The following is a 113662-nucleotide window of genomic DNA, read 5'->3' as shown; positions in this document are numbered from 1 at the left end:
GGCCGGAAGACGTAGGCCGCACGGGTACGCTGCCGTCTGCCACCCCCGCCATGCAGATGAGAGGCAGTGCGCCTGTGACCTCTTTTGTCCCGCCCGTCCGGGCCCGCCGCCGGACCGCCTCCCTCGCCCTCGTGCTCTGCGCGGGGCTCACCGCGGCGCTGACCGCGTGCGCGGGCGAGGATCCGGACAAGGGGACCAACGGCGTCGCCAAGCTGAGCGCACCGGAGATCGAGAAGAAGGCGCGGTCGGCTGCGGACTCCGCCCCCACGGTCCGCCTCGCCGGCACGCTGGTCAGCAAGGGCGGCACGTACAAGATCGACATGCGGCTGAAGGACAGGGGCGGGGTGGGGTCCGTCACCTCGAAGAACAGCACCTTCGAGCTGCTGCGGGTCGGCGAGGAGCTCTACCTCAAGGCCGGTGCCGGCTTCTGGAGCCACGACGAGCACGGCACCTCCGGCGACGCGGGCGGGGCGGCCGCGGACAAGCTGGAGGGGAAGTACGTGAAGGTCCCCGAGGACGACCCCACCTACAAGCAGATGAGCGGGTTCACGGACAAGAAGGTGCTGCTCGACGGGCTGCTCTCGCTGCACGGCGAGGTCGGCAAGGGGGACCGCGACACGGTCCGGGGGGTGCGCACGGTCCGGATCACCGGCGGCAAGGGCGAGGGCGGCGCGCTGGACGTGTCGCTGGAGGGCAAGCCGTATCCGCTGCGCTTCGCCCGGGGCGGGGGCGGGGGCGTGATCACGCTCGCCGACTGGGGCAAGGACTTCGCGCTGGCGGCCCCCGCCGACGACGACACGGTCGACTACGGGCGCCAGCTGCCGAAGTCGGCGTCCTAGTCCTAGGAGTCCTGGGAGCGGCGCAGGGACCGCTTCAGCAGGCGCGGCAGCCCGGCCGGCACCGGCAGCCGGGTGGTCGCCGGGCTGGGCAGCGGCGCGGCCGCTCCGGAGGTGTCCGGCAGGTCCGTACGGGACCCGGTGGGCGTCAGCCGCAAAACCCGGCACTCGCGTGCCCACCGCTCGGGCATCAGCTCCGCGTCCGGTGCGTTGAGCCGCTTGCCCTTCAGCTCGGCGACGGCGGCCTCCCACTCCTCGGAGTGCGGTGCGAGCACGGCCACCGAGGCCGGCCAGGCGACGAGGCGGCCGCCCTTGTCCTTGCTGCGGACGGTCACCTCGGCGGTGGAGCCGTCGGTGAGGCCGGCCGGCAGCGGCTGCTCGCCCGGACCGTCCCCGACCAGATGCGCCGCCCCCTCGTGCCACACATGCCACAGCGCCCGAGCGGGACCGGTGCCGCGCACCCAGATGAGGCCCGACTTCTTGGTGGCCTCCTCGACGAGGGCCGGCCCGAGCAGCGTGTCAGCAGCAGTCATGGGGCAGAGCTTAGACCGGCCCGCACCGGGGCGGTCAGAGCCAGCCGTTGCGCTTGAGCATGCGGTGGATGGAGAAGCAGACCACGCCGATGAAGCCCATCACGACCGGGTAGCCGTAGGTCCAGCGCAGCTCCGGCATGTGCTTGAAGTTCATGCCGTAGACGCCGCAGATCATCGTGGGCACGGCGACGATCGCCGCCCAGGAGGTGATCTTGCGCATGTCCTCGTTCTGCGCGACGGTCGCCTGCGCCAGATTGGCCTGGAGGATCGAGTTGAGCAGTTCGTCGAAGCCGATGACCTCTTCCTGCACCCGGACCAGGTGGTCGGCGACGTCCCGGAAGTACTTCTGGATGTCCGGGTCGATCAGCCGCATCGGCCGCTCGCTGAGCAGCTGCATCGGGCGCAGCAGCGGGGAGACGGCCCGCTTGAACTCCAGCACCTCGCGCTTGAGCTGGTAGATCCGGCCCGCGTCCGAACCGCGCGGGCTGCCCTTGTCCGGGGTGGAGAAGACCTCGATCTCCACCTCGTCGATGTCGTCCTGCACGGCGGCTGCCACCGCGATGTAGCCGTCGACGACATGGTCGGCGATGGAGTGCAGGACCGCCGAGGGGCCCTTGGCGAGCAGTTCGGGGTCGTCCTGGAGCCGGTGGCGCAGGGCGCGCAGCGAGCCGTGGCCGCCGTGCCGCACGGTGATGACGAAGTCCCGGCCGGTGAAGCACATCACCTCGCCGGTCTCGACGACCTCGCTGGTCGCGGTCAGTTCGGTGTGCTCGACGTAGTGGATGGTCTTGAAGACCGTGAACAGCGTGTCGTCGTACCGCTCCAGCTTGGGCCGCTGGTGGGCGTGGACGGCGTCCTCCACGGCCAGCGGGTGCAGGCCGAACTCCCGGGCGATGCCCGCGAATTCCTCCTCGGTCGGCTCGTGCAGGCCGATCCAGGCGAAGCCGCCCTTCTCCCGGACGCGGAGCATCGCCTCGTGCGGCGTACGGCAGGTGCCGTCCACCTCGGCGAGGCGGCGGCCCTCCTGGTAGACGGCACAGTCGACGACCGCGCTGGAGGCGGACGGGTCGCGCGTGGCGTCGTAGCTGTTGTGCAGGGTGTTGGTCTTGCGCAGGGACGGGCGCACCACGGCGCGCAGGTCACGGATCATCGACATGGCTGGCTCCTTCACGGAGGGCCGTCGGCGAGGGCGTGGCACAGCCCGGAATGGGGACGTGGGCTCACGTCCGCAAAGCGGGCGGCACCGCGGAGGCACGACGACGGCGTTCGCTACAGACAGGCAAAAAAGGAGTGCTCTTCCGTCGTGCGAAATGCCATGGGCCTTGACCGAGAAGGCGTCAGATCACAGAAGAAAGGTGTCGAGCGGAAGAGCGGCTGGTACTGCACGGTCGACTTGGATCCACCGCAGCCCCACCTCCTCCGGTCGGTCCCCCGTGGGGGATGACGTTTCGTCGGGACTTGAGAGCGACGCTTCTGCGTGCTGTCCCGACCGGCACCCCAGGCTAGCAGCCGGTACAGGGCCAATCCCTTACTTTGCCCGTTCCATACGCGTCCTATGCTCACGGCATGGCAGAAATTCTTGCTCTGGTCGAGGCACGTCTGCGGACGGCCCTGGGTGAACCGGACGCACGCGCAGCAGTGACGTTTCTCGGGACGGACCGGATCGAGGTACTCCGTTTCATCGACGGCGACGTGGTGAGGTACGCCACGCTCGGCATGTCCGCCCAGCCGATGGCCGATCCCGCTGCGGCCCTCGCCGACCCGGTGAAGGGCCCGCGCGCCGAACTGGTGCTGTCGGTACGGGTCGGGCTCGCCGACACCGACCAGGTGCTGCGCAAGCTCGCGGTGCTGGCGGCCTCGCCCCAGGTGGAGGGGGTGATCGTGGCCCCCGGTGCCTCGCTGGACGTGGGGGAGCCGCTGTGGCCGGGGGCGCCGTTCAGCTCGGTGCTCGTCGCGGAGCCCGGGGGGCTGGTGGAGGACCTGGAGCTGAACGAGGCCTCGCCGCGCAGCGGCTCCGCGGGGGGTGACGGCCGGGAGACGGGCGGGCCGATGGAGCCGGTGCGGTTCCTGCCGCTGCTGCCGATGACGCACAACGAGGCGGCCTGGAAGCGGGTGCACGGCGCGCAGGAGCTCCAGGAGAGATGGCTGTCGCAGGGGACGGACCTGCGCGATCCCCTGCGACATTCGGTGGCTCTGGACTGACCGGGTCAGTCGGCGAAGACGGTGACCCCGTCCTCGGTGGCGTGCTTGGGCTCCAGTTCCTCCGCCTCGTGCGTCAGCGCCGAACGGCGTACCCGGACCACGACGGCACCGACGACCGCCGCGACGGCGGCGACCACGAACGGGATGTGGATGTTGCTCCACTCCTCGATCTTCGGGGCCAGGTAGGGCGCGGCGGCGGCCGCGAACCAGCGGACGAAGTTGTAGCCCGCGCTCGCCACCGGGCGCGGCGCGTCCGAGACGCCGAGTGCCAGTTCCGTGTAGACGGTGTTGTTCATGCCGATGAAGGCGCCGGAGACGATGGTGCAGACGATGGCCGCGGTGTGGCTGCCGTATCCGAGGAGCAGCAGGTCGGCGGCGAGCAGCACCAGCGAGGCGCCGAGCACCTTGAGCGAGCCGAAGCGCTTCTGCAGCCGGGGCGCGACGAGCACCGAGAAGACCGCGAGCAGCAGGCCCCAGGCGAAGAAGACGGCGCCGGACTTGTACGGCGTCATGTTCAGCACGAACGGGGTGAAGGCCAGGATCGTGAAGAACGCGTAGTTGTAGAAGAACGCGGACGCCGCGACGGAGGCGAGCCCGCCGTGCCCGAGCGCCCTGACCGGATCGAGCAGCGATGTCCTGCGGGCCGGCTTGGGCTGCTCCTTGAGGAACGCGGTGATGCAGACGAAGCCGATCGCCATCAGCGCGGCCGTGCCGAAGAAGGGGTAGCGCCAGCTGGCGTCACCGAGCAGGGCGCCGAGCAGCGGCCCGCACGCCATGCCGAGGCCGAGCGCCGACTCGTACAGCAGGATCGCCGCCGAGCTGCCGCCCGCCGCGGCTCCGACGATCACGGCGAGGGCGGTCGAGACGAAGAGCGCGTTGCCCAGGCCCCAGCCGGCCCGGAAGCCGACGAGTTCCGCCACGGACGACGAGGTGCCGGAGAGCGCGGCGAAGACCACCACGAGGGCGAGGCCGGCCAGCAGGGTCTTGCGGCCGCCGATACGGCTGGAGACGAAGCCGGTGACGAGCATCGCGACGGCGGTGATCAGGAAGTACGAGGTGAAGAGCAGGGACACCTGGCTCGGCGTCGCCTCCAGGCCCTTGGCGATGGACGGCAGAATCGGGTCCACCAGGCCGATTCCCATGAACGCGACAACAGAAGCGCCCGCTGTGGCCCAGACGGCCTTCGGCTGGCGCAGGATGCTGACCGTTCCCTGATCGAACGGGTCCTCTCCCTGCATGGGCTTCTCGCTCTCCACTAGATCGTTGTGTTATGCACAGAATAAGTTAGAGGACCTAATGGATGCAAGCTACATCTAGATTTGGGGAAGGCTCCCTGCTCAGCGGCCACGCTGCGGAAGGGTGATCGTCCTTGACGCGGCGACGGCCGGGGAGGACCGTTGGTCGGTATGAGGGGCGAACCCAGTTGCCCGAAGTGCGGAGGCCGGGTCAGGGCGCCCGGTCTGTTCGCCGACACCTGGCAGTGCGATCTGCACGGCAGCGTGCATCCGCTCCAGCCGGTCGTCCCGCCGAGCGTCGAGGCGCTCGGCGTCGTGGTGCACCGGGCCCAGGTACCGGTCTGGATGCCCTGGCCGCTGCCGGTCGGCTGGCTGTTCACGGGCGTGGCCTGCGCCGGCGACGACCGCAGCGGGGGCCGGGCCACCGCCGTCGCCTGCTCCGGACCCGGGCCGCTCGGCGGCATGGGCGAGCTGCTGCTCGTCGCGGAGGAGCTGGGCGTCGGGCTCGGCGCGCGCTACGCCGGGATCGACGGCCCCGACCCGGGCCCGCACCTGCGGGTGGACGGGCCGCCCGAGGTCAAGGTGCTCGCGGCCGGCCGGCCGACGCCACTCTGGCATGTGAAGGACGCCCCCGCCGACCGGGCCGTCTTCGCGGGCGAGGCGCGCGGGCTCTGGCTCTGGGCGATCGTCTGGCCCGAGCAGTCCGGCCTCCTCATGTACGACGAGCTGGTGCTCACGGATCTGCGGGACGCCGGGGGAGAGGTCGACCTGGTGCCCTGCGGCGCGCTCACCCCCCGGCTGCTGACGGGGCCCTGAGCGGACCGGACCCCCTGCGCCGGCCGGTTATCCTTGGGTGTCCCCCAACCGGCCGTGAGCACTGGAGTCCGTGTCGTGCGCATCGATCTGCACACCCACTCCACCGCGTCGGACGGCACGGACACCCCCGCCGAGCTGGTACGGAACGCGGCGGCGGCAGGCCTCGACGTCGTCGCCCTCACCGACCACGACACGGTCCGCGGGCACGCCGAGGCGATCGCCGCCCTCCCCGACGGGCTCACGCTGATCACCGGCGCCGAGCTCTCCTGCCGCATCGACGGCGTGGGCCTGCACATGCTGGCGTACCTCTTCGACCCGGACGAGCCCGCGTTCGCGCGCGAGCGCGAGCTGGTGCGCGACGACCGGGTGCCCCGCGCCCGGGCCATGGTGCGCAAGCTCCGGGAGCTGGGCGTGCCGGTCGAGTGGGAGCAGGTCGCGCGGATCGCCGGGGACGGCTCGGTCGGGCGGCCGCACATCGCCACCGCCCTGGTCGAACTGGGTGTCGTGCCGACCGTCTCCGACGCCTTCACGCCCCAGTGGCTGGCCGACGGCGGACGCGCGTACGCCGAGAAGCACGAACTGGACCCCTTCGACGCGATCCGGCTGGTCAAGGCCGCGGGCGGCGTCACCGTCTTCGCCCACCCGGCCGCCGTCAAGCGCGGTGAGGTGGTCCCTGAGGCGTCGATGGCGCGACTCGCGGCGGCCGGACTCGACGGCATCGAGGTCGACCACATGGACCACGACGAGCCGACCCGGGCCCGGCTGCGTGGACTCGCCCGCGAGCTGGGGCTGCTGACGACCGGCTCCAGCGACTACCACGGCAGCCGCAAGACCGTGGCGCTCGGCGAGTACACCACCGACCCGGAGATCTACGGCGAGATCACCCGGCGCGCCACGGGAGCCTTCCCGGTGCCGGGCGCGGGCGGAGCCGTCCCGGCGTAACGGCACCCACCGCACCACCTTTCACGCCCGGCCGCGCCCGCGCGGCCGGGCGCCGTCGCCCCCCCGTTGCCGCCCGCGCGCGCCATCCGTCCGCGGCGCCGCCGGGGTGCGTCCTTTCCTCCCGCAGTTCCGCTCTCTCCTCGCAAGGCTCACCGTGTTCGACGTCGCTGTCTTCGGATCCCTTTTTCTCACCCTTTTTGTGATTATGGATCCGCCCGGGATCACCCCGATCTTCCTCGCCCTCACCGCCGGCCGCCCGGCCAAGATCCAGCGCCGCATGGCGCTCCAGACGGTCGCCGTCGCCTTCGGCGTGATCGCCGTCTTCGGCCTGCTCGGCCAGCAGATCCTGGACTACCTGCATGTCTCCGTCCCCGCGCTGATGATCGCCGGCGGACTGCTCCTGCTGCTCATCGCGCTCGACCTGCTGACCGGCAAGACCGACGAGCCCACGCAGACCAAGGACGTCAATGTGGCGCTCGTACCGCTGGGCATGCCGCTGCTCGCCGGTCCCGGCGCGATCGTCTCGGTGATCCTCGCGGTGCAGCACGCCGACAGTGCGGCGGCCCAGGTCTCGGTCTGGACGGCGATCCTCGCCATGCACCTCGTGCCCTGGCTGACCATGCGCTACTCGCTGCTGATCATCCGGGTGATCAAGGACGGAGGCGTCGTGCTGGTCACCCGGCTGGCCGGGATGATGCTGTCGGCCATCGCCGTGCAGCAGATCATCAACGGCGTCACCCAGGTCATCCAGAACGCCTGAGCCGGCTCCGCGCAGCACAGCGCCCCCGCACGGAGGACCGTGCGGGGGCGCTTCGTCTTTATATGTTCTGCGTCATCTGGTTACGTCGGAAAGGCGTCTTTATGTGCGTCTTTACAGCGGCACTGCGTTATGAAGCCGAACTTACGGCCGGCCGGATGTAGATGCGCTGGCCCGTTGCCGCGGCCTGCTGCACGATCCGGTTGACGGAGGCGGCGTCCACGACGGTGCTGTCCACGGCGGTACCGTCGACATCGTCGAGTCGCATGATCTCGAAGCGCATAGGGCTTCCCTTCGTCTGATCCTCCTGCTGGAGAACTACTGGGAGGACGGGTGACCCGTCCGCAAGGATGTGGAGCGCCAGGCATGCCTGTCGTGCGCCCCACACGGTGTTCAACGGCTTGCCCCCTGCAAACATTCCCTACGCTAAGGAAATTTTTTGGATGTCTAAGTACCAGTGGGTAACCGGCCATGCGCGGACGACGACATCCCCGACGACACCCACGACGGGACCCGCATGAGCGACGCAGAGACCGTCGAGCGCCTGGACCGCACCAACGAGCTGCTCCAGCGCGTGCTGGCGGAGGTCTCGAAGACCCCCTCGACCCACGCGATCTTCGTGGACGCGGGCTATGTGTACGCCGCCGCCGGGCTGCTCGTCACCGGCACGGAGGACCGGCGCTCCTTCGACCTCGACGCGGAAGGGCTGATCGAGGCCTTCATCGACAAGGCCCGCACGATCTTCGCCGACAGCAGACTGCTCCGCGTGTACTGGTACGACGGCGCCAGGCGCCGCATCCACACTGTCGAGCAGCAGTCCATCGCCGAACTCCCCGACGTCAAGGTCCGGCTCGGCAACCTCAACGCCAACAACCAGCAGAAGGGCGTCGACTCCCTCATCCGCACCGACCTGGAATCCCTTGCCCGGCACCGTGCCATCAGCGACGCCGCGCTCGTCGGCGGCGACGAGGACCTGGTCTCCGCCGTCGAGGCAGCCCAGGGGTACGGCGCCCGGGTCCACCTCTGGGGCATCGAGGCCGGGGAGGGGCGCAACCAGGCCGAGCCGCTCCTGTGGGAGGTCGACAGCCAGCGCACCTTCGACCTCGACTTCTGCCGCCCGTACGTGACCCGGCGCCCCGTCACCACGTACGAGGACGACAGCCCGGCGCCCTCGCGCGAGGACGTCCGCTTCGTCGGCGCGCAGATCGCCGCTGCCTGGCTCTCCGCGCGCGGGCGCGAGTCCCTGGCCGACCTGCTGCCCGGACACCCCTATCTGCCGGGCTCCGTCGACCAGGACCTGCTGGTCGAGGCCGAACGGCTGCTCCAGCACTCGCTGCGCGGCCACGCCGCGCTGCGCCGTGCGCTGCGCGACGGCTTCTGGCAGCACCTTCAGGCGCAGTACTGACCGCCGCCGGCGCCGCCTACAGGCTGTCCCAGAAGGAGACGAGCGCGGCCGCCGTCGGCTCGGGCCGGTCCGTGTTGGGGGAGTGCTCCGCGCCCTCGATCCGGGTCCGGCGCGCGCCCAGGCGCACCGCCATGTCGTCGAGCACGGGCACCGGCCAGACGTCGTCGCGCTCGCCGGAGATCACATGGACCGGCAGCCCCGTCGCGGCGACCTCGGCCACCCGGTCCGGCTCGACGGCCAGCTGACGGCCGGTGGCGATCAGCTGGGCGGGCCGGTGGCGCAGCCAGCGCCGCCGCAGGTCCTCGCCGTCCGTGTCGGCCTCGGCGGGCGGGTCGAAGGCGCGCATCGCCGTCCACACGTCGTCCATGGTCATGGTCGCGAGTGCGTCGCCGAGGATCTTCAGCTTGATCTTCTGCTCCTGGACGACCTCGGCCGGTCCGGAGGACATCAGGGTGAGCGAACGGAACGGTGCGGCGTCCAGCAGCACGGCGGCGCGTCCGATCTGCCCGCCGAGTGAGTGCCCGAGCAGGTGCAGCGCGCCGTCCCCGAGGCCGAGTGCGGCCGTCTGGGCGAGCACATCACGGGCCAACTCATCCTGGGCGTAAGATTCCTGACGGTCCGTCCCCTCGCTCTCGTACTGCCCGCGCCCGTCCACGGCGACGGCCCGGTAGCCGGCCTCGGCGAGCGGTTGCAGCAGCGCGACGAAGTCCTCCTTGCTGCCGGTGAACCCGGGCAGCAGCAGGACGGTGCCGCGCGGCTCGGCGGACGGGACGGCGTCCAGGACGGCGAAGTCCCCGCGCGGGGTGCGCAGCGCCCGGGCCCGGGCGCAGGAGGGCGGGATGAAAGTCGGTGGCCTGCTCATGGAACGAGATTAAGGCGTCGAACGCCGGACGGCCCTAGGGAATCCCTAGGGCCGTCCGGCAAGAGGCTTTCGCTAGCCCTCGGACTTCGCGGCGGCGGTGCGCGGAGCCCGGCGCCTGCGCGGCTTGGCCTCGCCCTCGGCGGTCGCGGTCTCCGCCGCGGCCTCCGTCTTCGGCTTGGCGGCCGTACGGGTGCGGCGGCGCGGCCGGTCCGTCTCGGGCTCGGCGATCGGCGCGATCTGGAAGTCGACCTCGTCCTCGGCCGGCTTGATGACCCGGGTGCGGCGGCGCGGCTTGGTCACCGTCGCCTCCGGCGCGGGCTCGGCCACCGGGGCGGTCTGGAAGTCAGCCTCCTGTGCCACCGGCTTCGTGGTCCGGGCGCGACGGCGGCGCGGCTTCGCCTCGGTCAGGGTCTCCGCCTCGGCGTCGACCACGACCTCGGCCTTGGGCGCGCGGGTCCGGGTCCGCTTCTTCGGCTCGGCCTCGGCCTCGGGCGCCGGCTCGACGACCGGGGCAGGGGCCTCGGCCACGGCGACCGCGGCCTCGGCGGCGATCTCCGCGGCACCGACCCGGCTGCGCCGGCGACGGCGGGGGGTGCGCGGCTCGGCCGGGGCGTCGGCGGTGTCGGAGACCGCGACGGCCTCGGTGGCCGGCGCGGGCACCGAGGCGGCGCCCTCCTCCAGAGCCGAACCGCCCCGGGTGCGACGGCGCTGACGCGGCGTGCGCTCCTCACGGACGGCGGGGGCCGAGGCGGCGGCGGACTTGCGGCCGCGGCCGCCCGTCTCGCCGAGGTCCTCGATCTCCTCGGCCCGCAGACCCGCGCGGGTCCGCTCGGTGCGCGGCAGGACACCCTTGGTGCCGGCCGGGATGTCCAGCTCCTCGTACAGGTGCGGGGACGTGGAGTACGTCTCCGGCGGGTCCGGGAACTTCAGGTCCAGGGCCTTGTTGATCAGCTGCCAGCGCGGGATGTCGTCCCAGTCGACCAGCGTGATCGCGATGCCCTTGGCGCCCGCGCGGCCGGTACGGCCGATGCGGTGCAGATAGGTCTTCTCGTCCTCGGGGGACTGGTAGTTGATGACGTGGGTGACACCCTCGACATCGATACCGCGGGCCGCGACGTCGGTGCAGACGAGGACGTCCACCTTGCCGTTGCGGAAGGCGCGCAGCGCCTGCTCGCGGGCGCCCTGGCCGAGGTCGCCGTGGACCGCGCCGGAGGCGAAGCCGCGCTTCTCCAGCTGCTCGGCGATGTCGGCCGCCGTGCGCTTGGTGCGGCAGAAGATCATCGCGAGTCCGCGGCCGTTGGCCTGGAGGATGCGCGAGACCATCTCGGGCTTGTCCATCGAGTGGGCGCGGTAGACGTACTGCGCCGTGTTCTTGACGGTTGTGCCCTCGTCGTCGGGCGAGGTGGCGTTGATGTGGGTCGGCTGCGACATGTAGCGGCGCGCGAGCGAGATGACCGCGCCCGGCATCGTCGCCGAGAACAGCATGGTCTGGCGCTTCGCCGGCAGCATCGTGATGATGCGCTCGACGTCGGGCAGGAAGCCCAGGTCCAGCATCTCGTCGGCCTCGTCGAGGACGAGGGCGCGCACCTGGGAGAGGTCCAGCTTGCGCTGGCCCGCCAGGTCGAGCAGCCGGCCCGGGGTGCCGACGATCACGTCGACGCCCTTCTTGAGTGCCTCGACCTGGGGCTCGTAGGCCCGGCCGCCGTAGATCGCGAGCACGCGGACGTTGCGCACCTTGCCGGCGGTGAGCAGGTCGTTGGTGACCTGCTGGCACAGCTCGCGGGTGGGGACGACGATCAGCGCCTGCGGGGCGTCGGTGAGCTGCTCGGGCTTGGCCCGGCCCGCCTCGACGTCCGCGAGGACGGTGACGCGCTCCAGCAGCGGCAGCCCGAAACCGAGCGTCTTGCCGGTGCCGGTCTTGGCCTGCCCGATGACATCGGAGCCGGAGAGGGCGACGGGGAGCGTCAGCTCCTGGATGGGGAAGGGGGACGTGATGCCGACTGCCTCAAGGGCTTCGGCCGTCTCGGAAAGAATGCCGAGGTCTCGGAACGTAGTCAGGGTGCTGCCTCTTCTGTGAAACGCGGTCCGAGGCGAACGAAGGGGGTCGTACCGTGCCGGGGTTGGTCATCCGGCCGTGGATGGGCCGGGTGGCGCGGGACCACTGCCGTCGCTCGAGCGCTCGTGCCGCTGAGGGGGCCCCTCATCTGCGGTCGTACGTGTCGTACGCACCGCGTGGAGGGCTGTCGGGTCGGAGCCGATCGGGCCACCGACCGGGCATCCTCATTCAATTTCGCGCCACGAGCAGTTGCAAAATGCTCAGTAAGCGCAATACCACTGTACCCCGGATTCGCGCATCTGTGTTGGGCGAATTCATCGGAACGGTGTGAGGTGAGTCGGCGGCCGGACCCTTCCGCTCCTCGCGGGGCGGGCTATTCTGCGCTGCATGGAGACGCCTGACAACGCCACGGAAACCCCCGCATCCACCAGAATCGCCGACCAGGACTGGGCCACCGCGTCCACGGAGCCCCAGTACCGGGCCGCTGTCGTCGACCTGCTGGGAGCGCTCGCCTACGGGGAGCTGGCGGCCTTCGAGCGGCTCGCCGAGGACGCCAAACTCGCGCCGACCCTGGCCGACAAGGCGGAGCTGGCGAAGATGGCGTCCGCCGAATTCCATCACTTCGAGCGGCTCACGGACCGGCTGACCGCGATCGAGGTGGAGCCGACCGGTGCCATGGAGCCGTTCGCCAAGGCGCTGGACGACTTCCACCGCCAGACCGCTCCCTCGGACTGGCTGGAAGGCCTGGTCAAGGCCTATGTCGGGGACTCGATCGCCAGTGACTTCTACCGCGAGGTCGCGGCCCGGCTGGACTCGGACACCCGTTCCCTCGTCGTCGCCGTGCTCGATGACACGGGGCACGGGAACTTCGCCGTGGAGAAGGTGCGCGCCGCGATCGAGGCGGACCCGAGGCTCGGCGGCCGGCTCGCGCTGTGGGCGCGCCGGCTGATGGGTGAGGCGCTGTCGCAGGCGCAGCGCGTGGTGGCGGACCGCGACGCGCTGTCGACGATGCTGGTGGGCGGGGTGGCCGACGGATTCGACCTCGCGGAGGTCGGCCGGATGTTCTCCCGGATCACCGAGGCGCACACCAAGCGCATGGCCGCCCTGGGGCTGGCCGCCTGACGGCCTCGGCGGGGTCAGGCCGCGGCCGACCGGCTCAGCCGGCGGCTGTGCGGCCGGATCAGCAGCGACAGCGTCACCGCCGCGATCACCACGGCGCCGACCACCGTGGCCGCCACATGGCCGGCGCCCAGCACGGAGTGCATGAGATAGGCGCCGAACAGGGCTCCCAGCGCCCCCGTGCCGAACACGGTCCGGCGGGAGGGGAGCCGGCCCGGCAGCGAGCGCAGGGCCGCCCAGGAGAGGGCGACACCGAGCACGACGGAGCCCAGGGTTTCCAAGATCACGGACGATCACCTCGCAGGTACGGGGCGGGCAAATCGGTCGTAGGCGGTACTACCCCGGTGCGGCGGACGGCAACCCTCCGGCGGACAGGCTTCGCCCGGCCGTCGCACAGGAATCGCACAGGAACCGGAGCGGGCTGCCACCGGACCGGACCGTGAGCGCAACGGAAAGCGGCCCGGCGGGGAATCCCCGCCGGGCCGCTTCCACGGTCACCGTGTCCGTACGCGCCCTACAGCGCGCCGAACCCCACCCGTCGCGTGCTCGGCTCACCGATCTCCACGTAGGCGATCCGGTCGGCCGGCACCAGGACCTTGCGGCCCTTCTCGTCCGTGAGGCTGAGCAGCTGCGCCTTGCCGGCGAGAGCCTCGGAAACCGTGCTCTCGACCTCTTCGGCGGAAAGCCCGCTCTCCAGAACGATCTCCCGGGGCGTGTGCTGCACCCCGATCTTGACCTCCACGGCTATGTCCCTCCGACGGTCAGTCCCTGCGCGGTGAACCGCGCCGTACGCAGCACACATTAGCCCGCTGAGGGGAGCCGTCAGGGTGCCGTCCGCAACGCCCGCAGCGAACACGGCCGCCGGACGCCCGCTCAGTGCTGGTCGATGCCGTGCAGCGGGAAGCCCGCGATGCCCCGCCAGGCCAGCGAGGTGAGCAGCTGGACCGCCGTGTCGCGCGGAATGGCGGACCGGCTGGAGAGCCAGTAGCGGGCGACCACCTGGGACACCCCGCCGAGGCCGACCGCGAGGAGCATCGACTCCTCCTTGGAGAGGCCCGTGTCGCCCGCGATCACGTCGGAGATCGCCTCGGCGCACTGGAGCGAGACCCGGTCGACCCGCTCGCGCACGGCGGGCTCGTTGGTCAGGTCCGACTCGAAGACCAGCCGGAAGGCCCCGCCCTCGTCCTCGACGTACGCGAAGTAGGCGTCCATCGTCGCGGCCACGCGGAGCTTGTTGTCCGTGGTCGAGGCCAGCGCCGTGCGCACCGCCTGGAGCAGTGACTCGCAGTGCTGGTCCAGCAGGGCCAGATAGAGCTCCAGCTTGCCCGGGAAGTGCTGGTAGAGCACCGGCTTGCTGACTCCGGCCCGCTCCGCGATGTCGTCCATCGCGGCCGAGTGGTAGCCCTGCGCGACGAAGACCTCCTGCGCGGCTCCCAGGAGCTGGTTGCGTCGGGCGCGGCGGGGCAGGCGAGTGCCCCGCGGGCGCGCCGCCTCGGTCTGCTCGATGGCTGTCACGCCGCCTCCCAAATTCGTGGTCCGACCCAGCCGTTCCGTGCACGCTGCGCCATACCGACATCGTACTTTTGGGTAACCCCGGTATGCGCGGCGCGGACGCAGAATTTCACGTACCGGACGAGTGCGGTAGCCACAGATTCCCCGGGCTCGGGCGCAGAGCGGGACGTATCAGCGGTAATCGTCCTCGTCCTGGGGCACGACGCGGGCCTGGTCCGCCGCGTCCGCCTCGTCCGCGCCGTTCGGGTCGAGGTCCGTCAGCGGTTCGTCGGTCCCGGGACGCAGGTCCGTCTGCTGCTCGGCGGCGTCCGCCTCGGGCGTCTCCTGGCCGGGTTCGTCCGGCTGGACGTCCTCGAAGGTCTCCGGGTCGCTGGGGTCGACCGTCATGGTGTCTCCCTTCCTTGCTCCGACCCAAGCATCTACCCGCCGGGGCCACTACGCGATCTGTGACGGCGAACACATGAACCAGTGCGTGATCGTCTCGTAACATTGCCCGCATGTCTTCGACCGAGCTGCCGGGAGTCCGCGCCGCCGCCGCGGTGTCCCCCACGGTGAGCGCCGTCCGGGTCGCGGAGGGGGAGAAGCTCCGCTCCGCGTCGCTGCCCGGGCTGACGCTGAACGTCCGTTCGCGGCCCCCGGGGCGGACCGGACTGCCGCCCGCCCTGTTCGTGCACGGGCTCGGCGGCTCCTCGCAGAACTGGTCGGCGCTGATGCCGCTGCTGGAGGACGTGCTGGACTGCGAGGCGGTCGACCTGCCCGGTTTCGGGGACTCCCCGCCGCCGGACGACGGCAACTACTCGGTGACCGGCCACGCCCGTGCGGTGATCCGCTTCCTGGACGCCGAGGGGCGCGGCCCCGTCCATCTGTTCGGTAATTCCCTGGGCGGCGCGGTGTCCACCCGGGTCGCCGCGGTCCGCCCCGACCTGGTGCGCACCCTGACCCTCGTCTCCCCCGCGCTCCCCGAGATCCGGGTCCAGTGGTCGGCCGCGCCCACCGCCCTGCTCGCCGTTCCGGGCGTCGTATCCCTGTTCTCCCGGATGACCCGGGACTGGAGCGCGGAAGACCGCACCCGCGGTGTCATGGCACTCTGTTACGGCGATCCGGCACGGGTCTCCGAGACGGGCTTCCGCGACGCGGTGGCCGAAATGGAGCGTCGGCTGGAGCTGCCGTACTTCTGGGACGCCATGGCGCGCTCCGCCCGTGGCATCGTCGACGCGTACACACTGGGCGGTCAGCACGGGCTGTGGCGCCAGGCCGAGCGGGTGCTCGCACCGACCCAGCTCATCTACGGCGGACGGGACCGGCTCGTCTCGTACCGGATGGCACGCAGGGCGTCCGCGGCATTCCGCGATGCGCGTCTGCTGACACTGCCCGACGCCGGGCACGTGGCGATGATGGAGTACCCGGAGGCGGTCGCCCAGGCGTTCCGGGAACTGCTCGACGAATGCGGCGGGAGCTGATCCGGGGCGTGGGACGACACAGCCGAAAGGGCCCTGCGCCCAGGGCGCCCGAGACCGGGCCGGCCGAGGGCGACGCGGGTACGGGGCGCGAGGCCCCGCAGCCCGCCGTCGGCAGCGGCCGGCGCAGACGGCCGGGCGACCGGCCCGCTCCGGGCACCGACGGCCACACCCCGTTCCAGGGCACGCCCCAGGTGCGCGGCGGCCACCCCGAACAGCGCGAACCCGGCGGCGGCTGGGGCACCGGCCCGATCGGCCGGTACACCGAGCGGCCGGGGCCGGGGCGCATCGGCCCCCAGGCGTCCGGCCCCGGACGGCCGCAGACGCCACAGGAGCCGCATCCTTCGCAGCCTCAGCAGGCGGCCGGGGCCCGGCCGTTCATACCGGGTCCGCGGCGCGAGTTCGTCGAGGCCTTCGACAGCCCGCCCGCACCGCCCGCGCCGCGCCGGCCCCTGGCGGACACCCCGGCCGACCCCTACCGCTCCGTCACCGAGTGGGACGAGCGGCCCCCCGGTGACGGCGACGAGGAGGCCCCGGCGCCCGCCAGGGAGCCCCGGGGCGGCAAGGGCCGTACGTTCACGGGCATCGCCGCCGCCGCGGTGACCACCGTGCTCGCGGTCGTCGTGGCCGGCCAGGTCGCCCATGACGGCACCGGCCGCAGCGGCAGCGCACGGGCCGCCGGAGTGGACCGGGACGGCGGCGACAACGCCTCCCGCTCGGACAGCAGGACCACGCCGTCACCCGAGGCGGCGGCGGTCAGGCCTCTTTCGTATGAGCAGAAAATGGCCAAGCCCTATCCGCTGGCGCCGAAGCTGACGGCCTCGGGGAAGTTCGAGACCGTCCCCGGCGCGGCGAAGGCGCCGGGCAAGGGGCACAAGTACCGCTACCGGATCGACGTCGAGAAGGGGCTCGGGCTCGACCCGGCGCTGTTCGCCGAGGCGGTCCAGAAGACCCTGAACGACGACCGCAGCTGGGCGCACCACGGCGACATGACCTTCGAACGGATCTCGCGGGGCGAGCCGGACTTCGTCATCACGCTGGCCAGCCCCGGCACCACGGGGGAGTGGTGCCGGAAGTCGGGTCTGGACACGACCGAGGACAACGTCTCCTGCGACTCGGCGGCCACCGAGCGCGTGATGATCAACGCCTACCGCTGGGCCCAGGGCTCGTCGACCTTCGGACCGGACAAGCTCTTCTCGTACCGCCAGATGCTGATCAACCACGAGGTCGGCCATCGGCTGGGTCACAACCATGTGAGCTGCGGCACGAAGGGCGCACTCGCGCCGGTGATGCAGCAGCAGACCAAATCGCTGGATATCGACGGCATCAAGTGCCGCCCCAACGCCTGGGTGTACCCCACTGGTTGAGACCGCCGCGCAGGTCGCGGAGGCTGCTCCCCGCCGTCCCGGCACGGGCCGGCGGGAGCGGCCGGGCGGGACGGCCCCCGGGACCGGCTGTCCACATGGCGAGATAGCCGTCTCACATTGCGTTGACATCGTGGCGGCGGTCACCCATATTTCTCGGCATGTCACGCAGCCCCGTCACCTTCGATCGCGCCACCATTGAGCTGGCGCTCATCGGCGTGACCGGGCACAGCGTCGCCGACGTCGACTGTTGCTGACGCCCGCCCCCGCGCGCGTCGGCCCCCCGTCCCGGCCCCGAAGGCCCGGACCCCCTTCCCCGAACGCCGCGCCGGGCGCACTCCGTCCGCAGGCGCGGCAGTCATCGGTCCTCAGCTCATGTCTCTCGTCGCCGCCTGCGCGGAATCTTCTGTTCCACATCCAGGCAGTTCTCCGAGAGGTCACCTTCCGATGCGTCAACCGTCCGTCATATCGCGCCGCGTAGCAGCGGCCGCCGCAGTACTCGCCGTGGCCGCGGGAGCCGCGGCCTGCGGGCCCGAGGGCAGCAGCAAGGGCAGCGACGACACCTCCGGCGCGGCGGGCGCGCCCAAGAAGGGCGGCACGCTGACCGTCCTCAACAGCGCCCCGCAGGAGGACTTCGACCCCGCCCGCCTCTACACCTCCGGCGGCGGCAACGTCCCCTCCCTCGTCTTCCGCACCCTCACCACCCGCAACCGGGAGGACGGCGCGGAGGGCGCCAAGGTCGTCCCCGACCTGGCGACCGACCTGGGCAAGCCCAGCAAGAACGCCACGGTGTGGACGTACACCCTCAAGGACGGCCTGAAGTACGAGGACGGCACGGCGATCACCAGCGCCGACATCAAGTACGGCATCGAGCGCTCCTTCGCCGCCGAACTCTCCGGCGGCGCGCCCTATCTGCGCGACTGGCTGATCGGCGGGGCCGACTACCAGGGCCCGTACAAGGACAAGAAGGGCCTCGACTCGATCGAGACGCCCGACGCGAAGACGATCGTCTTCCACCTCAACAAGCCCGAGGGCGAGTTCCCCTACCTCGCCACCCAGACGCAGACCACCCCCGTACCGAAGGCCAAGGACACCGGCACCAAGTACGAGGAGCACCCGCTCTCCTCCGGCCCGTACAAGGTCGTCAGGAACGAGGGCGACGGCGAGCGCCTCGTCCTGGAGCGCAACACCCACTGGTCGGCCGCCACCGACGAGGAGCGCAAGGCCTACCCGGACCGGATCGACGTCCGCTCCGGCCTCGACTCCGCCGTCATCAACCAGCGGCTGTCCGCCTCCCAGGGCGCCGACTCCGCCGCCGTCACCACCGACACCAACCTCGGCCCGGCCGAACTCGCCAAGGTCTCCGGCGACAAGAAGCTCGCCGCCCGTGTCGGCACCGGCCACTTCGGCTACACGAACTACATCGCCTTCAACCCGAAGGTGAAGCCGTTCGACAACCCGAAGGTGCGCCAGGCCATCTCCTACGCCGTCGACCGCTCCTCCGTGGTCAACGCCGCCGGCGGCTCCTCGCTCGCCGAGCCCGCCACCACCTTCCTGCCCGACCAGAAGTCCTTCGGCTACACGCCGTACGACGCCTTCCCGGCCGGGAAGAACGGCAACGCGGCCAAGGCCAGGGAGCTGCTGAAGGAGGCCGGCTACCCCAAGGGGCTGACCGTCACCCTCACGCACAACAACGAGAAGAACTTCGCCACCAGCCCGGAGATCGCCACCGCGCTCCAGGAGGCGCTGAAGAAGGCCGGCATCACCGTCAAGCTCCGCGGCCTGGAGTCCAACGCCTACTCGGACACCGTCTACAACGTGAAGACGGAGCCCGGCTTCTTCCTCGGCGGCTGGGGTGCCGACTGGCCGTCCGGCGGCCCGTTCTTCGCGCCGATCTTCGACGGACGCCAGATCGTCAAGGCCGGGTACAACTTCAACTCCGCCCAGTTCGACGACGCCTCGGTCAACAAGGAGATCGACGAGATCAACAAGCTGACCGACCTGAGCGCCGCCGCCAAGCGCTGGGGCGCCCTCGACAAGAAGGTCGGTGAGCAGGCGCTGACCGTGCCGCTGTTCCACCCGGTCTACAAGCGCCTGTACGGCAAGTCCGTCAAGAACGTCGTGATCAGCGACTGGACCGGCGTGCTCGACATCTCGCAGGTCGCGGTCAAGTAACCATGGCCGAAGCACTGCTGGTCAAGGAGGCGGGGGCCGTCGAGGCCCCCGCCTCCGGGGCCCATCCGTTCTGGCGCCGGCTGCGCGCCCGGCGTGCCGCCCTCGTGGCGGCCGCCGTCGTCGCCCTGCTGGTCCTCACCGCGCTCGCCGCACCGCTGCTCGCGGGCATCGAGGGCCAGAACCCCACCACGTACCACCCGGACCTCGTCGACTCCGCGACCGGCGGGGTCCCGCTCGGCTCCTTCGGCGGGATCAGCGCCGATCACTGGCTGGGCGTCGAACCGCTCACCGGCCGCGACCTGTTCGCCCGCGTCGTCCACGGCGCCCGGGTCTCCCTCGGCGTCGCGCTCGGCGCCACCCTGCTCCAGGTGATCGCCGGAGTCCTCGTCGGGCTGGCCGCCGGACTCGGCAACCGCTTCGTCGACCAGGCGCTCAGCCGGATCACCGACGTCGTCGTCGCCCTGCCGGTCATGGTGATCGCGCTCGGCGCGCTCGCCGTCGTCCCGCCCGGCTTCCCCCGCCCCGTCCTGATCGCCGTCGTCGTCGGCCTGATCGGCTGGTCCGGCATCTCCAAGATCGTGCGCGCCCAGACGCTCTCCCTGAAGTCCCGCGACCATGTCGCCGCCGCCCGGCTCAGCGGCTGGGGCTCCTGGCAGATCGCCCGGCGCGAACTGCTGCCCTCGCTGGCGGCGCCCGTCATCACGTACGCCGTGCTGCTCTTCCCGTCCAACATCGTCGTCGAGGCGGCCCTGTCCTTCCTCGGCGTCGGCATCAAGCCGCCCACCCCGTCCTGGGGACAGATGCTCAGCGACGCCGACACCTGGTACCAGGCCGCGCCCACCTATCTGCTGATCCCGGCCCTGCTGCTCTTCGTCACCGTGCTCGCGCTCACCGTCCTCGGCGAGGGCGTGCGCACCGCGCTCGACCCGCGCGCCGCCTCCCGGCTGCGGATCGGCACCGGCGCCAAGAAGGAGGCCGGAGCATGAGCCTGTTCCTGCTGCGCCGCATCGGCGGGGCGCTCTTCGTCCTGCTCGCCCTGAGCGTCGTGGTCTACGCCGCCTTCTACGTCGCCCCCGGCAACGTCGCCCAGATCGCCTGCGGCCCGCGCTGCTCGCCCGCCCAGGTCGCCCAGGTCAGCGAGCAACTGCACCTGGGCGACCCGGTGTACGTGCAGTACGCGCACTTCCTGCAGAGCCTGGTCGCCGGGCGCGACTACTCCACCGGCACCGGTGTGGTGCACTGCGACGCCCCCTGCCTCGGGCTCTCCTACCAGAGCGGCCAGCAGGTCACCCAGCTGATCATCGCCAAGCTGCCCGCCACCGCCTCGCTCGCCGTCGGCGCCTTCGTGCTGTGGATGCTGCTCGGCGTCGGCACCGGACTGCTCTCGGTGTGGCGGCGCGGCCGGGCCACCGAGCGCATCCTCACCGGCATCACCCTCGCCGGCATGGCCACGCCCGTCTTCGTGATCGGCCTGCTGCTCATCATCATCTGCGTCACGGCGCTCCAGATCCTGCCGTTCCCGGACTACGTCCCGCTCACCGAGAACCCGGAGCAGTGGGCCTGGAACCTGGTGCTGCCCTGGATCTCGCTGGCGCTCGTCTCCGCCGCCCCGTATGCCCGCATGACCCGCGCCTCCATGCTCGAGACGCTGGCCGAGGACCATGTGCGCACCTTCAGGGCGTACGGGGTCAGCGAGCGGGCGATCGTCGGACGGCACGCCCTGCGCGGGGCGCTCGCGCCGGTGATCGCGCTCGGCGCACTCGACATCGGCTCGATGTTCGGCGGCGCCGTGCTCACCGAGTCCCTCTTCGGGATCCCCGGCGTCGGCCGCGAACTCGTCGAGGCCGTCAAGCAGGTGGACCTTCCGGTCGTCGTCGGTCTGGTGCTCGTCACCGGCTTCTTCGTCGTCCTTGCCAATGCCGTCGCGGACATCCTCCAGGCGATGGCCGACCGACGGGTGGTGCTGTCATGAGTCTGGTCGAGGTCACCGATCTCACGATCTCCTTCGGCGACGTCCACGCGGTGCGCGGGCTGTCCTTCTCGCTGGAGAAGGGCGGCGCACTCGGCGTCGTCGGCGAGTCCGGCTCCGGCAAGAGCGCCTCCGCCTACGCCCTGCTCGGCCTCCACCGGGGCACCGGTGCCAAGGTCGGCGGCTCGGTCCGGGTCGCGGGCGTGGACGTCCAGGCCGCCGGGGACGCCGAACTGCGCGGGCTGCGCGGCGCGAAGGCCGCCATGGTCTTCCAGGACCCGCTGTCCTCGCTCGACCCGTACTACGCGGTCGGCGACCAGATCGCGCAGGTCTACCGGGTCCACCACCGGGCCTCCCGGCGGGCGGCCAGGGCCCGGGCCGCAGAGGTGCTGGACCGGGTCGGGATCCCCGACGCGGTGCGCCGCTCCCGGTCCCGGCCGCACGAGTTCTCCGGCGGGATGCGCCAGCGCGCGCTGATCGCGATGGCGCTGGCCTGCGAGCCGCAGCTGCTCATCGCGGACGAGCCCACGACCGCGCTCGACGTCACCGTCCAGGCCCAGATCCTCGACCTGCTGCACGACCTGCGCCGCGAGACCGGCATGGGACTGCTGCTGGTCACCCACGACGTGGGCGTGGCGGCCGAGTCGGTGGACGAGGTGCTCGTCATGCGTGACGGCCTCGCGGTGGAACGCGGACCGGTCGCCGACGTGCTCGGCGCGCCGCGCGAGCCGTACACCAGGGCGCTGCTGGCCGCCGTCCCGCGCATCGCGCCCGCGGCGGAGCGGAGCGCGTTCGAGAAGAGTGCGCCGGAGCGGACCGCGCCGGAGAAGAGCGCCGGCGCGGACGGGCACGACGCGGCCGGCGAGGGCAAGGTGCTGGTCGAGGCAGACGCCGTGCGGCAGGTGTTCGGCCGGGGCAGGTCCGCGCCGGCCGCCGTCGACGGGGTCTCCCTCACCGTCCGCCGGGGCGAGACGCTCGGCATCGTCGGTGAGAGCGGCAGCGGCAAGACCACCCTCGGGCGGATGCTCGTCGGACTGCTGGAGCCCACCTCCGGATCGATCACCCGGGTGGACCGGGTGCAGATGGTCTTCCAGGACCCGGTCTCCTCGCTCAACCCGCGCCGCTCCGTGGGCGAGTCCGTCGCCGACCCGCTGCGGGCACGCGGCGAGCGCGACGAGGGCGTGATCCGGGCGCGCGTCCGGGATCTGCTGGAGCGCGTCGGGCTCGACCCCGGGCAGTACGACCGCTATCCGCACGAGTTCAGCGGCGGACAGCGCCAGCGCGTCGGGATCGCCCGCGCGCTGGCCGCCGAACCCGAACTGATCGTCTGCGACGAGGCGGTCTCCGCCCTCGACGTGACGACGCAGGCCCAGGTGACCGCCCTGCTCGCCGCACTCCAGCGGGAGCTGGGGCTCGCGCTGGTCTTCATCGCCCACGACCTGGCCGTCGTACGCCAGGTCAGCGACCGGGTCGCCGTCATGCGGCAGGGCCGGATCGTCGAGGAGGGTCCGGTGGAGCAGGTGTACGGCGACCCCCGCGACCCGTACACCAAGCAGCTGCTGGCGGCCGTGCCCGCGCTCGACCCGGCTCTCGCGACGGTGCGCCGCGCGGCCCGCAAGGAGCTGGCCGCAGCCTGACCGTGAGTGACCCACTGTCTCTATAGCGCGACAGAACGCTACCGGGGCGGGAAAGTTACGACGGTTCACCCCTTTCGGTGGCGCGACGGACAACCGTCCGTCGCGCCACCGGCGTATCCGCTTACGGTCGTCCCGCTGCGAGTCGCCGAAACCAACGGCGGCCGCTCACAAGGGAGATCGGGGGTGTACTCGTGCGGATCGGACTGCTCACCGACGGTGGTTACCCGTATGCGACGGGTGAGTCCAGACTCTGGTGCGACCGTCTGGTGCGCGGGCTCGCGCAGCACGAGTTCGATCTCTTCGCGCTCAGCCGCAGTGCCGAGCAGGAGGCGCAGGGCTGGGTGCAGCTCCCGGCCCAGGTCAGCCGGGTCCGGACGGCCCCCCTGTGGACGGCCGACGAGGACACCCTCGGCCTGCACGCCCCCAGACGGCTGCTCGCACGGCTGCTGACCGGCGGGGGCGTGCGGAGTTACGGACGGCGCGAACGGAGGCGCTTCGTCACCCACTTCACGGCGCTCGCCACCTCGGTGTGCGCGGCGGGCGCGACCGGCGGCGAGCAGGACGAGCGGGGCGAGGGCGCGGACGCGGCGGCCGGCGAGGACGCCGCAGCCGCCCGGGCGGCGGACGCGCGCTTCACCGAGGGCCTCTACGGACTCGCCGAACTCGCCTGCGAGCACGGCGGACTGCCCGCCGCCCTGCGCTCCGAGACCGCCGTGCGGATCCTGGAGGCCGCCTGCCGCGCCCCCGGCACCGGGCGCACGGTCCAGACCGCCACCGTCCCCGACCTCCTCGCCTTCACGGCGGAGCTCGACCGGGTGCTGCGTCCCCTCTCCCTCGACTGGTACGACGAGGAGAGCCTCGGGGCGGTCGACCTCTGCCACGCCACATCCGGGGGCGCCGCCGCCCTGCCGGGGCTGTTGGCCAAACGCTTCTTCGGGGTGCCGCTGCTGGTCACCGAGCACGCCGTGCAGCTGCGGGCGCACTACCTCGCGGCGACCGGCAGGCCGGTGAGCGCCCCGGTGCGCGCGCTGCTCGCCAACTTCCACGGCAGGCTCGCCACCGAGGTGTACCGGCAGGCCGCGCTCATCACCCCCGGCAACACCCACGCCCGCCGCTGGCAGGAGCGCTGCGGCGCGGAACCCGCCAAGGTGCGGACGGTGTACCCCGGCATGGAGTCCGGCCGGTTCGCCGCGCTGGGCGAGAGCGAGGACGACGGCGGCCCCGACACCCTGGTCTGGGTCGGCCGGATCGAGCCCGCCAAGGACCTGATCGCCCTGCTGCACGCCTTCGCCGAGGTCCGCAGGGCCGAACCCGACGCCCGGCTGCGGATCATCGGCGCGCCGGCCCAGGGCCACGAGGGCGCCACCTATCTCGCGCACTGCCGGGCGCTCGCCGCCCAGCTCTTCCCCGACGAGGCCGCGGACGCGCACGCGGTCGGCGACAACCCGGTCTCCTTCGAGGACATCGGCGACGCCGACGTACCCGATCTCGCCCAGGCGTACGCGGCGGGCGGCGTGGTGGTCCTCTCCAGCGTGGTCGAGGGCTTTCCGATCAGCCTGGTCGAGGCGATGTTCTGCGGCCGGGCCACCGTCTCGACGGATGTCGGCGCGGTCGTCGAGGTCATCGGCGGCACCGGGCTCGTGGTGCCCCCGCGCAACCCCCGGGCGCTCGCGGACGCCTGCCTCGCGCTGCTGCGCGACCCGGAGCGCCGTGCGCGCCTGGGCGCGGCGGCCCGCGCCCGCGCCCTCGAACTCTTCACCGTCGAACAGAACCTCGCGGCATTTCGCGGCATTTACCTGGAGCTGATCGCCCAGGCGCCGGTCCGCAGGGCGCCGGCGCCGGTCGCGGGCAGCGGCGGCCCCCGCCCCTTCGCCACCCCGCCGGAGGCCCATGTCCTCGGCCTGTGGCCCGACGAGGACTTCGGCCCCGAACCGGACGAGCGCACCCCCAGCTGGGCGGGCGCCCGCGGTGCGGGGGACGGCGATGTGTGACCAGGAGACGGCCGCACCGGGCCGCACGGACCGAACGCAACCGCCCGGCGCCCCGGGTGACCCAGGCGAACCACACGGAGGAACGACGATGCGCCGCCCGACCGAGGTGCCCGAGGCACCCGGCACCCCCCTGACCGCCGCCGCCCTGGAAGCCGCCCTGGAGGCGGTCCGGGAAGAGGCCGCACAGCAGGAGCCGGTACGGGAGGCGGCGCCCGAACCCGCGCACGGGACGGCGGCAGCGGATACGGCGGACACGACGGCAGCGGACACCGGGGCGGTCGACGACCGCCCCGCCCCCCGGGCCCCCGAGGTCGCCGCCGCCGCTCCGGCGCGCCGGCTCACCACCGGCCGGCGCGGCCCCGCCGACCCCGTGAAGTCCCTCATGCACCGCCACCGCGAGCTCTGCGAGCGCGCCGTCGACCCGCTGGAGATCGCCGCCGGTCTGGAGGCCCACGGGGTCACCGACCGCACCGCCGCCCGCTACCGGCACCGCGATGTGTTCTCGCTCGCCGAGGAACTCTTCGCACGGGTCCCCGGAGTCGCGGGGGACCCCGTCGCCGCCGCCTCCGCCACGGCGCGCGACATCGAGACCCGCGCCGCCTGGTCGCTGCGTGCCCTGCTCCCGGGCGCCGCCTGCCTCGCCACCTTCGTCGCCCTCCGCCTCACCGACGGAGTGCTCGGCGGCGACGCCCGGCTCGCCGTCGGCGCCGGCGGCGCACTCCTCGCGCTCATCGGGCTCGCGCTCGCCCTGCGCACCGGCCCGCTCGGTGCCGACGGACGGGCCTCGGCCACCGCCAACCTCTGCGCCTGCTGGCTGCTCGGCTATGTCCTGTACGGCAACGCCCTGCTCGACCAGGTCCTCACCGGCGGACCCGAAGGCCCCTGGACGCTGACCCCCGCACCCCTGCTCGGGCTCGCCGTCGCGGTGGCCCCCGCCGCCTGGTGCGCCCACCTCTTCTCCGTGCACGCCCACCGCAAACTCAACGGCAGCCGCGCACTGGAGGAGTTCGCGGCGGGCGTGCGCCCCCTGCTCTTCGGCGCCGTGGCGTTCTTCCTCTGCGTCCTCGCCGGGCTCCTCTACCTGGCCGATCTCGGCATCGCGGGCGGCGGCGCCCCGGTCGGCGCCGCCGCCCTCGGGGTGCTGCTCCTGCTGGCCCGGCTCCTGACCGTCCACGGTTTCCCCGAGCCGGCCGCCACCGGACTCGCCGCCGCCTGCGCCGTCGAGGCCGCCGCCCCCGCCCTGGTCCTGGGCGGGCGGCTGCCCGGACTCGACCCGCTCGCCCGCCCCGTCCGCGCCCTCGTCGAGGCGGGGGGCACCGGCGCCGTGCCCGCGCTGGCCTGCGGCGCTGCGGCGCTCGGCCTGCTCACCACCGCCACCGTCGCCCTCTCCCGGGCGTCCGCCCACACCGCCGCCTGACCACCGACGTATCCCCAGAGCCCCGCGGAGCCGACGCCGCGGGTCCCGTCCCGTACCGCCCGCAACTGCCTCAAGGAGAAACCGGACATGACCCCCCAATACCCCGCACCGGCAGCCCGCCGTCGGCACCGAGGGGGCGCGCGATGAGGGTGCTGCTGCTCGGAGCCAACGGATTCATCGGCCGGTTCGTGGCCGACCGGCTGCTCGCCGACCCCGCCGTCCACCTCACGGCGCTCGGCCGCGGCGACGACGCCGACGTCCGGTTCGACCTCGCCGGCGGCAGCCCCGGAGCGCTCACCCGCTTCCTGGACGCCGTCCACCCCGGGGTCGTCGTCAACTGCGCCGGCGCCACCCGGGGCGGGGCCCGCGACCTCACCCGGCACAACACCGTCGCGGTCGCCACCGTCTGCGAGGCGATGCGGCGCAGCGGCTGCACGGCCCGGCTGGTCCAGGTCGGCTGCTCCTCGGAGTACGGGCCCTCGCAGCCCGGCTCCTCCACCGCCGAGGACGCGATCCCGCGCCCCGGCGGGCCCTACGGCGTCAGCAAGCTCGCCGCCACCGAGCTCGTCCTCGGCTCCGGCCTCGACGCGGTCGTCCTGAGGGTCTTCTCACCGGTCGGCCCCGGCACCCCGGCCGGCTCGCCGCTGGGCCGGCTCGCCGAGGCGATGCGCCGGGCCATGCAGTCCGGCGACGGCGAGCTGAAGCTCAGCGGCCTCGGGGTGCAGCGCGACTTCGTCGACGTCCGCGACGTCGCCCGCGCCGTGCACGCCGCCTCGCTCTCCGCCGCGCAGGGCGTCGTCAACATCGGTACCGGCCGGGCCGTGCGCCTGCGGGACGCCGCCGCCGTCCTCGCCAAGGTCGCCGGCTACGCGGGCGCGCTCCATGAGCTGGACACGCCCCCCGCCCGGCTGCCCATCGGTGCCCCCCGCACCTCCACCGAGTCGGTGATGGAACACCTCTCGGCCACCCCGTCCCCCTACCCGGACGGCTGCGGCGCCTGGCAGCAGGCCGATGTCCGCACGGCCCGGGACCGGCTCGGCTGGCGCCCCCGGATCAATCTGGAGGAGTCCCTCGCCGACATCTGGATGGAGGCGGCATGCCGCATCTGACCAGTACCGGAACCGCCCGCCGGACCAGCGGCGCCGAGCAGTTCGGCTTCGGCGTCCCCGGCTATGCGCACCCGCTGCTCGCCCCGGCCGAGTGGGCGGAACTCGCCCGCCCCGGCACTCCGTTGCACTGGGCCGTCCTCAACATCGACAACGGCCCCGGCACCCGGCCCGACCCGCACTGCCTGGAAGCGGCCGGCCGGCTCCGTAACGCCCGCGAGCGCGCCCTGCACGGCGCCGAACCCCTGGACTCCGTGCGCGCCGCGGGCGGCAGGCTCCTCGGGCAGCTCGACCTGGCCCACGGCGCCCGGCCCTTCGACGAGCTGATCGCCGACGCCCGGGCGTTCCTGGACTGGTACCGGGTGGACGGCTTCTATCTGGACCGCTGCCCGGCCGACCGTGCCGATCTCCCCTCCGTACGCCGTCTCACCGGCACGCTCTCCGCGTTCCTGGAGGACAGCGACAGCGGGCAGGACGGCGGGCACCTGGTGCTGGGCCACGACACCCACCCGTATCCGGGCTATGCCGAGGCCGCCGACCAGCTGGTCACCTTCCGGGGCGCCTGGACCGACTACCGCTGGTCCCAGGTCGCGGAGTGGACCGCCGCCTACCCGCCGTGCCGTTTCGCCCACTTCGTCCACGGCGTGCCGCGCAGTCATCTTGAGGAGGCGATGCGCATCGCCCGCTGGCAGGGCGCCGGGACGATCTTCTTCACCGACCGCACCGGGCACCCGGATCCGGCCAACGGGCGCGGACAAACGGATCCATTCGCGACACCGCCCAGGTACTGGGACGAAATCGTCTCGCGGATCGGACCCGGTATCTCGGAATGAGAGGGGGCGTGGCAGTGTTACCGCAAGAACAACCGTACGTAGCTGAAGTACGTAGAAACCGACCACCTGCATTGTTGAGGTTCCTGTGTCGCTGCCACCCCTGGTCGAGCCAGCTGCTGAGCTCACCGTCGACGAGGTCCGCAGGTACTCCCGCCACCTGATCATCCCGGATGTCGGGATGGACGGGCAGAAGCGGCTGAAGAACGCGAAGGTGCTCGTCGTGGGCGCCGGCGGGCTCGGTTCGCCGGCGCTGATGTACCTGGCCGCAGCCGGTGTCGGCACGCTCGGCATCGTGGAGTTCGACGAGGTCGACGAGTCGAACCTGCAGCGCCAGATCATCCACAGCCAGTCCGACATCGGCCGCTCCAAGGCGCAGTCCGCCAAGGAGTCCGTGCTCGGCATCAACCCGCTGGTGAATGTGGTCCTTCACGAGGAGCGGCTTGAGGCCGAGAACGTGAAGGAGATCTTCGCCGCGTACGACCTGATCGTGGACGGCACGGACAACTTCGCCACCCGCTATCTCGTCAACGACGCCGCGGTGCTGCTGAACAAGCCGTACGTCTGGGGCTCGATCTACCGGTTCGACGGCCAGGCGTCCGTCTTCTGGTCCGAGCACGGCCCCTGCTACCGCTGCCTCTACCCGGAGCCGCCGCCCCCCGGCATGGTCCCCTCCTGCGCCGAGGGCGGTGTCCTGGGTGTGCTCTGCGCCTCCATCGGCTCCATCCAGGTCAACGAGGCCATCAAGCTGCTCGCCGGCATCGGCGACCCGCTCGTCGGCCGGCTGATGATCTACGACGCCCTGGAGATGCAGTACCGCCAGGTCAAGGTCCGCAAGGACCCCGACTGCGCGGTCTGCGGCGAGAACCCCACCGTCACCGAGCTCATCGACTACGAGGCCTTCTGCGGCGTCGTGTCCGAGGAGGCCCAGGAGGCGGCGGCCGGCTCCACGATCACTCCCAAGCAGCTCAAGGAGTGGATCGACGCGGACGAGAAGATCGAGATCATCGACGTCCGTGAGCCGAACGAGTACGAGATCGTCTCGATCCCCGGCTCCCGGCTGGTCCCGAAGAACGAGTTCCTGATGGGCAACGCCCTCCAGGACCTCCCGCAGGACCGGCGCATCGTCCTGAACTGCAAGACGGGTGTCCGCAGTGCGGAAGTCCTCGCGGTCCTGAAGTCCGCGGGCTTCGCCGACGCGGTGCACGTGGGCGGCGGCGTGATCGGCTGGGTCAACCAGATCGAGCCCGAGAAGCCGGTGTACTAGAACACCTCGAAGGGGCCGGTCCGCACCACGCGGACCGGCCCCTTCGGCGTCTTTGGCGCTACGAGCAGGTCGTGCCGTCCGCCGGGACCTTCCCGTCCAGGAAGTAGGCGTCCACCGTCGACGTCACACAGGTGTTGCCGCCGTAGGCGCCGTGTCCCTCGCCCTTGTTGGTGAGCAGGACGCCGACGCCCTTGCCCAGCTCGTCGGCCATCTTGCGCGCCCCCTCGTACGGCGTCGCCGGGTCGCCCGTCGTCCCCACGACGAGGACCGGACCGGCACCGGGCGCGCTCGCCTCCGGGGTGTCGTGCTCGCCCTTCACCGGCCAGCCGGAGCACCAGCCCGCGGTGTCCCAGGCCAGGAACGGCCCGAAGACCGGGGACAGCTTCTCGAACTCGGGCAGCAGCGCCTTCGCTTCCGCCGCCGTCGGCCTGGCCCTGCTGTCCGCGCAGGAGATGGCCCGCTGCGAGTGGTTCTGGGTGTCGTAGTGGCCGTTCTCGTCCCGGCCGTTGTACGAGTCGGCCAGCCGGAGCAGCGTGGCGCCGTTCCCGCTCTCCGCCTCGTCCAGCGCCTGGGTGAGCGCCGGCCAGCTCTGCTTGGAGTAGAGGGGCGTCACGATGCCCGTGACCGCCAGCGACTCGTTGAGCCGGCGGCCGGTCCCGGTCGGCAGCGGCTCCCTGTCGATCCGCTTCAGCAGGGCGGCGATGCGCCGGGTGCCGGCCTTCGGGTCCTGGCCGCGGTCCTTGAGGTAGTTCTCCAGCGCCCGCTGGAAGCCGGTCGCCTGGTTGCGGGCGTGCCCGGTGGTGTCCGCGGTCGGGTCGACGACGGCGTCGAAGACCGTACGCCCGACGTTCCCCGGGAAGAGGTGGGCGTAGGTGCCGCCCAGCTCGGTGCCGTACGACATGCCGAAGTAGGTCAGCTTCCGGTCGCCGAGCACCTCGCGGATCAGGTCCATGTCCCGGGCGGCGTTCGTCGTGCCGACGTACGGGAGGACCTTGCCCGAGCGGCGCGCGCAGCCGGCTCCGAAGCCGGCGCCGTCCTTCATGAACGCCGTCTCCTCGGCCGCCGTGTCCGGGGTCATGTCGACCTTCCGGTAGGCGCTCTCCTGCTCCCCGTCGGTGCGGCACCGCACCCCGGCGCTCCGGGCGACCCCGCGCGGGTCGAACCCGACCAGGTCGTAGCGGGTGTTGAGCGTCCCGTACGAGGCCGCGGCGCGGGGCAGTATGGAGACACCGGAACCGCCGGGGCCGCCGAAGTTGAACAGCATCGAGCCCAGCCGCCGGCCCTTGTCCCGGGCCTCCTTGCGGACCAGCGCGATCCCGATCGTGTCGCCGTCCGGCTTCGCGTAGTCCAGTGGGACCCGGGCCGTCGCGCACCGCCACGCCGAGCCCGGCGCGCTGTCGCCCTCGGGCGCCTCGCAGCGCTTCCAGTCGAGGTGCTGCGAGGTGAGCGAGGCGGGCAGGGCCGGGAGCTGCGGCTCGCCGCTCGCCCCGTCCGAGGGCCTGGCGGACGGCGACGCGGGCGAGGAGGCGGTGGAACCCTCCGCCCGCTCGCCCGGCTTGTCGTCGCTGCCCTTGTCGCAGCCCGCGAGCACCCCCGTCAGCAGCAGCGCGGCGGCGGCCAGCGCCCCGGCCCGTGCGTGTGCGACCACGTGTACGTCCCTCCCCGTTGCGACTGCCGGTCCGGCAGTGCGGCCCATGGTAGGCGTGGGGCCGATGGGACCTATCCGCAGACCGTGCCCCCGGCCGGGACCTTGCCGTCGAGCAGGTAGCCGCCCACTGCCTTCTGCACACAGGCGTTGTTGCTGTTGTACGCGCCGTGGCCCTGGCCCTTGTACGTCATCTCCACGCCGACGCCCTCGCCCAGCTTCTCCGCCATCGCCTTGGCGCCCGCGTACGGGGTGGCCGGGTCGCCGGTGTTGCCGATGACGAGAATGGGGGCGGCGCCGGGGGCGCTGACGTCCGGGGTCTCCCAGGTGCCGTCGACCGGCCAGCCGGTGCATGCCATCAGGCCCCAGCCCAGGTAGTCGCCGAAGACGGGTGAGGCCTCCCGGAAGGCGGGGAGCTTCTCCTTCGTCTGGTCCAGCGTGAACCGCTCCTTGGAGTCGGCGCAGCTGATGGCGGTGAAGGCCGCCGCCGAGTTGTCGTAGCGGCCGTCCTCGGCGCGGCCGTTGAGCGAGTCGGCGAGCGCGAGGAGCAGCGCGCCGTTGCCGCCGTCGGCCTCGTCCAGGCCCTGTTCCAGCAGCGGCCAGGTCTCCTTGGAGTAGAGGGCGGCCGCGATGCCGGTGGTGGCCTGGGTCTGCGTCAGCTTCCGCGTGCCGAGCCCCCGTACGGGCTTCTTCTCCAGCCGGCCGAGGAGATCGGTCACGCCCTGTTCGATCTCGTCGGCCGTGGAGCCCGGCAGCTTGCAGGCGTCGCCGCGGTCGACGCAGTCCTTCGCGAAGTTGTCCAGGGCGAGCTGGAAGCCCTTGGCCTGGCCGAGCGAGGACTCCTCGGCGTCCTCGGTCGGGTCGACGACCGCGTCCAGGACCGACCTGCCCACGTTCTTGGGGAACAGGTGCGCGTACACACCGCCGAGTTCGGTGCCGTACGAGATGCCGAAGTAGTACAGCCGGTCGTCCCCGAGCACCTGGCGCATCAGGTCCATGTCCCGGGCGGCGTTGGTGGTGCCGACGAAGGGAAGCTCCCTGCCGGAGTTCTTCTCGCAGGCGGCGGCGTACGTCTTGGTGTCGTCGAGGAACGCCTTCTCCTCCGCCGCGTCGTCCGGGGTGCCGTCCTGCTGGAAGCGGGCGTCGAGCTGCTTGTCGCTCTCGCACTCCACCCCTTCGCTGCGGCCGACGCCGCGCGGGTCGAAGCTCACCAGGTCGTAGCGGGTGCGGAGCTTGTCGTACTCGGTGCCGAAGGCGGGCAGGGTGGCGACGCCCGAGCCGCCGGGGCCGCCGAAGTTGAAGACGAGCGAGCCGATCCGCTTCTTCTGGTTGATCGCCTTCGCCCGGATGAGGGCCAGCGCGATGGTGCCGCCGTCGGGCTTCGCGTAGTCGAGGGGGACCTTCATGGTGGAGCACTCCCAGGTGGCGCCGCCGGGCAGCGGGGAGGGCGCCTTTCCGCCGCCCTGCGCCTGGGAGGGTGCGGGGCAGGAGGTCCACTTCAGCTTCTGGGCGGCGAGCCCGGACGGGCTGCCGGTGGCGGCGTTCGCCGCGCGCGGCGGGCTCGTCGTCGACGGGTCGGACGCGTCCTTGTCACCGCCGTCCGAACAGCCGGTGAGGGGGAGCAGCACGGTGACGGTGGCGGCGAGGGCCGCGGCGCGCAGGGCAGGGGAGGTCCGCATCGCTCCATCGTGCGGCGGGGGCGGGGAGGGTGCACGGGGCGCCGGTCCAACTGGGTGGCCCCTGCACGCGGGTCGGTCTAGAGCTCGCCCTTGCGGGTCAGGTGGTTGAAGCAGAGCCAGCCCGGCAGGACCGGCAGCCACAGGGTCATCAGCCGGAACAGCAGCACGGCGGGGGCCGCGACCTCCTTCGGCAGGCCGACCGCGATCAGACCCAGCGTCAGCGCACCCTCGACGGCGCCCATCCCGCCCGGCGTCGGGGCCGCCGACCCCAGCGCGTTGCCGGCGAGGAAGACCACCGCGATGCTCGCGTAGCTCAGATGCGGGGTGTCCGGGCCGCTGAACGCCCGGATCGACGCGTCCAGGCACATCACGAACAGGCCGGTCAGCAGCAGCATCCCGCCGATGCCGGTGAGCAGCTTCTGCGGACGCTGCACGACGTCGAGCATGCGCGGCACGACTCCGGCGAACAGCGAGCGGACCCGGGTGACCACGAACTTCCGCAGGAACGGGATCGCTGTCACGACCAGCACCAGCACGGCGACGGTCAGCAGGCCCGCGATCACGGTCCTGGACGGGGTGAGCGAGGACGGGGTCTTCTCGGTGCCGGTGAGATAGCCGAAGGTGCCCAGCAGCAGGATGTGGCAGCCGAGGCCGAACAGCTGGGAGGCCCCGACGCTGGCGACCGCGAGCCCCGGGCGGACCCCGGAGCGCTGGAGGAACCGGGTGTTCAGCGCGACGCCGCCCACCGCGGCCGGGGCCACGATCTTGACGAACGACCCGGCGACCTGGGCCACCACCGTCTTGCGGAACGGCACCCGCTCGGGCACGAAGCCCAGCAGGCTCATCGCGGCCGCGACATAGCTGAGCGCGGAGAAACCGAGCGCGGCTGCCACCCAGCCCCACTCCGCCTGCTCGACCACCGCGCCGAAGTCGGCCTCGGTGACCTGCGAGATCAGGAAGTACGCGGCGATGGCGCCGGCGATGAAGCTGAGCAGGGTGCGCGGCTTGATGCGTTCGAGACGGACCGGCTCGACCGGGGCCTGCGGCCGGATCAGCAGCACCTCGCGGCGGATCTGGGTGAGCAGGTCCTCCTCGCGGGCCTCGTCCAGCGCGTCGTCCATGGCGCGCTTCTCGGCCTGCTTCTCGGTGCGCAGCGACTTGCGTGCCGCCTTGCGGCCGCCCTTGGACAGCTCGGCGTCCTCGGCCCTGGCCCGCTTGGCGGCGTCCGACGCGTCGAGGACGGCCTCGCGCTCGCGCTGCGAACGCTCGCGGGCGAGCCGGCGCAGCTGCGCCCGGGTGGAGCGGCTGAGCGCGATCGGCTGGAGCAGCGGCAGACAGTCCGCGACGGCGTCCGGGCCGAGGACCGCCAGCGCGGCCGCCACGGCGCGCTCGGCGCCGATCCGCAGCCCGGTGGTGGTCAGCAGCTGGGCGATGTCCATGCGCAGGACCAGGTCACCGGCCGCGATCTCGCCGCCGCGCAGATCCGTGACGAAGACCTTGCCAAAACGATCCACCAGGATGGCGTCACCGGTCAGTCTGCGGTGCGCGATCCGCCGCGACTGGAGGGCCTGCACCTGACGCCAGGCGCCGCGCACCAGGTCGTCGGTGATCTCGGTGTCCTCCAGCGCGTCCAGGGAGCGCCCGCCGATGTGCTCGTACACCAGCATCACGGCGTCGGGGCCCAGCTCGGAGGTGGCGATCAGCTTGGGGGCGTTGGCCCCGGCGGCGATCGCCGCGTACGCGAGCAGCGCCTCCTGCTCCAGCGCCTGGCGCAGCGACTGGATGGACCGCCGCTGGGTGATGCCGCGCAGGGTGAGCCTGCGCCACACCCGGTAGAAGAAGCCCTGGGCCTGCTGCTCGCGGTCGACGACCGTGACATCGAGCGGAGGCCCGTCCTCCAGCGAGACCAGATAGCGGCGTCCCCGGTCGCTCTGGTCGCCGGAGTCGGGGGCGTCCTCGGCGCGCATGGCGGTGACCGGCCGGAAGCCGACGTGGCGCAGCCCGGCCATCAGGTGCTGGCCGGTGGGCCGGACGTTCGGCGAGCCGACCGCGTACAGCGTGCCGTACGCCACCGTCCAGCCGATCAGCACCGTCAGGACGATGGAGAACGGGGTGGTGTAGCCACCGACCAGCATGGCGAACGCGTCCAGGAGCAGCACCACCCACAGCACGACCCGCCAGCGCGGCCGTCTCGCCATGCCGACCGCCGTCATATAGGCGATCACCGGGGCGAGGTAGCCGTGGACGGGATCGGTGAGCGCGTCACCGGGCTGCGGCTGGGTCAGCGCGTCCTGGATGGTGCCGGAGGCCGACTTGGCGACCCACAGGTCCGTGGCGAGCGTCACCCCGTGCGCCAGCACGGCGGCCAGCACACCGTCGGCGATCCTCAGCCCGTCGCGTTTGATCAGGCGCTCGATGGCGAAGGCGACCGGGACGAGCAGCACCGCGATGCTGGAGACCAGACCGGCGAGCTTGATGAGCAGATCGGGCGCCTGGCCGGTGCCCTTGTTGATGTCCTGTTCGAGCCCGGTGGTCGTGCCGTGGGCGAAGGCGGCGACGGAGAACAGCACGACGACCGCCAGCACCCCGATGAGGAGCCGCAGCAGGTCGGAGGGGCGGTGCACCCGGGCGGGAAGCAGGGGTTCGTCCCCCGAGACGCGCTCGGCCGGCGCCTCGTCGGAGGTCGAGAGCGTCGAGCCGGCCAGATGCCCGGAGGGGATCTCCGCGCCCGCGTCCGGCTCCTGCCGGGCCCCGTCCGGGCGCGGCTCGGCATCAGAGGCGTCGGCCGCCTTGGGTGGCTGCACGCCCTGCTCCTTCGTCGCCTCTGGTTGGTCTTCGTGTTCTCGTATCACCGGTCACCGCCCATGATGGTGGCACGGCCGGCCGACGGAGGGGGCCATCAGGGTGCGCGGCGGGGGCGCGCGATGCGCAAGATACGCTCCTTTCCCGCCGTCCGCACGCTGCGTGTGCGCGCGGACACGGAAGCGGCCGGACTGTCGGTGGCATACGGCAGGATGGGCCGGATGAGCGAACACCCGACGGGCGACGCGCTGCCGGAGTACGCGGAGCGCGTGCTCGACGTCGCCGATCTGATCCCGCCCGGCCGCGTCATGACCTACGGCGATGTCGCGGAGTGGCTCGGGGAGGGCGGCCCGCGCCAGGTCGGCCGGGTCATGGCGCTGTACGGGGCGGCCGCGCCCTGGTGGCGCGTGGTGCGCGCCGACGGCACCCTGCTGCCCGGCCACGAACTGCGCGCGCTGGCCCGCTACCGCGAGGAGGGCACCCCGCTGCGCGAGGCCCCGCGCAGCGCGGAGGGCCACGTCCCGCGCCTGGACATGAGACGCGCGCGGTGGGACGGGAGGACCGGCGGCCCGGATCCGGACGGCGACGGCGGCGGGGGAGCTCACACCTGACAGCTTCGGCCATCCACGCGCGCATCCGGCGCAGCCGGGACCGTGCGGCGCGGAGCCGTCGCGCCGCGCGGAGCCGTTCGCGGAACGTGACGAGCCCCGCAGCCGTCCCGCCGCAATCGGGGCCCTCGCCGGAGTAGCGTCGTCAGTTCGCGGCAGGCACCGCGCCCGCACCCCCCGTACACCCACCAGGACCGGCGATCCCACGTGAGCTCCTCCTCCACCACCCGGCACAGTCCGCACCGTCAGGCACGGCGGCGGACCGCGGGCGCGTACCGGCTGGTGCGTACCCTGCCGGGCTCCGTGGATCCCCCTCTCCTGGACGCGGCGCAGCGCGCGGTGGTTGACCACCCGGGCGGGCCGCTGCTGGTGCTCGCCGGACCCGGCACCGGCAAGACGACCACGCTCGTCGAGGCCGTCGCCGCCCGCATCGCCCGGGGCGCCGACCCGGCCCGCATCCTCGTCCTCACCTTCAGCCGCAAGGCCGCCGTCGAGCTGCGCGACCGGATGGCCGCCCGGCTCGGCGCCGTGCGCGGACCGCAGGCCACCACCTTCCACTCCTTCTGTTACGCCCTGGTCCGCGCCCACCAGGACGCCGACCTCTTCGCCGACCCGCTGCGGCTGCTGTCCGGACCGGAGCAGGACGTCACGGTCCGCGATCTGCTGGCAGGCCAGCTCGACCTGGAGAAGCAGGGCCACGAGCACATCCGCTGGCCCGACGAGCTGCGCGCCTGCCTGACGACGCGCGGCTTCGCCGACGAGGTGCGTGCCGTGCTCGCCCGCAGCCGCGAGCTGGGGCTCGGCCCGGACGCCCTCGCCGACTTCGCCCGCCGCACCGGCCGGCCCGACTGGGGCGCCGCCGCCGCGTTCCTCGCCGAGTACCTCGATGTGCTGGACGCCCAGGGGGTGCTGGACTACGCGGAGCTGGTCCACCGCGCGGTGCTGCTCGCCGAGCGCCCCGAGGTGTCGGCGCTGCTGGCCGGCAGCTACGACGCGGTGTTCGTCGACGAGTACCAGGACACCGACCCCGCCCAGGTCCGGCTGCTGCACGCGCTGGCCGGGAACCGGGGGCGTGCGCCGGGGGGCGGCGGCGGGCGTGACCTGATCGCGTTCGGCGACCCGGACCAGTCGATCTACGCGTTCCGGGGCGCCGACGTGAACGGCATTCTCGACTTCCCCGAGGTGTTCCGGCGCGCGGACGGCGCCCCGGCCCCGGTCGGCGTGCTCACCACCTCGCGCCGCTCGGGTGACCGGCTGCTCGCCGCGACCCGGCTGCTCACCCGGCGGATGCCGCTCACCCGGCTGCCGTCGGCGAAGGTCCGCGCCCACCGGGAGCTGGGCGCGGTCCGCGAGGGCGGCAGCGTCGAGACGTACACCTATCCGACGGCCTCCACCGAGCTGGACAACATCGCCGACCTGCTGCGCCGGGCGCATCTGGAGGACGGCGTGCCCTGGAGCGAGATGGCGGTCCTGGTCCGCGCCGGCGGGCGCACGATCCCCGCCGTGCGCCGGGCGCTGACCTCGGCGGGCGTCCCGCTGGAGGTCGACGGCGACGATCTGCCCCTGCGCCACGAACCGGCGGTGGCCCCGCTGCTGACCGCCCTGCGCACGGTGGCCGCGGCGGCGCTGCGCCGGAGCGCGCCGGGCGCGGCGGACGGCTCGGACGGGGACGGCGAGGAGGCGGCACCCACCCCGCAGCCCTGGCTGGACACCGAGACCGCGCTGGCCCTCCTCGCCTCCCCGCTCGGCGCCATGGACGCCGCCGATCTGCGCCGGCTCGGCCGGGCCCTGCGCGACGAGGAGCGGGCCGCCGGCAACCGGGTGCCCGCGCCCTCCGGCGAGCTGCTGGCCCGCGCGCTCGCCGAGCCGGAGCGGCTGGTGGCGCACGATCCGGCGTACGCCCGCGGCGCACAGCGCCTCGGCGCGCTGCTGAACACGGCGCGCGAGCTGCTCGAATCCGGCGGCACCGCCGAGGAGGCCCTGTGGGCGCTGTGGTCCGGCACCCCCTGGCCGGGCCGGCTCGAGCGCGCCGCCCTGGGCGGTGGGGCGGGCGGGCGCAACGCGGACCGTGACCTCGACGCGGTCTGCGCGCTCTTCGAGGCCGCAGCCCGCGCCGAGGAGCGCACCGGCGGCCGGGGCGCGCTCAACTTCCTGGAGGAGGTCGACGCCCAGGACATCGCCGCCGACACCCTCTCCCGGCGCGCCGTGCGGCCGGACGCCGTCCGGCTGATGACCGCCCACCGCTCCAAGGGCCTGGAGTGGCGCCTGGTCGTCGTCGCCGGGGTGCAGGAGGGCCTCTGGCCCGACCTGCGCCGCCGCGGCTCGCTGCTCGAAGCGGACCGGATCGGCCGGGACGGCCTCGCCGAACCCCTCACCCCCGGCGCCCTCCTGGCGGAGGAGCGCAGGCTCTTCTACGTGGCGGCGACCCGCGCCCGCGAGCGCCTGGTCGTCACCGCGGTCAAGGCGCCCGCCGACGACGGCGACCAGCCGTCCCGCTTCCTCACCGAGCTGGGCGTCGAGCCCCGTGACGTCACCGGCCGCCCCCGCCGCCCCCTCGCCGTCGCGGCCCTGGTCGCCGAGCTGCGCGCCACCACCGTCGACCCGGACGCCTCCGACGCCCTGCGCGAGGAGGCCGCCCACCGCCTCGCCCGCCTCGCCGCGCTCGCCGACGAGGAGGGCAGGCCGCTGGTGCCCGCGGCCCATCCGTACCGCTGGTGGGGGCTGTACGAGCCGACCCGCTCGGCCGTTCCGCTGCGCGACCGGGACCAGCCCGTCGCCCTGTCCGGCAGCGCGCTCGGCCAGCTCGCCAACACCTGCGCCCTCCAGTGGTTCCTGGGCCGCGAGGTCAAGGCCGACGCGCCCGCGACCGCCGCCCAGGGCTTCGGCAACGTCGTCCACGTCCTGGCCGACGAGGTCGCCTCCGGCCGTACGCCCGCCGATCTGGCCGTCCTCATGGAGCGGCTCGACTCGGTCTGGGACGGGCTGGTCTTCGACGCCCCCTGGAAGTCGCGCCAGGAGAAGGAGCAGGCACGCGTCGCCCTGGAGCGCTTCCTGCGCTGGCACGTCATGGACCGCACCGGCCGCACCCCGGCCGCCAGTGAGCACGACTTCGACGTGACGCTGGAGGCGGGGGAGTACGAGGTGCGCATCCGGGGCTCCATGGACCGGGTGGAGCGGGACACCGAGGGCCGCGCCTATGTCGTCGACTTCAAGACCGGCAAGCAGGCCCCGACGAAGGACGAGGTCGCCCGCCACCCCCAGCTCGCCGTGTACCAGCTGGCCGTGCGGGAAGGGGCGGTCGACGACGTCTTCGACGGCAGGCGCCCCGAACCGGGAGGCGCCGAACTCGTCCAGCTGCGCCGGCCCGCCCCCGAGAAGGAGGGCGGCGCCGCGGTGCCCAAGGTGCAGGCCCAGGAGCCGCCCGACGGGGAGTGGGTCTCCGACCTGCTGGCGACCGCCGCAGGCCGTGTCCTGGACGAACGGTTCACGCCCACGACCGGCCAGCACTGCGCCCACTGCACCTTCAGGGCCTCGTGCAGTGCGCAGCCGGAGGGCCGGCACGTCCTGGAGTGAGGCCCGGACCGTGCGGGCGGGCGGTGTAGGGGGCCGGAGCCTGCGGGCGGTGGGCGTCAGACCTTGCGGGCCACCACTCCGTAGACGCTGACGTCCGCGTCCGTGACGGCGTTGATCCCCCGGTAGCGCGTACGGTCCAGCTCGTCCAGGCCCGCCACGAACTCCGGATCGGGGTCCGCCGACTCCGCCAGGTCCACCACCGGCTCGGGACGCCAGCGGTGGACCGGGACGACACCGGGTTCCAGCAGCTCCAGACCGTTGTCGGTCACGAACCGCGCCACCTGGGCGTGCGAGCGGCGCACCATGGCGAAGCCGCGCTCCTTGAACGCCTTGGTGATGGTGCCGACCTGCTCCGGGTTGAGATCCGAGCCGACATTGCTCAGGACGAGCAGGCTGCCGGGTGCGAGGGCGTCGACGAGCCGCGTCACGACCGGGTACGCCACCTCGTCCTCGATGAAGTGGAGGACCGCGGCGAGCACCAGGGCGACGGGCCGGCCGAAGTCGAGGGTGCGGCGGGCGGCGTCGAGGATCCGGACGGGCTCGCGCAGATCGGCCTCGACGTAGTCCGTGCGGCCCTCGGGACCGCTGGTGAGCAGCGCCTGCGCGTGGACGAGGACGACCGGGTCGTTGTCGACGTACACCACCCGGGCGTCGGGGGCGACGGACTGGGCGATCTGGTGCACGTTCCGCTGGGTCGGCAGCCCCGTACCGATGTCCAGGAACTGCCGGACGCCCTCCTTCGCCGCGAGGGTCACCGCCCGCCGCATGAAGTCCCGGTTGTGCCGCACGGTGAGGTATGCGCGGGGGTTGGCGGCCAGCGCCGCGGCCGCGGCCTCGCGGTCGGCCGGATAGTTGTCCTTGCCGCCGAGGAACACGTCGTAGACCCGGGCCGGGTGCGCCTTCGTGGTGTCGATGCGCTCCCTGAGACCGGCGGCGTCGGGGGCGGGTACGTCGGCGCTCATAGGACCGTCCTCGTAAGGCTGTTGATGCGACAAGCCGATAATTTAGACGGTCCCTCGCGGCACGCGTGCCCCCCGGCCCCCTCCGGGTGCGCCCGGCCGCGGCCTTCGTGGGTTGTCGGCGGGTCCGGTTAGCCTCTGTGGAGTGTCCTCACGCATCACCGATCCCGAGCAGCTCAAGGAGCTTCTCGGGATCCCCTTCACCCCGGAGCAGACGGCGTGCATCACCGCGCCGCCCGCCCCGCAGGTGATCGTGGCCGGAGCCGGGTCGGGGAAGACCACGGTGATGGCCGCCCGCGTGGTGTGGCTGGTCGGCACCGGGCAGGTCGCCCCCGAGCAGGTCCTCGGGCTCACCTTCACCAACAAGGCGGCCGGCGAGCTGGCCGAGCGCGTCCGCAGGGCCCTGGTCGCCGCCGGGGTCACCGACCCGGAGACCATCGACCCCGACAACCCCCCGGGCGAACCCAGTATCTCCACGTACCACGCCTTCGCCGGGCGGCTGCTGACCGAGCACGGGCTGCGCATCGGGCTCGAACCCACCACCCGCCTGCTCGCCGACGCCACCCGCTACCAGCTCGCCGCCCGCGTCCTGCGCGAGGCCCCCGGGCCGTACCCCGCCCTGACCAGGTCGTTCCCCACCCTGGTCAGCGACCTGCTGGCCCTCGACGCCGAGCTGGCCGAACACCTCGTACGCCCCGACCGGCTCGCGGAGTACGACACGGAACTGCTCCACGAGCTGGAGACCGCCCGGCTCAGCAACGCCGAACTGCGCAAAATCCCCGAGACCGCCGAGGCCCGCCGCGAGCTGCTCTCCCTGACCCGGGCCTACCGGGAGGCGAAGCGCAGCCGCGACCTGATGGACTTCGGCGACCAGATCGCGCTGTCCGCGCAGCTCGCCCTCACCCGCCCCGAGGTCGGCGCGATCCTGCGCGACGCGTACCGGGTCGTCCTCCTCGACGAGTACCAGGACACCTCCGTAGCCCAGCGCCTGCTGCTCTCCGCCCTCTTCGGGCGGGGCCCCGGGAGTCCTGAAGGCCCCGAGGACACAGCGGGCGCCGCAACCGCTCCGTCCGGCCACGCCGTCACCGCCGTCGGCGACCCCTGCCAGGCCATCTACGGCTGGCGCGGCGCCTCCGTCGCCAACCTCGACGACTTCCCGAGCCACTTCCCGCACGCCGACGGCACCCCGGCCACCCGCTACTCCCTCAGCGAGAACCGCCGCAGCGGCGGCCGCCTCCTCCACCTCGCCAACGGCCTGGCCGCACCCCTGCGCGCCATGCACCAGGGCGTCGAGGCACTGCGCCCCGCACCCGGCGCCGAGCGCGACGGCCTGGTCCGCTGCGCGCTGCTGCGCACCCACGCGGAGGAGATCGACTGGCTCGCGGACTCGATCGCCCACCTCGTGCGCACCGGCAAGGCACCCGGCGAGATCGCCGTCCTGTGCCGCACGGCGGGCGACTTCCCGCAGATCCAGGCCGCATTGGTCGCCAGGGACATCCCGGTCGAGGTCGTCGGCCTCTCCGGGCTGCTGCACCTGCCCGAGGTCGCGGACCTCGTCGCCGTCTGCGAAGTCCTCCAGGACCCGGGGGCCAACGCCTCCCTGGTCCGGCTGCTCACCGGCCCCCGCTGGCGCATCGGCCCCCGCGACCTGGCCCTGCTCGGCCGCCGCGCCCGCCTCCTCGTCCACCGCGCCGCCCATGGCGACGACCCCGACTTCGACCCCGACCGCCGGCTCGCCGAGGCCGTCGAAGGGGTGGACCCGGCCGAGGTGATCTCCCTCGCCGACGCCCTGGACACCTTCCTCGACTCCGGGGGCGAGGAGGACGACCGGCTGCCGTTCTCCACCGAGGCCCGGATCCGCTTCGCCCGCCTCGCCACCGAGCTGCGCGACCTGCGCCGCTCGCTCGCCGACCCGCTGATGGACGTGCTGCACCGGGTCCTGGCCACCACCGGCCTGGAGGTCGAGCTCTCCGCGTCCCCGCAGGCCCTGGCGGCCCGCCGCCGCGAGACCCTGGCCAACTTCCTCGATGTCGCGGCCCGGTTCGCCGCCGTCGACGGCGAGGCCACCCTGCTCGCCTTCCTCGCCTTCCTGCGCACCGCCGCCCAGTACGAGAAGGGCCTGGACAACGCGCTGCCCGGCGGCGAGAACACCGTCAAGGTCCTCACCGCCCACAAGTCCAAGGGCCTGGAGTGGGACGTCGTCGCGGTGCCGGGCCTGGTCACCGGCCAGTTCCCCAGCAGCCGGCCCCGGGAGGCCTGGACCTCCCAGCCCCAGGTCCTGCCGCACGCCCTGCGCGGCGACACGGCGACGCTGCCCGCGCTCCTCGCCTTCGACGCCAAGGGGCTCAAGGGCTTCAAGGAGGAGATGAAGGAGCACCAGCACACCGAGGAGCTGCGCCTCGGATACGTCACCTTCACCCGTCCCCGCACCCTGCTCCTGGGCTCCGGCCACTGGTGGGGCCCGGACCAGAAGAAGCCGCGCGGCCCGTCCGCCTTCCTGCACGCGCTGTACGAGCACTGCGCGGCCGGACACGGCGAGATCGAGGTGTGGGCGGACGAGCCCGCCGATGACGAGGAGAACCCGGCCCTGGCCGAAGCCGCCGCCGACCACGCCTGGCCGCTCCCGCTGGACGAGACCGCGCTGGCCCGCCGCCGGGCCGCCGCGGACACGGTGATGGCCCATCTGACGGCCCTGGCCGAGGCGGGGGAGGGGGCATCCGCGCCGGACGGGGTCGTTGCCGGCGGCCCGGCCTTCCCGGACGGGCCCGACGAGCTGTTCCCGGACGCAGGAGGTCTGCCGGACGAGGAGCCGTTCCCCGACGACGAGCTGTTCCCCGAGGACGACCCCTTCCTGGACGAGGAGCCGTTTCCCGACGACGGTGGGGTCCCGGGCGACGACAGGATCGCGGGCGGCGACAGCGTCCCCCCGGGCGACGGCGCCCCGCCCCCGGCCGCCCCGCAGGGCGACGCGCCCCGGGCCGCCGCCCCGCCGACCGTCCCGCACGTCCCGGCGGCCCGTGTCCCCGAGCGGGCGCCCTCCCGGCTCACCCCCGAGGAGGCTCGCACCCTCGCCTCCTGGGACCGCGACCTCGACGCCCTCGCCGGGGAGCTGCGCCGCGCCCGCGCCACCGTGCGCGACGTCCTCGTGCCCGCCTCGCTCTCCGCGACCCAGCTGCTGCGCCTCGCCGACGACCCCGACGGCTTCGCCCAGGAGCTGGCCCGGCCCATGCCCCGCCCCCCGCAGCCCGCCGCCCGCCGGGGCACCCGCTTCCACGCCTGGGTGGAGTCCCGCTTCGAGGAGCTGCCGCTGCCCATGCTCGGCCCCGACGAGCTGCCCGGCGGCGACGAGAGCGACGCCGACATCGCAGACGAGCGCGATCTCGCCGAGCTCAAGGAGGCCTTCGAGCGCACCCCGTACGCCCGCCGCACCCCGTACCGCGTCGAGACGCCCTTCCAGATCACACTGGCGGGCAGGGTCGTCCGGGGCCGGATCGACGCGGTGTACCGCACGGGCGACACGTACGAGATCGTCGACTGGAAGACCAGCCGCGCCAACACCGCCGACCCCCTCCAGCTCGCCGTCTACCGGCTGGCCTGGGCCGAACTGCACGGACTGCCGCTCACCGACGTCTCGGCCGCGTTCCTCTTCGTCCGCACCGGCGAGACCGTCCGCCCGGCCCGCCTCCCGGGCCGCCCGGAGCTGGAGCGCATCCTCCTGGACGAGCCACCTCCCACGGCCCGATAAGCTGAAGGTCATGAGCGACACCCCGGACAATGCCGTCCGTACGTACACCGAGCAGCACCGCACAGCCTTCCTCGACGACCTCGCCGAGTGGCTGCGCATCCCCTCCGTATCCGCTCAGCCGGAGCACGACGGGGACGTACGGCGCAGTGCCGAGTGGCTGGCCGCCAAGCTGAAGGAGACCGGCTTCCCGGTCACCGAGATCTGGGAGACGGACGGGGCACCCGCCGTCTTCGCCGAGTGGCCGTCCGACGAACCGGAGGCCCCCTCGGTCCTCGTGTACGGACACCACGACGTGCAGCCCGCCGCCCGCGAGGACGGCTGGGACACCGACCCGTTCGAGCCGGTGATCCGCGACGGCCGGATGTACGGACGCGGCGCGGCCGACGACAAGGGGCAGGTGTTCTTCCACACCCTCGGCGTCCGGGCCCACCTCGCCGCCACCGGCCGCACCGCCCCCGCCGTCCACCTCAAGCTGCTGGTCGAGGGCGAGGAGGAGTCCGGCTCCCCGCACTTCCGCGCCCTGGTCGAGCAGCACGCCGGCCGCCTCGCCGCCGACGCCGTGATCGTCTCCGACACCGGCATGTGGGACGAGTCGACCCCGACCGTCTGCACCGGGATGCGCGGCCTGGCCGAGTGCGAGATCGAACTGCGCGGACCGGAGCAGGACATCCACTCCGGCTCGTTCGGCGGGGCCGTGCCCAATCCGGCGACCGCCGTCGCCCGGCTCGTCGCGGCCCTCCACGACACGGACGGGCGGGTCGCGGTCCCCGGCTTCTACGACGGGGTGGCCGAACTCACCGACACCGAGCGCGCCCTCTTCGCCGAGCTGCCGTTCGACGAGGACACCTGGCTGCGCACCGCCAGGTCCCGGACCGCCTCCGGCGAGGCCGGCTACTCCACGCTGGAGCGGATCTGGGCCCGCCCCACCGCCGAGGTCAACGGCATCGGCGGCGGCTACCAGGGCGCCGGAAGCAAGACGATCATCCCGTCGTCCGCCCGCGTCAAGATCAGCTTCCGGCTGGTCGCGGGACAGGAGCCCGACCGCGTCCAGGACGCCGTGCGGGCCTGGGCCGAGGACCGGGTCCCGGACGGCCTCCGCCACCGCATCACCTTCCTGCCCGCCACCCGCCCCTGCCTCACGCCGCTGGACCACCCCGCCCTGCGGGCCGTGGCCGGCGCCATGGGCCGGGCCTTCGGCCAGAAGGTCCTCTTCACCCGCGAAGGAGGCTCCGGACCCGCCGCCGACCTCCAGGACGTGCTCGGCGCACCCGTCCTCTTCCTGGGCATCTCCGTACCGTCCGACGGCTGGCACGCCCCCAACGAGAAGGTCGAACTCGACCTGCTGCTCAAGGGTGTGGAGACCACGGCACATCTCTGGGGGGAACTGGCGGCGGCACTCCGCTGAATCCTCTGAACACCCGATCCATCCCGGGGGAGTAGGAAGCACCTGTGAGCACCTTCGACAACGCCATCACGGACCGTCCGATCGGTCTGACCGCGCCGAGCGGCATCGACCGCGCCGCGCACCACCGCCTCGACGAGGCATGGCTGTCCGCCGCGTGGAGCCACCCGTCGACGCGGGTCTTCGTCGTCTCCGGCGGCCAGGTGCTGATCGACGACACCGCCGACGGCACCGAACTCGTGATGACGCCGGCCTTCGAGGCACCCGTCACCGAGACCCACCGCTACTTCCTCGGCACGGACGAGGACGGCGTCAGCTACTTCGCCCTCCAGAAGGACACGCTGCCGGGCCGCATGGACCAGTCGGCGCGCCCCGCCGGCCTGCGCGAGGCGGGGCTGCTCCTCGGCCCCCGCGACGCCGGCCTGATGGTGCACGCGGTCGCGCTGGAGAACTGGCAGCGGCTGCACCGCTTCTGCTCGCGCTGCGGCGAACGCACCGTCATCGCCGCCGCCGGCCACATCCGCCGCTGCCAGGCGTGCGGCGCCGAGCACTACCCGCGCACCGATCCGGCGGTCATCATGCTCGTCACCGACGACCAGGACCGCGCCCTGCTGGGCCGCCAGGTGCACTGGCCCGAGGGCCGTTTCTCCACCCTCGCCGGGTTCGTGGAGCCCGGCGAGTCGATCGAGCAGTCCGTGGCCCGCGAGGTGTTCGAGGAGGCGGGGATCACGGTCGGCGAGGTCGAGTACGTCGCCAGCCAGCCCTGGCCGTTCCCCTCCAGCCTGATGCTCGGCTTCATGGCCCGCGCCACGACCTTCGACATCAACGTGGACGGCGAGGAGATCGAGGAGGCCCGCTGGTTCTCCCGCGACGAGCTGACGGCCGCCTTCGAATCGGGTGAGATCCTGCCCCCGTTCGGCATCTCCATCGCGGCCCGCCTCATCGAGATCTGGTACGGCAAGCCGCTGCCGAAGCCGGTCCGGGCGGGCTGACCGGAGCCGTCTACAGTGGAGGCGGGCCGTGACTGGCGCTGAGGTGGAGCACCACCGGGGAGCGGCCGCCGCTGGACACCGGCAGCACCGACGCTGCCGAAGCCGTGCGCCTGGGCGATCGACCGCCGTTCCCGCGATGTGACGCGGCCCGAGGGGCCGCCGTGCTCGCCCGTACGCCCAGGAGTCCTGGATGAGCTCTGCCACCACCGCCCGGCTGATGGACGGAACCGCCCTCGCCCGCCGGATCGTCGACGAGAGCGCCGCCTCGGCCGCGGAGCTGCTGCGGCGCACCGGCACCGCGCCCTGTCTCGCCACCGTCCTGGTCGGCGAGGACCCGGCCTCGGTGACATACGTCAGGATGAAGCGCAACCGGTGCGCGCGGGCCGGCATCGAGTCCCGGCACGTCGCGCTGCCGGCCGACGCCACCACCGAGGACGTCGTCGCCGCCGTGACCGCCCTGTCGAACGACCCGGGGGTGCACGGCATCCTGCTCCAGCACCCCATGGGGCCGCACATCGACGAACGGGCCGCCTTCGAGGCCATCGCCCCGGAGAAGGACGTCGACGGCGTCACCATGCACGCCTTCGCGGCGATGGGTTTCGGCCTCCCCGGCTTCGTGTCCTGCACCCCCGGCGGCATCATGCGGCTGCTCGACGCGTACGAGGTGCCGCTGCCGGGGAAGCACGCGGTGGTCGTGGGCCGCAGCGCCATCCTGGGCAGGCCCGCGGGCATGCTGCTGCTCGGCCGGGACGCCACGGTGACCTACTGCCACTCCCGCACCACCGACCTCGCCTCCCTCGTGCGGCAGGCGGACGTCCTGGTGGCCGCGGTCGGCAAGCCGCGCTTCATCGGCGGCGCGGACATCAAGCCGGGCGCGGTGGTGATCGACGCGGGCTACAACGAGGGCAACGTCGGTGACGTCGACTTCGCTACGGCGGCCGAGCGCGCGAGCCTGATCACCCCGGTCCCGGGCGGTGTCGGCCCGATGACCATCGCGGTCCTTCTGGAGCAGACGGTGACGGCGGCGGCCCGGCAGCTCGGCCTGTCCTGACCCGGCGGGGCCGGGCGCACAGCAGCCCGCCGTCCCCGGTCCGTATCGGCCGGGGACGGCGGGCTGCTGTGCGTGGAGGGGGTACGGCGGTCAGGCGCCGACCTTCTGCTTCACCTGGGCCAGCGAAGGGTTCGTCAGCGTCGAACCGTCCGGGAAGAGCACGGTCGGGACCGTCTGGTTCCCGTCGTTCGCCTTCTCGACGAAGGCCGCCGACTCCGGGTCCTGCTCGATGTTGATCTCGGTGTACGCGATGCCCTCGCGGTCCATCTGGCCCTTGAGCCGACGGCAGTAGCCGCACCAGGTGGTGCTGTACATCGTCACAGTGCCCGGCATGTCTTGGCGCTCCTCTGTCTCTTCGGTCCCGGCCATCCGGCCCCGTCACGGTCTCGTCCGCCACAACGGTCTCGTCCGTCTCACGTATGAGACCGGGACGTGCGGTGCCGCACGGAAGGGGGAACGCGCGCAACCCGGCCGCCATTCCCGGCCGCCGTATCCGGCCGCCCCGGATCCGTACGACCGCCCCACGATTAGTACGACGGATACGGCACCCCTGTGGACAACCTCCGCACCCGCCCCTTTCGACCTGGCAGCATGGCGGGGTGACATCAGCAACGCACTCCACCCTCTTCCCACAGGTCCCCGACTCCGCCGACGCCGTCCTGGACGGGCTCGACCCCGAGCAGCGCGAGGTCGCCACGGCCCTGCAGGGCCCGGTGTGCGTGCTGGCAGGGGCAGGTACGGGCAAGACGCGGGCCCTCACGCACCGCATCGCCTACGGGGTGCGGGCGGGGATACTCCAGCCGACGAGTGTGCTTGCCGTCACGTTCACCAACCGGGCCGCGGGCGAGATGCGCGGGCGGCTGCGGCAGCTCGGAGCCGGCGGGGTGCAGGCGCGGACCTTCCACTCCGCGGCGCTGCGGCAGCTCCAGTACTTCTGGCCGAAAGCGGTCGGTGGCGATCTGCCCCGGCTGCTGGAGCGCAAGGTCCAGCTGGTGGCCGAGGCGGCGGCCCGCTGCGGCATCCGGCTCGACCGCAACGAACTGCGGGACGTCACGAGCGAGATCGAGTGGGCCAAGGTCACCCAGACCGTGCCCGCCGACTATCCGGCGGTGGTCGCCAAGTCCCAGCGCGACGCCCCCCGGGACGCGGCCGAGATCTCCCAGGTCTACGCGATGTACGAGCAGCTCAAGCGCGAGCGCACGGTGATCGACTTCGAGGACGTGCTGCTCCTGACCGTCGGCATCCTCCAGGACCGCCACGACATCGCCGACCACGTCCGCCGCCAGTACCAGCACTTCGTCGTCGACGAGTACCAGGACGTCAGCCCGCTCCAGCAGCGGCTCCTCGACCTCTGGCTCGGCGACCGGGACAACCTCTGCGTGGTCGGTGACGCCGGCCAGACGATCTACTCCTTCACCGGAGCCACCCCCGACCACCTGCTCAACTTCCGCACCCGCCACCCCCGGGCCACGGTGGTCAAGCTCGTCCGGGACTACCGCTCCACCCCCCAGGTCGTCCATCTGGCCAACGGACTGCTCGCCCAGGCCCGCGGCCGGGCCGCCGAGCACCGCCTCGAACTGGTCTCGCAGCGCGAGCGCGGCCCCGAGCCCTCCTACGTGGAGTACGCGGACGAGCCCGCCGAGGCGGAGGGCACCGCCCGCCGCATCCGCGACCTGATCGCCGCAGGTGTCCCCGCCGGTGAGATCGCCGTGCTCTACCGGGTGAACTCGCAGTCCGAGGTCTACGAACAGGCCCTGGCCGACGCGGGCGTGCCCTACCAGCTCAGGGGCGCGGAGCGGTTCTTCGAGCGCGCGGAGGTACGTGAGGCGGGCGTCGCCCTGCGCGGCGCGGCCCGCGCGGGGGGCAACGACTCCCTGCTGGACGACGCGGAGGGGCTGCCCGCCGAGGTCCGCGCGGTGCTCTCCACCAAGGGCTGGCGCAGCGAGCCGCCGGCCGGCTCCGGGGCGGTCCGCGACCGCTGGGAGTCCCTGGCCGCGCTCGTCCGCCTCGCCGAGGACTTCGAGCGGGCCAGGCCGGGCGCGACCCTCTCCGACCTGGTCGCCGAGCTGGACGAGCGGGCCGCAGCCCAGCACGCCCCCACGGTCCAGGGCGTCACCCTGGCCTCGCTGCACTCGGCGAAGGGCCTGGAGTGGGACGCCGTGTTCCTCGTCGGGCTGACCGAGGGCATGATGCCGATCACCTACGCCAAGACGGACGAGCAGATCGAGGAGGAGCGCCGGCTGCTGTACGTCGGCGTCACACGCGCCCGCTTCCACCTCGGACTGTCCTGGTCGATGGCCCGTTCGCCCGGCGGCCGGGCCGGGCGCCGGCCGAGCCGCTTCCTGAACGGGCTGCGCCCCGGCTCGGCGGCGCCGGGCGGGCGGAGCGCTGCGGGCGGCGGCGGGGGCATCGAGCGCCCGGCGGCGGTCCGGCGCAGGCACCGGGGGCCCGCGCTGTGCCGGGTCTGCGGCAAGGCGCTCACGGACGCCGGTGAGATGAAGCTGATGCGCTGCGACGACTGCCCGTCGGACATGGACGAGGCGCTGTACGAGCGGCTGCACCAGTGGCGGGCGGTCCGCGCGCGGGAAATCGGCCAGCCCGCCTACTGCGTGTTCACCGACAAGACGCTGATGGCCATCGCGGAAGCGGTGCCGGGCGACGAGGGCGAACTGGCCGGGATCTCAGGGGTCGGCGCGCGGAAGCTGGGCCGGTTCGGCGCCGCCGTCCTGGACATCTGCGCAGGTGGGGACGGGGTGGAGGGGCTCGCGGAGGCCGACGGGGAGATGTGAGAAAAACTCGTCGAAAAAATAGTTTGCGCCCGCAGCAGTCATCACCATAGGTTCTTAACCACGGGAACAGCGACTTCTCTGAAGCCCTGACCCTGTGCTGTACTTATCCGAATACGCAGGACCGGCCTGGCCGGTCCCCAGAGACGCCGAGAGGAGGCGATTGAAGTGATCAGCATCATCGAGACCAACAAAATGACCGATCTCTCGGTCGTCTCCGCCTGCTCGCTCGGCCTCTCCCTCTCTGCGAAGTCCTCGCTGCGTGCCACCGGTGTGTCCGGCATTTCTGCCGCCCGCCCGCTGTCCCCGGCAAGCCTTCCCGTGCGGGAGCGCAATGAGCGACCGACCCAGGCACCGGCAGCAGCAGTAGCGAAGGGACAGGCTCAGGCCTATGCCTTTGCGGCCGTCGGTGCGGGAGCGGAAGCCGGCGCCAAGAAGCAGCAGATGACGCACCACCACACGATGTGGGCCTTCCGTGGGCCTGAACCCTGGAGTGATCCAGCCTGATCGAGAATCAGGCCGGCGCCTTCAGGGCCGCGGAACCCCACTCGGGATCCGCGGCCCTTTTGTTTTGTCCGAACGGACGAGACAGCACGAAGGAGCCTCGGGAAAAGCAGGACCTGGTACCAGCCGCCCCCCGGCCAACAGGCCGGAAACGACCAGACGAGGACACCACCACCGTGCAACTCGAAGCGCACGCCCCGTCCGTACCGCCTTCCGAAACGATCCCCCCGCCCGGCCTCACGGAGGACTCCGCCTTGCAGCCCCTCACCGCGCTCACCGCGCTCGACGACGCCATCGAGAACCTCGGCGTGCCCGTTCCCTGCCGTGCCTACGACCCGGAGGTCTTCTTCGCGGAGTCGCCCGCCGACGTCGAGTACGCCAAGTCCCTCTGCCGCACCTGCCCGCTCGTCGAGGCCTGCCTCGCCGGCGCCAAGGAGCGCCGCGAGCCCTGGGGCGTCTGGGGTGGCGAGCTCTTCATCCAGGGCGTCGTCGTGGCCCGCAAGCGGCCGCGTGGCCGTCCGCGCAAGAACCCGGTCGCGGCGTGACCGCCGACCTGGGGGTCACGGCCCCCAAACCCATGAAGCGCATCGGAACCATCGACCGTCCCCTGACCCACGACCCCCGAAACCAGGCACCAATGACCATCCCCACGAGTGAGCCCGTCGGCTCCGCGACACCGGACGTCACCATCATCGGCGCGAACGACTCGCGTCAGAACAGGACCCGCGAAATGCAACTCATCCCAGAAGCCCTGGCTCGTGCGCATATGCACGACCGCCTGCGGGAAGCCGAAGCCGAGCGTCAGGCCGTGCGCCTGGTCGCCGCGCGGCGGATGCAGCGCCGGGCCGAGCGCGCCTCGATGCGCGCCCGCCGTGCGCTGGCCATGGCGGTCATGCACTGAACCGAGCAGGACCGAACACCAGCAGGACGAACACCAGCAGGACCCGCCGAGGGGCAGCCGCTCTCTGCGCCTCGGCGGGGCAACATCCCCAGCAGTACCCCTGCCGCGGGGCCGGTCCGGACGGACCGGCCCCGCGGTCGTGCGTCGTCATGCCGCATCGCACGGCCGGAGTTATCGTCACGAGGTGGACGAGGACAGGCACCGCCCCGAAACGCCGGGCCCCGACCGCGTCGTATGCGCCCTGTGCGGCACCGACGCGGGAAGCGACAGCGCACCGCCGACCTGGATCTGTTCCGTGGAGAACGGCAGTCGCCGCTACTTCTGCGACACCTGCGCGCGCACCCACATCAGGTCCATCGAGGGCCGCCTCGACTCCGCCTGGTGGTGACGGGCGGCCCCGCTACCTGACGTCCGCGGTCGCCGCCGCACCTTCCTCTTCGGCCTCTTCGGCGCCTTCGGTCTCATCGGCTTCCCCGGCTTCGACGGCTTCCTCGAAGCCCTCGTCCTCCTCCGCCGGCACGAACCCCGGGAGCCAGGACTCGAGTTCCTCGCGCAGCCGGACCGTGGCGCCGAGCTGGCACAGCACCCCGATCGTGCTCAGCGTCACCCGGTGTATCAGCAGATACGAGGGCGGCAGGTTGAGCTGCTTGCCCAGCTGATGGGCGGGGGACCGCGGATCCGCTATGCGGGCCGCCTGATTGCGCATCCAGCCCCTGCTGAACGTGAACTCCTCCACCTCCGCCGGTTCGATGATCGGCAGGAGGTAGTCGAGCACCGCGTCCGGATCGAGGTCGATCGAGTCCTTGACGAACCCCTCCTCGCGCAGCAGCTCGTACACCGCCTCCGCCTCGCCCAGCAGGGTCAGCCGCAGCGAGTCCCCGATGGTCTGCGGCAGCCCGCCCGGCAGCCGGTCCACCGTGCCGAAGTCCAGGACACCGAGCCGCCACCGCTCCACCCCGGCGTCCGCGTCACCATCCGCGTCACCGCCCTCGTCGCCGGCCGCGCTCTCGGCCGGGTCCGGGGGCAGCAGGCGGAAGTTGCCCGGGTGCGGGTCCGCGTGCAGCAGGCCCGTGCGGGCCGGGCCCGAGAAGAGGAACCGGGCCAGCAGCTGTCCGGCCCGGTCCCGCTGCGCGGGCGTCCCGTCGGCGATCACATCGGCCAGCGGCACCCCGTCGATCCACTCGGTGACCAGCACCTGGTCGGACTGGTGGACCACCCCGGGCACCACCACATCGGGATCGTCCGCGAACTCCTCGGCGTGCTCCCGCTGGGACCGCGCCTCCTGCTCGTAGTCCAGCTCCTCGGAGACCCGGTCGCGCAGCTCCGTGATGAGCGGCTTGATGTCCATGCCCGGGATCAGCGGGCCCAGCAGCCGGGCGAACCGGCTGAGCTGGGTCAGATCCGACAGCAGCGCCTCCCCGGCGCCCGGATACTGCACCTTCACCGCGACGTCCCGGCCGTCGTGCCACACCGCCCGGTGCACCTGCCCGATCGAGGCGGCGGCGGACGGCTTGTCCTCGAAGCTGAGGAAGAGGTCCCGCCAGTCCTCGCCGATCCGCTCCGCCAGCACCGCGTGCACGGTGCCGCTCGGCAGGGGAGGCGCGGCCTCCTGCAGTTTGGTGAGCGCCGCCCGGTAGGGACCCGCGACCTCCTCGGGCAGGGCGGACTCGAAGACGGAAAGGGCCTGCCCGAGCTTCATCGCCCCGCCCTTCAGCTCGCCCAGGACCTTGAAGAGCTGGTCGGCCGTGCGCTGCTGCACCTCGCGGGCGACCAGCTCCGCGGACTTCCCGCCGATGCGCTTGCCCAGGCCCCAGGTGGCCCGGCCCGCGAACCCCAAAGGCAGCGCGGCCAGCTTGGCGGTTCGGGTGACCGCCTTCCGGGGAAGATCAGACATAAGCCCCTCCAAATCCCAGACTGCCGCGCTGCGTGCGGCGGTTACCCGGCCATTGTGTCGTGCGCCGTTCCGGCGCCGGAGGTGCGCACCCCCTCAGTGTGCCCAGCCGCTCCACAGCGACAGTCGAGGTGGGCCCCGATCCGCTCCGACCGCCAGTCCAACAGCGGCAGCGCGGCCTCCCACCGGGTGCCCGTGCTCATGGGCAGTTCGCCGTCCAGGAAGGCCAGGGCGTGGGCCGCCGCGAGACCCGCCACCGCTGTCGCCAGCCCCAGGTCGCAGGCCTGGACGGCGCTGCGGCGGCCCGACTGCCACTGCGCGAGCATCCGCGGCCACTGCGGGTCCCGCTCGCGCCGGCGCAGATCCAGGCACCCCGCGCAGGCCGTGCCGCCCGGGAGCACCAGGGGCCCGACGAATCCCGTGGCCTCGATCACTCCGGCGTAGAGATGAGGGGTGCCCGAGGAGATCCAGGGCTCGGCCGTGCCCGGATCGGGGAGGTACGCGGACGGGCCGTCGCGCGGGGCCACCACGATCAGGGACAGCCCCGGCTCCCCGCCGCCCTGGCCGGCCGCCGCCGCGGTGGCCCGGGGCGCCGGACCCGGGGCCGAGCGGCGCACCAGCTGGCGGGCCGCCATGTCCCTGCGCTCCCCGACGGCCGAGGCGGGCAGCCCGCCGGGCGCCACGTCACCCGGCTCGGCGCAGCCACCGTCCAGGACCTCGACCCGGCCCACCCCGGACCCGGAGAGCACCGCCGCGACGGCCGCGCCGACCCGCCCGGCTCCCCTCACCTGGACGCGCATCGAGCGACGGGCCGCCAGCCGTCCCATGCCTCCGCCGGGCTCCGGATGGACCACGGAGAGTGACGCCAGGTCGGGCCGGTGGCGCTCCAGGACATCCGCCCGCTTCCGTAACGCGTCGGCCGGGGCGCCGCCCGCGCGGACGTCGTCGATCAGTCCGGCGTCCACCAACCGCATCACGAGCGTGTCGACCTGACGTGCGTTCAGGTCGAGGGTGCGGGCCTCCTCGTACAGCAGCGGCATACCCCGCGTTCCGTCGAGAAGTTCCAGAAAACAGCCCGTCGCGATATCCATCGGGCCGACCTTCACCGCATGTGCGGGCGTCACTCCGAATTGCACGGTGCCGCGGCCGCGCCATGCGCGGCGGAGTGCGGGCTTCAACATCGGATGCACGGCTTCCCCCGGTCTGTGTGGCTGTGCGAGATCCATTGCCAGAATGCAGGGGACGGCCCGGGCGTGCGAAAAGTTATCCACAGGCGTGGGTATTAGTCGTTCAAATGGTGCAAGCCGTGGGGTGGATCATGTCTGAACCGTCCCGGAGGCGGGACTTCCCCCACTGACAGCGGGTAACGTCGTGCCGTGCCCGCCGACCCGTCACCCGGCCTCGCCGGGGAGACTTCCGCGCGCGGTGCCGGAACCCGCCGGCGCAGCGCCGAAGACCACCCGCCCCGCGCCTCGGCGACGAGCGCGGTCGAGGTCCGCAGGAGCACCCGGCGCAGCCGAACGGTCTCCGCGTACCGGGAGGGCGACCGCACGATCGTGCTGATCCCCGCCCGGATGTCCGAGGCCGAGGAGCAGCGCTGGGTGAGCGTGATGCTCGACAAGCTCGCCGCCCAGGAGAACAAGCGCATCCTCGGCGACACCGAGCTCGCCGAACGCGCGGAGCGCCTGTCCGCCCAGTATTTCCAGGGCCGGGCCCGGCCCGTCTCGGTGCGGTGGGTGACCAACCAGAACACCCGCTGGGGCTCCTGCACCCCCGCCGAGGGCAGCATCCGCCTGTCGCACCGGCTGCAGGGCATGCCGGAGTACGTCGTCGACTACGTGCTCGTCCATGAGCTGGCGCATCTCCTGGTCCCCGGGCACGGGCCGAGGTTCTGGCGGCTCCTCGACGCCTACCCCCGCACGGAGCGGGCCCGGGGCTATCTCGAAGGGGTGGTGGCGGCCGACCGGCTGCCGCATCTGCCCGCCGCGCGCGGCGAGTGACCTCCGCGGTTGTGTACCGGGTCTGTACCGGCTTGGTCCGATGCGGGACTTTGCGGTTAGCCTGACCCGACGCATTCACCTTCCGGATGGGGGACGGTCGTTACGCATGGCCAGGGAATTCCAACGCGGCCACAAGGCCAAGATCAGCGATCTCACGCCGGGGACGGACCTGTACGTAGGTGTGCAGATCGCCGGCCCGGGACTGACCTTTGACATCAGCTGCTTCGGCCTCGATGCCAATGAGCAGCTCTCCGACGACCGGTATTTCGTCTTCTTCAATCAGCCGAAATCTCCCGAGGAGTCCATTCAGCTCCTCGGCGCCCAGGCAGGTGACACCGAGTCGTTCCGCGTCACCCTGGACCGAATTCCGGCGAACATCCACAAGCTGTCCTTCACCGCGACGGTGGACGGCGCCGGGCAGATGTCACAGGTGGGGCCCGGGTACATCCGGATCGTGGCGGGCGGCGAGGAAGTCGTCAGGTACGCCTTCACCGGCTCGGAGTTCACCACCGAGCGTGCCGTCATGCTGGGTGACTTCTATCTGAAGGACGTCTGGCGGTTCGCCGCCGTGGGACAGGGCTTCGACGGCGGACTCGACGCGCTGCTGAAGAACTTCGGCGGCGAGGTCGCCGAGGAGGCCCCGGCCGCCCCGCAGCCGCAGGCTGGGGCCCCGTCCTTCGCCCCGCCCGCGCAGGCGGCGCCGGCTCCCCCGTTCGGAGCCCCGGCCGCACCGCAGGCGCCTCAGGCCCCGCAGCCCGCACCGTCCTTCGGTGCCCCGGCCGCCCCCGCCCCGCAGCAGCAGATGCACGCCGCGCCGACGATCGCGGCACCGCTGGCCCCGCCGGGCGGCACCGTACCGCCGCCGCCCGCGCCCGCTCCGTACGGACAGCCGGGACAGCAGCCCCAGCAGCCGCAGTTCGGGCAGGTCCCGGGACAGGCGCCCGCGCCCTACGGACAGCCGGCCCCCAACCCGTTCGGACAGCCGCCGCAGGCTCCGTTCGGGCAGCAGCCTCCCGGTATGCCGCCGGGCGGTGCGCCCCAGGGCGTGCCGCAAGGGGTGCCGCAGGCCGGCGCCGGGCTCCAGGCCGCGCTGCAGGCGTACAAGGAGACCGCCACCGGCCAGCGCTGGACCCCGCAGAACCAGCAGCTCATGCGCGTGGACCTCACCATGGGCGGCACGGGCGTGCTGGCCCGCCAGGGCAGCATGGTGATGTACCAGGGCAAGGTGGACTTCGGCTACAAGGGTGCCGGTTTCGCGGGCCGGATGGTCGGCAACGCCACCGGCCAGGAAATGCAGCTGATGCGCTGTACCGGCCGCGGACAGGTCTTCCTCGCCGAGGACGGCTCCCATCTGCACGCCATCGAACTCCAGGGCGACGGCATCTGCGTCTCGGCCGAGAGCGTCCTCGCCTTCGACGAGTCGCTCCAGTACGAGGTCCGCAGGATCGAGGGCCACGGCATCCCCGGCGGCGCCCTGTTCACCATGCAGTTCCAGGGCACCGGCACCATCGTCGTCAAGACCCACGGTGTCCCCGTCGTCCTGCCGGTCACCCCGACCACCTTCGCCGACTGCAACGCCGTCGTGGCGTGGTCGGCAGCGTCCCAGGTGATCATCTCCAGCCAGGTCCGGCTGCGCCGCAACGCCTACCCCGGACACAGCGGAGAGACCGTGAACCTCCAGTTCCGGGGCGCACCCGGCAACTTCATCGTCGTCCAGCCCTACGAGGTCTGAGGGAGCCCGTCATGAACCAGCAACTCGCGGGCTACGCCCCGACCCCCGTCACGGCCCGGATGGAGAACCACGGCCATTCGATGCTGAAGGTGGCCATGGCCACCGGCCAGGACCTCTTCGCGCGCACCGGCTCGATGGTGGCGTACGAGGGCTTCATCCAGTACGAGCCCAACCCGCCCGCCGTCCGCCAGATCGCCTCGCAGTGGATCACCGGCGAGGGCGCGCCCCTGATGAAGTGCGCCGGTGACGGGCTGCTCTACCTCGCCGACTACGGCGCCGACGTGGTCGTCATCAATCTCAACAACGACTCCCTCTCGGTCAACGGCACCAATGTCCTCGCCTTCGACGGCCACCTCACCTGGGGCGTCGAAAGGGTCAAGGGGCTGGCCAAGTTCGCCGGCCAGGGCCTGTGGAACGTCTGCATCTCCGGCACCGGCTGGGTCGCGATCACCTCGCGCGGCACGCCGATCGTCGTCGACTGCGGACGCGGCGAGGACGAGACGTACGTCGACCCGGACGCCCTGGTCGCGTGGTCCCCGAACCTCAAGGTGAAGGGCAAGCGCAGCTTCAAGGCATCCTCGCTGATCGGGCGGGGCAGCGGCGAGGCGTTCCAGATGGCCTTCTCCGGCCAGGGGATCGTCGTCGTCCAGCCGAGCGAGGACAGTACCGACCGGCTGCGCGTCCGGAACTGACGGGGAGGGAGAACACACCATGCAGAGTTCGCTTTTCAGCTACACGGAACAGCAGTCGCAGGAGCGCTACACGGTCCAGAACCCGCAGCTCCTGAGGGTCTCGCTGACCGGCCACGACGACGTCCTGGCCCGCAAGGGGGCCATGGTCGCCTACCAGGGCCTGATGGAGTTCGACGGCGAGTACCAGTCGCACGGACAGCGCCGCGCCCGCGCGCACACCGGTGAGGGCCTCGACCTCATGCGCTGCTCCGGGCAGGGCACCGTCTATCTCGCCAACCTCGCGCAGTACGTCCACATCGTGGATGTCGACCGCGACGGGCTGACGGTCGACAGCGCCTATGTGCTGGCGCTCGACTCCTCGCTGCACAGCGAGGTCATCGCCGTGGACAGCCAGTACGGCATCTCGGGCACCGGCAAGTACCAGCTCAACATCTCCGGCACCGGCAAGGTCGCCCTGATGACCTCCGGCCAGCCGCTGATGATGCAGGTCACGCCCGACAAGTACGTCAACGCCGACGCCGACGCGATCGTCGCCTGGTCCAGCTCCCTGCGGGTGCAGATGCAGGCCCAGACGCACTCCTCGGGTGTCTTCCGCCGGCGCGGCAACACCGGCGAGGGCTGGGAGCTCAGCTTCCTCGGACAGGGCTTCGCCCTGGTGCAGCCGAGCGAGGTCCTGCCCCCGCAGAGCGCCCAGATCGGCCAGGGCCTGCGCGCCCAGTACGGCATGGGCCAGCAGGGCTCCCACGCGCAGAACCAGAACAACGCCTGGAACTGAGCGGCGCGCACAGCGAAACGGTAAGGGGCGGCCTCTCGGGAGGCCGCCCCTTACCCGCGCCCGGAACTCCCTACCGGCCCTCGCCCAGCGCCGCGCGGGTGCGCTCCAGCAGACGGACCACCGAGGAGTCGGCGACCCCGGCGACCTCGTCGTACGCGAACCAGCGCAGGTCGAGCGACTCGTCACTGATCCGCTCCGCCGCGCCCGACGGCGCGAGCGCCACGTACTGCACATCCAGATGCCAGTGGCACGGGGCCGGGATCGGATGACGGTCCAGGGCCACCGGACCGCCCGCCGGCAGTGTCAGTCCGGTGATCCCGGACTCCTCTGTCGCCTCGCGCAGCGCCGCGGCGGCCAGGGTGCCGTCACCGGGCTCGCAGTGGCCGCCCATCTGCAGCCACATCCGCAGCTTGCGGTGCAGCGTGAGCAGCACCCGGCCGCGCTCCGGGTCGACGACCAGGGCGCTGGCCGTCAGATGCCCGGCCTCGCAGGCCTTCCACATGCCGTCGGGATGCCGCGCCAGATGGTCCAGATAGTCCTGCCGCAGCTCCGTCTGGGCGGCATCCAGCCCGTCCTCGCCGCTCCCGTAGCCCTTCAGTACGAGAACGGCGTCGTCGTGCAGGCTCACTTGTCCGTGTCGTCCTTGCCGTCGTCGTCCTCGGCCGCCGGGCCGTCGGAGCCGGCCGGGGGCTTCTGCGGGCCGTTCGCCGCCTCGCCGAGCATCTTGTCCAGCTCGGAGAAGTCCGGCTGCTCGTGGTGGACGAAACCGTCCGGGTCGTCCAGGTCGTGAGCGGTCGGCAGCATGTCCGGGTGCTCCCAGAGCGCGTCGCGTCCGTCGAGCCCGCGCGCGTCCGTGAGCGAGGCCCACAGGCGCGAGGCGTCCCGCAGCCGCCGGGGACGCAGCTGGAGGCCGATGAGCGTGGCGAACGTCTGCTCGGCGGGCCCGCCCGACGCGCGGCGCCGGCGCATCGTCTCGCGCAGCGCGTCAGAGGAGGTCAGCCGGGACTTCGCGGCCTCGTGGACCACGGCGTCCACCCAGCCCTCGACCAGCGCGAGGGCCGTCTCCAGACGGGCCAGGGCGGCCTTCTGCTCCGGGGTGTCCTCCGGCTGGAACATGCCCTGCTGGAGCGCGTCCTGCAACTGCTCCGGCTGCGAGGGGTCGAACTGGCCGACCACGTCCTCCAGCTTGCTGGTGTCCACCTTGATGCCGCGCGCATAGCCCTCGACCGCACCGAACAGATGCGAGCGCAGCCACGGCACATGGGCGAAGAGCCGCTGGTGGGCGGCCTCGCGCAGGGCCAGATACAGCCGCACCTCGTCCTGCGGGACGCTCAGGTCCTTGCCGAACCGCTCCACGTTCAGCGGAAGCAGCGCGGCCTTGCCGGCCGGGCCCAGCGGCAGTCCGATGTCGGTCGAGCCGACCACCTCGCCCGCCAGCACGCCGACGGCCTGCCCGATCTGCTGGCCGAACATCGCACCGCCCATCGACCGCATCATGCCGATCAGCGGGCCCGCCATGGCCTGCATCTCCTCGGGCAGCACATCGCCCATGGCCAGCCCGACACGCTCGGCCACCGGGTCGACCAGCTTCTGCCAGGCCGGCAGGGAGGCCTCCACCCACTCCGCACGGCTCCACGCCACGGTGGAGACCGAACCGGAGGGCAGCGACGTCACGCCGTCCAGCCAGAGGTCGGCCAGGCGCAGCGCCTCGTCGACCGCGGCACGCTCGGAGGGGCCGACGCTGGCGTCCTTGGTGCCGTCCGGCGTGCCCTGCGAGACCGTCTGGCGGGCGATCTGCTTCGCCATGTCCCAGTTCACGGGACCGCCCTCGTAGCTCAGCATCTGGCCGAGCTGCTGGAAAGCGGCGCCCAGATCGTTGGGGTTCATCGAGCCGAACATGGCGGCGAAGGGGTTGTCACCGCCCGCGCCGGGGCCGAAGCCGAACGGGTTCGCCGGACCGCCCGAACCCTGCCCACCTCCGGTGGGGTCGTTCTTCTTGCCCTTGTCGCCGTCGTCCGGCTCCTCCGGCGGAAGGCCGAATCCGAATGGGGTGTCACTCACGGGTTTCCTCGGCTCGTAGGGCCGCCGGCTCGAACCGACGGCGACTGCCCGACATCACCATCCAGCGTAGACACCAAGTCCGCTCAGGGCCTCAGTGCTCCGCCTGCTCCCGGCCTGCGGCAGGATGGACGCCACCTGGTACGTACGCGTCATGCGGGTACGTACTGAAGACAACCGCTGGAGACGCCCGGTGAGTTCCCCAGATCCTCAGGTTCGCGCAGCGCGAAACCTGGCCGACCCTTCGCCCGCGAACACGCCCGAGAACACGTCCGGGGCCGAGCCCGAGAGCCGGCCCGTCCGCAGCCGCTCCAGAAGCCGCGGCCCCGTCGTGGCCGTCACCGGCGCCGCGACGGGTGTCGGCGAGCTGCTCACCGCACGCCTCGCGGCCTCCGAGGAGATCAAGCAGGTCATCGCCGTCGACGAACGCCGGGGCGAGGTCTCCGACGCGACCTGGCACATCCTCGACGTCCGCGACCCCGCCATCGCGGAGAAGCTGCGCGGCGCCGATGTCGTCGTGCACCTGGCTCTCGATCTCGACCTGGAGACCGATCCCGCTGCCCGCACCGCCTACAACGTGCGCGGCACCCAGACCGTGCTGACCGCCGCCGCGGCCGTCGGCGTCCACCGGGTCGTGCTGTGCACCTCCGCGATGGTCTACGGGGCCCTGCCCGACAACGACATCCCGCTCGCCGAGGACGCCGAGCTGCGGGCCACCGCCGAGGCCACCGGCGTCGGCGACCTGCTGGAGATCGAACGGCTCGGCCGCCGCGCCCCGCGCGCCCACCCCGGTCTCCAGGTCACCGTCGTCCGCCCCACCGTCCTCGTCGGCGGCACGGACACCGCGCTGACCCGGTACTTCGAGTCGCCCCGGCTCCTCGTGGTGGCCGGATCCCGCCCCACCTGGCAGTTCTGCCACGTGGACGACCTGGTCACAGCGCTGGAGTACGCCGCCCTGGAGAAGATCGACGGGGAGTTCGCGGTCGGCTGCGACGGCTGGCTCGAACAGGAGGAGGTCGAGGAGCTCAGCGGTGTCCGCCGGATGGAGCTGCCCTCCGCCGTCGCCCTGGGCGCCGCCGCCCGGCTGCACCGGATCGGCCTGACCCCCTCCCCGGCGGGCGACCTCGCGTACACGATGCACCCCTGGGTGGTCAGCGTCAGCCGGCTGCACGACGTGGGGTGGCGGCCGAGCTGGACCAACGAGGAGGTGCTCGCCGCGCTCCTGGAGGAGGTCGAGGGACGCCACACCGTCGCCGGCCGCCGGCTCGGCCGCAAGGACGCCACCGCCGCGGGAGCCGCCGGTGCGACCGTGGCCCTGCTCGGCACCGCCGCCCTGGTGCGCCGCGCCCGCAAGGCCCGCCGCCGCATCTAGGGGCTGTAGAAGACTCCAACGCCCAGGGCGGCCCGCCGGGTGAATCGGCAATTCCGGGATGCCGGGGCGTTACGGCACGATGGAGGGCATGGCACCCACGTACGACCACCCCGGCGAGCAGGCGGCACAGGACCCGATCCGGCTGCTGGAGATCCGTGACACCCCCCTGTCGGTGGACGAGGTCTTCCGCGCGGTCGGCGACGACGCGGCGGGCGGCATCGCGCTCTTCGTCGGCACCGTGCGCAACCACGACGGCGGCCAGGACGTCGGGGCGCTCGGCTATTCGTGCCACCCCTCGGCCCAGGACGAGATGCGCCGGGTGGCCGAGAAGGTCGTCGCCGATTTCCCGGTCCGGGCGCTGGCCGCGGTCCACCGGGTGGGTGAACTGGAGGTGGGCGATCTCGCCGTGGTCGTGGCGGTCTCCTGCCCGCACCGGGCCGAGGCCTTCGAGGCCTGCCGCAAGCTCATCGACGACCTCAAGCACGAGGTCCCGATCTGGAAGCACCAGCGCTTCTCGGACGGTACGGAGGAGTGGGTCGGGGCCTGCTGAGGGCAAACCCGATCGGCGGCCATCCGCCCCGATTTGCGTAACCGCCCCCCTGCCATGAGCGTTGGTTCTCCAGATGGTTAATCTGCTGATCGGTCAGTTGCGACCGCTCATGGGGTAGGGAGGTCGGCATGGCAGCACTCGCCTGGTTGTTGATTCCGCTTATTGCTGCGTTCGGCGCGGCGATATGGGGAAGCTGGGCCGCACGCAACCGCACGACCGGTGACGTCACCGAGCTCGCCGGTTACGCCCGGTTCCGCGAAGCGATGGAGAGGTCGCACTCCGCTTCGGAACCGGTCGAGCAGATATCGAACGTCTGACGCCACGCCGTTCGTACGCGATCGCCAATCCGCGCCGTGACCCCGCAGCAGCGGACGCTCCGGCGCCCATGCCGCCCCCGGCCGGGGCCCCCGTACGGACCGGCCCCGGCGGTGCACTGACAGACCCTTCCCGTACTGTCGTTCCATGCCACGCCGCACCGCGACGATGCTCGCCTCCACCCTGATCCTGATCGCGCTGCTCTGCGCAGGCGTGCTGATCAACGTGCCGTACTCGGAGATGTCCCCGGGGCCGACGGTGAACACCCTCGGCAAGGTCGACGGCGAGCCCGTCCTGCAGATCACCGGGCACAAGACGTACAAGACGTCCGGCAACCTCAACATGACGACGGTCAGGGTCACCGGCGCCGACTACAAGATGAACCTCGTCGAAGCCGTCTACGGATGGCTGGGTCACGACGCCGTGGTCGTTCCGCACGACACGCTCTACCCGAACGGCAAGACCGAGGAACAGTCGACGCAGGAGAACGCCGAGGAGTTCAGCCAGTCCCAGGAGAGCGCCAAGGTCGCGGCCCTCACCGAGCTGGGCATCGCCGTGCCGTCCCGGGTCGTCGTCTCCACGGTGCTCAAGGACAGCCCCTCGCAGGGCAAGCTGCACGCGGGCGACGTCATCAAGGCGGTCGACGGCACCGCGGTCAAGCAGCCCGAGGACGTCTCGAAGCTGGTCACGCGGCACAAGCCCGGCCAGGACGTCACCTTCACCGTCATCCCGGCCAAGACCGCGGCGGCGGCCGAGAAGGCCCACAAGGAGCCCCAGGGCAACGAGAAGGTCACCGTCACGACCAAGAAGGCCGCCAAGGAGAACCGCGCGATCGTCGGGATCCAGGCCGGGACGGACCACACCTTCCCGTTCGACATCGAAATCAAGCTCGCCGACGTGGGCGGCCCGAGCGCCGGGCTGATGTTCTCCCTCGGCATCATCGACAAGCTGACGCCGGACAAGCTGACGGGCGGCAAGTTCATCGCCGGCACCGGCACGATCGACGACAAGGGCAAGGTCGGCCCGATCGGCGGCATCAACATGAAGCTGGTCGGCGCACGCAACGCGGGCGCGCGCTACTTCCTGACCCCCGACGAGAACTGCAAGGCGGCCGCATCCGACACCCCCGACGGGCTCACCCTGGTCCGGGTCAAGGGCATCGGGGACGCCAAGAAGTCGCTGGAGAAGATCCGCGCGGGGGACACGGCCGGCCTGCCGAGCTGCTCGGCAGGCTGACCGCACCCCCGGCGGAGCGGGCGGGTCAGGACTCGAAGGTCGCGGCCAGGGCCTCGGCCAGGCCGGGCACCAGCCCCGCACCCGTCAGCACCTCGTTCGGCGAGTCCTTCTCGCGCAGCCGTACGGCCGACTCGCGCGCCCCGTCCCGCAGGACGGCCACGGTCATCCGCACCTCCTGCCGGTCGGGGTGCCCGGCGACCCACTTGGTCAGCTGGGCGTCGTCGAGACCCTCCGGGACGGAGGCCTCGGCGGACGGCGGCAGCATCAGCCGCTCCACCGTCATCGCGCACCCGACGACGGCGTCGGGCCAGGCGATCGTGGCGAGGAACTCGTCCAGTGCGGTACCTGCGGGAAGCTCCTCCTGCTCGATGGGGGTGAGTGCGGCGGCCGAGCCGTCGCCGTCGAGGCCGAGCTGGGAGGCCAGGCCCGGCTCCTGGACCCGCAGGCGTGCGGTGTCGACCAGAGCGAAGAGGCGGGCGGGCTGGTCCCAGCCGAGGCCGGAGATGTACTCGTCGATCTCGAGCACGGCGACGGTGAGGGGACTGGCGGCCATCGGGGGGCCTGAGGGGGAAACGTTGGGCATGGACAACATCCTGCCTCCTTCCGCCCCGGGAACGGGAACTAGGTAAAGCCTCAGTAAGTTGCATAGATGGGCTCTACGATCGCTGGGCCCGCTCCACACGACCGCGAACTTCGAGGTGCGCACGTTGGCTTTCCAGATGCCGGACCGCGGCGGAGGCCCGACCGGGCCACGGATCAGAGTCGGCCGCCCGTCCCGGCGCGCCCGAACCCTGCTCATGACACTCGGCGTCCTGGCGATTCTCGCCATGGCGTTCGTCATGTTCGCCGGGTTCTGGACCGACTGGCTCTGGTACAGGTCCGTCGCGTATTCATCCGTCTTCACCACCACCCTGTGGACCAAGATCGGACTGTTCCTCGTCTTCGGACTGCTGATGGCGCTCGCCATCGGTGTGAACATCTGGCTCGCGCACCGGCTCCGGCCGCCGCTGAGCGCGATGTCGCTGGAGCAGCAGAGCCTGGACCGCTACCGGATGAGCCTCGCCCCGTACAAGAAGTGGGTGCTGCTCGCGATCACCGCGCTCGTCGGTCTGATCGCCGGAGCGTCTGCCTCCGGCCAGTGGCGTACCTGGCTCATGTACGTGAACGGCGTCTCGTTCGGGCAGAAGGACCCCCAGTTCCATCTGGACGTCTCCTTCTACGCGTTCGACCTGCCCTGGTACCGCTTCCTGCTGGGCTTCGGCTTCGCGGCCACGGTGCTCTCGCTGATCGCCGCGGCGCTGACCCACTACCTGTACGGCGGGCTGCGCATCACCAGCCCCGGCGCGCGGGCCACGGGGGCGGCCACCGGCCATCTCTCGGTGCTGCTCGGGATCTTCGTCGCGCTCAAGGCCGTGGCGTACTGGCTCGACCGCTACGGGCTCGCGGTGAAGTCGAGTGACTTCAAGGCCACGGACAACTGGACGGGCCTGCGGTACGTCGACGCCAACGCCTACCTCCCGGCGAAGACCATCCTGTTCTGCATCGCCGCGATCTGTGCCGTGCTGTTCTTCGCGACGCTCTGGCGCCGCACCTGGCAGCTGCCCGTGATCGGTTTCGGGCTGATGGTGCTCTCGGCGATCCTGATCGGCGGGCTCTACCCGGCGATCGTGCAGAAGTTCCAGGTCCAGCCGAACGAGCAGGCCAAGGAAGCGCCGTTCATCCGGAAGAACATCCAGGCCACGCGCGACGCCTACGACATCGACGACGCGAAGGTCACCGACTACGCCGGCAAGTCCACCACGGACGACGACGCGAAGCTCCGCGCCAGCGCGGACACCGCGGCCAGCTACCGGGTGATGGACCCCAACGTCGTCTCGCCGGCGTTCCAGCAGCTCCAGCAGAAGAGGAACTACTACCAGTTCCCCAAGACGCTGGACGTGGACCGCTACAAGGACCCGTCGGGCAAGGAGCAGGACACGGTCATCGGTCTGCGCGAGCTCAACCTCCAGGGCATCCCCAAGCGCAACTGGATCAACGACCACTTCACCTACACCCACGGCTACGGTGCGATCGCCGCCCGGGGCACCACGACCGGCAAGAACCCGAAGGGATCTCCCGACTTCACCGAGTCCGGACTGCCGACCACCGGCGATCTGGGGTCGTACCAGCAGGAGGTCTACTACGGCGAGAAGACCGAGCAGTACTCCATCGTCGGCGGGCCCCAGAAGGAGCTCGACTACGAGGAGGACGGCGAGAAGACCACCAGCTACAAGGGCAAGAGCGGCGTCAGCCTCTCCAGCGCGTTCAACCGCGCCGCGTACGCGGTGGCCTTCAGCGAGCCGCAGATCCTGTACTCGGGAGCCATCGGCGACGGTTCGCGGATTCTGTACAACCGCACCCCCAAGGAGCGCGTCGAAGCCGTCGCGCCCTGGCTGACGATCGACGGCGACGCCTATCCGGCCGTGGTCGACAAGCGCATCCAGTGGGTCGTGGACGCGTACACCACGACCAACGGCTATCCGTACGCCTCGCGTACGACGCTCGGTGACACCACGGCCGACTCGCTGACCACCAACCAGCGCGCGGTCGTCGCCCAGCAGAACCAGGTCAACTACATCCGCAACTCGGTGAAGGCCACCGTCGACGCCTACGACGGCACGGTCAAGCTGTACGAGTGGGACACCGAGGACCCGGTCCTCAAGACCTGGCGCAAGGCGTTCCCGGGGACCGTGAAGCCCAAGGCGGACATCCCGCAGGACCTCATGGACCACCTGCGCTACCCGCAGGACCTGTTCAAGGTGCAGCGCGAACTGCTCACCCGCTACCACGTCACCAGCCCCGCGCAGTTCTACAGCGGCAGTGACGCGTGGCAGGTCCCGGACGACCCGACCAACAAGGAGTCCGGTTCCGTACCGCCGTACTACCTGAGCATAAAGATGCCGGACCAGACGGCTCAGAAGTTCTCGCTGACCACGACGTTCACCCCCAAGGGGCGGCCCGACCTCGGGGCGTTCATGGCGGTCGACGCCGACGCGGCCAGCAAGGACTACGGGACGATAAGACTCCTGAGAGTCACCACCACGGTGAAGGGGCCGGGCCAGGTACAGAGTGAGCTCAACGGCAACGACGACGTCGCCGAGTTCGTGAGAAACCTCAAGGGCACCGACTCCGACATCGAGTACGGCAATCTGCTGACGGTGCCGCTCGAAGGGGGCTTCCTCTACATCGAGCCGGTCTACACGCGCGGTGGCACCCAGAACTACCCGCTGCTGCGCAAGGTGGCCGCCTCGTACGGCTCGAAGATCGTCTTCGAGAACAGCCTCGGTGAGGCGCTCAACGCCGTCTTCGGCGCCGAGGGCTCCGATACGGGCGAGCCGCCGGCCGACACCACCCGGCCACCCGGGGACACCACGCCGCCGCCGGCCACCGGTGACGACGCCCTCAAGAAGGCCATCGCCGACGCGCAGAAGGCCTACACGGAGGGCGAGGCGGCCCTGAAGAAGCAGGACTGGGCCGCGTACGGCAAGGCGCAGACGGATCTGCAGGACGCGCTCGAGCGGGCGGCCGCCGCCCAGCCCAAGTCGGGCAGCACGAGCAAGACCGACAAACCGAACAAGCCGGCCAGTTCGGCGAGTGCCGACAGTGGCGGCTGAGTAACCCGGTAAAGCTTCACCTTCGCGTCGTGGTACGGTTTGAACACAACGACGCGGGGTGGAGCAGCTCGGTAGCTCGCTGGGCTCATAACCCAGAGGTCGCAGGTTCAAATCCTGTCCCCGCTACTGAAAGACGAAGGCCCGGATCCTCCAGAGGATCCGGGCCTTCGTTGCGTCGTGGTGACTTTTCTGTGCAGTGGGCGTGAAGTGCGGTTCGCGGGGCACGAGTTGGGCTCAGGCGTGTTTGACTTGTCTCTCTGTGGGCATGTCGACAAAACGCTGAAGTGACCTCACTGACCGCGCTATACCAGGTGTACGCGGGTTGCGGGTGGTGCGACGATGGTATTTATGGGGGACAGGGCAACTCTGTTGGAGACAGGGCGGTTTGTACGGGGTCACGTCCATCCGGCGGAAAAGATGGCGGATGTGTCGTTTGCCGACGCCGCCGCGCAGTACAAAGACAGCGAAGACAGCAGCGAAGACACCGAAGACAACATTGGGACCGCCGAGACTGCGGAGTGTGCCGCGACCGTAGAGAGTGCAGAGACGGCAGAGACCGCCGACGGTGTGGAGAACACCGAGGGTGCGGAGACTGCGGCGAGCGCGGACAACGCCGAGAGCGAGGCGCGCCACCGCCGCGCCGCCGACGCCGGTGACACCGAGTCGATGAGCGTCCTCGGCGCGCTGCTGCTGCGCCGCGGCGACCTGGCCGGCGCCGAGCCCTACCTCCGCGCCGCCACCGCCGACGGCGACCGCGCCGCGGCCAACAACCTGGGCGTCCTCCTGCACCAGCGCGGCTACCCCGACGAGGCGGCCGACTGGTGGCGGACCGCCGCCGTCGCGGGCTCCGCCGCGGCCGCGCACGCCCTGGGACGCCACTACCGCGAGCGCGGCGACGAGCCCGGCGCCGAGTACTGGCTGCGCCAGTCCGCCGAGCAGGGCCACGCGCTGGGGGCGTACGCCCTCGCCGACCTGCTGGAACACCGCAGCGACGTCGGCGCCGAGCGCTGGCTGCGCGCCGCGGCCGAGCAGGGCCACCGCGAAGCGGCGTACCGCCTGGCACGCATGCTGGAGCGCAAGGCCGCCGACGACGCGCACGACGCCTTCGGCGGGCCCGGCCCCGGCCCGAGGACCGGCACCGGACACGTCACGCAGACCGGCTCCCACCGCACCGGCGCCCGCAAGGGCGACAGCCCCGTCGCGGGCCCCGAGGCGGGCCGCGTCGGCGAGGCCGAGCAGTGGTACCGCCAGGCCGCCGCGCGCGGCCACCGGCGCGCCGCCCTGCACCTGGGCGCCATCCTCGAACAGCGCGGCGAGCTCAAGGAGGCCGGCCGCTGGTACCTCATCTCCGCCAAGGCGGGCGAGGCACGGGCCGCCTGCGCGCTCGGCTTCCTGCTGCGCGACGCGGGCGACCGGGAGAGCGCCGCCGTGTGGTGGCTGCGCGCCGCCCAGGACGGCGACGGCAACGCCGCGAACGCGCTGGGCGCGCTGCACGCGGCCCGGGGCGAGCAGCAGACCGCCGAGCGCTGGTACCGCGCCGCGATGGACGCGGGCGACGTGAACGGGGCGTACAACCTCGGCCTGCTCTGCGCGGCCCAGGACCGCACGCCGCAGGCCGAGCAGTGGTACCGCCGCGCCGCCTACGCGGGCCACCGGGAGGCCGCCAACGCGCTGGCCGTGCTCCTGCTCCAGGCGGGCGACGCGACCGGCGCGGAGCCCTGGTTCTCCAAGGCGGCCGAGGCGGGCAGCGTGGACGCCGCCTTCAACCTCGGCATCCTGTACGCCGGGCGCGACGAGGACCGTACGGCCCTGCTCTGGTACGAGCGTGCCGCGGCGGCCGGGCACACCGAGGCGGCGCTCCAGGTCGGCATGGCGCTGCTGCACCACGGCGAGGAGCGCGAGGCCGAGCGCCATCTGCGCTGCGCGGCGGGCGGCGGCAGCGCCGAGGCGGCCTTCCGGCTGGCCGGGGTGCTCGACTCGCGGCAGCCGCCGCCCGGACCGCCCGCGCTGGGCGAGCCGATGCCGGAGAAGTCCGAGTGCGAGGAGTGGTACGAGCGCGCCGCCGAACAGGGCCACCGCCGCGCCCAGGTCCGCGTCGGCATGCTCGCCGCGTCCCGGGGCGACGTGGAGAGCGCCGGCCGCTGGTACCGCGAGGCGGCCGAGGCGGGCAGCCGCAACGGTGCCTTCAACCTCGGCCTGCTGCTCGCCCGCGAGGGCAGCGAGCGGGAGGCGGCGCTGTGGTGGAGCCGTGCCGCCAACGACGGACACGGCCGGGCGGCGCTGCGCCTGGCCCTGCTGGCCGCGCGCCGAGGCGAGCTCACGGAGGGCCAGCGGTGGTGCGCCCGGGCGGTCGAGCTGGGCCCCGCGGAGGTCGCGGAGCGGGCCGCGCGGCTGCGCGAGGCGCTGCACCAGGAGCTGACCGCGTAGCCCCGCGGCTGCCCCCCGGCCCTGCCCCGGTGGGCCCGGGGAATGGGATTTGCGCTGGTCCAGGGGCTGACGTAGTGTGGGGATCACAACGACGCGGGGTGGAGCAGCTCGGTAGCTCGCTGGGCTCATAACCCAGAGGTCGCAGGTTCAAATCCTGTCCCCGCTACTGAAGACAGAGGGCCGGATCCTTTCGAGGATCCGGCCCTCTGTGCATGCCGCGCCAGGTGGCTTCAGGGGGTGTGGCCCACGGCCTCGCCGTACATCGCCCGGTCCACGGCCCTGTCCTCCGGGACGGGCGCGCCCTCGGAGACGCCGGAGTCGGCGTACGCCTTCTGCAGCCGGTCCGTCGTCCCCTTCCGGATCTCCCAGTCCATCCGCATCGACGGGGTGGAGCGCAAGGTGGCCTCGTCGGTCTTCAGCAGCCCGGCCAGTTCGGCGACGAAGGCCGCGTCGGCCTTGTAGTCACCGGCGAAGTAGGTGTTCACCGTACGGATGTAGGCGCGCAGGAAGGCGACGCCCGCGTCCGGGTCCTGGTGCAGCAGGTTGGGCCCGAACAGCAGCCCGCCGAGCGGTTCGCCGACCGGCTGGCCGCCGAGGAACACGTACTTCTTGTCGCCGTCGACCTTCCGCCAGACCGGGTCGAGCAGCCAGGCGGAGTCCACGCCGCCGTTCTGCAGGGCGGTGAGCACATCGGCCGAGCCGAGCTGCTGGAAGCTGATCCGGTCGAGCCCGCCGCCGTGCTTCTTCAGCGAGGTGTCCATGGGATAGGCGATCACCGAACCCTTGCCGATCATCGTGCCGAGCTTCCGGCCCGCCATGTCCACGTGGCCGGCGCTCTCGCCGTCCCTGAGGCGGACCCACAGCCCGCTCTTCGAGGCCGGGTCGGGGGAGAAGTTGCCCGCCACCCATTTGATGGCGAAGCCGCCGTCGATGCCGTTCATCACCGCGGCCTCCGGCGCCGCCCACTGGGCGTCGACATCCCCCTTGGCGAGCAGGGGAAGGGCGTCGGGGGTGGGCAGCACCTTCAGGGAGACGTCCAGGCCCTCCTTGGCGAACTCGCCCTTGTCCACCGCCACCTGGAGCGGGGCGACGTACTCCGCGCTCAGCGTGCCGGTCGCGACGGTGATCTTCCGTTTCTTCGCGAGCGGCCTCGCGGCGGGCGCGCCCTTCTCGCAGCGGGCGGGTCTGCGGTCGGGGGCGAGGCCGGCGGGGTCGGTCCAGCTCCCGCTGCCGCAGCCCGCCACGGGGGTGACCGTGCGGGGCGCGGCAGCGGCGTCGTCGCCCGGGGTCTTGCCCCCGGCGCAGCCCGCAACCCCGAGCAGGGACGCCGCCAGGAGCACGACGGTGCAGGTCAAAGGGGTACGTGTACGCACAGTGCCTCCGTACGAAGAAGCGTTCAGGTCTGACTGCGGCCGCGGTCGCGCGGGGCCCACGGGGTGAGCAGCCGGCCGGCGATCCGCACCACCTCGGAGAAGACGACCCCGAGCACCGCGACACAGACGATCCCGACGAACATCACGTCGTTCCGGAACAGCGCGCGGGAGTCGAAGATCAGGTGCCCCAGCCCGTCGGCCGCCGCGATCTGCTCCGAGGCGACGATGACCAGCACCGCCACACCCGCCGCGATCCGCGCGCCGACCAGGACCGCAGGCAGCGAGGCGGGCAGCAGCACATGCCGGAACATCTGCCAGGGCGAGGCGCCGAACACCTGCCCGGCGTCCCGGTGGCCGGCCGGGACGGCGAGCACGGCGGCCATGGTCGAGATCCAGACGAAGAAGAAGACGGTGGCGGCGACCAGGGCGATCTGCGGGCCCTCGCCGAGGCCGAACATGTTGAGGAACACCGGCAGCAGCGCCAGCTTCGGTACGACGTACAGGGCGTCGAGCAGCGGTTCCAGCGCCGCGCGTACGAGGGAGAGCGAACCCATCAGCAGCCCGAGCGCATAGCCCGCGACCGTGCCGATGGCGTAGCCGCCGAGCACCCGCTTGAGCGTGGCCCACACATCAGGCCACAGCTCGCCGTCGCCCGCCCGGTCCCAGCCGTCCGCCAGGATGGTGGAGGGGGCGGGGTAGACCCGGTCGTCGATCCAGTTCCGGGCGGCGGCCAGCTGCCAGAGCAGGACCAGGAGCAGCGGTACGGCGACGGCGAGCGCGACTTCGAGGGCGCGGCGCCGGCGGTGGGTGCGCGCGGGGTGCAGCTCCCGCGGTCCCGGCCTGCGGACCAGCACCTGTTCCTCGGGGTTCCCGGACTTCACCGCCGTACTCATACCGGGGCCGCCTCTCCGCGGACCTCGCCGCGCAGCAGTTCCCACAGCTCGCTCCTGAGCGCGGTGAACTCCGGCGCCGAGCGGATCTCCCCGGTGCGCGGCCGTGCGAACGGCGGCCGGTGCTCGGCGATGATCCGGCCGGGCCGGGCCGACATCACCAGGACCCGGTCGCCCAGCACGATCGCCTCTTCGAGGCTGTGGGTGATGAACAGGGTGGTGGTGCGGGTGGTCTGGGTGAGGTCGAGCAGTTCGTCCTGGAGGATCGTGCGCAACTGGGCGTCGAGCGCGGCGAACGGCTCGTCCATCAGAAGCACTTCGGGCTCGACCGCCAGCGCACGGGCGATCGCCACGCGCTGGCGCATTCCGCCGGAGAGCGCCCCCGGATAGGCCCCGGCGAAGTCGGCGAGCCCCATCCGGCCCAGCCAGTCGCGCGCCCGGGCGTCCGCCTCCCGGCGCGGGACGCGCTGGACGTCGAGGCCGAAGCGGACGTTGGCCAGCACGGTCTTCCAGTCGTGGATCCCGTAGTCCTGGAAGATCATCGCGGCCGGGCGGGGGGACGCCGTACGGATGGACAGCTCACCGGCGCTGGGGCGGAGCAGTCCGGCGGCGATCCTCAGCAGGGTGGACTTCCCGCAGCCGGAAGGGCCGACGACGCAGGTGAACTCGCCCGGTCCGATGTCGAGATCGAGGGGGCCGAGCGCGGCCAGGGCCTTCGCGCCCCGGCCGAAGGAGCGGGCGAGCGCGCGGGCGCGGAGCTTGGGGTGTCCGGTGGCCGCCGGGGCGGGTGCCGGGAGCGGGTTCGGGTGCGGGTCTCCCACGGATCTCTCCTCGTACGGATCGAGGTGCGCGGCCGTCGCGGGGCGGCGGTGATCGCCGCTGACGATATGACGACCCGTCAGATCAGGGAAGGGGGTGCGCGGGAGCGGGTGGCGTCCGGCCCGGAAACGGAACCGCCCCCGCCGGGTGTCCGGCGGGGGCGGTTCTGGAGAACGGGGGTGGGTCAGGCGGTCGCGGCGCAGTTGGGGCAGATGCCGCGGTACGTCACCTCGACGCCGGAGACCGTGAAGCCGAAGCGCTCGCCGGACGGCAGATCCGCCAGCGGGTCGCCCGCCGGGTGCACGTCGCGGATCGCGCCGCACTTCGCGCACACCAGGTGGTGGTGGGGGCGGTGGGCGTTCGGGTCGTAGCGCTTGGCCCGGCGGTCGGTGGAGACCTCGATGACCTCACCGAGGGTCACCATCTCGCCCAGCGTGTTGTAGACGGTGGCGCGGGAGATCTCGGGCAGCCGGGCGACGGCCCGGGCGTGGACCTCGTCGGCGGTCAGGTGCACGTGCTCCCCGTCGAGGACCTCGGCCACGACGCGCCGCTGTGCGGTCATGCGCCAGCCGCGTCCACGAAGTCGTTCCAGCAGGTCACTCATGAGGGCAAGCCTAACAGTGGAGGGGCCATGTCCCGAACAGGTGTGACTTTGGATGCTTGCTTGACTTGGACTTAGTCCATTGTAGGATCGATTACGGCATACGCCGAGGGGCAGGCTGTGCACGCCATGAAGACATGACGAATGTGCAGGAACGACGCAGGAGGCGCACGTGACGCAGGGACCGCTCACCACGGAGGCCGGCGCGCCGGTGGCCGACAATCAGAACAGCGAGACCGCGGGCGTCGGCGGTCCGGTGCTCGTCCAGGACCAGGCGCTGCTGGAGAAGCTCGCCCACTTCAACCGCGAGCGCATCCCGGAGCGCGTCGTGCACGCCCGCGGCGCCGGGGCGTACGGCACCTTCACCCTGACCCGCGACGTCTCGCAGTGGACCCGGGCGAAGTTCCTCTCCGAGGTCGGCAAGCAGACCGAGACGTTTCTGCGCTTCTCCACCGTCGCCGGCAACCTCGGCTCGGCGGACGCGGTGCGTGACCCCCGCGGCTTCGCGCTGAAGTTCTACACCGAGGACGGCAACTACGACCTCGTCGGCAACAACACCCCGGTGTTCTTCATCAAGGACGCCATCAAGTTCCCCGACTTCATCCACACCCAGAAGCGCGACCCGTACACCGGCTCCCAGGAGGCGGACAACGTGTGGGACTTCTGGGGCCTGTCGCCCGAGTCCACCCACCAGGTGACCTGGCTCTTCGGCGACCGTGGCATCCCGGCCACGCTGCGCCACATGAACGGGTACGGCTCGCACACCTACCAGTGGAACAACGAGGCCGGCGAGGTCTTCTGGGTCAAGTACCACTTCAAGACCGACCAGGGCATCAAGAACCTCACCCAGGACGAGGCGAACAAGCTCGCCGGTGAGGACCCGGACAGCCACCAGCGCGACCTGCGCGAGGCCATCGAGCGCGGCGAGTTCCCGTCCTGGACCGTGCAGGTCCAGATCATGCCGGCGGCCGAGGCGGCGACGTACCGCTTCAACCCGTTCGACCTCACCAAGGTGTGGCCGCACGCGGACTACCCGCCGATCGAGATAGGCAGGCTGGAGCTCAACCGGAATCCCGAGAACGTCTTCGCGGAGACCGAGCAGTCCATCTTCAGCCCCGCCCACTTCGTGCCGGGCATCGGTCCGTCCCCCGACAAGATGCTCCAGGGCCGGCTCTTCGCGTACGGCGACGCCCACCGCTACCGCGTCGGCATCAACGCCGACCATCTGCCGGTCAACCGCCCGCACGCCACCGAGGCGCGGACGAACAGCCGCGACGGACATCTCTACGACGGCCGCCACGGGGGCGCGAAGAACTACGAGCCGAACAGCTTCGGCGGCCCGGCCCAGACCGGCCGCCCGCTCTGGGAGCCCCTGCCGGTCACGGGCGGCACCGGCAACCACGAGGCCCCCGGCCACGCCGAGGACAACGACTTCGTACAGGCCGGCGACCTCTACCGGCTCTACTCCGAGGACGAGAAGGCCCGGCTGATCGACAACCTCGCCGGCTTCATCGCCAAGGTCTCGCGCGACGAGATCGCCGAGCGCGCGATCGGCAACTTCCGCCGTGCCGACGCCGACTTCGGCAAGCGGCTGGAAGCGGCGGTCCAGGCCCTGCGCGGCTGACCGCCCCCGCCCTTCCGACCGGCCGGTCCCCGCACCTGGGGGGCCGGCCGCTCGCGTGAACCGGTCCCTCAGCCGACCAGCTCGACCGACGCGCGGCGCACCGGCGCCCAGCAGCGGATGATGTCGCGCACCGAGACGATGCCGACCGGCCCGTCGTCGTCCAGCACGATCAGATGGCGGAAGCCTCCGTGCGTCATGGCCTCGGCGGCCTCCTCCAGGGTCCAGCCGGGTGCCGCGAAGACCACATCGGTGGTGGTGTGGGTGGAGGCGGTCTCGGTGTCGGGGTCCTGCCCCGAGCCGACCGCGTTCAGGATGTCGCGCTCGGTGAGGATGCCGAGCCCGCAGGTGTCCGGGTCGTGGACGACGGCTGCTCCGATCCGGCGTGCCGACATCAGCCGGGCGGCCTGGCGGAGGGTGTGGGTCGGGCCGATGGTGAGGACCATCGTGCTCATGGCGTCACGGACGAGCATGAAGGGAGCCACCTCCTTCGTGAAGCGACTGCGTGAGCCGATTCACAAGTTCACAAGTGGGGGGACTTTCAGAGTTGCACCGATCAGGGAAGGCAACAAGGGGTGGCGAAGATCATTCGAGGGGCGTGCGGTGGTGCGGCACGCCCCTCGAATCTCCTGTACGCCTGCTCAGCGGCCGTGCCGCGTGGCCCGGGCGATCAGTAGCGCTGGTTCAGATATCCCAGCAGCTCGTGGTGGAGCGTCCCGTTCGACGCCGCCGCGTTGCCGCCGCCGGGGCCGTCCACGCCGTCCAGACCGGTGAACCTGCCGCCGGCCTCCTGGACGATGACCGCGTTCGCCGCCATGTCCCAGAGCGAGAGCTCCGGCTCCGCGCAGATGTCCACCGACCCCTCGGCGACCATCATGTACGGCCAGAAGTCCCCGTAGCCACGGGTGCGCCAGCAGGCCCGGGTCAGGTCCATGAAGCCGTCGAGCCGGCCCTGCTCCTCCCAGCCGGTCAGCGAGGAGTATGCGAACGAGGCGTCCGCGATCCGCTCCACCTTCGACACCTGGAGGCGGGTCGCGGAGGTCAGGCTGCGCCCGGTGAACGCCCCGGCGCCCTTCGCCGCCCACCAGCGCCGGTTCAGCGCCGGCGCGGACACCAGCCCGACCACCGGCTGGAAGCCGTTCTCCCCGGCCTCCATCAGCGAGATCAGCGTCGCCCAGACCGGCACGCCGCGTACGTAGTTCTTGGTGCCGTCGATCGGGTCGATCACCCAGCGCCGCGGACCCGTGCCCTCGATGCCGTACTCCTCGCCCAGGATCGCGTCGCGTGGGCGCGCCCGGTGGAGATGGCCCCGGATCAGCTCCTCGGCGGCCTTGTCGGCCTCGCTCACCGGCGTCATGTCCGGCTTGGTCTCGACCTTGAGGTCCAGAGCCTTGAACCGGTCCATCGTCGTCGCGTCGGCGGCGTCCGCCAGCACATGGGCGAGGCGCAGATCATCGTGGTAATCGGGCATGCCGTCACAGTATCCACCGGGGGAAGGGCGGGGCCACAGGGCCCCGGAGGCCGCGCGGGACCTTGACAGCCCCGGGGAGCGCCTCAACTCTGAAAAGCAGGCCTTAGGGGGTGTCCCGCCGATGCCGGCAGCGCGCGAAGCACTCCTGGACGCAGCCCACGCGGCGCTGGCCACCCGGCCCTGGCGGACCGTGCGGATGGTCGACGTGGCGGCTGCCGCGGGGGTCTCCCGGCAGACCCTCTACAACGAGTTCGGCGGCAAGGACGGCCTGGCCCGCGCCCTGGTCCGGCGGGCCGCCGACAGCTATCTGGCCGGGGTCGAGCGGGCCCTCGGCTCCGCCGGCGGTACGGGCGACCGGCTGGCCGCCACCGCCGCCTGGACCGTCCGCGCCACCCGGACGAGCGCCCTGGTCAGGGGACTGCTCACGGGCTGCTGGGAGGAGCGCCTGCCCCGGCCGGGCCGCGGGCCCGGACCGCCGACCCCCGGCGAACTGCTCGGCCGGGTCAGGGACCGCGCGGTGGCCGCACTCGACGAGGGACGCCCGCCGCACGACCCCGCCGCACTGGCCCTGACCTGCGAACTCGCGCTGCGACTCGCCCTCTCGTACGCACTGGTTCCCCCGGCACCCGAAGGAGCGGAGGGGGCGGGGGACGGCACGGAGGTGGTGCGGGAGGTGGTCGAGCGGCTGCCGGGTCAGTGGGACGAGCCGGAGAGCTGGAGCCCGATCACGCCGAGGATCACCAGCGAGATCGACACCAGCTTGAGCGTGGAGACCACGTCGTCGAGGAAGACCATGCCGTAGATCGCCGTACCGGCCGCGCCGATGCCGGTCCACACCGCGTACGCGGGCCCGACGTCCAGCTTCTTCAGCGACAGGGTCAGCAGACCGAAGCTGCCGAGCGCGAAGGCGGCGAACGCGATGGTCGGCCACAGCCGGGTGAAGCCGTGCGAGAGCTTGAGGCAGACCGCGAAACCGGTCTCCAGAAGTCCCGCGACCACGACCAGCAGCCACGCCATCGTCAGTGCCCTCCCGCTCGGTGACCGCCTTGTACCGCTGGGCGTGATTATGCACTTACCGGTGGCGAGTGATCGCAAACGTGCCCGGACCGGCCGTCCTCGCGTCGCCCCCGGACACCGCCGGTCAGTCGCCCTCGCGCCGCTCCCGGGTGGACAGCAGCCGGCGCAGCGAGTCCAGCCGGGCCGGGTCCGCGTGCCCCGCCGCCACCCAGGCGTCCAGCGCGCATTCCGGTTCATGGCTGTCGTGGGTGCAGCCGCGCGGGCACTCCTCGGTGCCGGGCTGGAGGTCGGGGAAGGCGTTGATGACCCGGGACGGGTCGATGTGGTTCAGCCCGAACGAGCGCACGCCGGGGGTGTCGATCACCCAGCCCCGGTAGTCCGGCAGCGGGAGGGCCAGCGCCGACGTGGTGGTGTGCCGGCCCCGGCCGGTGACCGCGTTGACGACCCCGGTGGTGCGCCGCCTGTCCTTCGGCACCAGCGCGTTGACCAGCGTGGTCTTGCCGACGCCGGAGTGCCCGACGAAGGCGGTGACCCGGTCGTTCAGCTGCTCGCGGACCCGGTCGGCCGCGTCCCCGTTCTCCAGCTCCTCGCGGCTGGTGACGATGAACGGCACGCCCAGCGGGGTGTATGCCTCCAGCAGCTTGTCCGGCGAGGCCAGATCGGACTTGGTCAGCACCAGCAGGGGCGAGAGCCCGCCGTCGTACGCGGCGACCAGACAGCGGTCGATCATGCGCGGACGGGGTTCCGGATCGGCCAGCGCGGTGACGATCGCCAGCTGGTCGGCGTTGGCCACGACCACCCGCTCGAACGGGTCGTCGTCGTCGGCCGTCCGGCGCAGCACCGTCCGGCGCTCACCGATCCGGACGATCCGGGCGAGGGTGTCCTTCTCACCGGACAGATCACCGACGATGGAGACGGTGTCGCCCACCACCGCGGCCTTGCGGCCCAGCTCACGGGCCTTCATCGCGACGACCGTGCGGCCCTCGACCAGACAGGTGAGGCGGCCGCGGTCCACGGTGAGGACCATGCCCTCCTCGGCGTCCTCGTGCTTGGGACGGATATGCGTACGGGGCCGGTTGCCCTTGCGGTTGGGGCGGACCCGGATGTCGTCCTCGTCGGGGTTCTTGCCGTAGCGGCGCATGTCTCAGGCCCCGAGCATTCCGGTCCACATCTGCGGGAAGTCGGGCAGGGTCTTGGCGGTCGTCGCCACGTTCTCGATCTCCACTCCGGGGACGGCAAGGCCGATGATCGACCCCGCGGTGGCCATCCGGTGGTCGTCGTACGTATGGAAGGTACCGCCGTGCAGCGGTCGCGGCCGGATGTGGAGGCCGTCCGCGGTCTCCGTGACGTCACCGCCCAGCTCGTTGATCTCCTTGGTGAGCGCGGCCAGCCGGTCCGTCTCGTGCAGCCGCAGATGGGCGACGCCGCTCAGGGTGGAGGGGGAGTCGGCCAGCGCCGCGACCGCCGCGATGCCCGGGGTCAGCTCGCCGACCTCGCCGAGGTCGACGTCGATGCCGTGGATCCGGCCGGAGCCGGTGAAGGTGAGACCGCGCTCGGTCAGCTCGCAGCTGCCGCCCATCTCGGTGAAGATCTCGCGCAGCGCGTCACCGGGCTGAGTGGTGCGCAGCGGCCAGTCCGGGATGGTGACCCGGCCGCCGGTCACCAGCGCCGCCGCCAGGAAGGGCTGGGCGTTGGAGAGGTCGGGCTCGACGGTCAGATCGCGGCCGAGCAGGGCGGAGGGGGAGACCCGCCAGACGTTCGGCTCGCCGCCCGTCTCCGGCTCGTCCACCTGGGCGCCGACGGCCCGCAGCATGCCGACGGTCATCCGGATGTGCGGCATGGAGGGGAGCCGGGCGCCGGTGTGCCGTACCTCGACGCCCTGGTTGAAGCGCGGCGCGGACAGCAGCAGCGCCGAGACGAACTGGGAGGACGAGGAGGCGTCGATGGCGACCGGGCCGCCGTCCAGCGCGCCGCCGCCGTGCACGGTCATCGGCAGCGAGCCGCGGTTGTCGTCGTCGATCCGGGCGCCGAGCACCCGCAGGGCATCGATGACCCCGTGCAGCGGGCGCTCGTAGGAGCGGGGGTCGCCGTCGAAGCGGACCGGGCCGTCGGCCAGGGCCGCGACCGGGGGCAGGAAGCGCATGACCGTACCGGCGTTGCCGACGTCCACCGTGACCGGGCCGTGCAGACCCGCCGGGATGACCCGCCAGGCCTCGCCCGATGCGTCGGGCCCGCCCGTGACGGACGAGCTGGAGGACACCGTCTCCTCGATGCCTACGCCCATCGCGCGCAGCGCGTCGGCCATCAGCAGGGTGTCGCGGGAGCGCAGCGGGCGGCGCAGCCAGCCCGGCTCCGAGGAGAGCGCGGCCAGCACCAGCGCGCGGTTGGTGACCGACTTCGATCCGGGCACGGTGACGGTCGCGTCGACGGCTCCGCTCGCGTGGGGGGCGGGCCAGAGGGCGGGGTGCACGGAACTTTCGGTCATGGGCTCACTTTAGTGGCTCCCCGGCCAGTCGGATTCTGGCCAAACAACGCGAAATGGGGACGTAACGCGGGAGTGGTAGAGGAAGCCCGTCACAGACCCAGCAGCCAGCGTCCGCCGCCGATCAGCGAGCACAGCGACACCGCGTGGAACAGGAACAGCCACAGCGCGGCCGGTACGTCCGTCAGCCTGGCCAGCTGGTCCGCGTCCGAGTCCGGCGCCCCGCCGTGGCGCCGCTTGGACTGCAGCTCGAACGCCGGGCGCACCCCGCCCAGCAGCAGGAACCAGACCACGCTGTACGCGAACAGCGACTGCCAGTCGGGTGAGGCCAGCCACGACATCAACAGGAAGAGCGAACCCGTGAGGATCACCGTCAGCGCCCCGTACACATTGCGGATCATCACCAGCATCACCGCGAGCAGGGCCGTGGAGATCCACAGGAGCAGGGTGATCCGGCCGTCCGCCAGCAGCCAGGCGCCGCCGAGCCCGAGCAGCGGCGGCGCGGTGTACCCCGCCGCGGCCGTCAGCACCATTCCGATGCCGGTCGGCCTGCCCCGGCTGACCGTCAGCCCGCTGGTGTCCGAGTGCAGCCGGATGCCCGAGAGCTGCCGGCCGGTGAGCAGGGCGACCAGACCGTGGCCGCCCTCGTGGGCGATGGTGATCGCGTTGCGCGACAGCCGCCACAGGACGTTCGGCACGACGGCGATGAGCGCGGCCGTGGCGGTCACCACCACCAGCCACTGCTCCGGCGCCGGCTGGGTGCCGAAGACGCGGTCCCACAGATTGCCGAGATCGGTGCTGTCCATGGCGTGGGCGGCTCCTTGCGGTATTGGCGTCCGGTCGGGAGGACGGTCGTGGCAGTCTGGCACTTATGTGCGGACGGTATGCAGCGAGTCGGCGGCCCGAGGATCTGACCGGACTCTTCCAGGTGGAGAAGTGGGAACCGGCCGAGGCGCTGGAGCCCGATTACAACGTGGCGCCGACCAAGGAGGTCTACGCCGTACTGGAACGTCCTGTGAAAGACGCGGACGACCAGCGTCCGGTTCGCCAGCTGCGCGCCCTGAAATGGGGACTGGTGCCGTCCTGGGCCAAGACCCCGGAGGGCGGCGCCCGGATGATCAACGCCCGCGCCGAGACAGTCCACGAGAAGCCGTCCTTCCGCCGCCCCTTCGTCTCCCGGCGCTGCATCCTGCCCGCCGACGGCTATTACGAGTGGGTGACCGGCGCCGAGGAGCGGCAGCTGGAGGAGAAGGGCCGCAGGAAGCGCCCCCGCAAGCAGCCCTACTTCGTCACCCCCGCCGACGGCTCGGTCTTCGCGATGGCCGGTCTCTACGAGTTCTGGCGCGACCGCACCCTGCCCGACGACCACCCCCAGGCCTGGTGGGTGACCTGCTCGGTGATCACGACCGAGGCGGAGACCACCCCGCTCGCCGTCGCCCCCGCCGAGGGCCCGGCCGCGCTCGCCGACATCCACCCCCGGATGCCGCTGATGCTCACCCCGGACCGCTGGGACGACTGGCTGGACCCCACGCGCACCGACATCGAGGAACTGCGCGGACTGCTGACACCGCCGCCCGGCGGGCTGATGCGCGCCTACCCGGTCGCCACCGCCGTCAGCAACGTCCGCAACAACGGCCCCGAGCTGAAGGACGAGCTGGCCGCCCCCGAGATGAGCACGCTCTTCTGAGGACGCGCCGGACCCCGGACGGCCCACCGCGGGTTGGTTGGATGGGGGTGTGAAAGCCACCGAGACAGAGCCCCGCACCGAGACGGTCGACACCGAGGCCGGCACGGCCCGGATCACCTGGCTGCCCGCGAAGAAGCCCCGCCTCCTGCTCGCCCTCGGCCACGGCGCGGGCGGTGGCATCGAGGCCCGGGACCTCAGGGCCCTGGCCGCAGCGCTGCCCCCGCAGGGGGTGGGCGTCGCTCTGGTGGAGCAGCCCTGGCGGGTCGCCGGGAAGAAGCTCGCGCCCGCCCCGAAGACCCTGGACACCGGCTGGCGCGGCCTGTGGCCCGCGCTGAGCGCACCCGGCCTCCCGGTCGTCGCCGGCGGACGCAGCGCCGGAGCCCGGGTCGCCTGCCGCACGGCCGCCCCGCTCGGTGCCCGGGCGGTCCTCGCGCTCAGCTTCCCGCTGCACCCGCCGGGCCGTCCGGAGAAGTCCCGCGCGGACGAGCTGCTGGGCTGCGGGGTGCCCGCGCTCGTCGTCCAGGGCGGCAACGACCCGTTCGGCCGCCCCGCCGAATTCCCTCCGGGGGAGTACCGGCTCGCCGAGGTTCCGGACGGCGACCACGGCTTCGCCGTACCGAAGCGGTCCGGGCTGACCGAGGAGGCGGCGATGGAGATCCTCACCACGTCCGTGGCCGGCTGGCTGGCCGGGATCGGGTGACCGCGCACCCCCGCCCGGCGCCCGGGAATGCCGGGCGGGGGACCGCTGTTGTTCGGGACGTCGGTACACCAACGTCGTCTGTGGAGAGGGAGTCCGTCGCATGGGTTCGACCATCTGCCCGCGTCGCTCGAACGCCGCTGACCTGGAGTGGACGGTCCTGCATGCGGCCAAGACCACTCCGGAGCGGTCACTGAGCGGACCTGATCGACAGCCCGCGCGGGACCAAGGTCGACTATTCTCCGATTCGAGCGGGTCCGGTTTCGGTTCCGCCACAGCGTTGGAGGAGGTGGGTCCGGTCACTGGGACCGACACAGGGACCGACGACGGCCGCCCGCAGGAGACGACCGCCGAGCGCAACGCGCGCTTCGAGCGCGACGCCCTCGGTTTCCTCGACCAGATGTACTCGGCCGCGCTGCGCATGACGCGCAACCCCGCGGACGCCGAGGACCTGGTCCAGGAGACGTACGCCAAGGCCTACGGCTCCTTCCACCAGTTCCGCGAGGGCACCAACCTCAAGGCGTGGATGTACCGCATCCTCACGAACACCTTCATCAACTCGTACCGCAAGAAGCAGCGCGAACCCCAGCGCAGTGCCGCCGAGGAGATCGAGGACTGGCAGCTGGCGCGCGCCGAGTCGCACATGTCGACCGGTCTGCGGTCCGCCGAGTCCCAGGCACTCGACCACCTGCCCGACTCCGACGTGAAGTCGGCGCTGCAGGCGATCCCGGAGGAGTTCCGCATCGCGGTGTATCTCGCCGATGTAGAGGGCTTTGCCTACAAGGAGATCGCGGACATCATGGGGACTCCCATCGGTACGGTGATGTCCCGACTGCACCGGGGCCGCCGTCAACTGCGCGGCATGCTGGAGGACTACGCCCGTGACCGCGGGCTCGTCCCCGCGGGCGCCGGTGAGTCGGACGATCGGAAAGGCTCGGGCTCATGAGCTGCGGAGAGCCGCACGAGACGGATTGCGCAGAGGTCCTCGATCACCTCTACGAGTTCCTCGACCGGGAGATGCCCGACAGCGACTGCACCAAGTTCGAGGCGCACTTCGGTGAGTGCTCCCCCTGCCTGGAGAAGTACGGCCTGGAACAGGCCGTGAAGAAGCTGGTCAAGCGCTGCTGCGGGCACGACGACGTACCGGCCGACCTGCGCTCCAAGGTGATGGGACGGATCGACCTGATCCGCTCCGGACAGGCCGTTCCGGAACAGGACGTCACGGCCGCCGACACCGGGGTGCCGTCCGCCGCATCGGACTGACGCATCACCCGAACGTGCTAATCACCCCCGTCGGCCCCCGGCCGGCCCGCCCAACTCGCTAGCCTGGCGCCTCCATTGGCGATGCTGGGGGGCGGGCGGACGGGTGAGAGCCACACGTGGCGCGGCGCGGGCACACATCCTGGCCGTCGCGCTCGGCGCGGCCCTGTGCGTCCTGCCGGCGCTGCGCCCCGGCGCCGGCACGCCGTGGACGACCCTCGGACTGCTCACCGGGCTCTACCTCCTGTGCGAACTCCCCGGCCGCCGCCCCTTCTCCAGGGGACCCGGCGCGGTGCCGGTCGGCGCCGGATCGTTCTTCCCGCTGCTGCTCGCGGCCGCCTTCCTGCTCCCGCCCCCGGCCGCCGCCCTGGTCGCGGTCCCCGGCTCGCTCGTCGGCCGGGTGGACAAGGCCCCGGCCACCGCCCGCCGCGTCTGGCGGGCCGCCGAGCTGGCCGTCACCGTCTGGGCGGCCTCCTGGGTCCACACCCTGCTGGGCGGGCCCGGCGCACTCGGCGGCGAGGCCCCCGGCCGGGTGCCCGACCTGCCGTACGCCCTGCTGCCCGCCTGCGCCGCCGCGCTCGCCTTCAGTCTGGTGCTGGCCGCCCTGGACGGCTCGATCCTGGCCGTCGCCGAACAGCTCCCGCCGCGCCGCGCCTGGAGCGGGCTGCTGCCCCGCTCGCTCGGGCCGCACCTGGTGCACGGCCTCGCCGGGCTGATGATGGCCGTCCTGTGGAGCAGCTCGTACGGGCCGCTGGCCGCGCTCTTCGTGCTCCTGCCCATGTACATCTCCTGCTGGGTCTTCGCCCAGTACCACCGCGAGCACGCCGCGCACCGGGCCACCATCAGGGCCCTGGTGCAGGCCGTCGACATCAAGGACACCTACACCCGGGGCCACAGCGAACGGGTGGGCCGCGCCTCCGTGCTCATCGCCCGGGAGCTGGGCATGGACCGGGACCGCATCGAGGTGCTGCGGTTCGCCGGCATCCTGCACGACGTCGGCAAGCTCGGTGTGCCGACCCGGGTGCTGCGCAAGGACGGGCCGCTGACCCCCGAGGAGCGGCGGGTGATCGAGCTGCACCCGGAGTACGGGCACGAGATCGTGCGCGGCATCGGCTTCCTCGGGGAGGCCCGGGCGGCGATCCTGCACCACCACGAACGGCTGGACGGCAGCGGGTACCCGTACGGGCTCGCGGGCCGCGAGATCCCCGAGTTCGCCCGGGTCGTCGCCGTCGCGGACGCCTTCGACGCCATGACGTCGACCCGGTCCTACCGGCCGGGGCGGCCGGTGCCGGCCGCGGTGGAGGAGCTGAAGCGGTGCGCGGGCACGCAGTTCGACCCGCAGATGGTGCGGGCGCTGGCGCGGGGGGTCGAGCGGTACGGATGGTCGGCCTCGGTGACCTCGGACGAGGTGCCGGGGCCCCGGGGCGGCGGCGGTGACACGGGTGCCCGGCCCGCCCGGGGCACGGCCCGTCCCCGGCCGGCCGGCGGGCCCGGGTCCGGCGCCCCGTCCTTCCGGGCGTCCGAGCGGTGAGCGTGGCCCTGGGCGTCCGGGGCGCGGCCCTCGCGCTCGCCGCCGCCGGGCTCGGGCACACGCTCTGGCACGGTGTCCACGAACCGGGGCACGCCCTCGCCTTCGGGCTCCTCATCACCGTCGGTGAACTGGCCCGCTGGGGCGCCCTGCCCGGGGAGCGGGAGCCCGCGCCGCTCGGCGCGGCCGGGGCCCTGGCGTACGCCCTGCTCGGACGCAGCGGCGGGGAGCCCACCAGCCACGGGGTGCTCCAGGTGATCGCGGTCCTCGTCGCCGCGCAGCTCGTCGCCTCGGTGCCCCATGTGGCGCGCGGCAGCGGGCCCGGCGCCGACCAGGTGGCCCGCCGCGTGCTGACCGTGGCGTTCGCCGCCGCCTGCTTCCAGCCGCTCTACAACTCCGGCCGGTCCGAGGACTGGTTCGGCGACGGCCCGTACTACGCGGCCTACCTGCTCCTGCTGCTCGGGCTCACCGCCCTGTGCGACGCCGTGCTGGGCGCCCTGCTGCTGCGGGGCCGCACCCGCGTCCCGTACGGCCCCCTGCTCCGCGACGAGCTGCGGGCCCTGACGGGCATCGGCTCGGCCGTCTGCGCGACCGGGGCGGTCATGGCGCTCGGGGTGGCCGCCGCAGGGCTGTGGGCGCTGCCCGTCCTGTGCGTACCGCTGCTGCTCACCCAGATCTCGTTCCGCCGCTTCACCGCCGTGCGCACCACCTACCGGCAGACCATCGCCTCGCTCGCCCGGTCCACCGAGATCGCCGGCTACACCCCGCACGGCCATGCCCGCAGGGTGGCGGTGCTCTGCACGGCGGTGGGCCGCGAGATGGGTCTTTCGGGGCCCGAGCTCACCGTCCTGGAGTACGCGGCGCTGATGCACGACATCGGCCAGCTCTCCCTGGTCGACCCGGTGCCGGACGGGGCCACCGCCGTGCTGCCGGCGGTCGAGCAGCGCCGGATCGCCCTGCTGGGCGGTGCGGTGGTCCGCCAGACCGGGGTGGACGCGAAAGTCGCCGTCGTGGTGGAACAGCAGGCCGACCCCTACCGCGAACAGCCGCTGTCCGCCAGGATCGTCCGGGCGGTCAACGCATACGACGACCTGTGCGGGGAAAGTATCGGCGGGCCGCTCGGTGCGCTGGAGCAGCTCAGGCTCGGCACCGGCCGCGACTACCAGCCCCAGGTGGTGGAATCCCTGGCCAGGGTTCTGGCCCGGGGCGGTCTGACCCCCGTCCCGCCTGGGTAACCCATGGGTAATGAGCGGGCGTCCGGCCGGGCATGGTTGGATGCGAAGAGAGCGGAAAAACGAGGGTGTCCAGTCGGGACAGGCGGGAATCGTGAGGATCTTCGGGAAGGTACGGCATCGGCCATCCGCCTCTTGGCGGCAGGCCACGGACCGCGCGTTCACGCTGATCGGCGACGGCCGGTACGAGGACGCGGGCGCGCTGCTGACACGTGCGGCGGACCTGGAGCCCTGGCTCTCGGAGTCGTGGTTCAACCTGGCGCTGCTGCACAAGTTCCGGCACGACTGGGAGCAGGCGCGGGCCGCGGGCCTGCGGGCCGTCGCGCTGCTCGACAAGGAGTCCGGCGCCCCCGACTGGTGGAACGTCGGGATCGCCGCCACCGCGCTGCAGGACTGGCCGCTGGCCCGCCGGGCCTGGCAGGCGTACGGACTGAAGGTCCCCGGCGGCGGCCAGCAGACCCCCGCGTCCGGCAGCGAGCCGGTCGGCATGGAGCTGGGCAGCGCGGCCGTACGGCTGTCGCCCGAGGGCGAGGCCGAGGTCGTCTGGGGCCGCAGGCTGGACCCGGCCCGGATAGAAGTGCTGTCGATCCCCCTGCCGTCCTCCGGGCGGCGCTGGGGCGAGGTCGTCCTGCACGACGGGGTGCCGCACGGCGAGCGGATCACCGCGGCCGGCCCCTCGTACCCCGTCTTCGACGAGATCGAGCTGTGGGCCCCGTCCCCCGTGCCCACCTGGGTGGTGCTGCTGGAGGCCGCCACCGAGGCGGACCGGGACGCCCTGGAGAAGCTGGCCTCCGACGCCGGATTCGCCGCCGAGGACTGGTCCTCGTCCGTGCGGCTGCTGTGCCGGGCCTGCTCGGAGAGCCGGATGGAGAGCGACGAGGGTGACGGCGAGCACCTGGACCCGCACGACCACAGCGAGCCCGGCCACCCCGGCCCGCTGGGCCACCGCACCGCCGGTGAGCTGTGGGTGCCCGAGCGCGAGTGCGGTCTCGCGGCGCCCGCCGGGCTGGTGCGCGGACTGCTCGACGGCTGGGTGGCGGACAGCCCGGACAGCCGTGAGTGGCGGGATCTCGAAGAAGTCTGCTGACGGGTGCCCGTAGGCTGTACGGGCACCGATTCCGGTGCTCGGGCGCCCGGGTTCCAAACGAGCCGCGGCCCCCGGGTTTCAGGTTGTGAGGAAGGCGTACGGCGGACATGGCGCAGCAGGAGACCGACGAGCAGATCAGCGTCGACGAGGAAGGGTTCCTGGTCGACACCGAGGACTGTGAGGCGCGCGAGGCGGCACACCGCGAGCGCGGCACCTCCCGCCCGATCACGGTCGTGGGCAACCCGGTCCTGCACAAGGAGTGCAAGGACGTCACCGCGTTCGACGACGAGCTGGCCCAGCTGATCGACGACATGTTCGCCAGCCAGCGGACGGCCGAGGGCGTGGGCCTGGCGGCGAACCAGATCGGGGTGGACCTCAAGGTCTTCGTCTACGACTGCCCGGACGACGACGGGGTGCGGCACACGGGCGCCATCTGCAACCCGGTGCTCGACGAGCTGCCGCCCGAGGACAGGGTGCTGGACGACTCCAACGAGGGCTGCCTCTCGGTCCCGACGGCGTACGCCTCGCTGGCCCGCCCGGACTACGCGGTGGTGCGCGGCCAGGACGCCAAGGGCAACCCGGTCAAGGTGCGCGGCAGCGGCTACTTCGCCCGCTGCCTCCAGCACGAGACGGACCACCTGTACGGCTACCTGTACATCGACCGCCTCTCCAAGCGCGACCGCAAGGACGCGCTGCGGCAGATGGCGGAGAACACCCCGCGCTACGAGACCGTCCCGAACGACTGATCCCGCCGCACGCGCGACCGCGCGGGCCCGTCCCGGTACGCCGGCCCGGGCCCGCGCGGCGTTTCCGGGGACGATTCCGTACATTGGCTCCCGGTGTCCAACTGCTGTTTCTACACGCGTAGTTGACGCGCGTCGACTCGTCCGCCAGGCTCGTGCACCACAACCTTCACAGCGGTAGGGAGCCCTCATGCTCAGACGTTCCGCACGACTGCTGCTCGGCCTTGTCATGACCATGGCATTCGCCTTGGGCGGGGTCGTGGTCACCGCCGGCGCGGCCCAGGCCGACGGCTGCTACACCTGGACCCGCACCCTGTCCCCGGGCGCCACCGGCAACGATGTCGTCCAGCTCCAGATCCGGGTGGCCGGCTACCCCGGCTACAACTCCGTACTCGCCATCGACGGCTCGTACGGCCCGGCCACCACCGCCGCCGTCAAGCGCTTCCAGGCCGCCTACGGGCTGGCCGCCGACGGTGTCGCGGGGCCCGCCACCCAGGCCAAGCTGTACGCCCTCCAGGACAACGACTGCACCCCGGCGCACTTCACCTACGCCGAACTCAACCGGTGCAACAGCACCTGGGCGGGTGGTGCCGTCGCGGCGGGCACGGCGAAGGCCAACGCGCTGAGCACCATGTGGAAGCTGGAGGCGCTGCGCCACGCGCTCGGTGACCACCCGATCACCATCAACAGCGGCTTCCGCTCCACGTCCTGCAACAGCGCGGTCGGCGGCGCCTCCAACAGCCGCCATCTGTACGGGGACGCGGCCGACCTGGGCGGGATCGCCTTCTGCACCCTGGCCAAGGAGGCCCGCTACCACGGGTTCAACGGGATCCTCGGCCCGGGCTACCCGGACCACAACGACCACGTCCACGTGAACCAGGGCCCCAGCCACTTCTGGTCGGCGCCCAACTGCGGTATCTGAAGCCGCGCGTGGGGCCCGTCGGCGGACGGGCCCCACGCGTGCGGGGCTCAGGCGGACTTCGCCGCCAGGCGCGTCCCGCCCGTCGTCTGCACCGCGGCCCCGTCCGGGGACCGCTCCGTCAGACCGAGCTGCGAGACGGCGTTGCGCACGACCAGGCCGCCGGGACCGGACTCCAGCTGCCAGCGCTGGGTGCGGGCGCCCGCCGAGCAGGTGCCGAGCGACAGCTCCGCACCCACCTCCAGCGGGGCGCCCAGGTACTTCTTCCCGCGCACCACGTCCAGGCACAGACCGCTCGTGGCGGACGCCACCGTGTAGTAGCCGTCGGCGGTCGCGGTCAGCCTCCAGGCGGCCGTCCGGTCCCGGGCCAGCGCCACTCCGGCGTCCGCGCCGGGCGCCAGCGCCTTCGCGCCCGCCGTCAGCCGGTACGTACCGTCGGCCAGCGGGGCGCGGTCGGTGTTCTCCCAGCCCGGGGCGTGCCCGATGCGCCGGGCCAGGGCCTCGAAACCGGCGTACGTGCCACTGGGTTCCGGGCCGCCCCAGGTGGCCTGGGCCAGGAAGCGCAGCGGCATGAATGCCTTCGCCTCGACCTCGTTCTCGGTCTCGGCCGCCGCGCTGTCCGGCCACAGGCTGATCTTGGCGCCGGTCAGGTTCGCCGCCCCGGCCGGCAGCGTCTGGCCCTCGAAGGACAGCGGCGTCCAGCCGCTCTCGTACAGCGTGCGGGTGTCCATCGTGAAGCCGCCGCGCACCAGGTAGAGGGAGTACGCCGAGTTCATCACCGGGCGGCCCTCGGCCAGCAGCTCGGAGGGCTGCTGGATGGTGCCGCCGCCGAGCCAGTGCTCGACGGTGATGTCGCGGTCCAGGGGGACGAGGCCGTTGTGGCCGACCAGCCCGTCGTTCCAGATCCGCAGTGACCGCCCGCCGGCCTTCACATGGGTGTTGACCTCGTTGATGAAGTCGACGAAGAGGTCGTCCGGGGTGGCCGAGGCGCCGAACTTCGCGGTCGCGGCCGCCTGGAGCTGCGGGTAGTCCGGGTAGGAGGAGCCGAGCATGTACTCGTCGGCACCCATGTGCCAGGTGCGGGTGTCCCACACCTTCAGGGCCTCGTCCACCAGCGAGGTGTAGTACGTCAGCGCCTCGGGCCGCGAGATGTCCAGCCGGGGCGGGGAGGCGATGCCGTCCTTGTCCTTGAGCTGGAGCTCGGGGTGGTTCTCCAGATAGGTGTCCATGTGGCCGGGGGAGTTGATCTCCGGCACCAGGTCGATGTGGTACTTCTTCGCCAGCGCGGCCAGGGCGCGGACCTGCGGCTTGGTGTAGTAGCCCCAGAACGCGGACTTCGGGTCGGTGTCGCTCCTGACCTTCGCCTCGATCCAGAGCTGGTTGAGCTTCTGGGATGCCATGTCCTTCATCAGCCGCTCGAACCAGGGCAGCGAGACATGGATGTAGCAGGCGCAGACCCCGACCCCGCGCTCGCGGTACGCGGGCACGTCGGTCGCCGAGCCGCGCGCGGCCCGCCCGTCGTCGTTCAGCAGCTGGAGCACCGTGCGCGAGCCGTAGAAGACCCCCGCCGAGGTCGCCGCGGTGACCGTGACCCGGTCGCCGACCTCCAGCCGGTAGCCCTCCGCGCCCAGCGCGCCCTTCAGCGAGGCGTCCTGGCGCAGCACGATGTCACCGGCCCGGGCCCGGCCGCGTGACACCGGGGCGCCGCCCGACAGTTCGCCCGCGAACCGGGCCGCGTCGGCCGCCGTGCGCCGCTCCCGTACCCCGTCCAGCACGATCCTGGCCCGGTCGGTGAGCGTGAACTCGCCCTCGGCGGGCCGCCACTGCCGCAGCGAGGGCAGCACCTCGGGCGGCGGTCCCGGCGGCGCCTCCCGGGCCGATGCGCTCTGCAGGGGCAGCGCGGTGGCGGCGAGCGCGGCCACCACGGCCCCGATGATCCTTCGTCGTGCCGTCCGGATGTCCATGCCGGTGACCCTGACGCGCGCGGGGCGGCCCGGTCCATGGACAGACGCGGGAATCGGTTGGACGAATGATCCGATGTCCGATCTCCGGCCGATCAGGCGACTTCGGTCAGATCGGACGGGCCCCGGAAGGTCCTGCGGTACGCGTTCGGCGTGGTGCCCAACGAGCGTACGAACTGGTGGCGCAGGGCCGCCGCATTGCCGAAGCCCGCCTGACCGGCGATCGTGTCCATTGTTTCATCGGAGGTCTCCAGCAGATGCTGGGCCAGCAGCACCCGCTGCCGCAGCAGCCAGCGGTACGGGGTGGTGCCCGTCTCCTGCTGGAAGCGGCGGGCGAAGGTGCGCGGCGACATGTGCGCCTGGGCGGCCAGCTGCTCGACGGTCATCTCGCGGTCGAGGTGGCGCTCCATCCAGGCGAGGGTGTCGCCGACCGTGTCGCAGCGGGTGCGCGGCAGCGGGCGCTGGATGTACTGCGCCTGCCCGCCGTCGCGGTGCGGGGGCACCACCATGCGGCGCGCGATGGTGTTGGCGGCGGCCGGTCCGTACGCCTGGCGGACCAGATGCAGGCATGCGTCGATGCCCGCGGCCGTCCCCGCCGAGCTGATGACCGGGCCCTCGTCCACGTACAGCACGTCCGGCTCCACCTTGGCCTTCGGGAAGCGGCGGGCCAGCTCCGCGGCGTGGCGCCAGTGCGTGGTGCAGCGCCGGCCGTCCAGCAGGCCGGCCGCGCCCAGCACGTACGCCCCCGAGCAGACGCTGAGCACCCGCGCGCCCCGGTCGACGGCCCGGCGCAGCGCGTCCAGGACCTCCTCGGGGTACTCCCGGTCCATGAAGTGGCTGCCGGCCGGTACGGCGATGAGATCGGCCTCTTCGAGCCGGTCGAGGCCGTACGGCGTGCTGATGGTGAAACCGGCGTGGGTCCGCAGCTGCGGGCCCTCGGCGGAGACCACGGCAAAATCGTGCACGGGCAGGCCCTCGTCGCTGCGGTCGAGTCCGAAGACCTCGCACAGGACGCCGAGTTCGAAGGGGTGGACCTCGTCGAGGAGAAGGGCGGCGACATTCTTCAGCATGCCACCAGTGTGGCAGTAATTCGATGCTCTATGACAGTCCTGCCACTGATGCGACCGGCCGGAAGCGACGACAGTAGAGCCATGAACACATTCATGAACTACCTGGGCATTTCCGCTGTTTTCGCTCTCGTGCTGCTGCCGGCGCTCGTCGGCGCCGCCCGGGAACGCCGCATCGACCGCCTGCTCCGGGAGGCGGAACGGGCCCGGAGTGCCGAGCCGCCGGAAACGGCGGACGCCGCACGGCCGGTGGGGGCCGCACGGCGTCCGTACGTCAGGAGCTGGGCGCGGATCTAGCCGGTCCGGGCGGTCTAGAACTCGTCGTCGAAGCCGACCGTGCCCTCGACGGCCACCTGGTAGGCGGACGGGCGGCGCTCGAAGAAGTTCGTCAGCTCCTGGACGCCCTGGAGCTCCATGAACGAGAACGGGTTCTCGGAGCCGTACACCGCGGGGAAGCCCAGCCGGGTGAGCCGCTGGTCGGCGACGCACTCCAGGTACGCGCGCATCGACTCGGTGTTCATGCCGGGCAGCCCGTCGCCGCACAGGTCGCGGCCGAACTGAAGCTCCGCCTCGACGGCCTCCTTCAGCATGTCGGTGACCTGCTGTTCGAGGGCGTCGTCGAAGAGGTCGGGCTCCTCCTTGCGGACGGTGTCCACGACCTCGAACGCGAAGTTCATGTGCATGGTCTCGTCGCGGAAGACCCAGTTGGTCCCCGTGGCGAGGCCGTGCAGCAGCCCGCGCGAGCGGAACCAGTACACGTACGCGAAGGCGCCGTAGAAGAACAGCCCCTCGATGCACGCCGCGAAGCAGATCAGGTTCAGCAGGAAGCGGCGGCGGTCGGCCTTCGTCTCCAGCCGGTCGATCTTCTCGACCGAGTCCATCCAGCGGAAGCAGAACTGCGCCTTCTCGCGGATCGACGGGATCTCCTCGACCGCGTCGAAGGCGGCCGCCCGGTCGTCCGGGTCGGGCAGGTAGGTGTCCAGCAGCGTCAGATAGAACTGGACGTGCACGGCCTCCTCGAAGAGCTGCCGCGACAGGTACAGCCGCGCCTCGGGGGAGTTGATGTGCTTGTACAGCGTCAGCACGAGGTTGTTGGAGACGATCGAGTCACCGGTCGCGAAGAACGCCACCAGCCGCCCGATCAGGTGCTGTTCGGCGGGCGACATCTTGGCGAGGTCCGCCACGTCGGAGTGGAGGTCGACCTCCTCCACGTGCCAGGTGTTCTTGATCGCGTCCCGGTAGCGCTCGTAGAAGTCCGGGTAGCGCATGGGACGCAGGGTCAGTTCGAAGCCCGGGTCGAGCAGGTTCTTGTCTTCGTTGGAGCTCATTACTGGCAGGCCTCGCAGGACTCGGGGTTTTCGAGGGAGCAGGCGATCGCGTCCGCGTCGGGCGCGCCGGCCTGCTGTACGGGAATGGGGGCGGCGGCCGCCGTCTGGCCGGACGCGGCACGCGCGATCCGGGTCGCGGGGCGGGAGCGCAGGTAGTACGTCGTCTTCAGCCCCTGCTTCCAGGCGTACGCGTACATCGAGGAGAGCTTGCCGATCGTCGGCGTCTCCAGGAACAGGTTGAGCGACTGGCTCTGGTCGAGGAACGGCGTACGGGCCGCCGCCATGTCGATCAGGCCGCGCTGCGGGATCTCCCACGCCGTGCGGTACAGCGCCCGCACGTCCTCGGGGATCCAGGCGAATCCCTGCACCGAGCCGCTCGCCTCGCGCAGCGCCTCGCGGGTCCGCGCGTCCCATACGCCGAGCCGCTTCAGCTCGTCGACCAGATAGCCGTTGACCTGGAGGAACTCACCGCTGAGCGTCTCGCGCTTGAAGAGGTTGGAGACCTGCGGCTCGATGCACTCGTACACACCCGCGATGGAGGCGATCGTCGCCGTCGGCGCGATGGCCAGCAGCAGCGAGTTGCGCATCCCGGTCTTCGCGACCCGGGCGCGCAGGGCGTCCCAGCGCTCCGGCCAGCTCAGCTCGGTGGCGTAGTGGTCGGGGTGCAGCACACCCCGGGCGGCACGCGTCTCGGACCAGGCGGGGAGGGGACCCGACCGCTCGGCGAGATCGCAGGACGCCTCGTAGGCGGCCAGCATGATGCGCTCGGAGATCTTCGTGGAGAGCGCGCGGGCCTCGGGGGAGTCGAACGGCAGCCGCAGCTGGAAGAAGACGTCCTGGAGGCCCATCGCGCCCAGACCCACCGGCCGCCAGCGGGCGTTGGACCGGCCGGCCTGCTCGGTCGGGTAGAAGTTGATGTCCACCACGCGGTCGAGGAAGGTCACGGCCGTACGGACGGTGGCGTCCAGGCGCTCCCAGTCGATCGTGCCGTCGGCGACGAACGCGCCGAGGTTGACCGAACCGAGGTTGCAGACGGCCGTCTCGCCGTCGTCGGTGACCTCCAGGATCTCCGTGCACAGGTTGGACGAGTGCACGACGCGGCCCGGCTCGGCGGTCTGGTTCGCGGTCCGGTTGGAGGCGTCCTTGAACGTCATCCAGCCCTGGCCGGTCTGCGCGAGGGTCCGCATCATCCGGCCGTAGAGCTCACGCGCCGGCATGGTCTTGCGGGCGAGGCCCTTGGCCTCGGCGGCCCGGTAGGCGGCGTCGAACGCGTCGCCCCACAGGTCGACCAGCTCGGGCACGTCGGCCGGGGAGAACAGCGACCAGGTCCCGTCCGCGTCGACCCGGCGCATGAACTCGTCCGGGATCCAGTGCGCCAGGTTGAGGTTGTGCGTGCGCCGCTGGTCCTCACCCGTGTTGTCGCGCAGTTCGAGGAACTCCTCGATGTCCGCGTGCCACGTCTCCAGGTAGACGGCGGCGGCGCCCTTGCGCCGGCCGCCCTGGTTGACGGCGGCGACCGAGGCGTCGAGCGTCTTCAGGAACGGCACGATGCCGTTGGAGTGGCCGTTGGTGCCGCGGATCAGCGAACCGCGGGCACGGATGCGGGAGTACGAGAGGCCGATGCCGCCGGCGTGCTTGGAGAGCCGCGCGACCTGGTGGTAGCGGTCGTAGATCGAGTCCAGCTCGTCCAGCGGCGAGTCCAGCAGATAGCAGGAGGACATCTGCGGGTGGCGGGTGCCGGAGTTGAAGAGCGTGGGGGAGGAGGGCAGGTAGTCCAGCCGGCTCATCAGCCCGTACAGCGCGGCGACCTCGCCGAGCGCGCGCTCGGATTCGTCCTCCGCGAGCCCGGCGGCGACCCGCAGCATGAAGTGCTGCGGGGTCTCGATGACCTGGCGGGTGTGCGGGTGGCGCAGCAGATAGCGGCTGTGCAGGGTGCGCAGGCCGAAGTAGCCGAAGCGGTCGTCGGCGCCGTCCGCGAGCGACTGCCCGATCAGCGCGTCCAGGGCCTGCGCGTGGAGCGTCACGAACGCGGCGGTGCGGTCCGCGATCAGGCCCTCACGGTGTCCGACGGCGACCGAGGCGGAGAACGACGTCGCGCCCTGCCCGGCCGCCTCGTCCGCGATGGTGCGGGTGAGGAGACGGGCGGCGAGCCGGGAGTACGCGGGGTCCTCGGAGATCAGGCCCGCGGCGGCCTCGGTGGCCAGCGAACACAGCTCGGCCTCGTCCGACCGGGCGTTGCGGCCGCGCAGGGCTGCGGCGGCGACGCGTCCGGGGTCGGTGTCGGGCAGATCGGCGGTGAGGTCGGTCAGGGTCCGCAGCAGTGCGGTGCCCGGTCCGTCCTTCGCGGGTCCGGCGGACCGGACCGCTTCGGCCTCGGCTGCTTCGGACTCGGCCGCTGAAACCGGATCGGCTGGCGCGATGGTCACGTGGTGCTCTCCCTCGCTCGGCTCGGGGCCGGCGGGGAGCGGGGGCAGCCGGGCGGAGCGGGACCCGGGCAGGGCAGCACTCCGTGCGGCGTCCACCGGCCCATCCGCGAGGCCCGGACGTCTGGGCATCCGGTTCGGTCGAGCCGGATGCGCTGTCGGCAGGTCCTCGGACTGACGGGTGCACAAAAGCACACCGAATACACCGTTGCGGGACAGTTCCGGATTCGCACCGGATTTCCCTGCGGCGACAGCGAGCACGAGCATACATGTGGGGGCCGCCGGATGCGGCAGCCCCCACATGTTGTGTCGTACGAGATCTCAGTGCGCGCTCACACCAGGGGCCGGAGCTCCAGGCGGTACGTCAGCAGCTTCAGGTCCTCGATCGGATTCCAGTCCCTCTCGGGGGTCCGGACGAAGCCGAGGCGCCCGTAGATTCTATGGGCACCGTGCATCGCCGGCTGCGTCGACAGGACGATCCCGGTGACGCCCGGGGTGGCTCGTGCGCGCTCGATACAGGCCCGTACCAGCGCCTCACCCGCTCCCGCTCCCCGGGCCTCGCGGGAGACCGCCAGCATCCGGAATTCGGCTTCGTCGGGCGCGGCGATGTCGCACCAGGGGTTGCCCGGCGGGGCGTAGGTCACCCCGCCCAGGACGCGGCCCCGCGTGTCGGCCGCCACCAGCACCTCGGCCTCGGCGGCCCGGCGGGGGACATCGCGCAGCTTCACCAGATACGGGTCGTCGGCGCCGAAGTCGAGGAGGCCGTCCCCGAGATAGGCCTCGGCGGTGATCTCGCCGAGGACCGTGTGCTCGGCGGGCTCGACCGGCCGGATCGTTATGTCCATGGGCGGAAGTCTGCCGCACGCCCGGGCCGGGCCCGCAAGCGATTTGCGCCGGCACTCCGAGCGCTTGGACGCGCGGACGGGCCGCCGCGCCCCCTCCGCGCGTGCGGAGGGGGCGCGACGGCCCGTCGCGGTGCCGTCAGTGGCCGCCCGGCGCACCCGCCGTGGCCGGCGGGAGCTCCGTCTGCACGCCCGGGTCGCCCGCGTCCGCGGTGTAGTCGCCCGGAGCGGTCTCGTCGACCCCGGCGGGCGCCTTCACGGCGTTCAGGACGAAGGTCAGGACCACGGTGACCACGATGTTCAGCACGAAGGCCGTCAGGCCGATGTAGCCGATCTCGCCGAGGCCCGGGATCTCCTTGGAGGACCCGCCGAAGTGCTTCTGGGTGGGGCTCGCGACCCCGTAGGCGGCGGCCGTCCCGTAGATCATGCCGACCGCCCAGCCGGCGAGCAGCGCCCAGCGGTGGAACCAGCGGGTGAACAGGCCGCCGACCAGGGCAGGCATCGTCTGGAGGATCCAGATCCCGCCGAGCAGCTGGAAGTTGATCGCGACCGTCTTGTCCATGGTGAGGACGAAGGCGAGCGCGCCGACCTTCACCAGCAGCGAGACCAGCTTGGAGACCTTGGTCTCCTGGGCGGGCGTCGCGTCGGGCTTCAGGAAGTCCTTGTAGATGTTGCGGGTGAACAGGTTCGCCGCGGCAATCGACATGATCGCGGCCGGCACCAGCGCGCCGATGCCGATGGCGGCGAAGGCCACCCCCGCGAACCAGTCGGGGAACATGTTCTCGAACAGCTGCGGGATGGCCAGCTGGCCGTTGTCCACCTTGACGCCGGCGGCGATCGCCATGAAGCCGAGCAGCGCGAGCAGGCCCAGCATCAGCGAGTACAGCGGCAGGATGGTGGTGTTGCGCCGGATCACCTCACGGCTGCGGCTGGAGAGCGTCGCCGTGATGGAGTGCGGATACATGAAGAGCGCCAGCGCGGAGCCCAGCGCCAGGGTGGCGTAACCCCACTGGCCCGCCTCGGCGGGTGCGAGGGCGCCGGTCGGCTTGCCGCCCGGCGGGCCCGCGAATTTGTCCTGCGCGGCGGCGAAGATGTCGTCGAAGCCGCCGAGCTTGATCGGGATGTAGATGATCGCCACGGCGATGACCAGGTAGATCAGTCCGTCCTTGACGAACGCGATCAGCGCGGGAGCGCGCAGCCCGGAGGAGTACGTGTACGCGGCGAGCACCGCGAACGCGATCAGCAGCGGCAGGTCCTTGACGAACCAGTTGGTGTTCTCGCCGCCGCCGACGCCCATCACGTCCAGCACGGCCTGGATGCCGACGAGCTGGAGCGCGATGTACGGCATGGTGGCGAGGATGCCGGTGACCGCGACGGCCAGTGAGAGCCCCTTGGAGCCGAAGCGGCCGCGGACGAAGTCCGAGGTGGTGACGTAGCCGTGCTTGTGCGACACCGACCACAGGCGCGGCAGGAAGGTGAAGATCAGCGGGTACACCAGGATGGTGTAGGGCACCGCGAAGAAGCCGGCCGCGCCCGCCGCGTAGATCGCCGCGGGTACGGCGACGAAGGTGTACGCGGTGTAGAGGTCGCCGCCGAGCAGGAACCAGGTGACCCAGGTGCCGAACGACCGGCCGCCGAGGCCCCATTCGTCGAGGCTGGCCTCGTTCTCGGCCTTGCGCCAGCGCGCGGCCATGAAGCCGATGACCGTGACGGCCAGGAAGAAGAAGATGAAGACGCCGAGCGCGACGCCGTTCACGCCGTCCTTCATGCCGACGCACCCCCCTTGCGGGCGCGCTGGTCACGCTGCCACAGCTTGTACGCGATCATCGTGAGCGCGGTCGAGATGAGCACCCAGAGCATCTGGTACCAGTAGAAGAACGGGATGCCGATGAACGTCGGGTCGATCTTCGCGTACGAACTCACCCAGAGCATCGCCACGAACGGCGCGATGAGGCAGAGGGCGATGACCACCCGCACCGGTGTGACGGTGGGTGGCTTTCCTTCTGGGTCTGCTGGCATGGCGGCGACTCCGTCCCCTCGCTGATCACCTGGTGTAATGCGCACGAAATCTAGGCGAGGGTCCCGGCCAGCGTCACCCCCTGTCCGCATTGCGGTCCGGCAACGGTCGTGAGACGTCGGACAGATAGCCGAAATAAGGTCACACGTCGGGAAGTTGGTCCAGACCAATGGTCGTTCCGGGGGCTCCCCGGGGCAGCGAAAAGCCCCCGGGCGGGGCCTCGGGGGCTGTTCACGTGCGGTGACGGGGCGGTCAGTCCAGCGGGCGCTTCAGACGGGCCACGAACTTGTAGCGGTCGCCCCGGTAGACCGAGCGCACCCACTCGACCGGCTCGCCCTGCTCGTCCAGCGAGTGCCGCGACAGCATCAGCATCGGCAGGCCCACGTCCGTGCCGAGCAGTCCGGCCTCGCGCGGGGTGGCCAGGGAGGTCTCGATGGTCTCCTCGGCCTCGGCCAGCCGTACGTCGTACACCTCGGCGAGGGCCGTGTAGAGCGAGGTGTACTTCACCAGCGAACGCCGCAGCGCGGGGAAGCGCTTGGCCGACAGGTGCGTGGTCTCGATGGCCATCGGCTCGCCGCTCGCCAGCCGGAGCCGCTCGATCCGCAGCACGCGTCCCCCCGCGCTGATGTCGAGCAGTCCGGCGAGCGTGTCGTCGGCGGTGACGTAGCCGATGTCCAGGAGCTGGGAGGTCGGTTCCAGGCCCTGGGCGCGCATGTCCTCGGTGTACGAGGTGAGTTGCAGGGCCTGCGAGACCTTCGGCTTGGCGACGAAGGTGCCCTTGCCCTGGATGCGCTCCAGCCGGCCCTCGACCACCAGCTCCTGGAGCGCCTGGCGCACGGTGGTGCGCGAGGTGTCGAACTCGGCGGCCAGGGTCCGTTCGGGGGGCACCGGGGTGCCCGGCGGCATGGTGTCCGTCATGTCGAGGAGATGTCGCTTCAGCCGGTAGTACTTCGGGACGCGCGCGGTGCGTGTACCCGCCCCCGTCTCGGTCTCCGAACTGCCCCCGTCGGCACCCATGGCCCGCCTTCCCGACTGCTGCGTTGCTGCCGTCACCGGCTCCTCCGTCTGTCGCGGCTCACATGGTGGCACGGTCCGGTCACGGCTCGTCGCCCTCCCTCAGGTGTCGGTCCTATAACGGACGCGAGTGCACTTCTTATACACCCTTGACACCCCTAAAGGTCTAGGCCAAGCTCCCGGTACTGGTCTAAACCATTAAAGACCAGGTCCCAGCCCCACGGGCAGTACCCGTCGTATGAGGTTGTGCGACGGACGGCGTTCTCGGGTGGTGGGGGGATTTTTCTTGCATCCCTGAGGAGGGTGTCGTGAAGCGCGGACTCATCGCGGCCATTGGTGTCGTAGCTCTCATGGCCGGTGCCACTGCCTGTGGCTCGGACGACAAGACCGACAGCAGCAGCAAGAAGGCCGGCCCGGACAGCTACAAGGGCCAGACGCTGACCGTCTGGGCCATGGACGGCTCCACGCCTCCCGGCTGGACCAAGGGTCTCACCGCCGCCTTCGAGAAGAAGACCGGCGCCAAGCTGAAGTTCGAGACCCAGAAGTGGGACGGCATTCAGCAGAAGATCACGACCGCCCTCTCGGAGTCGACCCCGCCGGACGTCATCGAGGTCGGCAACACCCAGACCCCCGCGTACGCGGCCACCGGTGGCCTCGCCGACCTGAGCGACCTGAAGACGGAGATCGGCGGCGACTGGGTCGACGCCCTGAACAAGTCCTCGGTCTTCGACGGCAAGCAGTACGCCGCCCCGTGGTACTTCGCCAACCGCGTCGTCATCTACAACAAGAAGGTCTGGGCCGACGCCGGCATCAAGGACACCCCGAAGACGCGCGACGAGTTCTTCAAGGACCTCGACGCCATCAAGGCGAAGGGCAAGGCCGAGCCGATCTACCTGCCCGGCCAGAACTGGTACTTCTTCGACGGTCTGACCATCGGACAGGGCGCGGACCTGGTGAAGAAGGAAGGCGACAAGTACGTCTCCAACCTCGCCGACCCCAAGGTCACCGCGGCCATGGAGCTGTACAAGAAGTACCAGTCCTACTCCAAGGCCCCCAAGGACAAGGACGAGGCCACCCCGCAGCAGGCCGACGTCTTCGCCAAGGGCAACGTCGGTGCCTTCATCGGCATGGGCTGGGAGGCCGGCACGGCCATCGCCGCCAACAAGAAGATCGAGGGCGACATCGGCTACTTCACCATTCCGGGTGAGACCGCCGAGAAGCCCGAGGGTGTCTTCCTCGGTGGCTCCAACTTCGCGGTCGCCGCGGGCAGCAAGAAGCAGGAGCTCGCCAAGGAGTTCCTGAAGCTCGCCCTGTCGGACGAGTTCGAGGGCCAGCTGGCCAAGGAGAACGGCGTCATCCCGAACAAGGAGTCGCTCAACTCCAACCTGACCGGCAACGGCGCCGCCGAGGCCGCGGCCCCGGCCGCCGCCGGTGGTGGCACCACCCCGCTCATCCCCGAGTGGGCCGCCGTCGAGAACGCGCCGAACCCGATCAAGAGCTACATGACCGCGGTTCTGAACGGAAAGTCCCCGGCCGACGCCGCCAAGTCGGTCGAGGGCGAGATCAACAAGCGCCTCTCGCAGAAGAACTGACCCGCCGGCGCCGGGGGGCGGGCATCCACCGTCCCCCGGCGCCCCCGCGTGACTCGACCGTACGGCCCAAGAAGAGATGGCGAGCATGTCAGTGCAGACCGAACAAGTGGACTCGGTCCCGGCAGCCGGTGTCCGCAAGGATGACGCGCCTCCCGCCGGCCCCGTCGCACCGCGAACGAAGCGGGGCGGCGCCTCGGCCCCGTATCTGCTCCTCCTGCCCGCGCTGCTCGCCACGGCGGTGCTCCTCGGGTATCCGCTGGTCAAGAACGGCATGCTGTCGTTCCAGAACCTCAACCCGCGTCAGCTGATCCTCCACCTGACCGAGTGGAACGGCTTCGACAACTACCAGGAGATCCTCGGCGGATCGGACTTCTGGCGGGTCGTCGGGCGGTCGATCGTCTTCACCGCTGCCAACGTTGTCCTGATCATGGTGCTCGGCCTGCTGATCGGCCTGCTGCTCGCGCGGCTGGGCAAGAGGATGCGGCTGCTGCTCATGCTGGGCCTCGTGCTCGCGTGGGCCATGCCGATGATCGCGGCCACCACGGTCTACCAGTGGCTGTTCGCCCAGCGGTTCGGCGTCGTCAACTACGTGCTCGACAGCCTCGGCTGGCACTCGATGGCCGACTACAACTGGCTCAGCACCCAGTTCTCCACCTTCTCGCTGGTCACCCTGGTGATCGTCTGGCAGTCCATCCCCTTCGTGGCGATCAACCTGTACGCCGCGTCGACGACGATCCCCAAGGAGCTGTACGAGGCAGCCTCGCTCGACGGCGCCGGAACCTGGCAGAACTTCACCTCGGTGACGTTCCCGTTCCTCAAGCCGTTCCTGGTGGCCACGACGTTCCTCGAAGTCATCTGGGTCTTCAAGTCGTTCGCCCAGCTCTTCGCGATCAACGAGGGCGGCCCCGACCGGCTCACCGAGACGCTGCCCGTCTACGCGTTCGTCGAAGGCGTCGGCAACCAGCACTTCGGCATGGGCGCCGCCATCTCGTTCCTGACGATTCTCGTCCTGCTGGCGCTGACCGGCTACTACCTGCGTACCGTACTCAAGCAAGAGGAGGACGAGCTGTGAGGCGTTCACTGTTCGGCCGGTTCTGGCCCAACGCGACGGCGGTCGTCCTCTTCATAGGCTTCGCCTTCCCCGTCTACTGGATGTTCAGCACGGCCTTCAAGCCGGCCGGCGACATCATCACCGAGACCCCGGTGTGGTTCCCGACGGACGTCACGCTCGAACACTTCAAGAAGGCCATCGCGGCGGACCACTTCTGGACGCTCGTGCGCAACTCGTTCACGGTGACGATCCTGTCCGTGGGCGCCTCGCTGGTGATCGCGCTGCTCGCGTCCTTCGCGATGGCCCGCATGCGCTTCAAGGGCCGCCGCGGCATCCTGCTGACCTTCATGATCGCGCAGATGGCCCCGTGGGAGGTCATGGTCATCGCGATCTACATGCTGGTCCGCGACGCGGACATGCTGAACAGCCTGGTCCCGCTGACGGTCTTCTACATGATGATGGTCCTGCCCTTCACCCTCCTGACGCTGCGCGGCTACGTCGCCGCGGTGCCCAAGGAGCTGGAGGAGTCGGCCATGGTCGACGGCTGCACCCGCCCGCAGGCCTTCATGAAGGTGATCCTGCCGCTGCTCGGCCCGGGTCTGATGGCGACCTCGCTCTTCGGCTTCATCACCGCCTGGAACGAATTCCCGCTCGTGCTCATCCTCAACAAGGACATCGAGTCGCAGACCCTGCCGCTCTGGCTCTCCCAGTTCCGGACCGCGTTCGGTGACGACTGGGGTGCGACCATGGCAGCTTCCTCGCTCTTCGCCGTACCGATCCTGATCCTCTTCATCTACCTGCAGCGCAAGGCCGTCAGCGGTCTCACCGACGGCGCAGTGAAGGGATAACGCCGGCCCATGACCACCCTCATCTCCACCACGGACACCGTCACCCGGGACGCTCTCGCCGTCCTGCAACCGGGCTTCACCGGCACCACCGCCCCGGACTGGCTGCTGCGCCGGGTCGGTGAAGGCCTCTCCTCCGTCGGCCTGTTCGGGCGCAACATCGAGACGCCCGAGCAGCTCGCCGCGCTCACCGCCCAGCTCAGGGCGGAGCGCGACGACGTGCTCGTCGCTATCGACGAGGAGGGCGGCGACGTCACCCGGCTCGAGGTGCGGCACGGCTCCTCCTTCCCCGGGAACCTCGCGCTCGGCTCCGTCGACGACACCGCCCTGACGCGCGCCGTCGCCCGGGAGCTGGGCCGCCGGCTCGCCGACTGCGGGGTCAACCTCAACTGGGCGCCGTCCGCCGACGTCAACTCCAATCCCGGCAATCCGGTCATCGGGGTACGGTCCTTCGGCGCCGACCCGCAGCTGGTCGCCCGGCACACCGCCGCGTATGTCGAGGGCCTCCAGGCGGCCGGAGTCGCCGCCTGCACCAAGCACTTCCCGGGGCACGGCGACACCGCGGTCGACTCGCACCACGCGCTGCCCCGCATCGACGTGGATCTCGAAACCCTGCACGCCCGTGAACTGGTGCCCTTCCGGGCGGCCATCGCGGCGGGTTCCAAATCCGTGATGAGCGCGCATATCCTTCTTCCCGCGCTCGATCCGCACCGCCCGGCGACGCTGAGCCCGCAGATCCTGACCGGTCTGCTGCGCGAGGAGCTGGGTTACGACGGCCTGATCGTCACCGACGCCGTGGAGATGCAGGCCATCGCCTCGACGTACGGGATCGAGCGCGGCTCGGTCCTCGCGATCGCGGCCGGTGCCGACGCGCTGTGCGTCGGCGGCGGCCTCGACGACGACAGCACCGTGCTGCGGCTGCGCGACGCCCTGGTCGCCGCGGTGCGCGACGGTGAACTTCCCGAGGAGCGGCTCGCCGATGCCGCGGCCCGGGTACGGGCCCTTGCGTCCTGGACGCAGCGGGCCAGGGGGGCCGGCTCGGAGCCGGGCGCGGCAGTGCAGGAGGGGACCGCGCCCGGCACCGTACCGAGCACCAAGATCGGCACGGACATCGGTCTGGTCGCCGCGCGCCGCGCGGTGAAGGTGACCGGCACGGCCGAACCGCTCACCGGTCCGGTGTACGTCGCCGCGTTCACCCCGGTCGCGAACATCGCGGTCGGCGACGAGACCCCGTGGGGCGTCGCCGCCGAGCTGGCCCGGCTGGTGCCGGGCACCGGGACCGACACGTACAGCAGCGAGTCCGAGGCACCCGCCGAGGCCGCGCTGTCGGCGGCGGGGGAGCGGCGCATCGTCGCGGTCGTCCGCGACGCGCACCGCCATGCGTGGATGACCGAGGCCCTGGACGCGCTGCTCGCGGAACGCCCGGACACGATCGTGGTCGAGATGGGCGTCCCCCAGGCGGCCCCCCGGGGAGCCCTGCACATCGCCACGCACGGCGCGGCGAGAGTCTGCGGCCAGGCAGCGGCAGAGGTCATCGCCCTCACGAGCCCGTCCGGCGACTGAGGACAGAGCGTCCGCCACGACGCATCCGCACCAGAACGAGAGGGCCGGGCCACCACCAAGGTGCCCCGGCCCTCTCGCGTACCGCGAAAAGCTAAATGCCCTGCCACAGCGGCTTCGCCGCATACGTGGCGCGGAAGTAGTCCGCCAGCTTCAGCTTCGACGCCGCCGCCTCGTCGACCACCACCGTCGCATGCGGGTGCAGCTGGAGCGCCGAGGCGGGCACGATCGCCGCGACCGGCCCCTCGACCGTCTGCGCCACCGCGTCCGCCTTGCCCTCGCCCGTGGCGAGCAGGATCGGGTGGCGGGCCTCCAGGATCGTCCCGATGCCCTGGGTGATCACGTGGTGCGGCACCTGCTCGATGTCGTCGTCGAAGAAGCGCGCGTTGTCGACCCGGGTCTGCTCGGTGAGCGTCTTGATCCGGGTACGGGAGGCGAGCGAGGAGCACGGCTCGTTGAAGCCGATGTGCCCGTCGGTGCCGATGCCGAGCAGCTGGAGGTCCACCCCGCCGGCCTCGGCGAGTGCCCTGTCGTACGCCTCGCAGGCGGCCTGGACGTCCTCGGCGGTCCCGTCCGGACCCATGAACGACGCCTCGGAGAGGCCGAGCGGCTCGACGACCTCGCGCAGCACCACGGAGCGGTACGACTCCGGGTGGCCCGCGGGCAGTCCCACGTACTCGTCGAGCTGGCAGATGCGGGCGCGCGAGGCGTCCACGGCACCGGAGCGGACCTTGTCCGCCAGGGCCTGGTAGATGGGCAGCGGGGTCGAGCCGGTGGCAACGCCGAGAAGGGCGTCGGGCTTGCGGCTGAGCAGGGCGCCGATGGCCCCCGCGATCAGCTCGCCGCCTGCCTTGGCGTCCGGGACGATGACAACTTCCACGCGGGGCCTGCCGATCTGAAGTGAAGACATGTGGTATAGACCAATCAAAGCCCTAATCTAGCAGACCTCGCGCGCCGGGACACGGCCTGTGCCGCCCTTCGGACGACCGCCGCGGCCCCGGCCGTCCCGTCCTGCCGGACGCCGTCCGCTGGCGGGCCCCGGGTCCCCCGTGGTCGACTTGACCGACGCAGCGCGAGACCCCCGGGAGGCACCAGACATGTCCGCCCCACGCCCGGCCCACGACGGCGAGCAGCCCGGCCGCATCATGTCCGGCGAGATGGCCGAGCAGCCCGCGATGCTCCGGCGCATCCTCGACCGAGGCGCCCCCGCCATCCGCGAGGTGGCCGGACGGATCGCCGCCAAGAAGCCCCGCTTCGTCCTGCTCACCGCGCGCGGCACCTCCGACAACGCGGCGCTCTACGCGAAGTACCTGCTGGAGATCACGCTCGGGCTGCCCTGCGGTCTGGCCTCGATGTCCACCACCACCGCGTACGGCGCCAAGCCGGACCTGAGGGACGTCCTGGTCGTCACCGTCAGCCAGTCCGGCGGCTCGCCCGACCTGGTGGCGTCCACCAAGGCCGCCCGGGAGGCCGGCGCGATCACGCTGGCGGTGACCAACAACCCGGACTCGCCGCTGTCCGCGGTCTCCGAGTACCACATCGACATCCTGGCCGGCCCGGAGAAGGCCCTGCCGGCCACCAAGACGTACACCGCCTCGCTGCTCTCCCTGTACCTCTTCGTCGAGGGGCTGCGCGGCGGCGACGGCGCGGCGGCCGCGATCCTGCCCGAGCTCGCGGAGGCGATCCTCGCCCGCCGGGACGAGGTGAAGTCCCTGGCCTCCCGTTACCGCTTCGCCGAGCGGATGGTCATCACCTCGCGCGGCTACGGCTACCCCACGGCCAAGGAAGCCGCCCTGAAGCTGATGGAGACGAGCTACATCCCCGCCCTGTCCTACTCCGGCGCCGACCTGCTGCACGGCCCGCTCGCCATGGTCGACAACATCTCCCCGGTGATCGCCGTGGTGACCGACGGCCGGGGCGGCGAGGCCCTTCAGCCCGTGCTCGACCGGCTGCGCGGCCGGGGCGCCGATCTCTTCGTGGTCGGCCCGAAGGCACAGGTGGAGGCGGCGTCCGCGGGGTTCGTGCTGCCGACGGCCGGGGTCGCGGAGGAGGTCCAGCCGATTCTGGAGATCCTGCCGCTCCAGATGCTGGCGTACGAGGTGACGATCGCGCGGGGCCAGGATCCGGACGCGCCGCGCGCACTGGCCAAGGTCACCGAGACCCGCTGAGGGGCCGGCGGGAGACCGCCCCCGGAAACACCCGCGGGCCGCGGCGCCGGGCCGGGACCCTCAGCCCGACCAGCACCGCAGCCCGGAGTAGGACCGCCCATGACGGGCGATCGGCTCGGCCGGCGGTGTGCGGTGCCCCCGGCCGGGGGGAGACACCGACGCAGTCAGGGCAGAGAGCGCGGTGTCTCGTTCCGCTCTCCTGTGCGGGGAGAGCGGAGGCTTTACCCAGCATTGTGGACTAGACCATTCAGTCCTGTCCATGCATGGGACACGGCAATTTCCGGCCCTTCCCCCTGCACGGACGGGCGGACGTTCCGGTTCGGAACCTGCGCACATCCACAGGTACGCTCGCACCTGTGCCCTCCATGAACGACCTCGTCCGCCAGCACACCGCCCTGAGCGACACCGACCTCGAGTGGCTCCATCTGCTGGTCTCGGAGTGGCAGCTGCTCTCCGACCTCTCCTTCGCCGACCTGGTCCTGTGGGTCCCCACCCGCGACGGCACCCGCTATGTGTCCGTCGCCCAGATGCGGCCCAACACCGGGCCCACCTCCTACCAGGACGACATGGTCGGCCATCTGGTGCCGCGCGGCCGCCGCCCGCTGCTGGACGCCGCGCTGGACGAGGGCCGGATCGTGCGCGAGGGCGACCCGGAGTGGCGCGAGGAGGTGCCCGTACGAGTCGAGTCGATCCCCGTACGCAGGGAGGGCCGGGTCCTCGGCGTCATCGCCCGCAACACCAACCTCCTCACGGTCCGCACCCCCTCCCGGCTGGAGCTCACCTACCTCCAGTCGGCCTCCGACCTGGCCCAGATGATCGCCGCCGGGTCCTTCCCGTTCCCCGGCCAGCAGGTCGACATGGATGCCTCGCCGCGCGTCGGCGACGGGCTCGTCCGGCTCGACGCCGACGGCGTCGTCCAGTACGCCAGCCCCAACGGGCTGTCGGCCTACCACCGGCTCGGCCTCGCCTCCGACCTGGTCGGACAGCACCTCGGCGGCATCACCGCCGAACTCGCGCCGTCCCGGGGCCCGGTGGACGAGGCCCTGGTCAAACTCGCCAGCGGCTACGCCCCCCGTGAGTTCGAGGTCGAGTGCGCCGGCGGGGTGATCCAGCTCCGGGCGATCCCGCTCAAGCCCAAGGGCGTCCGGATCGGCTCCCTGGTGCTGCTCCGGGACGTCACCGAACTGCGCCGCCGCGAGCGCGAGTTGATCACCAAGGACGCCACCATCCGGGAGATCCACCACCGGGTGAAGAACAACCTCCAGACGGTGGCCGCCCTGTTGAGGCTCCAGTCCCGCCGGATGGACTCCCCGCAGGGCCGCGAGGCGCTCAACGAGGCGGTGCGCCGCGTCGGTTCGATCGCCATCGTGCATGAGACGCTGTCCCAGAATCTGGACGAGCGGGTGGAGTTCGACGAGATCGCCGACCGGGTGATCGCCATGGTCGCGGAGATCTCCCCGGGCAAGGTCACCTGCCGCCGCACCGGGCGCTTCGGGATCCTCGACGCCGAGGTGGCCACCCCGCTGGCGATGGTCCTCACCGAAGTCCTCCAGAACGCCCTGGAACACGCCTTCGGTGTCGCCGAGTCCGGCACGGTGGAGGTCTCGGCGGTGCGGGGCGGTTCGCCCACCGAGGGGCGGCTGCTCATCACCGTCCAGGACGACGGCTGCGGTCTGCCCGAGGGATTCGACCCGCAGCGCGCCGGCAATCTGGGCCTCCAGATCGTACGGACGCTGGTGGAGGGCGAGTTGGGCGGAACGTTCGGCATGGTGCCGGCGCCCGAGCGCGGCACCCAGGTCGTCCTCGACATCCCGGTCCGCGCCGACAAGTAGCCGACAAGCAGCCGTACCCGCGCGCGCGGGTACGCCCCCCGCACAGCAGAGAGCCCGGACCGTTGGTGAACGGCCCGGGCTCTCTGGTCAAGCATGCGCTTCGGGGGTACTGCGCGCTGCGACTCGGGGGGGCGGGGTGGTGCGTACGCTCTGTACGCGCCGCCTGGCGCTGAGGTTCGTAGCGGTGGCGTCGGTCAGGCGCTGGCGTTGCGCGCCCGGTTGCGAGCGGCGCGGCGCTTCATTGCGCGGCGCTCGTCCTCGCTGAGGCCACCCCAGACGCCGGAGTCCTGGCCGGACTCGAGCGCCCACTGCAGGCACTGCTCCATGACGGGGCAGCGACGGCAGACGGCCTTGGCTTCCTCGATCTGCAGCAGCGCAGGACCGGTGTTGCCGATGGGGAAGAACAGCTCCGGGTCTTCCTCACGACAAACGGCGTTGTGACGCCAGTCCATGGCTGCTACCTCTCCTTGGTATTACGTACTGTGGCTTGTGAATGTGAACGCTTTCACGAATCCCCCCGCAGGTGTCGGGCCGACGCCCAGATGAACTGGTTGTGGTCCTGTGAAGTGAGGAGGGGTTCTGGCTCTCAGTGGAGGCCGTTGTTGCGGGCCGTCCCGATCGCCATGTAGAGATTCGCAAACCTCGGCGGCGGATACAACCCCTTCTGGAAAGTTTTTTTTGATTCCTCGGTGTCGGCTAGGTCACAGCCGTACTTCTAGAGGGTGGAAGCCAGTCCAAACGTTCGAGTTAAAGGACTTTGGTCCCTTCCGCTCACACAATCACACGCAGTGCACGGCGTACGCCTGTGAACGTCACACTCGTACGCAGCCCCAGGTGGTCACCGTCCATCTGGAAGGGCAGCGGGGCCTTTGAATGCAAGGTGAAGTCTGTGAGGTCGTGCTGTGAAACAGCGTGCTTGCCGCGCGGACCCTTTTCGGGGCTCGAAGTGAGCAGCTGGGTGGCGTAGCGGGTGACCGCGGCCGTCGAGAGACGCCGCAGGCCGAGGACGTCCAGGGCGGTGTCGAACGAGGCCTTCGGGGAGGCGTATATCGGGCGGTTCCCCAGGTAGGTCCAGGGTGCCGTGTTGCAGATTATGGAGAGGGTGAGCTCGTGGACCGGGTCCTGGCCCGGCACCTCCAGCGTGATCGTGCCCTGCCGGCGGTGCGGCTCGTCGACGAACTGCCGGAGCACCTGGCGCACGTACAGCGCGTGGGTCGAACGCTTGCCGCGCTCCCGCTGCTGTTCGACCCGGCCGATCACACCGGCGTCGAATCCCAGGCCGGCGCAGAAGGTGAACCAGCGCTCCGGGACCGATTCGTCCTCCGAGCCCGGCGTACCCGCCGCCAGGCCGAGGCCCACCGTGCGCTCCGTGCTGTTGGCCAGGGCGTCCAGGATGGCGCCCGTCGCCTCCACGGCGTCGTTGGGCAGCCCGAGGGCGCGCGCGAAGACATTGGTGGAGCCGCCGGGCACCACGGCCAGCTTCGGCAGGTGGTCGATGTCGGGGCCCCGGTGGAGCAGGCCGTTCACGACCTCGTTGACCGTGCCGTCGCCGCCGAGCGCCACGACGAGATCGATGTCGTCGCTGTCGGCCGCCCGCCGCCCCAGGTCGCGGGCGTGGCCGCGGTACTCCGTGGTGACGGTCTCGATCTTCATCTCGCTGGCCAGCGCGTGAATGAGCACGTCACGCGTCCGCGCACTGGTGGTGGTGGCAGCTGGGTTGACCACAAGAAGTGCGCGCATGTCCGCCAGAGTACCTACCGCGGGGTATTGGCCTGAAGTCCTGCCCGCACGCCTTTACGCTCAGTGACGATGCGGGTGCGACGGGACGGCCGGAAAGGACCCGTTCCGGTGGCGCGGCGACCCCGGCTTCGCTTTCGCGGGCCCGGGATGCCAACCTGCAAGGGTGAGTACTCAGGAGAACGCGCCCTCGTCGATGCCTCTGGCCGAACCGCCGAAGCCGGCCAGGATCACGCTCGTGGCCGGACTCAACGCGCTGGAAGGCGCCGCCCTCGCCGCCGGCGGGATCTACCTGCTGGTCATGGGGCTGCTGGGCCGCCCGGACAGCCCGACGCAGGCGGAGATGGGCGGTCTGACGCTGGTCGCGCTCGGCCTGATCCCGCTGGTCGCCGCCCGAGGCCTGCTGCGGCGGCGCAGCTGGAGCCGGGGCCCGGCCCTCATCACCCAGATCATCGCGCTGCCGGTTGCCTGGACGCTGCTGCGTTCCCACGGCGCGCTCATCCCGGCCGGGATCGTCCTCGCGGCGGTGGCCCTGACCGCGCTGTACCAGCTGGCCAGGCCGACGACCATCGAGGCACTCGGCATCCGCAGGCCGGGCTCGGCGCCGGAGGCGGACACCCCCGACGCCTGACGCCGGGGGCGTCCGCGGTCGCCGCCCCCGGGCCGCCTACTCCTCGACGAGCAGCCGCTCGCGCAGCTGCGCCAGCGTGCGGGCCAGCAGGCGCGAGACGTGCATCTGCGAGATGCCGACCTCCTGCGCGATCTGCGACTGGGTCATGTTGCCGAAGAACCGGAGCAGCAGAATCCGCTTCTCCCGGGGCGGCAGGTCCTCCAGCAGCGGCTTGAGCGACTCCCGGTACTCGACGCCCTCCAGCGCCTCGTCCTCGGAACCCAGCGTGTCCGCGACCGCGGGCGACTCGTCGTCCGTGTCCGGCACGTCCAGCGAGAGCGTGCTGTATGCATTGGCCGATTCCAGGCCCTCCAGGACCTCTTCCTCGGAGATGCCGAGCCGCTCCGCCAGCTCGTGCACCGTCGGCGAGCGGCCGTGCTGCTGGGAGAGCTCCGCGGTCGCCGTGGTCAGCGACAGCCGCAGTTCCTGGAGCCGGCGGGGCACCCGCACCGCCCAGCCCTTGTCGCGGAAGTGGCGCTTGATCTCGCCGACCACCGTGGGCGTCGCGTACGTCGAGAACTCGACGCCGCGCTCCGGGTCGAACCGGTCCACCGACTTGATCAGCCCGATGGTGGCGACCTGGGTCAGGTCGTCCAGCGGCTCGCCGCGGTTGCGGAAGCGGCGGGCCAGGTGCTCCACCAGCGGCAGGTGCATCCGCACCAGCCGGTTGCGCAGCTCCGCCTTCTCGGGGGAGCCGTCGGGGAGCTTGCCCAGCTCGATGAACAACGCCCGCGCCCCGCTGCGGTCGTGTGGATCGTGGTGCCCGTGCTCGCTCATCTGGCCTGCCCGCTCCGCCTGCGACTGCTCCACCACGACCGTAAGGCCAGCGGGCCCCTCCGCCCCGTCCACCGCACGGGGCAGGTCGTCCCCGTCCACCGGATGAGGCAGGGCCTGCTGTTCCGGGATGCCCGCCGCGCGCACCACCCCTGGTCGGATCGTCTCGTCCCGCACAGGACCGTCCCCGTTCCCGTTGCTCACGCCGGCCCGGGTCCCGCGCCGCGCTGTTTGTACAGGCTGATGCTGACCGTACGGTCGTCGGCGACCGAGGAGTCGACCTTTCCGGCCAGTGCGGAGAGCACCGTCCAGGCGAAGGTGTCGCGCTCCGGGGCCCGGCCGTCCGTCGTCGGGGCCGACACCGTCACCTCGAGTGAATCGTCGACGAGGCGGAACACGCAGCTGAGGACGGAGCCGGGCACGGCCTGCTGAAGCAGGATCGCGCACGCCTCGTCGACCGCGATGCGAAGATCCTCGATCTCGTCGAGAGTGAAGTCCAAGCGCGCTGCGAGGCCGGC

Annotated in this window: 101 protein-coding genes, 2 tRNA genes, 1 pseudogene and 1 riboswitch (1 of these 105 only partly in view); of the genes and pseudogenes, 61 read left to right on the top strand and 43 right to left on the bottom strand. The window is 71.8% G+C overall.

Annotation, left to right across the window (positions count from 1 at the left end):
* Positions 1 to 74 precede the first annotated feature (74 nt).
* Entirely contained in the window at positions 75 to 839 is a 765-nt protein-coding gene (locus tag RLT58_RS12040; protein ID WP_311310391.1) for a hypothetical protein, read from the top strand.
* 2 nt (positions 840 to 841) lie between these two features.
* Here the strand turns inward: RLT58_RS12040 and RLT58_RS12035 are convergent, their stop codons facing one another.
* Positions 842 to 1369, bottom strand: coding sequence for a hypothetical protein (locus tag RLT58_RS12035; protein ID WP_311310390.1), 528 nt, complete (start codon positions 1367 to 1369; stop codon positions 842 to 844).
* A gap of 34 nt (positions 1370 to 1403) precedes the next feature.
* Positions 1404 to 2525, bottom strand: a complete 1122-nt coding sequence (locus RLT58_RS12030; RefSeq protein ID WP_311310389.1) for a magnesium and cobalt transport protein CorA — start codon at positions 2523 to 2525, stop codon at positions 1404 to 1406.
* 410 nt (positions 2526 to 2935) lie between these two features.
* On the opposite strand from RLT58_RS12030, the gene RLT58_RS12025 reads away from it, so the two are divergent.
* The gene (locus RLT58_RS12025; RefSeq protein ID WP_311310388.1) at positions 2936 to 3571 is read left to right on the top strand and encodes a suppressor of fused domain protein; all 636 of its coding nucleotides are present in this window, start codon (positions 2936 to 2938) and stop codon (positions 3569 to 3571) included.
* Between the two features lie 5 nt (positions 3572 to 3576).
* Here the strand turns inward: RLT58_RS12025 and RLT58_RS12020 are convergent, their stop codons facing one another.
* Entirely contained in the window at positions 3577 to 4809 is a 1233-nt protein-coding gene (locus RLT58_RS12020) for an MFS transporter (protein WP_311310387.1), read from the bottom strand.
* Between the two features lie 168 nt (positions 4810 to 4977).
* On the opposite strand from RLT58_RS12020, the gene RLT58_RS12015 reads away from it, so the two are divergent.
* The 3 genes from RLT58_RS12015 to RLT58_RS12005 all read left to right on the top strand — a co-directional run bounded on the left by RLT58_RS12015 (position 4978) and on the right by RLT58_RS12005 (position 7324).
* The gene (locus RLT58_RS12015; RefSeq protein WP_311310386.1) at positions 4978 to 5622 is read left to right on the top strand and encodes a DUF6758 family protein; all 645 of its coding nucleotides are present in this window, start codon (positions 4978 to 4980) and stop codon (positions 5620 to 5622) included.
* Between the two features lie 75 nt (positions 5623 to 5697).
* Positions 5698 to 6564, top strand: coding sequence for a PHP domain-containing protein (locus tag RLT58_RS12010; RefSeq protein ID WP_311310385.1), 867 nt, complete (start codon positions 5698 to 5700; stop codon positions 6562 to 6564).
* Between the two features lie 154 nt (positions 6565 to 6718).
* On the top strand, positions 6719 to 7324 hold the full coding sequence (locus RLT58_RS12005; protein ID WP_311310384.1) for a MarC family protein: 606 nt from the start codon (positions 6719 to 6721) through the stop codon (positions 7322 to 7324).
* A gap of 127 nt (positions 7325 to 7451) precedes the next feature.
* On the opposite strand, the gene RLT58_RS12000 is transcribed toward RLT58_RS12005, so the two are convergent.
* Positions 7452 to 7604, bottom strand: coding sequence for a DUF8834 family protein (locus tag RLT58_RS12000; RefSeq protein WP_311310383.1), 153 nt, complete (start codon positions 7602 to 7604; stop codon positions 7452 to 7454).
* A gap of 234 nt (positions 7605 to 7838) precedes the next feature.
* Here RLT58_RS12000 and RLT58_RS11995 point away from each other — a divergent pair, with 234 nt between their 5' ends.
* The gene (locus RLT58_RS11995; protein ID WP_311310382.1) at positions 7839 to 8726 is read left to right on the top strand and encodes an NYN domain-containing protein; all 888 of its coding nucleotides are present in this window, start codon (positions 7839 to 7841) and stop codon (positions 8724 to 8726) included.
* A gap of 16 nt (positions 8727 to 8742) precedes the next feature.
* Here the strand turns inward: RLT58_RS11995 and RLT58_RS11990 are convergent, their stop codons facing one another.
* Positions 8743 to 9588 carry an alpha/beta fold hydrolase gene (locus RLT58_RS11990; RefSeq protein WP_311310381.1) on the bottom strand — a complete coding sequence of 282 codons (846 nt, stop codon included), beginning with the start codon at positions 9586 to 9588 and terminating at the stop codon, positions 8743 to 8745.
* Positions 9589 to 9660: 72 nt separating this feature from the next.
* Entirely contained in the window at positions 9661 to 11556 is a 1896-nt protein-coding gene (locus RLT58_RS11985) for a DEAD/DEAH box helicase (RefSeq protein ID WP_311314492.1), read from the bottom strand.
* A gap of 475 nt (positions 11557 to 12031) precedes the next feature.
* On the opposite strand from RLT58_RS11985, the gene RLT58_RS11980 reads away from it, so the two are divergent.
* On the top strand, positions 12032 to 12766 hold the full coding sequence (locus RLT58_RS11980; RefSeq protein WP_311310380.1) for a ferritin-like fold-containing protein: 735 nt from the start codon (positions 12032 to 12034) through the stop codon (positions 12764 to 12766).
* A gap of 14 nt (positions 12767 to 12780) precedes the next feature.
* Here RLT58_RS11980 and RLT58_RS11975 read toward each other — a convergent pair whose 3' ends face one another.
* The 4 genes from RLT58_RS11975 to RLT58_RS11960 all read right to left on the bottom strand — a co-directional run bounded on the left by RLT58_RS11975 (position 12781) and on the right by RLT58_RS11960 (position 14662).
* Positions 12781 to 13050, bottom strand: a complete 270-nt coding sequence (locus tag RLT58_RS11975; RefSeq protein WP_311310379.1) for a hypothetical protein — start codon at positions 13048 to 13050, stop codon at positions 12781 to 12783.
* Between the two features lie 227 nt (positions 13051 to 13277).
* Positions 13278 to 13505: a DUF3107 domain-containing protein gene (locus RLT58_RS11970; RefSeq protein WP_185993000.1), complete on the bottom strand. Its 228-nt coding sequence runs from the start codon at positions 13503 to 13505 to the stop codon at positions 13278 to 13280.
* A 131-nt stretch (positions 13506 to 13636) separates the two neighbouring features.
* Positions 13637 to 14278 (bottom strand): TetR/AcrR family transcriptional regulator, encoded by a 642-nt coding sequence (locus tag RLT58_RS11965; RefSeq protein WP_132900069.1) that lies wholly within the window; start codon positions 14276 to 14278, stop codon positions 13637 to 13639.
* A 168-nt stretch (positions 14279 to 14446) separates the two neighbouring features.
* The gene (locus RLT58_RS11960) at positions 14447 to 14662 is read right to left on the bottom strand and encodes an Rv3202a family protein (RefSeq protein ID WP_311310378.1); all 216 of its coding nucleotides are present in this window, start codon (positions 14660 to 14662) and stop codon (positions 14447 to 14449) included.
* A 110-nt stretch (positions 14663 to 14772) separates the two neighbouring features.
* On the opposite strand from RLT58_RS11960, the gene RLT58_RS11955 reads away from it, so the two are divergent.
* From RLT58_RS11955 to moeZ, 12 genes are all read left to right on the top strand, one after another.
* Positions 14773 to 15735: an alpha/beta fold hydrolase gene (locus RLT58_RS11955; protein ID WP_311310377.1), complete on the top strand. Its 963-nt coding sequence runs from the start codon at positions 14773 to 14775 to the stop codon at positions 15733 to 15735.
* On the top strand, positions 15720 to 17099 hold the full coding sequence (locus tag RLT58_RS11950) for a DUF3152 domain-containing protein (RefSeq protein WP_311310376.1): 1380 nt from the start codon (positions 15720 to 15722) through the stop codon (positions 17097 to 17099). The genes RLT58_RS11955 and RLT58_RS11950 overlap by 16 nt, the downstream gene beginning before the upstream one ends.
* 158 nt (positions 17100 to 17257) lie before the next feature.
* Positions 17258 to 17353: an Ms4533A family Cys-rich leader peptide gene (locus RLT58_RS11945; RefSeq protein WP_311310375.1), complete on the top strand. Its 96-nt coding sequence runs from the start codon at positions 17258 to 17260 to the stop codon at positions 17351 to 17353.
* A 190-nt stretch (positions 17354 to 17543) separates the two neighbouring features.
* Complete coding sequence (locus RLT58_RS11940; protein WP_311310374.1) at positions 17544 to 19271, top strand: ABC transporter substrate-binding protein; 1728 nt, start codon at positions 17544 to 17546, stop codon at positions 19269 to 19271.
* Between the two features lie 2 nt (positions 19272 to 19273).
* Complete coding sequence (locus RLT58_RS11935) at positions 19274 to 20257, top strand: ABC transporter permease (RefSeq protein ID WP_311303381.1); 984 nt, start codon at positions 19274 to 19276, stop codon at positions 20255 to 20257.
* Complete coding sequence (locus RLT58_RS11930; protein ID WP_311310373.1) at positions 20254 to 21243, top strand: ABC transporter permease; 990 nt, start codon at positions 20254 to 20256, stop codon at positions 21241 to 21243. Before RLT58_RS11935 ends, RLT58_RS11930 begins: the two co-directional genes overlap by 4 nt.
* Entirely contained in the window at positions 21240 to 22877 is a 1638-nt protein-coding gene (locus RLT58_RS11925) for a dipeptide ABC transporter ATP-binding protein (RefSeq protein WP_311310372.1), read from the top strand. The genes RLT58_RS11930 and RLT58_RS11925 overlap by 4 nt, the downstream gene beginning before the upstream one ends.
* Positions 22878 to 23068: 191 nt before the next feature.
* Positions 23069 to 24868, top strand: a complete 1800-nt coding sequence (locus RLT58_RS11920; protein ID WP_311310371.1) for a DUF3492 domain-containing protein — start codon at positions 23069 to 23071, stop codon at positions 24866 to 24868.
* Positions 24869 to 24956: 88 nt separating this feature from the next.
* Positions 24957 to 26285, top strand: a complete 1329-nt coding sequence (locus tag RLT58_RS11915) for a hypothetical protein (protein WP_311310370.1) — start codon at positions 24957 to 24959, stop codon at positions 26283 to 26285.
* Positions 26286 to 26428: 143 nt separating this feature from the next.
* Entirely contained in the window at positions 26429 to 27394 is a 966-nt protein-coding gene (locus RLT58_RS11910; RefSeq protein ID WP_311310369.1) for an NAD-dependent epimerase/dehydratase family protein, read from the top strand.
* Positions 27382 to 28224 carry a spherulation-specific family 4 protein gene (locus RLT58_RS11905; RefSeq protein ID WP_311310368.1) on the top strand — a complete coding sequence of 281 codons (843 nt, stop codon included), beginning with the start codon at positions 27382 to 27384 and terminating at the stop codon, positions 28222 to 28224. The genes RLT58_RS11910 and RLT58_RS11905 overlap by 13 nt, the downstream gene beginning before the upstream one ends.
* A gap of 85 nt (positions 28225 to 28309) precedes the next feature.
* Positions 28310 to 29488: an adenylyltransferase/sulfurtransferase MoeZ gene (gene moeZ, locus RLT58_RS11900; RefSeq protein ID WP_311310367.1), complete on the top strand. Its 1179-nt coding sequence runs from the start codon at positions 28310 to 28312 to the stop codon at positions 29486 to 29488.
* Positions 29489 to 29546: 58 nt separating this feature from the next.
* Here moeZ and RLT58_RS11895 read toward each other — a convergent pair whose 3' ends face one another.
* The 3 genes from RLT58_RS11895 to RLT58_RS11885 all read right to left on the bottom strand — a co-directional run bounded on the left by RLT58_RS11895 (position 29547) and on the right by RLT58_RS11885 (position 35616).
* Positions 29547 to 31136, bottom strand: a complete 1590-nt coding sequence (locus RLT58_RS11895) for an alpha/beta hydrolase (RefSeq protein WP_311310366.1) — start codon at positions 31134 to 31136, stop codon at positions 29547 to 29549.
* Between the two features lie 71 nt (positions 31137 to 31207).
* Positions 31208 to 32812: an alpha/beta hydrolase gene (locus RLT58_RS11890; RefSeq protein ID WP_311310365.1), complete on the bottom strand. Its 1605-nt coding sequence runs from the start codon at positions 32810 to 32812 to the stop codon at positions 31208 to 31210.
* A 77-nt stretch (positions 32813 to 32889) separates the two neighbouring features.
* Complete coding sequence (locus RLT58_RS11885; protein ID WP_311310364.1) at positions 32890 to 35616, bottom strand: lysylphosphatidylglycerol synthase domain-containing protein; 2727 nt, start codon at positions 35614 to 35616, stop codon at positions 32890 to 32892.
* 219 nt (positions 35617 to 35835) lie between these two features.
* Here RLT58_RS11885 and RLT58_RS11880 point away from each other — a divergent pair, with 219 nt between their 5' ends.
* Together RLT58_RS11880 and RLT58_RS11875 are read left to right on the top strand one after the other, a co-directional pair.
* Positions 35836 to 36225, top strand: coding sequence for an MGMT family protein (locus RLT58_RS11880; protein WP_399131870.1), 390 nt, complete (start codon positions 35836 to 35838; stop codon positions 36223 to 36225).
* Between the two features lie 204 nt (positions 36226 to 36429).
* A complete protein-coding gene (locus RLT58_RS11875; protein ID WP_311310363.1) occupies positions 36430 to 39795 on the top strand; it encodes an ATP-dependent helicase in 3366 nt (1121 codons plus the stop codon).
* A 56-nt stretch (positions 39796 to 39851) separates the two neighbouring features.
* Here RLT58_RS11875 and RLT58_RS11870 read toward each other — a convergent pair whose 3' ends face one another.
* Entirely contained in the window at positions 39852 to 40757 is a 906-nt protein-coding gene (locus RLT58_RS11870) for an SAM-dependent methyltransferase (RefSeq protein ID WP_311310362.1), read from the bottom strand.
* Positions 40758 to 40899: 142 nt separating this feature from the next.
* Here RLT58_RS11870 and RLT58_RS11865 point away from each other — a divergent pair, with 142 nt between their 5' ends.
* The 4 genes from RLT58_RS11865 to RLT58_RS11850 all read left to right on the top strand — a co-directional run bounded on the left by RLT58_RS11865 (position 40900) and on the right by RLT58_RS11850 (position 47944).
* Entirely contained in the window at positions 40900 to 44499 is a 3600-nt protein-coding gene (locus RLT58_RS11865) for an ATP-dependent helicase (RefSeq protein ID WP_311310361.1), read from the top strand.
* A 10-nt stretch (positions 44500 to 44509) separates the two neighbouring features.
* Complete coding sequence (locus tag RLT58_RS11860; protein ID WP_311310360.1) at positions 44510 to 45904, top strand: dipeptidase; 1395 nt, start codon at positions 44510 to 44512, stop codon at positions 45902 to 45904.
* A 44-nt stretch (positions 45905 to 45948) separates the two neighbouring features.
* Positions 45949 to 46893 (top strand): NAD(+) diphosphatase, encoded by a 945-nt coding sequence (gene nudC / locus RLT58_RS11855; RefSeq protein ID WP_311310359.1) that lies wholly within the window; start codon positions 45949 to 45951, stop codon positions 46891 to 46893.
* Positions 46894 to 47083: 190 nt separating this feature from the next.
* Positions 47084 to 47944: a bifunctional 5,10-methylenetetrahydrofolate dehydrogenase/5,10-methenyltetrahydrofolate cyclohydrolase gene (locus tag RLT58_RS11850; protein ID WP_311310358.1), complete on the top strand. Its 861-nt coding sequence runs from the start codon at positions 47084 to 47086 to the stop codon at positions 47942 to 47944.
* A 90-nt stretch (positions 47945 to 48034) separates the two neighbouring features.
* Here RLT58_RS11850 and RLT58_RS11845 read toward each other — a convergent pair whose 3' ends face one another.
* Complete coding sequence (locus RLT58_RS11845; protein WP_311310357.1) at positions 48035 to 48277, bottom strand: mycoredoxin; 243 nt, start codon at positions 48275 to 48277, stop codon at positions 48035 to 48037.
* 266 nt (positions 48278 to 48543) lie between these two features.
* On the opposite strand from RLT58_RS11845, the gene RLT58_RS11840 reads away from it, so the two are divergent.
* The 5 genes from RLT58_RS11840 (at position 48544) to RLT58_RS11820 (ending at position 52523) form a co-directional block, all read left to right on the top strand.
* Complete coding sequence (locus tag RLT58_RS11840; protein WP_311310356.1) at positions 48544 to 50733, top strand: ATP-dependent DNA helicase UvrD2; 2190 nt, start codon at positions 48544 to 48546, stop codon at positions 50731 to 50733.
* A 165-nt stretch (positions 50734 to 50898) separates the two neighbouring features.
* Positions 50899 to 51237 (top strand): hypothetical protein, encoded by a 339-nt coding sequence (locus RLT58_RS11835; RefSeq protein ID WP_311310355.1) that lies wholly within the window; start codon positions 50899 to 50901, stop codon positions 51235 to 51237.
* Positions 51238 to 51410: 173 nt separating this feature from the next.
* Positions 51411 to 51779, top strand: coding sequence for a WhiB family transcriptional regulator (locus RLT58_RS11830; RefSeq protein WP_311310354.1), 369 nt, complete (start codon positions 51411 to 51413; stop codon positions 51777 to 51779).
* A 32-nt stretch (positions 51780 to 51811) separates the two neighbouring features.
* The gene (locus RLT58_RS11825; RefSeq protein WP_311314490.1) at positions 51812 to 52135 is read left to right on the top strand and encodes a putative WhiB-interacting protein; all 324 of its coding nucleotides are present in this window, start codon (positions 51812 to 51814) and stop codon (positions 52133 to 52135) included.
* Positions 52136 to 52319: 184 nt separating this feature from the next.
* Positions 52320 to 52523 carry a hypothetical protein gene (locus tag RLT58_RS11820; RefSeq protein ID WP_311310353.1) on the top strand — a complete coding sequence of 68 codons (204 nt, stop codon included), beginning with the start codon at positions 52320 to 52322 and terminating at the stop codon, positions 52521 to 52523.
* Between the two features lie 12 nt (positions 52524 to 52535).
* Here RLT58_RS11820 and RLT58_RS11815 read toward each other — a convergent pair whose 3' ends face one another.
* Both RLT58_RS11815 and RLT58_RS11810 read right to left on the bottom strand, forming a co-directional pair.
* Positions 52536 to 54029, bottom strand: a complete 1494-nt coding sequence (locus RLT58_RS11815) for an ABC1 kinase family protein (RefSeq protein WP_311310352.1) — start codon at positions 54027 to 54029, stop codon at positions 52536 to 52538.
* Between the two features lie 41 nt (positions 54030 to 54070).
* Positions 54071 to 55216, bottom strand: a complete 1146-nt coding sequence (locus RLT58_RS11810; RefSeq protein WP_311310351.1) for a ThiF family adenylyltransferase — start codon at positions 55214 to 55216, stop codon at positions 54071 to 54073.
* Between the two features lie 186 nt (positions 55217 to 55402).
* On the opposite strand from RLT58_RS11810, the gene RLT58_RS11805 reads away from it, so the two are divergent.
* The 4 genes from RLT58_RS11805 (at position 55403) to RLT58_RS11790 (ending at position 59225) form a co-directional block, all read left to right on the top strand.
* Positions 55403 to 56026 carry a M48 metallopeptidase family protein gene (locus RLT58_RS11805; protein ID WP_311310350.1) on the top strand — a complete coding sequence of 208 codons (624 nt, stop codon included), beginning with the start codon at positions 55403 to 55405 and terminating at the stop codon, positions 56024 to 56026.
* 106 nt (positions 56027 to 56132) lie between these two features.
* Positions 56133 to 57758: a TerD family protein gene (locus RLT58_RS11800; RefSeq protein WP_311310349.1), complete on the top strand. Its 1626-nt coding sequence runs from the start codon at positions 56133 to 56135 to the stop codon at positions 57756 to 57758.
* Between the two features lie 11 nt (positions 57759 to 57769).
* Positions 57770 to 58450, top strand: a complete 681-nt coding sequence (locus RLT58_RS11795) for an AIM24 family protein (RefSeq protein WP_311310348.1) — start codon at positions 57770 to 57772, stop codon at positions 58448 to 58450.
* A 19-nt stretch (positions 58451 to 58469) separates the two neighbouring features.
* Entirely contained in the window at positions 58470 to 59225 is a 756-nt protein-coding gene (locus RLT58_RS11790) for an AIM24 family protein (protein ID WP_311310347.1), read from the top strand.
* A gap of 70 nt (positions 59226 to 59295) precedes the next feature.
* On the opposite strand, the gene RLT58_RS11785 is transcribed toward RLT58_RS11790, so the two are convergent.
* Positions 59296 to 59853, bottom strand: a complete 558-nt coding sequence (locus RLT58_RS11785; protein ID WP_311310346.1) for an NUDIX hydrolase — start codon at positions 59851 to 59853, stop codon at positions 59296 to 59298.
* Positions 59850 to 61286, bottom strand: a complete 1437-nt coding sequence (locus RLT58_RS11780; RefSeq protein ID WP_311310345.1) for a zinc-dependent metalloprotease — start codon at positions 61284 to 61286, stop codon at positions 59850 to 59852. The genes RLT58_RS11785 and RLT58_RS11780 overlap by 4 nt, the downstream gene beginning before the upstream one ends.
* 190 nt (positions 61287 to 61476) lie before the next feature.
* Between RLT58_RS11780 and RLT58_RS11775 the strand changes: the two genes are divergently transcribed.
* The 4 genes from RLT58_RS11775 to RLT58_RS11760 all read left to right on the top strand — a co-directional run bounded on the left by RLT58_RS11775 (position 61477) and on the right by RLT58_RS11760 (position 64756).
* The gene (locus RLT58_RS11775; protein WP_311310344.1) at positions 61477 to 62655 is read left to right on the top strand and encodes an SDR family oxidoreductase; all 1179 of its coding nucleotides are present in this window, start codon (positions 61477 to 61479) and stop codon (positions 62653 to 62655) included.
* An 88-nt stretch (positions 62656 to 62743) separates the two neighbouring features.
* Positions 62744 to 63205 (top strand): molybdenum cofactor biosynthesis protein MoaE, encoded by a 462-nt coding sequence (locus tag RLT58_RS11770; protein WP_311310343.1) that lies wholly within the window; start codon positions 62744 to 62746, stop codon positions 63203 to 63205.
* 128 nt (positions 63206 to 63333) lie between these two features.
* Complete coding sequence (locus RLT58_RS11765) at positions 63334 to 63522, top strand: hypothetical protein (protein ID WP_311310342.1); 189 nt, start codon at positions 63334 to 63336, stop codon at positions 63520 to 63522.
* Positions 63523 to 63667: 145 nt separating this feature from the next.
* On the top strand, positions 63668 to 64756 hold the full coding sequence (locus RLT58_RS11760; RefSeq protein ID WP_311310341.1) for a YlbL family protein: 1089 nt from the start codon (positions 63668 to 63670) through the stop codon (positions 64754 to 64756).
* Between the two features lie 25 nt (positions 64757 to 64781).
* Here the strand turns inward: RLT58_RS11760 and RLT58_RS11755 are convergent, their stop codons facing one another.
* Positions 64782 to 65348, bottom strand: coding sequence for a PPA1309 family protein (locus RLT58_RS11755; protein ID WP_311310340.1), 567 nt, complete (start codon positions 65346 to 65348; stop codon positions 64782 to 64784).
* Positions 65349 to 65475: 127 nt separating this feature from the next.
* Here RLT58_RS11755 and RLT58_RS11750 point away from each other — a divergent pair, with 127 nt between their 5' ends.
* The 4 genes from RLT58_RS11750 to RLT58_RS11735 all read left to right on the top strand — a co-directional run bounded on the left by RLT58_RS11750 (position 65476) and on the right by RLT58_RS11735 (position 71002).
* Positions 65476 to 68409, top strand: coding sequence for a UPF0182 family membrane protein (locus tag RLT58_RS11750; protein WP_311314489.1), 2934 nt, complete (start codon positions 65476 to 65478; stop codon positions 68407 to 68409).
* Positions 68410 to 68461: 52 nt separating this feature from the next.
* Positions 68462 to 68535: transfer RNA gene (locus tag RLT58_RS11745), tRNA-Met, on the top strand.
* Between the two features lie 291 nt (positions 68536 to 68826).
* Positions 68827 to 70836, top strand: a complete 2010-nt coding sequence (locus tag RLT58_RS11740) for a tetratricopeptide repeat protein (RefSeq protein ID WP_399131354.1) — start codon at positions 68827 to 68829, stop codon at positions 70834 to 70836.
* A 92-nt stretch (positions 70837 to 70928) separates the two neighbouring features.
* A tRNA-Met gene (locus RLT58_RS11735) sits at positions 70929 to 71002 on the top strand.
* A 64-nt stretch (positions 71003 to 71066) separates the two neighbouring features.
* On the opposite strand, the gene RLT58_RS11730 is transcribed toward RLT58_RS11735, so the two are convergent.
* The 4 genes from RLT58_RS11730 to RLT58_RS11715 form a co-directional block, all read right to left on the bottom strand.
* The gene (locus RLT58_RS11730) at positions 71067 to 72209 is read right to left on the bottom strand and encodes an ABC transporter substrate-binding protein (RefSeq protein WP_311310338.1); all 1143 of its coding nucleotides are present in this window, start codon (positions 72207 to 72209) and stop codon (positions 71067 to 71069) included.
* Positions 72210 to 72232: 23 nt separating this feature from the next.
* Positions 72233 to 73102, bottom strand: coding sequence for an ABC transporter permease (locus RLT58_RS11725; protein ID WP_311310337.1), 870 nt, complete (start codon positions 73100 to 73102; stop codon positions 72233 to 72235).
* The gene (locus RLT58_RS11720; RefSeq protein ID WP_311310336.1) at positions 73099 to 73920 is read right to left on the bottom strand and encodes an ABC transporter ATP-binding protein; all 822 of its coding nucleotides are present in this window, start codon (positions 73918 to 73920) and stop codon (positions 73099 to 73101) included. Before RLT58_RS11720 ends, RLT58_RS11725 begins: the two co-directional genes overlap by 4 nt.
* Before the next feature lie 182 nt (positions 73921 to 74102).
* Positions 74103 to 74522, bottom strand: a complete 420-nt coding sequence (locus RLT58_RS11715; RefSeq protein ID WP_311310335.1) for a Fur family transcriptional regulator — start codon at positions 74520 to 74522, stop codon at positions 74103 to 74105.
* Between the two features lie 169 nt (positions 74523 to 74691).
* On the opposite strand from RLT58_RS11715, the gene RLT58_RS11710 reads away from it, so the two are divergent.
* Positions 74692 to 76143 (top strand): catalase, encoded by a 1452-nt coding sequence (locus tag RLT58_RS11710; RefSeq protein ID WP_311310334.1) that lies wholly within the window; start codon positions 74692 to 74694, stop codon positions 76141 to 76143.
* Between the two features lie 68 nt (positions 76144 to 76211).
* Here RLT58_RS11710 and RLT58_RS11705 read toward each other — a convergent pair whose 3' ends face one another.
* Both RLT58_RS11705 and hisN read right to left on the bottom strand, forming a co-directional pair.
* Positions 76212 to 76613 carry a CBS domain-containing protein gene (locus RLT58_RS11705; RefSeq protein WP_311310333.1) on the bottom strand — a complete coding sequence of 134 codons (402 nt, stop codon included), beginning with the start codon at positions 76611 to 76613 and terminating at the stop codon, positions 76212 to 76214.
* A 197-nt stretch (positions 76614 to 76810) separates the two neighbouring features.
* Positions 76811 to 77611: a histidinol-phosphatase gene (hisN, locus tag RLT58_RS11700; protein WP_311310332.1), complete on the bottom strand. Its 801-nt coding sequence runs from the start codon at positions 77609 to 77611 to the stop codon at positions 76811 to 76813.
* A gap of 121 nt (positions 77612 to 77732) precedes the next feature.
* Between hisN and RLT58_RS11695 the strand changes: the two are divergent.
* A pseudogene (locus RLT58_RS11695) lies at positions 77733 to 78296 on the top strand (TetR/AcrR family transcriptional regulator); the annotation flags it as partial.
* Between the two features lie 8 nt (positions 78297 to 78304).
* Here the strand turns inward: RLT58_RS11695 and RLT58_RS11690 are convergent.
* From RLT58_RS11690 to RLT58_RS11675, 4 genes are all read right to left on the bottom strand, one after another.
* Entirely contained in the window at positions 78305 to 78628 is a 324-nt protein-coding gene (locus RLT58_RS11690; protein ID WP_311310331.1) for a DMT family transporter, read from the bottom strand.
* A gap of 124 nt (positions 78629 to 78752) precedes the next feature.
* On the bottom strand, positions 78753 to 79769 hold the full coding sequence (gene rsgA, locus RLT58_RS11685; RefSeq protein WP_311310330.1) for a ribosome small subunit-dependent GTPase A: 1017 nt from the start codon (positions 79767 to 79769) through the stop codon (positions 78753 to 78755).
* 3 nt (positions 79770 to 79772) lie between these two features.
* The gene (gene aroA, locus RLT58_RS11680; RefSeq protein WP_311310329.1) at positions 79773 to 81113 is read right to left on the bottom strand and encodes a 3-phosphoshikimate 1-carboxyvinyltransferase; all 1341 of its coding nucleotides are present in this window, start codon (positions 81111 to 81113) and stop codon (positions 79773 to 79775) included.
* An 89-nt stretch (positions 81114 to 81202) separates the two neighbouring features.
* Positions 81203 to 81916: a M50 family metallopeptidase gene (locus RLT58_RS11675; RefSeq protein WP_311310328.1), complete on the bottom strand. Its 714-nt coding sequence runs from the start codon at positions 81914 to 81916 to the stop codon at positions 81203 to 81205.
* Positions 81917 to 81981: 65 nt separating this feature from the next.
* Between RLT58_RS11675 and RLT58_RS11670 the strand changes: the two genes are divergently transcribed.
* From RLT58_RS11670 to RLT58_RS11630, 9 genes are all read left to right on the top strand, one after another.
* Positions 81982 to 82797 carry an SOS response-associated peptidase gene (locus tag RLT58_RS11670; RefSeq protein ID WP_311310327.1) on the top strand — a complete coding sequence of 272 codons (816 nt, stop codon included), beginning with the start codon at positions 81982 to 81984 and terminating at the stop codon, positions 82795 to 82797.
* 49 nt (positions 82798 to 82846) lie between these two features.
* The gene (locus RLT58_RS11665; protein ID WP_311310326.1) at positions 82847 to 83497 is read left to right on the top strand and encodes an alpha/beta hydrolase family protein; all 651 of its coding nucleotides are present in this window, start codon (positions 82847 to 82849) and stop codon (positions 83495 to 83497) included.
* A gap of 286 nt (positions 83498 to 83783) precedes the next feature.
* Positions 83784 to 84440 carry a sigma-70 family RNA polymerase sigma factor gene (locus tag RLT58_RS11660; RefSeq protein ID WP_018105559.1) on the top strand — a complete coding sequence of 219 codons (657 nt, stop codon included), beginning with the start codon at positions 83784 to 83786 and terminating at the stop codon, positions 84438 to 84440.
* On the top strand, positions 84437 to 84757 hold the full coding sequence (gene rsrA / locus RLT58_RS11655; RefSeq protein ID WP_311310325.1) for a mycothiol system anti-sigma-R factor: 321 nt from the start codon (positions 84437 to 84439) through the stop codon (positions 84755 to 84757). The genes RLT58_RS11660 and rsrA overlap by 4 nt, the downstream gene beginning before the upstream one ends.
* Positions 84758 to 84860: 103 nt before the next feature.
* Positions 84861 to 86285: an HD-GYP domain-containing protein gene (locus tag RLT58_RS11650; protein WP_311310324.1), complete on the top strand. Its 1425-nt coding sequence runs from the start codon at positions 84861 to 84863 to the stop codon at positions 86283 to 86285.
* The gene (locus tag RLT58_RS11645) at positions 86282 to 87517 is read left to right on the top strand and encodes an HD-GYP domain-containing protein (protein WP_311310323.1); all 1236 of its coding nucleotides are present in this window, start codon (positions 86282 to 86284) and stop codon (positions 87515 to 87517) included. The genes RLT58_RS11650 and RLT58_RS11645 overlap by 4 nt, the downstream gene beginning before the upstream one ends.
* 91 nt (positions 87518 to 87608) lie before the next feature.
* Entirely contained in the window at positions 87609 to 88601 is a 993-nt protein-coding gene (locus RLT58_RS11640; RefSeq protein WP_311310322.1) for a tetratricopeptide repeat protein, read from the top strand.
* 107 nt (positions 88602 to 88708) lie between these two features.
* Positions 88709 to 89347 carry a peptide deformylase gene (gene def / locus RLT58_RS11635; RefSeq protein ID WP_311310321.1) on the top strand — a complete coding sequence of 213 codons (639 nt, stop codon included), beginning with the start codon at positions 88709 to 88711 and terminating at the stop codon, positions 89345 to 89347.
* Positions 89348 to 89534: 187 nt separating this feature from the next.
* On the top strand, positions 89535 to 90266 hold the full coding sequence (locus RLT58_RS11630; protein WP_311310320.1) for a D-Ala-D-Ala carboxypeptidase family metallohydrolase: 732 nt from the start codon (positions 89535 to 89537) through the stop codon (positions 90264 to 90266).
* Between the two features lie 47 nt (positions 90267 to 90313).
* On the opposite strand, the gene RLT58_RS11625 is transcribed toward RLT58_RS11630, so the two are convergent.
* Both RLT58_RS11625 and RLT58_RS11620 read right to left on the bottom strand, forming a co-directional pair.
* The gene (locus RLT58_RS11625; protein WP_311310319.1) at positions 90314 to 92227 is read right to left on the bottom strand and encodes a glycoside hydrolase family 20 protein; all 1914 of its coding nucleotides are present in this window, start codon (positions 92225 to 92227) and stop codon (positions 90314 to 90316) included.
* 92 nt (positions 92228 to 92319) lie between these two features.
* Positions 92320 to 93294, bottom strand: a complete 975-nt coding sequence (locus RLT58_RS11620) for a GlxA family transcriptional regulator (protein WP_311310318.1) — start codon at positions 93292 to 93294, stop codon at positions 92320 to 92322.
* An 81-nt stretch (positions 93295 to 93375) separates the two neighbouring features.
* On the opposite strand from RLT58_RS11620, the gene RLT58_RS11615 reads away from it, so the two are divergent.
* Complete coding sequence (locus tag RLT58_RS11615; RefSeq protein ID WP_311310317.1) at positions 93376 to 93588, top strand: hypothetical protein; 213 nt, start codon at positions 93376 to 93378, stop codon at positions 93586 to 93588.
* A gap of 14 nt (positions 93589 to 93602) precedes the next feature.
* Here RLT58_RS11615 and RLT58_RS11610 read toward each other — a convergent pair whose 3' ends face one another.
* From RLT58_RS11610 to RLT58_RS11585, 6 genes are all read right to left on the bottom strand, one after another.
* Positions 93603 to 94619, bottom strand: a complete 1017-nt coding sequence (locus RLT58_RS11610) for a ribonucleotide-diphosphate reductase subunit beta (protein WP_311310316.1) — start codon at positions 94617 to 94619, stop codon at positions 93603 to 93605.
* The gene (locus tag RLT58_RS11605; protein WP_311310315.1) at positions 94619 to 97045 is read right to left on the bottom strand and encodes a ribonucleoside-diphosphate reductase subunit alpha; all 2427 of its coding nucleotides are present in this window, start codon (positions 97043 to 97045) and stop codon (positions 94619 to 94621) included. Before RLT58_RS11605 ends, RLT58_RS11610 begins: the two co-directional genes overlap by 1 nt.
* Positions 97046 to 97184: 139 nt before the next feature.
* Positions 97185 to 97322: riboswitch (cobalamin riboswitch) on the bottom strand.
* Between the two features lie 52 nt (positions 97323 to 97374).
* A complete protein-coding gene (locus RLT58_RS11600) occupies positions 97375 to 97887 on the bottom strand; it encodes a GNAT family N-acetyltransferase (RefSeq protein WP_311310314.1) in 513 nt (170 codons plus the stop codon).
* A 136-nt stretch (positions 97888 to 98023) separates the two neighbouring features.
* Positions 98024 to 99652, bottom strand: coding sequence for a monocarboxylate uptake permease MctP (gene mctP / locus RLT58_RS11595; protein WP_311310313.1), 1629 nt, complete (start codon positions 99650 to 99652; stop codon positions 98024 to 98026).
* Positions 99649 to 99903 carry a DUF3311 domain-containing protein gene (locus RLT58_RS11590; protein ID WP_311310312.1) on the bottom strand — a complete coding sequence of 85 codons (255 nt, stop codon included), beginning with the start codon at positions 99901 to 99903 and terminating at the stop codon, positions 99649 to 99651. The genes mctP and RLT58_RS11590 overlap by 4 nt, the downstream gene beginning before the upstream one ends.
* A gap of 250 nt (positions 99904 to 100153) precedes the next feature.
* On the bottom strand, positions 100154 to 100918 hold the full coding sequence (locus tag RLT58_RS11585) for a GntR family transcriptional regulator (RefSeq protein WP_311314488.1): 765 nt from the start codon (positions 100916 to 100918) through the stop codon (positions 100154 to 100156).
* A 305-nt stretch (positions 100919 to 101223) separates the two neighbouring features.
* On the opposite strand from RLT58_RS11585, the gene RLT58_RS11580 reads away from it, so the two are divergent.
* The 4 genes from RLT58_RS11580 (at position 101224) to RLT58_RS11565 (ending at position 105966) form a co-directional block, all read left to right on the top strand.
* A complete protein-coding gene (locus RLT58_RS11580; RefSeq protein WP_311310311.1) occupies positions 101224 to 102507 on the top strand; it encodes an extracellular solute-binding protein in 1284 nt (427 codons plus the stop codon).
* A gap of 85 nt (positions 102508 to 102592) precedes the next feature.
* Positions 102593 to 103579: a carbohydrate ABC transporter permease gene (locus RLT58_RS11575; RefSeq protein WP_311310310.1), complete on the top strand. Its 987-nt coding sequence runs from the start codon at positions 102593 to 102595 to the stop codon at positions 103577 to 103579.
* A complete protein-coding gene (locus tag RLT58_RS11570; protein WP_311310309.1) occupies positions 103576 to 104406 on the top strand; it encodes a carbohydrate ABC transporter permease in 831 nt (276 codons plus the stop codon). The genes RLT58_RS11575 and RLT58_RS11570 overlap by 4 nt, the downstream gene beginning before the upstream one ends.
* 9 nt (positions 104407 to 104415) lie before the next feature.
* Positions 104416 to 105966, top strand: coding sequence for a glycoside hydrolase family 3 protein (locus RLT58_RS11565; protein ID WP_311310308.1), 1551 nt, complete (start codon positions 104416 to 104418; stop codon positions 105964 to 105966).
* A 91-nt stretch (positions 105967 to 106057) separates the two neighbouring features.
* Here RLT58_RS11565 and nagB read toward each other — a convergent pair whose 3' ends face one another.
* Entirely contained in the window at positions 106058 to 106843 is a 786-nt protein-coding gene (gene nagB / locus RLT58_RS11560; protein ID WP_311314487.1) for a glucosamine-6-phosphate deaminase, read from the bottom strand.
* Positions 106844 to 107060: 217 nt separating this feature from the next.
* On the opposite strand from nagB, the gene RLT58_RS11555 reads away from it, so the two are divergent.
* Positions 107061 to 108131, top strand: coding sequence for an SIS domain-containing protein (locus RLT58_RS11555; protein ID WP_311310307.1), 1071 nt, complete (start codon positions 107061 to 107063; stop codon positions 108129 to 108131).
* Positions 108132 to 108496: 365 nt separating this feature from the next.
* Complete coding sequence (locus tag RLT58_RS11550) at positions 108497 to 109963, top strand: sensor histidine kinase (RefSeq protein WP_311314486.1); 1467 nt, start codon at positions 108497 to 108499, stop codon at positions 109961 to 109963.
* Between the two features lie 194 nt (positions 109964 to 110157).
* Here the strand turns inward: RLT58_RS11550 and RLT58_RS11545 are convergent, their stop codons facing one another.
* Together RLT58_RS11545 and RLT58_RS11540 are read right to left on the bottom strand one after the other, a co-directional pair.
* A complete protein-coding gene (locus RLT58_RS11545) occupies positions 110158 to 110415 on the bottom strand; it encodes a WhiB family transcriptional regulator (RefSeq protein WP_003953983.1) in 258 nt (85 codons plus the stop codon).
* 319 nt (positions 110416 to 110734) lie between these two features.
* Positions 110735 to 111703, bottom strand: coding sequence for a diacylglycerol/lipid kinase family protein (locus RLT58_RS11540; RefSeq protein ID WP_311310306.1), 969 nt, complete (start codon positions 111701 to 111703; stop codon positions 110735 to 110737).
* A 235-nt stretch (positions 111704 to 111938) separates the two neighbouring features.
* On the opposite strand from RLT58_RS11540, the gene RLT58_RS11535 reads away from it, so the two are divergent.
* A complete protein-coding gene (locus RLT58_RS11535) occupies positions 111939 to 112331 on the top strand; it encodes a hypothetical protein (RefSeq protein ID WP_311314485.1) in 393 nt (130 codons plus the stop codon).
* Between the two features lie 36 nt (positions 112332 to 112367).
* Here RLT58_RS11535 and RLT58_RS11530 read toward each other — a convergent pair whose 3' ends face one another.
* Entirely contained in the window at positions 112368 to 113348 is a 981-nt protein-coding gene (locus RLT58_RS11530; protein ID WP_399131341.1) for an RNA polymerase sigma factor SigF, read from the bottom strand.
* Positions 113345 to 113662, bottom strand: the 3' portion of a protein-coding gene (locus tag RLT58_RS11525) for an ATP-binding protein (RefSeq protein WP_067163834.1). Its footprint extends 96 nt past the window's final position; the window shows 318 of its 414 coding nt (coding positions 97-414); its start codon lies off the right edge, out of view — the gene reads right to left on this strand; the stop codon is at positions 113345 to 113347. The genes RLT58_RS11530 and RLT58_RS11525 overlap by 4 nt, the downstream gene beginning before the upstream one ends.

The sequence above is a fragment of the Streptomyces sp. ITFR-16 genome (genome assembly GCF_031844705.1).
Classification (GTDB): Bacteria; Actinomycetota; Actinomycetes; order Streptomycetales; family Streptomycetaceae; genus Streptomyces.
The sequence above is the reverse complement of the archived record's forward strand: the minus strand, read 5'-3'. Positions and strand labels throughout refer to the sequence as shown.

Coding starts and splice junctions, on each gene's coding strand:
- RLT58_RS12000 (WP_311310383.1), bottom strand. CDS start 7,604: ATGCGCTTCGAGATCATGCGACTCGACGATGTCGACGGTACCGCCGTG.
- RLT58_RS11755 (WP_311310340.1), bottom strand. CDS start 65,348: ATGTTGTCCATGCCCAACGTTTCCCCCTCAGGCCCCCCGATGGCCGCC.
- RLT58_RS11545 (WP_003953983.1), bottom strand. CDS start 110,415: ATGGACTGGCGTCACAACGCCGTTTGTCGTGAGGAAGACCCGGAGCTG.
- RLT58_RS11795 (WP_311310348.1), top strand. CDS start 57,770: ATGAACCAGCAACTCGCGGGCTACGCCCCGACCCCCGTCACGGCCCGG.
- RLT58_RS11845 (WP_311310357.1), bottom strand. CDS start 48,277: ATGCCGGGCACTGTGACGATGTACAGCACCACCTGGTGCGGCTACTGC.
- mctP (WP_311310313.1), bottom strand. CDS start 99,652: ATGAAGGACGGCGTGAACGGCGTCGCGCTCGGCGTCTTCATCTTCTTC.
- rsrA (WP_311310325.1), top strand. CDS start 84,437: ATGAGCTGCGGAGAGCCGCACGAGACGGATTGCGCAGAGGTCCTCGAT.
- RLT58_RS11625 (WP_311310319.1), bottom strand. CDS start 92,227: ATGGACATCCGGACGGCACGACGAAGGATCATCGGGGCCGTGGTGGCC.
- RLT58_RS11905 (WP_311310368.1), top strand. CDS start 27,382: ATGCCGCATCTGACCAGTACCGGAACCGCCCGCCGGACCAGCGGCGCC.
- RLT58_RS11940 (WP_311310374.1), top strand. CDS start 17,544: ATGCGTCAACCGTCCGTCATATCGCGCCGCGTAGCAGCGGCCGCCGCA.
- RLT58_RS11590 (WP_311310312.1), bottom strand. CDS start 99,903: ATGCCAGCAGACCCAGAAGGAAAGCCACCCACCGTCACACCGGTGCGG.
- RLT58_RS11890 (WP_311310365.1), bottom strand. CDS start 32,812: ATGCGGACCTCCCCTGCCCTGCGCGCCGCGGCCCTCGCCGCCACCGTC.
- RLT58_RS11760 (WP_311310341.1), top strand. CDS start 63,668: ATGCCACGCCGCACCGCGACGATGCTCGCCTCCACCCTGATCCTGATC.
- RLT58_RS11610 (WP_311310316.1), bottom strand. CDS start 94,619: ATGAGCTCCAACGAAGACAAGAACCTGCTCGACCCGGGCTTCGAACTG.
- RLT58_RS11670 (WP_311310327.1), top strand. CDS start 81,982: ATGTGCGGACGGTATGCAGCGAGTCGGCGGCCCGAGGATCTGACCGGA.
- RLT58_RS11850 (WP_311310358.1), top strand. CDS start 47,084: ATGAGCTCTGCCACCACCGCCCGGCTGATGGACGGAACCGCCCTCGCC.
- RLT58_RS11765 (WP_311310342.1), top strand. CDS start 63,334: ATGGCAGCACTCGCCTGGTTGTTGATTCCGCTTATTGCTGCGTTCGGC.
- RLT58_RS11585 (WP_311314488.1), bottom strand. CDS start 100,918: ATGGGTGCCGACGGGGGCAGTTCGGAGACCGAGACGGGGGCGGGTACA.
- RLT58_RS11690 (WP_311310331.1), bottom strand. CDS start 78,628: ATGGCGTGGCTGCTGGTCGTGGTCGCGGGACTTCTGGAGACCGGTTTC.
- RLT58_RS11995 (WP_311310382.1), top strand. CDS start 7,839: ATGAGCGACGCAGAGACCGTCGAGCGCCTGGACCGCACCAACGAGCTG.
- aroA (WP_311310329.1), bottom strand. CDS start 81,113: ATGACCGAAAGTTCCGTGCACCCCGCCCTCTGGCCCGCCCCCCACGCG.
- RLT58_RS12015 (WP_311310386.1), top strand. CDS start 4,978: ATGAGGGGCGAACCCAGTTGCCCGAAGTGCGGAGGCCGGGTCAGGGCG.
- RLT58_RS11575 (WP_311310310.1), top strand. CDS start 102,593: ATGTCAGTGCAGACCGAACAAGTGGACTCGGTCCCGGCAGCCGGTGTC.
- RLT58_RS11555 (WP_311310307.1), top strand. CDS start 107,061: ATGTCCGCCCCACGCCCGGCCCACGACGGCGAGCAGCCCGGCCGCATC.
- RLT58_RS11620 (WP_311310318.1), bottom strand. CDS start 93,294: ATGCTGAAGAATGTCGCCGCCCTTCTCCTCGACGAGGTCCACCCCTTC.
- RLT58_RS11615 (WP_311310317.1), top strand. CDS start 93,376: ATGAACACATTCATGAACTACCTGGGCATTTCCGCTGTTTTCGCTCTC.
- RLT58_RS11860 (WP_311310360.1), top strand. CDS start 44,510: ATGAGCGACACCCCGGACAATGCCGTCCGTACGTACACCGAGCAGCAC.
- RLT58_RS12035 (WP_311310390.1), bottom strand. CDS start 1,369: ATGACTGCTGCTGACACGCTGCTCGGGCCGGCCCTCGTCGAGGAGGCC.
- RLT58_RS11945 (WP_311310375.1), top strand. CDS start 17,258: ATGTCACGCAGCCCCGTCACCTTCGATCGCGCCACCATTGAGCTGGCG.
- RLT58_RS11915 (WP_311310370.1), top strand. CDS start 24,957: ATGCGCCGCCCGACCGAGGTGCCCGAGGCACCCGGCACCCCCCTGACC.
- RLT58_RS11715 (WP_311310335.1), bottom strand. CDS start 74,522: ATGAGTGACCTGCTGGAACGACTTCGTGGACGCGGCTGGCGCATGACC.
- RLT58_RS11930 (WP_311310373.1), top strand. CDS start 20,254: ATGAGCCTGTTCCTGCTGCGCCGCATCGGCGGGGCGCTCTTCGTCCTG.
- RLT58_RS12025 (WP_311310388.1), top strand. CDS start 2,936: ATGGCAGAAATTCTTGCTCTGGTCGAGGCACGTCTGCGGACGGCCCTG.
- RLT58_RS11815 (WP_311310352.1), bottom strand. CDS start 54,029: ATGTCTGATCTTCCCCGGAAGGCGGTCACCCGAACCGCCAAGCTGGCC.
- RLT58_RS11910 (WP_311310369.1), top strand. CDS start 26,429: ATGAGGGTGCTGCTGCTCGGAGCCAACGGATTCATCGGCCGGTTCGTG.
- RLT58_RS11935 (WP_311303381.1), top strand. CDS start 19,274: ATGGCCGAAGCACTGCTGGTCAAGGAGGCGGGGGCCGTCGAGGCCCCC.
- RLT58_RS11955 (WP_311310377.1), top strand. CDS start 14,773: ATGTCTTCGACCGAGCTGCCGGGAGTCCGCGCCGCCGCCGCGGTGTCC.
- RLT58_RS11540 (WP_311310306.1), bottom strand. CDS start 111,703: ATGCGCGCACTTCTTGTGGTCAACCCAGCTGCCACCACCACCAGTGCG.
- RLT58_RS11960 (WP_311310378.1), bottom strand. CDS start 14,662: ATGACGGTCGACCCCAGCGACCCGGAGACCTTCGAGGACGTCCAGCCG.
- RLT58_RS11550 (WP_311314486.1), top strand. CDS start 108,497: ATGAACGACCTCGTCCGCCAGCACACCGCCCTGAGCGACACCGACCTC.
- RLT58_RS12020 (WP_311310387.1), bottom strand. CDS start 4,809: ATGCAGGGAGAGGACCCGTTCGATCAGGGAACGGTCAGCATCCTGCGC.
- RLT58_RS11770 (WP_311310343.1), top strand. CDS start 62,744: ATGGCACCCACGTACGACCACCCCGGCGAGCAGGCGGCACAGGACCCG.
- RLT58_RS11800 (WP_311310349.1), top strand. CDS start 56,133: ATGGCCAGGGAATTCCAACGCGGCCACAAGGCCAAGATCAGCGATCTC.
- RLT58_RS11825 (WP_311314490.1), top strand. CDS start 51,812: ATGAAGCGCATCGGAACCATCGACCGTCCCCTGACCCACGACCCCCGA.
- RLT58_RS11600 (WP_311310314.1), bottom strand. CDS start 97,887: ATGGACATAACGATCCGGCCGGTCGAGCCCGCCGAGCACACGGTCCTC.
- RLT58_RS11740 (WP_399131354.1), top strand. CDS start 68,827: ATGGCGGATGTGTCGTTTGCCGACGCCGCCGCGCAGTACAAAGACAGC.
- rsgA (WP_311310330.1), bottom strand. CDS start 79,769: ATGCGCCGCTACGGCAAGAACCCCGACGAGGACGACATCCGGGTCCGC.
- RLT58_RS11675 (WP_311310328.1), bottom strand. CDS start 81,916: ATGGACAGCACCGATCTCGGCAATCTGTGGGACCGCGTCTTCGGCACC.
- def (WP_311310321.1), top strand. CDS start 88,709: ATGGCGCAGCAGGAGACCGACGAGCAGATCAGCGTCGACGAGGAAGGG.
- RLT58_RS11750 (WP_311314489.1), top strand. CDS start 65,476: ATGCCGGACCGCGGCGGAGGCCCGACCGGGCCACGGATCAGAGTCGGC.
- RLT58_RS11880 (WP_399131870.1), top strand. CDS start 35,836: ATGAGCGAACACCCGACGGGCGACGCGCTGCCGGAGTACGCGGAGCGC.
- RLT58_RS11565 (WP_311310308.1), top strand. CDS start 104,416: ATGACCACCCTCATCTCCACCACGGACACCGTCACCCGGGACGCTCTC.
- RLT58_RS11870 (WP_311310362.1), bottom strand. CDS start 40,757: ATGAGCGCCGACGTACCCGCCCCCGACGCCGCCGGTCTCAGGGAGCGC.
- RLT58_RS11980 (WP_311310380.1), top strand. CDS start 12,032: ATGGAGACGCCTGACAACGCCACGGAAACCCCCGCATCCACCAGAATC.
- RLT58_RS11950 (WP_311310376.1), top strand. CDS start 15,720: ATGCGGCGGGAGCTGATCCGGGGCGTGGGACGACACAGCCGAAAGGGC.
- RLT58_RS11790 (WP_311310347.1), top strand. CDS start 58,470: ATGCAGAGTTCGCTTTTCAGCTACACGGAACAGCAGTCGCAGGAGCGC.
- RLT58_RS11705 (WP_311310333.1), bottom strand. CDS start 76,613: ATGCTCGTCCGTGACGCCATGAGCACGATGGTCCTCACCATCGGCCCG.
- hisN (WP_311310332.1), bottom strand. CDS start 77,611: ATGCCCGATTACCACGATGATCTGCGCCTCGCCCATGTGCTGGCGGAC.
- RLT58_RS11725 (WP_311310337.1), bottom strand. CDS start 73,102: ATGAGTACGGCGGTGAAGTCCGGGAACCCCGAGGAACAGGTGCTGGTC.
- RLT58_RS11990 (WP_311310381.1), bottom strand. CDS start 9,588: ATGAGCAGGCCACCGACTTTCATCCCGCCCTCCTGCGCCCGGGCCCGG.
- RLT58_RS11925 (WP_311310372.1), top strand. CDS start 21,240: ATGAGTCTGGTCGAGGTCACCGATCTCACGATCTCCTTCGGCGACGTC.
- RLT58_RS11630 (WP_311310320.1), top strand. CDS start 89,535: ATGCTCAGACGTTCCGCACGACTGCTGCTCGGCCTTGTCATGACCATG.
- RLT58_RS12030 (WP_311310389.1), bottom strand. CDS start 2,525: ATGTCGATGATCCGTGACCTGCGCGCCGTGGTGCGCCCGTCCCTGCGC.